Source organism: Paracoccus haematequi, from assembly GCF_900631945.1.
GTDB lineage: Bacteria > Pseudomonadota > Alphaproteobacteria > Rhodobacterales > Rhodobacteraceae > Paracoccus > Paracoccus haematequi_A.
The window spans coordinates 1-111,446 of the sequence record NZ_UZWE01000023.1 but is presented as its reverse complement, the minus strand read 5'-3'; the positions used below and the strand labels follow the sequence as shown (position 1 = coordinate 111,446).

Annotated in this window: 107 protein-coding genes and 1 pseudogene (1 of these 108 running past the window's edge); 64 read left to right on the top strand and 44 right to left on the bottom strand. The window is 67.1% G+C overall.

Features of this window, described 5'->3' with window-relative positions:
• Together PARHAE_RS05045 and PARHAE_RS05040 are read right to left on the bottom strand one after the other, a co-directional pair.
• Window positions 1–542 carry the 5' end (the start) of a glycerate kinase type-2 family protein gene (locus PARHAE_RS05045; protein WP_126153514.1) on the bottom strand. It extends 718 nt beyond the left edge of the window, so the window shows 542 of its 1,260 coding nt (coding positions 1–542); its start codon is at window positions 540–542; the stop codon falls past the left edge of the window.
• Complete coding sequence (locus PARHAE_RS05040; RefSeq protein ID WP_126153513.1) at window positions 539–1,321, bottom strand: FCD domain-containing protein; 783 nt, start codon at window positions 1,319–1,321, stop codon at window positions 539–541. The genes PARHAE_RS05045 and PARHAE_RS05040 overlap by 4 nt, the downstream gene beginning before the upstream one ends.
• 102 nt (window positions 1,322–1,423) lie before the next feature.
• Between PARHAE_RS05040 and PARHAE_RS05035 the strand changes: the two genes are divergently transcribed.
• From PARHAE_RS05035 to PARHAE_RS04990, 9 genes are all read left to right on the top strand, one after another.
• Window positions 1,424–2,860 carry an FAD-linked oxidase C-terminal domain-containing protein gene (locus tag PARHAE_RS05035; RefSeq protein WP_164555150.1) on the top strand — a complete coding sequence of 479 codons (1,437 nt, stop codon included), beginning with the start codon at window positions 1,424–1,426 and terminating at the stop codon, window positions 2,858–2,860.
• Window positions 2,857–3,951 (top strand): FAD-binding protein, encoded by a 1,095-nt coding sequence (locus PARHAE_RS05030; protein ID WP_126153511.1) that lies wholly within the window; start codon window positions 2,857–2,859, stop codon window positions 3,949–3,951. The genes PARHAE_RS05035 and PARHAE_RS05030 overlap by 4 nt, the downstream gene beginning before the upstream one ends.
• Before the next feature lies 1 nt (window position 3,952).
• Window positions 3,953–5,248, top strand: a complete 1,296-nt coding sequence (gene glcF, locus PARHAE_RS05025) for a glycolate oxidase subunit GlcF (protein ID WP_126153510.1) — start codon at window positions 3,953–3,955, stop codon at window positions 5,246–5,248.
• 122 nt (window positions 5,249–5,370) lie between these two features.
• Window positions 5,371–7,479, top strand: coding sequence for a TonB-dependent siderophore receptor (locus PARHAE_RS05020; RefSeq protein WP_126153509.1), 2,109 nt, complete (start codon window positions 5,371–5,373; stop codon window positions 7,477–7,479).
• Entirely contained in the window at window positions 7,476–8,384 is a 909-nt protein-coding gene (locus PARHAE_RS05015) for an ABC transporter substrate-binding protein (protein ID WP_126153551.1), read from the top strand. The genes PARHAE_RS05020 and PARHAE_RS05015 overlap by 4 nt, the downstream gene beginning before the upstream one ends.
• Window positions 8,381–10,345 (top strand): Fe(3+)-hydroxamate ABC transporter permease FhuB, encoded by a 1,965-nt coding sequence (fhuB, locus tag PARHAE_RS05010; protein WP_126153508.1) that lies wholly within the window; start codon window positions 8,381–8,383, stop codon window positions 10,343–10,345. Before PARHAE_RS05015 ends, fhuB begins: the two co-directional genes overlap by 4 nt.
• Entirely contained in the window at window positions 10,342–11,112 is a 771-nt protein-coding gene (locus tag PARHAE_RS05005) for an ABC transporter ATP-binding protein (protein ID WP_126153507.1), read from the top strand. The genes fhuB and PARHAE_RS05005 overlap by 4 nt, the downstream gene beginning before the upstream one ends.
• A gap of 10 nt (window positions 11,113–11,122) precedes the next feature.
• Complete coding sequence (locus PARHAE_RS05000; RefSeq protein WP_126153506.1) at window positions 11,123–12,823, top strand: ABC transporter ATP-binding protein; 1,701 nt, start codon at window positions 11,123–11,125, stop codon at window positions 12,821–12,823.
• A gap of 150 nt (window positions 12,824–12,973) precedes the next feature.
• Window positions 12,974–13,465, top strand: a complete 492-nt coding sequence (locus PARHAE_RS04990) for a hypothetical protein (RefSeq protein WP_126153505.1) — start codon at window positions 12,974–12,976, stop codon at window positions 13,463–13,465.
• A 33-nt stretch (window positions 13,466–13,498) separates the two neighbouring features.
• Here the strand turns inward: PARHAE_RS04990 and PARHAE_RS04985 are convergent, their stop codons facing one another.
• Entirely contained in the window at window positions 13,499–14,470 is a 972-nt protein-coding gene (locus PARHAE_RS04985) for a siderophore-interacting protein (RefSeq protein ID WP_126153504.1), read from the bottom strand.
• 78 nt (window positions 14,471–14,548) lie between these two features.
• Here PARHAE_RS04985 and PARHAE_RS04980 point away from each other — a divergent pair, with 78 nt between their 5' ends.
• A complete protein-coding gene (locus PARHAE_RS04980) occupies window positions 14,549–15,442 on the top strand; it encodes a helix-turn-helix domain-containing protein (RefSeq protein ID WP_206436868.1) in 894 nt (297 codons plus the stop codon).
• 6 nt (window positions 15,443–15,448) lie between these two features.
• On the opposite strand, the gene PARHAE_RS04975 is transcribed toward PARHAE_RS04980, so the two are convergent.
• Entirely contained in the window at window positions 15,449–17,569 is a 2,121-nt protein-coding gene (locus PARHAE_RS04975; RefSeq protein WP_126153503.1) for a TonB-dependent siderophore receptor, read from the bottom strand.
• A 307-nt stretch (window positions 17,570–17,876) separates the two neighbouring features.
• Between PARHAE_RS04975 and PARHAE_RS04970 the strand changes: the two genes are divergently transcribed.
• The 5 genes from PARHAE_RS04970 (at window position 17,877) to PARHAE_RS04950 (ending at window position 23,609) form a co-directional block, all read left to right on the top strand.
• On the top strand, window positions 17,877–18,845 hold the full coding sequence (locus PARHAE_RS04970) for an iron-siderophore ABC transporter substrate-binding protein (protein WP_126153502.1): 969 nt from the start codon (window positions 17,877–17,879) through the stop codon (window positions 18,843–18,845).
• Window positions 18,842–19,882 carry a FecCD family ABC transporter permease gene (locus PARHAE_RS04965; RefSeq protein WP_126153501.1) on the top strand — a complete coding sequence of 347 codons (1,041 nt, stop codon included), beginning with the start codon at window positions 18,842–18,844 and terminating at the stop codon, window positions 19,880–19,882. Before PARHAE_RS04970 ends, PARHAE_RS04965 begins: the two co-directional genes overlap by 4 nt.
• On the top strand, window positions 19,879–20,907 hold the full coding sequence (locus tag PARHAE_RS04960; protein ID WP_126153500.1) for a FecCD family ABC transporter permease: 1,029 nt from the start codon (window positions 19,879–19,881) through the stop codon (window positions 20,905–20,907). Before PARHAE_RS04965 ends, PARHAE_RS04960 begins: the two co-directional genes overlap by 4 nt.
• Window positions 20,904–21,713, top strand: coding sequence for an ABC transporter ATP-binding protein (locus PARHAE_RS04955; RefSeq protein ID WP_126153499.1), 810 nt, complete (start codon window positions 20,904–20,906; stop codon window positions 21,711–21,713). The genes PARHAE_RS04960 and PARHAE_RS04955 overlap by 4 nt, the downstream gene beginning before the upstream one ends.
• 120 nt (window positions 21,714–21,833) lie before the next feature.
• Window positions 21,834–23,609 (top strand): SLC13 family permease, encoded by a 1,776-nt coding sequence (locus PARHAE_RS04950; protein WP_126153498.1) that lies wholly within the window; start codon window positions 21,834–21,836, stop codon window positions 23,607–23,609.
• Here the strand turns inward: PARHAE_RS04950 and nhaA are convergent.
• Together nhaA and PARHAE_RS04940 are read right to left on the bottom strand one after the other, a co-directional pair.
• Window positions 23,606–24,793: a Na+/H+ antiporter NhaA gene (gene nhaA, locus PARHAE_RS04945; RefSeq protein WP_126153497.1), complete on the bottom strand. Its 1,188-nt coding sequence runs from the start codon at window positions 24,791–24,793 to the stop codon at window positions 23,606–23,608. The genes PARHAE_RS04950 and nhaA overlap by 4 nt on opposite strands.
• Window positions 24,794–24,907: 114 nt before the next feature.
• Window positions 24,908–26,041, bottom strand: a complete 1,134-nt coding sequence (locus PARHAE_RS04940) for an AI-2E family transporter (RefSeq protein WP_126153496.1) — start codon at window positions 26,039–26,041, stop codon at window positions 24,908–24,910.
• Between the two features lie 149 nt (window positions 26,042–26,190).
• Here PARHAE_RS04940 and PARHAE_RS04935 point away from each other — a divergent pair, with 149 nt between their 5' ends.
• From PARHAE_RS04935 to cysN, 3 genes are all read left to right on the top strand, one after another.
• Complete coding sequence (locus PARHAE_RS04935) at window positions 26,191–27,441, top strand: Hsp70 family protein (protein ID WP_126153495.1); 1,251 nt, start codon at window positions 26,191–26,193, stop codon at window positions 27,439–27,441.
• Between the two features lie 118 nt (window positions 27,442–27,559).
• A complete protein-coding gene (gene cysD / locus PARHAE_RS04930; protein ID WP_126153494.1) occupies window positions 27,560–28,489 on the top strand; it encodes a sulfate adenylyltransferase subunit CysD in 930 nt (309 codons plus the stop codon).
• Window positions 28,489–30,402, top strand: a complete 1,914-nt coding sequence (gene cysN / locus PARHAE_RS04925) for a sulfate adenylyltransferase subunit CysN (RefSeq protein WP_126153493.1) — start codon at window positions 28,489–28,491, stop codon at window positions 30,400–30,402. Before cysD ends, cysN begins: the two co-directional genes overlap by 1 nt.
• A 38-nt stretch (window positions 30,403–30,440) precedes the next feature.
• Here cysN and PARHAE_RS04920 read toward each other — a convergent pair whose 3' ends face one another.
• The 5 genes from PARHAE_RS04920 to PARHAE_RS04900 form a co-directional block, all read right to left on the bottom strand.
• Window positions 30,441–30,740, bottom strand: a complete 300-nt coding sequence (locus PARHAE_RS04920) for a DUF2218 domain-containing protein (protein ID WP_126153492.1) — start codon at window positions 30,738–30,740, stop codon at window positions 30,441–30,443.
• Window positions 30,741–30,985: 245 nt separating this feature from the next.
• Window positions 30,986–32,245: a CAP domain-containing protein gene (locus PARHAE_RS04915; protein WP_126153491.1), complete on the bottom strand. Its 1,260-nt coding sequence runs from the start codon at window positions 32,243–32,245 to the stop codon at window positions 30,986–30,988.
• A gap of 125 nt (window positions 32,246–32,370) precedes the next feature.
• The gene (locus PARHAE_RS04910; RefSeq protein WP_126153490.1) at window positions 32,371–36,873 is read right to left on the bottom strand and encodes a translocation/assembly module TamB domain-containing protein; all 4,503 of its coding nucleotides are present in this window, start codon (window positions 36,871–36,873) and stop codon (window positions 32,371–32,373) included.
• A complete protein-coding gene (locus PARHAE_RS04905) occupies window positions 36,873–38,729 on the bottom strand; it encodes an autotransporter assembly complex protein TamA (RefSeq protein ID WP_126153489.1) in 1,857 nt (618 codons plus the stop codon). The genes PARHAE_RS04910 and PARHAE_RS04905 overlap by 1 nt, the downstream gene beginning before the upstream one ends.
• A gap of 116 nt (window positions 38,730–38,845) precedes the next feature.
• Window positions 38,846–39,772, bottom strand: coding sequence for a glucokinase (locus PARHAE_RS04900; protein WP_126153488.1), 927 nt, complete (start codon window positions 39,770–39,772; stop codon window positions 38,846–38,848).
• 156 nt (window positions 39,773–39,928) lie between these two features.
• Here PARHAE_RS04900 and PARHAE_RS04895 point away from each other — a divergent pair, with 156 nt between their 5' ends.
• A complete protein-coding gene (locus tag PARHAE_RS04895) occupies window positions 39,929–40,360 on the top strand; it encodes a hypothetical protein (RefSeq protein ID WP_126153487.1) in 432 nt (143 codons plus the stop codon).
• Here the strand turns inward: PARHAE_RS04895 and PARHAE_RS04890 are convergent.
• The 3 genes from PARHAE_RS04890 to PARHAE_RS04880 are packed head-to-tail and all read right to left on the bottom strand — an operon-like array spanning window position 40,357 to window position 42,532.
• Window positions 40,357–41,097, bottom strand: coding sequence for an amino acid ABC transporter ATP-binding protein (locus tag PARHAE_RS04890; protein ID WP_126153486.1), 741 nt, complete (start codon window positions 41,095–41,097; stop codon window positions 40,357–40,359). The two genes, PARHAE_RS04895 and PARHAE_RS04890, sit on opposite strands and share 4 nt — an antisense overlap.
• Window positions 41,094–41,768 carry an amino acid ABC transporter permease gene (locus PARHAE_RS04885; RefSeq protein WP_126153485.1) on the bottom strand — a complete coding sequence of 225 codons (675 nt, stop codon included), beginning with the start codon at window positions 41,766–41,768 and terminating at the stop codon, window positions 41,094–41,096. The genes PARHAE_RS04890 and PARHAE_RS04885 overlap by 4 nt, the downstream gene beginning before the upstream one ends.
• Window positions 41,765–42,532, bottom strand: a complete 768-nt coding sequence (locus PARHAE_RS04880; protein WP_126153484.1) for an amino acid ABC transporter substrate-binding protein — start codon at window positions 42,530–42,532, stop codon at window positions 41,765–41,767. The genes PARHAE_RS04885 and PARHAE_RS04880 overlap by 4 nt, the downstream gene beginning before the upstream one ends.
• A gap of 250 nt (window positions 42,533–42,782) precedes the next feature.
• On the opposite strand from PARHAE_RS04880, the gene PARHAE_RS04875 reads away from it, so the two are divergent.
• Window positions 42,783–43,124, top strand: coding sequence for a DUF2853 family protein (locus PARHAE_RS04875; protein ID WP_126153483.1), 342 nt, complete (start codon window positions 42,783–42,785; stop codon window positions 43,122–43,124).
• Here the strand turns inward: PARHAE_RS04875 and PARHAE_RS04870 are convergent.
• Window positions 43,115–43,735 (bottom strand): enoyl-CoA hydratase/isomerase family protein, encoded by a 621-nt coding sequence (locus tag PARHAE_RS04870; RefSeq protein ID WP_126153482.1) that lies wholly within the window; start codon window positions 43,733–43,735, stop codon window positions 43,115–43,117. The genes PARHAE_RS04875 and PARHAE_RS04870 overlap by 10 nt on opposite strands.
• 75 nt (window positions 43,736–43,810) lie before the next feature.
• Here PARHAE_RS04870 and PARHAE_RS04865 point away from each other — a divergent pair, with 75 nt between their 5' ends.
• From PARHAE_RS04865 to PARHAE_RS04855, 3 genes are all read left to right on the top strand, one after another.
• Window positions 43,811–45,415, top strand: coding sequence for a DUF2125 domain-containing protein (locus tag PARHAE_RS04865; protein ID WP_126153481.1), 1,605 nt, complete (start codon window positions 43,811–43,813; stop codon window positions 45,413–45,415).
• 76 nt (window positions 45,416–45,491) lie between these two features.
• Complete coding sequence (locus PARHAE_RS04860; RefSeq protein ID WP_126153480.1) at window positions 45,492–46,841, top strand: TldD/PmbA family protein; 1,350 nt, start codon at window positions 45,492–45,494, stop codon at window positions 46,839–46,841.
• Window positions 46,828–47,607, top strand: a complete 780-nt coding sequence (locus PARHAE_RS04855; RefSeq protein ID WP_126153479.1) for an inositol monophosphatase family protein — start codon at window positions 46,828–46,830, stop codon at window positions 47,605–47,607. The genes PARHAE_RS04860 and PARHAE_RS04855 overlap by 14 nt, the downstream gene beginning before the upstream one ends.
• Window positions 47,608–47,730: 123 nt before the next feature.
• On the opposite strand, the gene PARHAE_RS04850 is transcribed toward PARHAE_RS04855, so the two are convergent.
• Window positions 47,731–49,272 (bottom strand): SARP family transcriptional regulator, encoded by a 1,542-nt coding sequence (locus PARHAE_RS04850; protein WP_164555147.1) that lies wholly within the window; start codon window positions 49,270–49,272, stop codon window positions 47,731–47,733.
• A 97-nt stretch (window positions 49,273–49,369) separates the two neighbouring features.
• Here PARHAE_RS04850 and PARHAE_RS20995 point away from each other — a divergent pair, with 97 nt between their 5' ends.
• The 4 genes from PARHAE_RS20995 (at window position 49,370) to PARHAE_RS04830 (ending at window position 53,019) form a co-directional block, all read left to right on the top strand.
• Window positions 49,370–50,437 carry a phosphatase PAP2 family protein gene (locus PARHAE_RS20995; RefSeq protein ID WP_164555146.1) on the top strand — a complete coding sequence of 356 codons (1,068 nt, stop codon included), beginning with the start codon at window positions 49,370–49,372 and terminating at the stop codon, window positions 50,435–50,437.
• Window positions 50,428–50,652, top strand: a complete 225-nt coding sequence (locus PARHAE_RS04840; protein ID WP_126153476.1) for a hypothetical protein — start codon at window positions 50,428–50,430, stop codon at window positions 50,650–50,652. The genes PARHAE_RS20995 and PARHAE_RS04840 overlap by 10 nt, the downstream gene beginning before the upstream one ends.
• Window positions 50,649–52,403, top strand: a complete 1,755-nt coding sequence (locus tag PARHAE_RS04835; RefSeq protein WP_126153475.1) for a S8/S53 family peptidase — start codon at window positions 50,649–50,651, stop codon at window positions 52,401–52,403. The genes PARHAE_RS04840 and PARHAE_RS04835 overlap by 4 nt, the downstream gene beginning before the upstream one ends.
• Window positions 52,404–52,554: 151 nt before the next feature.
• Entirely contained in the window at window positions 52,555–53,019 is a 465-nt protein-coding gene (locus tag PARHAE_RS04830) for a hypothetical protein (protein ID WP_126153474.1), read from the top strand.
• A 73-nt stretch (window positions 53,020–53,092) separates the two neighbouring features.
• Here the strand turns inward: PARHAE_RS04830 and PARHAE_RS04825 are convergent, their stop codons facing one another.
• Genes PARHAE_RS04825 through PARHAE_RS04795 form a run of 7 tightly spaced genes read right to left on the bottom strand, consistent with a single transcriptional unit; the run spans window position 53,093 to window position 59,707 of the window.
• Entirely contained in the window at window positions 53,093–53,725 is a 633-nt protein-coding gene (locus tag PARHAE_RS04825; RefSeq protein WP_241232670.1) for a PqiC family protein, read from the bottom strand.
• A 1-nt stretch (window position 53,726) separates the two neighbouring features.
• Window positions 53,727–55,766 carry a PqiB family protein gene (locus PARHAE_RS04820; RefSeq protein ID WP_126153473.1) on the bottom strand — a complete coding sequence of 680 codons (2,040 nt, stop codon included), beginning with the start codon at window positions 55,764–55,766 and terminating at the stop codon, window positions 53,727–53,729.
• Window positions 55,767–55,773: 7 nt separating this feature from the next.
• Window positions 55,774–56,442, bottom strand: a complete 669-nt coding sequence (locus PARHAE_RS04815) for a paraquat-inducible protein A (RefSeq protein WP_126153472.1) — start codon at window positions 56,440–56,442, stop codon at window positions 55,774–55,776.
• On the bottom strand, window positions 56,439–57,119 hold the full coding sequence (locus PARHAE_RS04810) for a paraquat-inducible protein A (RefSeq protein WP_126153547.1): 681 nt from the start codon (window positions 57,117–57,119) through the stop codon (window positions 56,439–56,441). The genes PARHAE_RS04815 and PARHAE_RS04810 overlap by 4 nt, the downstream gene beginning before the upstream one ends.
• Before the next feature lie 39 nt (window positions 57,120–57,158).
• Window positions 57,159–58,940, bottom strand: a complete 1,782-nt coding sequence (locus PARHAE_RS04805) for a histidine kinase dimerization/phosphoacceptor domain -containing protein (protein ID WP_126153471.1) — start codon at window positions 58,938–58,940, stop codon at window positions 57,159–57,161.
• Window positions 58,941–58,949: 9 nt separating this feature from the next.
• On the bottom strand, window positions 58,950–59,516 hold the full coding sequence (locus PARHAE_RS04800) for an RNA polymerase sigma factor (protein WP_126153470.1): 567 nt from the start codon (window positions 59,514–59,516) through the stop codon (window positions 58,950–58,952).
• A gap of 44 nt (window positions 59,517–59,560) precedes the next feature.
• The gene (locus tag PARHAE_RS04795) at window positions 59,561–59,707 is read right to left on the bottom strand and encodes a NepR family anti-sigma factor (protein ID WP_126153469.1); all 147 of its coding nucleotides are present in this window, start codon (window positions 59,705–59,707) and stop codon (window positions 59,561–59,563) included.
• A 97-nt stretch (window positions 59,708–59,804) separates the two neighbouring features.
• On the opposite strand from PARHAE_RS04795, the gene PARHAE_RS04790 reads away from it, so the two are divergent.
• Window positions 59,805–60,611, top strand: a complete 807-nt coding sequence (locus PARHAE_RS04790) for a response regulator (protein WP_126153468.1) — start codon at window positions 59,805–59,807, stop codon at window positions 60,609–60,611.
• A gap of 30 nt (window positions 60,612–60,641) precedes the next feature.
• On the opposite strand, the gene PARHAE_RS04785 is transcribed toward PARHAE_RS04790, so the two are convergent.
• Genes PARHAE_RS04785 through PARHAE_RS04770 form a run of 4 tightly spaced genes read right to left on the bottom strand, consistent with a single transcriptional unit; the run spans window position 60,642 to window position 63,710 of the window.
• Window positions 60,642–61,523 (bottom strand): YihY/virulence factor BrkB family protein, encoded by an 882-nt coding sequence (locus tag PARHAE_RS04785; RefSeq protein ID WP_126153467.1) that lies wholly within the window; start codon window positions 61,521–61,523, stop codon window positions 60,642–60,644.
• A 57-nt stretch (window positions 61,524–61,580) separates the two neighbouring features.
• Window positions 61,581–62,282: a DNA polymerase III subunit epsilon gene (dnaQ, locus tag PARHAE_RS04780; protein ID WP_126153466.1), complete on the bottom strand. Its 702-nt coding sequence runs from the start codon at window positions 62,280–62,282 to the stop codon at window positions 61,581–61,583.
• Window positions 62,275–62,862, bottom strand: coding sequence for a dephospho-CoA kinase (gene coaE, locus PARHAE_RS04775; RefSeq protein WP_126153465.1), 588 nt, complete (start codon window positions 62,860–62,862; stop codon window positions 62,275–62,277). Before coaE ends, dnaQ begins: the two co-directional genes overlap by 8 nt.
• Window positions 62,859–63,710, bottom strand: coding sequence for a shikimate dehydrogenase (locus PARHAE_RS04770; RefSeq protein ID WP_126153464.1), 852 nt, complete (start codon window positions 63,708–63,710; stop codon window positions 62,859–62,861). The genes coaE and PARHAE_RS04770 overlap by 4 nt, the downstream gene beginning before the upstream one ends.
• 464 nt (window positions 63,711–64,174) lie before the next feature.
• Between PARHAE_RS04770 and PARHAE_RS04765 the strand changes: the two genes are divergently transcribed.
• The 7 genes from PARHAE_RS04765 (at window position 64,175) to PARHAE_RS04735 (ending at window position 71,414) form a co-directional block, all read left to right on the top strand.
• The gene (locus PARHAE_RS04765; RefSeq protein WP_126153463.1) at window positions 64,175–64,618 is read left to right on the top strand and encodes a CopD family protein; all 444 of its coding nucleotides are present in this window, start codon (window positions 64,175–64,177) and stop codon (window positions 64,616–64,618) included.
• A gap of 127 nt (window positions 64,619–64,745) precedes the next feature.
• Window positions 64,746–66,017, top strand: coding sequence for a transcription termination factor Rho (rho, locus tag PARHAE_RS04760; protein ID WP_126153462.1), 1,272 nt, complete (start codon window positions 64,746–64,748; stop codon window positions 66,015–66,017).
• A 10-nt stretch (window positions 66,018–66,027) separates the two neighbouring features.
• A complete protein-coding gene (gene mnmE, locus PARHAE_RS04755) occupies window positions 66,028–67,293 on the top strand; it encodes a tRNA uridine-5-carboxymethylaminomethyl(34) synthesis GTPase MnmE (protein WP_126153461.1) in 1,266 nt (421 codons plus the stop codon).
• 9 nt (window positions 67,294–67,302) lie between these two features.
• Window positions 67,303–69,162, top strand: a complete 1,860-nt coding sequence (mnmG, locus tag PARHAE_RS04750) for a tRNA uridine-5-carboxymethylaminomethyl(34) synthesis enzyme MnmG (protein ID WP_126153460.1) — start codon at window positions 67,303–67,305, stop codon at window positions 69,160–69,162.
• Complete coding sequence (gene rsmG / locus PARHAE_RS04745; protein ID WP_126153459.1) at window positions 69,159–69,752, top strand: 16S rRNA (guanine(527)-N(7))-methyltransferase RsmG; 594 nt, start codon at window positions 69,159–69,161, stop codon at window positions 69,750–69,752. Before mnmG ends, rsmG begins: the two co-directional genes overlap by 4 nt.
• Window positions 69,742–70,524 (top strand): ParA family protein, encoded by a 783-nt coding sequence (locus tag PARHAE_RS04740; protein WP_126153458.1) that lies wholly within the window; start codon window positions 69,742–69,744, stop codon window positions 70,522–70,524. Before rsmG ends, PARHAE_RS04740 begins: the two co-directional genes overlap by 11 nt.
• On the top strand, window positions 70,524–71,414 hold the full coding sequence (locus PARHAE_RS04735; protein WP_126153457.1) for a ParB/RepB/Spo0J family partition protein: 891 nt from the start codon (window positions 70,524–70,526) through the stop codon (window positions 71,412–71,414). The genes PARHAE_RS04740 and PARHAE_RS04735 overlap by 1 nt, the downstream gene beginning before the upstream one ends.
• Before the next feature lie 17 nt (window positions 71,415–71,431).
• Here the strand turns inward: PARHAE_RS04735 and PARHAE_RS04730 are convergent, their stop codons facing one another.
• The 6 genes from PARHAE_RS04730 to PARHAE_RS04705 form a co-directional block, all read right to left on the bottom strand.
• Window positions 71,432–71,950 carry a nucleotidyltransferase family protein gene (locus PARHAE_RS04730; protein ID WP_164555145.1) on the bottom strand — a complete coding sequence of 173 codons (519 nt, stop codon included), beginning with the start codon at window positions 71,948–71,950 and terminating at the stop codon, window positions 71,432–71,434.
• Window positions 71,947–72,834, bottom strand: a complete 888-nt coding sequence (locus PARHAE_RS04725; protein ID WP_164555144.1) for an XdhC family protein — start codon at window positions 72,832–72,834, stop codon at window positions 71,947–71,949. Before PARHAE_RS04725 ends, PARHAE_RS04730 begins: the two co-directional genes overlap by 4 nt.
• Window positions 72,835–72,869: 35 nt before the next feature.
• Entirely contained in the window at window positions 72,870–75,041 is a 2,172-nt protein-coding gene (locus tag PARHAE_RS04720) for a xanthine dehydrogenase family protein molybdopterin-binding subunit (protein WP_126153455.1), read from the bottom strand.
• A complete protein-coding gene (locus PARHAE_RS04715; protein WP_126153454.1) occupies window positions 75,038–76,006 on the bottom strand; it encodes an FAD binding domain-containing protein in 969 nt (322 codons plus the stop codon). The genes PARHAE_RS04720 and PARHAE_RS04715 overlap by 4 nt, the downstream gene beginning before the upstream one ends.
• Window positions 76,003–76,527: a 2Fe-2S iron-sulfur cluster-binding protein gene (locus PARHAE_RS04710; RefSeq protein WP_126153453.1), complete on the bottom strand. Its 525-nt coding sequence runs from the start codon at window positions 76,525–76,527 to the stop codon at window positions 76,003–76,005. Before PARHAE_RS04710 ends, PARHAE_RS04715 begins: the two co-directional genes overlap by 4 nt.
• 108 nt (window positions 76,528–76,635) lie before the next feature.
• A complete protein-coding gene (locus tag PARHAE_RS04705; protein WP_164555143.1) occupies window positions 76,636–77,547 on the bottom strand; it encodes a phosphatase PAP2 family protein in 912 nt (303 codons plus the stop codon).
• A gap of 108 nt (window positions 77,548–77,655) precedes the next feature.
• Between PARHAE_RS04705 and PARHAE_RS04700 the strand changes: the two genes are divergently transcribed.
• Complete coding sequence (locus tag PARHAE_RS04700) at window positions 77,656–77,919, top strand: hypothetical protein (protein WP_126153451.1); 264 nt, start codon at window positions 77,656–77,658, stop codon at window positions 77,917–77,919.
• Window positions 77,920–77,928: 9 nt separating this feature from the next.
• On the top strand, window positions 77,929–78,087 hold the full coding sequence (locus PARHAE_RS20990; protein WP_164555142.1) for a hypothetical protein: 159 nt from the start codon (window positions 77,929–77,931) through the stop codon (window positions 78,085–78,087).
• A 78-nt stretch (window positions 78,088–78,165) separates the two neighbouring features.
• Here PARHAE_RS20990 and PARHAE_RS04695 read toward each other — a convergent pair whose 3' ends face one another.
• The gene (locus PARHAE_RS04695) at window positions 78,166–78,366 is read right to left on the bottom strand and encodes a hypothetical protein (protein WP_126153450.1); all 201 of its coding nucleotides are present in this window, start codon (window positions 78,364–78,366) and stop codon (window positions 78,166–78,168) included.
• Window positions 78,367–78,594: 228 nt separating this feature from the next.
• On the opposite strand from PARHAE_RS04695, the gene PARHAE_RS04690 reads away from it, so the two are divergent.
• Window positions 78,595–79,293 (top strand): GntR family transcriptional regulator, encoded by a 699-nt coding sequence (locus tag PARHAE_RS04690; RefSeq protein ID WP_126153449.1) that lies wholly within the window; start codon window positions 78,595–78,597, stop codon window positions 79,291–79,293.
• 96 nt (window positions 79,294–79,389) lie between these two features.
• Window positions 79,390–80,352 (top strand): dihydrodipicolinate synthase family protein, encoded by a 963-nt coding sequence (locus PARHAE_RS04685; protein WP_126153448.1) that lies wholly within the window; start codon window positions 79,390–79,392, stop codon window positions 80,350–80,352.
• Window positions 80,353–80,388: 36 nt separating this feature from the next.
• Here PARHAE_RS04685 and PARHAE_RS04680 read toward each other — a convergent pair whose 3' ends face one another.
• The gene (locus PARHAE_RS04680; RefSeq protein ID WP_126153447.1) at window positions 80,389–81,417 is read right to left on the bottom strand and encodes an Ldh family oxidoreductase; all 1,029 of its coding nucleotides are present in this window, start codon (window positions 81,415–81,417) and stop codon (window positions 80,389–80,391) included.
• 242 nt (window positions 81,418–81,659) lie between these two features.
• Between PARHAE_RS04680 and PARHAE_RS04675 the strand changes: the two genes are divergently transcribed.
• From PARHAE_RS04675 to lhpI, 9 genes are all read left to right on the top strand, one after another.
• A complete protein-coding gene (locus PARHAE_RS04675) occupies window positions 81,660–82,469 on the top strand; it encodes an ABC transporter substrate-binding protein (protein WP_126153446.1) in 810 nt (269 codons plus the stop codon).
• A 61-nt stretch (window positions 82,470–82,530) separates the two neighbouring features.
• Window positions 82,531–83,196: an amino acid ABC transporter permease gene (locus PARHAE_RS04670; RefSeq protein WP_126153445.1), complete on the top strand. Its 666-nt coding sequence runs from the start codon at window positions 82,531–82,533 to the stop codon at window positions 83,194–83,196.
• 14 nt (window positions 83,197–83,210) lie between these two features.
• Complete coding sequence (locus PARHAE_RS04665; RefSeq protein WP_126153444.1) at window positions 83,211–83,864, top strand: amino acid ABC transporter permease; 654 nt, start codon at window positions 83,211–83,213, stop codon at window positions 83,862–83,864.
• Entirely contained in the window at window positions 83,857–84,579 is a 723-nt protein-coding gene (locus PARHAE_RS04660) for an amino acid ABC transporter ATP-binding protein (protein ID WP_126153443.1), read from the top strand. Before PARHAE_RS04665 ends, PARHAE_RS04660 begins: the two co-directional genes overlap by 8 nt.
• A gap of 1 nt (window position 84,580) precedes the next feature.
• Window positions 84,581–85,798 (top strand): NAD(P)/FAD-dependent oxidoreductase, encoded by a 1,218-nt coding sequence (locus PARHAE_RS04655; RefSeq protein WP_126153442.1) that lies wholly within the window; start codon window positions 84,581–84,583, stop codon window positions 85,796–85,798.
• 7 nt (window positions 85,799–85,805) lie between these two features.
• Entirely contained in the window at window positions 85,806–86,810 is a 1,005-nt protein-coding gene (locus PARHAE_RS04650) for a 4-hydroxyproline epimerase (protein WP_126153441.1), read from the top strand.
• Window positions 86,811–86,819: 9 nt separating this feature from the next.
• Window positions 86,820–87,011, top strand: coding sequence for a tautomerase family protein (locus tag PARHAE_RS04645; RefSeq protein WP_126153440.1), 192 nt, complete (start codon window positions 86,820–86,822; stop codon window positions 87,009–87,011).
• A 9-nt stretch (window positions 87,012–87,020) separates the two neighbouring features.
• On the top strand, window positions 87,021–88,061 hold the full coding sequence (locus tag PARHAE_RS04640) for a proline racemase family protein (RefSeq protein WP_126153439.1): 1,041 nt from the start codon (window positions 87,021–87,023) through the stop codon (window positions 88,059–88,061).
• A 4-nt stretch (window positions 88,062–88,065) separates the two neighbouring features.
• Window positions 88,066–89,736, top strand: a complete 1,671-nt coding sequence (gene lhpI / locus PARHAE_RS04635; protein ID WP_126153438.1) for a cis-3-hydroxy-L-proline dehydratase — start codon at window positions 88,066–88,068, stop codon at window positions 89,734–89,736.
• Here lhpI and PARHAE_RS04630 read toward each other — a convergent pair.
• Genes PARHAE_RS04630 through rph form a run of 6 tightly spaced genes read right to left on the bottom strand, consistent with a single transcriptional unit; the run spans window position 89,733 to window position 93,520 of the window.
• A complete protein-coding gene (locus PARHAE_RS04630; protein ID WP_126153437.1) occupies window positions 89,733–90,296 on the bottom strand; it encodes a DNA-3-methyladenine glycosylase in 564 nt (187 codons plus the stop codon). The two genes, lhpI and PARHAE_RS04630, sit on opposite strands and share 4 nt — an antisense overlap.
• 2 nt (window positions 90,297–90,298) lie before the next feature.
• On the bottom strand, window positions 90,299–90,652 hold the full coding sequence (locus tag PARHAE_RS04625; RefSeq protein WP_126153436.1) for a YbaN family protein: 354 nt from the start codon (window positions 90,650–90,652) through the stop codon (window positions 90,299–90,301).
• Window position 90,653: 1 nt separating this feature from the next.
• Entirely contained in the window at window positions 90,654–91,838 is a 1,185-nt protein-coding gene (gene hemW / locus PARHAE_RS04620; RefSeq protein WP_241232669.1) for a radical SAM family heme chaperone HemW, read from the bottom strand.
• Window positions 91,835–92,209 carry a RidA family protein gene (locus PARHAE_RS04615; protein WP_126153435.1) on the bottom strand — a complete coding sequence of 125 codons (375 nt, stop codon included), beginning with the start codon at window positions 92,207–92,209 and terminating at the stop codon, window positions 91,835–91,837. Before PARHAE_RS04615 ends, hemW begins: the two co-directional genes overlap by 4 nt.
• A complete protein-coding gene (gene rdgB, locus PARHAE_RS04610; RefSeq protein WP_126153434.1) occupies window positions 92,202–92,810 on the bottom strand; it encodes an RdgB/HAM1 family non-canonical purine NTP pyrophosphatase in 609 nt (202 codons plus the stop codon). Before rdgB ends, PARHAE_RS04615 begins: the two co-directional genes overlap by 8 nt.
• On the bottom strand, window positions 92,807–93,520 hold the full coding sequence (rph, locus tag PARHAE_RS04605) for a ribonuclease PH (protein ID WP_126153433.1): 714 nt from the start codon (window positions 93,518–93,520) through the stop codon (window positions 92,807–92,809). The genes rdgB and rph overlap by 4 nt, the downstream gene beginning before the upstream one ends.
• A 70-nt stretch (window positions 93,521–93,590) precedes the next feature.
• Between rph and hrcA the strand changes: the two genes are divergently transcribed.
• The 5 genes from hrcA (at window position 93,591) to PARHAE_RS04580 (ending at window position 97,794) form a co-directional block, all read left to right on the top strand.
• Window positions 93,591–94,646, top strand: coding sequence for a heat-inducible transcriptional repressor HrcA (hrcA, locus tag PARHAE_RS04600; RefSeq protein ID WP_126153432.1), 1,056 nt, complete (start codon window positions 93,591–93,593; stop codon window positions 94,644–94,646).
• A gap of 5 nt (window positions 94,647–94,651) precedes the next feature.
• A complete protein-coding gene (locus PARHAE_RS04595; RefSeq protein WP_241232668.1) occupies window positions 94,652–95,179 on the top strand; it encodes a nucleotide exchange factor GrpE in 528 nt (175 codons plus the stop codon).
• Between the two features lie 89 nt (window positions 95,180–95,268).
• Window positions 95,269–95,853 carry an S-(hydroxymethyl)glutathione synthase gene (gene gfa, locus PARHAE_RS04590; protein ID WP_126153430.1) on the top strand — a complete coding sequence of 195 codons (585 nt, stop codon included), beginning with the start codon at window positions 95,269–95,271 and terminating at the stop codon, window positions 95,851–95,853.
• 91 nt (window positions 95,854–95,944) lie between these two features.
• On the top strand, window positions 95,945–97,075 hold the full coding sequence (locus tag PARHAE_RS04585; RefSeq protein ID WP_126153429.1) for an S-(hydroxymethyl)glutathione dehydrogenase/class III alcohol dehydrogenase: 1,131 nt from the start codon (window positions 95,945–95,947) through the stop codon (window positions 97,073–97,075).
• A 77-nt stretch (window positions 97,076–97,152) separates the two neighbouring features.
• The gene (locus tag PARHAE_RS04580) at window positions 97,153–97,794 is read left to right on the top strand and encodes an ATP-dependent Clp protease proteolytic subunit (protein ID WP_126153428.1); all 642 of its coding nucleotides are present in this window, start codon (window positions 97,153–97,155) and stop codon (window positions 97,792–97,794) included.
• 15 nt (window positions 97,795–97,809) lie between these two features.
• Here PARHAE_RS04580 and PARHAE_RS04575 read toward each other — a convergent pair whose 3' ends face one another.
• A complete protein-coding gene (locus PARHAE_RS04575; RefSeq protein ID WP_126153427.1) occupies window positions 97,810–99,444 on the bottom strand; it encodes a hypothetical protein in 1,635 nt (544 codons plus the stop codon).
• Window positions 99,445–99,613: 169 nt separating this feature from the next.
• On the opposite strand from PARHAE_RS04575, the gene fghA reads away from it, so the two are divergent.
• The 5 genes and pseudogenes from fghA to PARHAE_RS04550 all read left to right on the top strand — a co-directional run bounded on the left by fghA (window position 99,614) and on the right by PARHAE_RS04550 (window position 104,598).
• Complete coding sequence (gene fghA, locus PARHAE_RS04570; protein WP_126153426.1) at window positions 99,614–100,447, top strand: S-formylglutathione hydrolase; 834 nt, start codon at window positions 99,614–99,616, stop codon at window positions 100,445–100,447.
• A 166-nt stretch (window positions 100,448–100,613) separates the two neighbouring features.
• A pseudogene (locus PARHAE_RS04565) lies at window positions 100,614–102,407 on the top strand (methanol/ethanol family PQQ-dependent dehydrogenase); the annotation flags it as partial.
• A gap of 379 nt (window positions 102,408–102,786) precedes the next feature.
• On the top strand, window positions 102,787–103,257 hold the full coding sequence (locus tag PARHAE_RS04560) for a c-type cytochrome, methanol metabolism-related (protein WP_241232673.1): 471 nt from the start codon (window positions 102,787–102,789) through the stop codon (window positions 103,255–103,257).
• Window position 103,258: 1 nt separating this feature from the next.
• Entirely contained in the window at window positions 103,259–104,071 is an 813-nt protein-coding gene (locus tag PARHAE_RS04555; RefSeq protein WP_206436867.1) for a substrate-binding domain-containing protein, read from the top strand.
• Window positions 104,068–104,598, top strand: coding sequence for a PQQ-dependent catabolism-associated CXXCW motif protein (locus PARHAE_RS04550; RefSeq protein ID WP_164555140.1), 531 nt, complete (start codon window positions 104,068–104,070; stop codon window positions 104,596–104,598). The genes PARHAE_RS04555 and PARHAE_RS04550 overlap by 4 nt, the downstream gene beginning before the upstream one ends.
• Here PARHAE_RS04550 and PARHAE_RS04545 read toward each other — a convergent pair.
• Window positions 104,573–105,502, bottom strand: coding sequence for a YncE family protein (locus PARHAE_RS04545; protein ID WP_241232667.1), 930 nt, complete (start codon window positions 105,500–105,502; stop codon window positions 104,573–104,575). The genes PARHAE_RS04550 and PARHAE_RS04545 overlap by 26 nt on opposite strands.
• Window positions 105,499–106,053 (bottom strand): SRPBCC family protein, encoded by a 555-nt coding sequence (locus PARHAE_RS04540; protein ID WP_126153541.1) that lies wholly within the window; start codon window positions 106,051–106,053, stop codon window positions 105,499–105,501. Before PARHAE_RS04540 ends, PARHAE_RS04545 begins: the two co-directional genes overlap by 4 nt.
• A gap of 164 nt (window positions 106,054–106,217) precedes the next feature.
• On the opposite strand from PARHAE_RS04540, the gene PARHAE_RS04535 reads away from it, so the two are divergent.
• Genes PARHAE_RS04535 through PARHAE_RS04510 form a run of 6 tightly spaced genes read left to right on the top strand, consistent with a single transcriptional unit; the run spans window position 106,218 to window position 111,155 of the window.
• The gene (locus tag PARHAE_RS04535; RefSeq protein WP_420899387.1) at window positions 106,218–107,420 is read left to right on the top strand and encodes an ABC transporter substrate-binding protein; all 1,203 of its coding nucleotides are present in this window, start codon (window positions 106,218–106,220) and stop codon (window positions 107,418–107,420) included.
• On the top strand, window positions 107,417–108,382 hold the full coding sequence (locus PARHAE_RS04530; RefSeq protein WP_126153423.1) for a YVTN family beta-propeller repeat protein: 966 nt from the start codon (window positions 107,417–107,419) through the stop codon (window positions 108,380–108,382). Before PARHAE_RS04535 ends, PARHAE_RS04530 begins: the two co-directional genes overlap by 4 nt.
• 36 nt (window positions 108,383–108,418) lie before the next feature.
• Window positions 108,419–108,988 (top strand): cupredoxin domain-containing protein, encoded by a 570-nt coding sequence (locus tag PARHAE_RS04525; protein ID WP_126153422.1) that lies wholly within the window; start codon window positions 108,419–108,421, stop codon window positions 108,986–108,988.
• A 24-nt stretch (window positions 108,989–109,012) separates the two neighbouring features.
• Entirely contained in the window at window positions 109,013–109,744 is a 732-nt protein-coding gene (locus tag PARHAE_RS04520; RefSeq protein WP_126153421.1) for an ATP-binding cassette domain-containing protein, read from the top strand.
• A complete protein-coding gene (locus tag PARHAE_RS04515; protein WP_126153420.1) occupies window positions 109,741–110,562 on the top strand; it encodes an ABC transporter permease in 822 nt (273 codons plus the stop codon). The genes PARHAE_RS04520 and PARHAE_RS04515 overlap by 4 nt, the downstream gene beginning before the upstream one ends.
• Window positions 110,559–111,155, top strand: a complete 597-nt coding sequence (locus PARHAE_RS04510) for a hypothetical protein (protein WP_241232666.1) — start codon at window positions 110,559–110,561, stop codon at window positions 111,153–111,155. Before PARHAE_RS04515 ends, PARHAE_RS04510 begins: the two co-directional genes overlap by 4 nt.
• Window positions 111,156–111,446: the final 291 nt, after the last annotated feature.

Genomic DNA, 111,446 nt, shown 5'->3' with positions numbered 1-111,446 from the left:
AGCATCCGCGCCGGAAAGGCCGCCGCCGCCAGTTGCCCGCCCTTGACGCGCGACAGATGCTTGCGCACCAGGTTCATCTGCCCGATCGGCGCGCCCGAGGCCAGCAGCGCCGCATTCACCGCCTGCTTTTCAGCCAGCGTCACCCCCTGGACCGGCGCGCACAGCAAGGCCGAGGCCCCGCCCGAGATCAGCGCCAGCACGAAATCCCCCTGGTCCAGCCCCTCCAGCAGCGACAGCATCCGCAGCGTCGCCTGCGCCCCCGCCGCGTCGGGCACCGGATGGGCGGCCTCGACGATCTGGACCCCCCGGCAGGGGCGGGCATAGCCATAGCGGGTGATGACCAGCCCCTCGCACGGGCCCCAGGCGGACTCGACCGCCTCGGCCATGCGGGCGCTGGCCTTGCCCGCGCCGATTACCACGACCCGGCCCGCAGGGCGCGGCGGCAGATGCGCGGCCAGCGACCGCATGGGATCGGCAACCTCGACGGCGCGGTCGAACAGGCGGCGCAGGAAGGCGGCGGGATTGGCGCGAGGATCGGTCATGCCTGCCCCCGCTGGCCCAGGCCCCCGGCCGACTGGCGGCGGCGGGCGGTTTCCAGCTGCGCCTGCGCATTGGCCAGGTCGCGGGCGGCCTGGCGGACATAGGCCAGATGCGCATGGGCGGCGGCGCGGGCGGCATCTGGATCGCGCGCCAGGATGGCGGCGCCGATGGCCCGGTGCTGGTCGCGCAGCCGGTCGCGGATCTGCGGCAGGGTGAACATCCGCCCCCGGTTCCGCGCCACGTTGCTGCGCAGGCTGCCCGACAGCGCCCGCATGATCTGCAACAGGACCAGGTTGTGGCTGGCCTCGTAGATCGCCTGGTGCAGGGCGGCGTCGGCATCAGCCTCGGCCACCGGGGCGGCGGCGGCATGGGCGGTGTCGATGGCGTCCAGGGCGGCGGCGATGCGGTCGCGGTCCAGGCTGGTGGCGCGCGCGGCGGCCAGACCGGCGGCATGGCTTTCCACCACATCGCGGAAATCCAGGTAATCGTCCTCGACCTCGGGGTGGTCGGCCAGCAGCGTCAGCAGCGGATCGGTGATCGCCCCCCGGCCCAGGGCCGCGACACGCAGCCCCCGGCCCTTTTCGCCCACCAGCAGACCGCGATCCTGCAACAGCTTCAGCCCGTCGCGCAGCGTCGGGCGCGAGACGTTCAGCCGCGCCGCAAGATCCCGTTCCGGCAGCAGGCCGTCGTCGGGCGCCAGCGACCCTTCCAGGATCAGCGTCTCGATATGGCGGGCAACGGCCTCGGCGGCGCGTTCGGGGCGGATGGACAGATCGGTCATGGCGCGGATCCCTTGTCGTCGCCGCCATGTCATCGCAATTGACAGGCTTGGTCAAATCATTTTACCAACGATGCGGGGAACGAGAAAGGCACAGCCATGACCATCGCCATGCCGGCGCCCGATCCGCGCATCCTTGCGCGCGGGCCGCAGATCGTCGCCGCCCTGCGCGCGGCCCTGCCCGCCGACGCGGTGATCGACGACCCCCAGGAAACCCGCGCCTATGAATGCGACGCGCTGACCGCCTATCGCTGCCCGCCGCTGGCCGTGACCCTGCCCCGATCGACAGCAGAGGTGGCGGCGGTGATGCGCGTCTGCGCCGACCTGGGCGTGCCGGTGGTGCCGCGCGGGGCGGGAACCTCGCTGGCAGGCGGCGCACTGCCGACCGCCGATTGCGTGATCCTGGGCACCATGCGCCTGCGCGAGGTGCTGGAGATCGACACCGCCAACCGTTTCATCCGCGTCCAGACCGGCGTCACCAACCTGTCGGTCAGCGCGGAACTGGAACCGCTGGGCTTCTTCTATGCGCCCGACCCGTCCTCGCAGCTTGCCTGCACCATCGCGGGCAATATCGCGATGAACTCGGGCGGCGCGCATTGCCTGAAATACGGCGTCACCACCAACAACCTGATGGGCGCGACCGTGGTGCTGACCACGGGCGAGATCGTCGAACTGGGCGGCCCCGAGATGGGACCGGCGGGCCTGGACCTGCTGGGCATCCTCTGCGGATCGGAAGGCCAGCTTGGCGTCGTGACCGAGGCGACCCTGCGCATCCTGCCTCGTCCCGAAGGCGCGCGCCCGGTGCTGATCGGCTTCGATTCCCCCGAGGTCGCGGGCGAATGCGTGGCCAACATCATCCGCTCGGGCGTGCTGCCGGTCGCCATCGAATACATGGACGAACCCTGCCTGCGCGCGGTCGAGGCCTTCGCCAAGGCCGGATACCCCGACTGTCCCGCCGTGCTGATCGTCGAGGTCGAGGGGGCGCCTGCGGAAATCGACGATCAGATCACCCGGATCCGCGCCATCGCCGACGCGCTGAACCCGGTCGAATTCCGCGAAAGCCGCAATGCCGACGAGGCGCTGGCGATCTGGAAGGGCCGCAAGTCGGCCTTCGGCGCGATGGGACGGCTGGGCGATTACATCTGCCTGGACGGCACGGTGCCGGTGGGCCAGCTGCCCTATACGCTGCGCCGGATCGGCGAACTGTCGCGCCAGCACGGGCTGGAGGTCGCGAATGTCTTCCACGCGGGCGACGGCAACATGCATCCGCTGATCCTGTTCGACGCCAACACCCCCGGCGATCTGGCCCGCGCCGAGGCCTTCGGCGCCGACATCCTGCGCCTGTGCGTTCAGGTCGGCGGCTGCCTGACCGGCGAACATGGCGTGGGCGTGGAAAAGCGCGACCTGATGGGCGACCAGTATGCGCCCGAAGATCTGGCGATCCAGATGCAGGTCAAGGACGTGTTCGACCCCGACTGGCTGCTGAACCCCGCCAAGGTCTTTCCGCTGGACGCCAGCGCCGCGCATCGGGCCGCCCGATGACCGTGGCCCTGGATCTTGCCCCCGCGTCCGAGGCCGAGGTCGCGGAAATCATCGCCGACCGCCACGCGCGCCGCGCGCCCCTGCGTATCGTCGGGGGCGGCACGCGGGTGGAAAACCGCGCCCGCGGCGAGGCGCTGTCGCTGTCGCGCCTGTCCGGCGTCGTGACCTATTCGCCGGGCGAGATGACGCTGATCGCCCGTCCCGGCACCCCCCTGCCCGAAATCAAGGCGATGCTGGAGGCCGAGGGCCAGGCGCTGGCCTTCGAGCCGCCGGATCTGCGCGGCATCCTGAGCGGCAACGGCACCCCGAGCTTGGGCGGCATGGTCGCCGCCAATGCCAGCGGCCCGCGCCGGGTGCTGGCGGGGGCCTGCCGCGACCACCTGCTGGGGGTGCGCTTCGTGGATGGCCGGGGCCGCCTGCTGAAAAACGGCGGGCGGGTGATGAAGAACGTCACCGGGCTGGATCTGTCCAAGCTGCTGGCCGGGTCGCACGGCACCCTGGCGGCGCTGACCGAAGTCGTCCTGAAGACCCTGCCGCTGCTGCCCGCGCGCACGACGCTGGCCTTTCCCGGCGTGACCCAGGCCACGGCCCTGCGCATCTTCACGGCGGCGCTGTCCACCCCCTTCGAGGTCTCGGGGGCGGTCCATGTCGGCGGCACGGCCTATCTGCGGATCGAGGGGTTGGAGCGTCAGCTTGCGTATCGCCGCGACCGGCTGCTGGCCCTGCTGGCCGAACACCGCCCCGAGGTGCTGGACGACGCCCCCTGGGGCGCGATGCGCGACGTGGCGCATTTCGCGGACGGCGGGCCTTTGTGGCGGATCCTGTGCAAGCCGACCGATGCGCCGGAGATCTGCGCGGGCCTGCGGGCGATGGGAGGGGATTCCTCGCTGGACTGGGGCGGCGGGCTGATCTGGTATCGCGGTCCCGGAAATCCGCGCGCCTTGGCCCCCCATGCCACGCTGATCCGCCGCGACACGGCCACCGGCCCGGCCTTTCCTCCCCAGAGCGGCGCCGTGGCGCGGTTGCAGGACGGGCTGCGGCGGGCCTTCGACCCGGCGGGCATCCTCAATCCCGGCCTGATGGACGCCTGACATGCAGACGAATTTCACCGCCCGGCAGCTTGCCGTTCCCCTGACCGCGCGCAGCAACGAGATCCTGCGCACCTGCGTCCATTGCGGCTTCTGCACCGCGACTTGCCCCACCTACAAGGTTCTGGGCGACGAATTGGACAGCCCGCGCGGGCGCATCTATCTGATCAAGGACATGCTGGAAAACGCCCGGCGGCCGGATGCGAAAACGGTCCAGCATATCGACCGCTGTTTGTCCTGCCTGTCCTGCATGACGACCTGCCCCTCGGGTGTCCACTACATGCACCTGGTCGATCACGCCCGCGAATATATCGAGGCGAACTATCGCCGCCCTCTGTCCGACCGCCTGCTGCGCTGGCTGCTGGCGAAGATCCTGCCCTATCCGGGCCGCTTCCGCGTGGCACTGCGGGGGGCAAAGCTGGGCCGCCCGTTCCGCCGCCTGATGCCCGACGCCCGGCTGCGCGCCATGCTGGACATGGCCCCGCGCGACATCCCGCCCCCCAGCCTCAACGACCGCCCGCAGGTCTTCGCCGCGCAAGGCCCGCGCCGCAAGCGGGTGGCGCTGCTGACGGGCTGCGCGCAGCGGGCGCTGAACACCGACATCAACGACGCCACCATCCGCCTGCTGCGCCGCCACGGCTGCGAGGTGGTGATCCCGCGCGGCATGGGCTGCTGCGGCGCCCTGACCCATCACATGGGCCGCACCGGCGACAGCCACGCCTTCGCCGCCGCCAACATCCGCGCGCTGGCGGCGGAAATCGACGGCGCGGGGTTGGACGCCCTGGTCATCAACACCTCGGGCTGCGGCACCACGGTCAAGGATTACGGCCATATGTTCGCGGGCGACCCGCTGGAGGCGGATGCCACGCGCGTGGCGGGTCTTGCGAAGGACATCACCGAAGTCATGGCCGACCTGGGTCTGTCGGACGCCACCCACGCCCCGCCGCTGCGCGTCGGCTATCACGCCGCCTGTTCGCTGCAACACGGCCAGCAGATCAAGGCCACCCCCAAGGAACTGCTGGCCGATGCGGGTTTCACCGTGCTGGAACCTAGGGACAGCCACATCTGCTGCGGCTCGGCCGGCACCTACAACCTGATGCAGCCCGCGATCAGCGCGGATCTGAAATCCCGCAAGGTCGCCACGCTGGAGGCGACCCAGCCGCAGGTCATCAGCGCGGGCAATATCGGCTGCATGATGCAGATCGGATCTGGCACCGCCGTGCCGGTCCTCCATACCGTCGAACTGCTGGACTGGGCGACCGGCGGGCCGAAACCCCGGGCACTGCGCGAGATCGCGTGACGTGAAAATGTCACAGCAAAGGTTAATAACGCAGAGTTTCTGTCGGGTTTGATTTGACGGGCTGACGCTGATGGCGCAAACGGTGGGGAAAAACGTAACCCCTCGTCCCGGCAGGCCCCCTCATGACCCCGCGTTCCCTGATCCTCGCCAGCGTCAGCGCCCTTGCGTTGGCCCATCCGGCCCTGGCGCAAGATGCGTCCACCACCGCCGACGACGACTCGGTCTTCGTCCTGGGCGACATCACCCTGACGGTCGATGACGTGTCGGGCTACGTCGCCAACGGGGCGCAGACCACGAAAAGCGCAACACCGCTTGCCGAATCCCAGCAATCCGTTTCGGTCGTGACCGAGGACCAGATCGACGAGCAGGGCGCACAAAACCTAGGCCAGGCTTTGGGCTATACCGCAGGCGTTCTGGCCGAGCCTTTCGGCATCGACCCGCGCTTCGACACGCCCTATATCCGGGGCTTTCGCGCGGATAATGCCCAATATGTGAATGGGCTACGCCAGGGCCGTTTCTTCGGCGCGATCAGCCAGGAAATCTATGGGCTGCAACAGATCGAGGTTCTGCGCGGCCCGTCTTCGTCGCTCTATGGCGCAGGCTCGCCGCTGGGCGTCATCAACATGGTCCAGAAACGCGCGCGGACCTTCGACTTCGGCGAGGCGGGGATCGGCTATGACAGCAACGGCAGCCCCAGCCTGTTCTTCGACGTGAACCGCGCTCCGTCCGAGGAACTGTCCTTCCGCGTCACCGGGATAGGCCGCGACGAAAGCACGCAGATCAACGACCTGACGAACAAGGGCGGTTATCTGGCGGGCGCCGCCCGCTGGACGCCCAGCGAGGCAACGACCATCGACTTCCTTGCGACCTATACTAAGGACTCGCCGATCTCGCCCACCGGAGTGCCCTTCGCCCTGACCCGGACGGGCAACGGTGACTATCTGCGCGATCTTTATACCGGCCAAAAGGATTGGGACGACAGCGACCGCACCACCTACAGCTTGGGGGTGGAGGTCAGCCACGAACTGGACAACGGCTGGACGCTGAGCCAGGGCTTCCGCTACGAGAACCTCGACTGGACCTATCGCGGCACCTATGCCAGCACCGTCATCGGGCTGGACACGATCAGCCGCGGATCGAGCGATCAGGCCGAGGACAGCGACACGATCAGCCTCGACACCCGCCTGACGGGCGAGATCACGACGGGCCAGGCGGTCCACAAGTTGCTGTTCGGCGCCGATGTCCGCAAATACGACGCCTTCGAAAGCAGTCAGTTCGGTACCGCCGCCAACCTGAACCTTCTCGACCCCGACTATTATGCCGGGGGCCGCACGTTCTTCGGAACCCCCAACGCGGGCAATTCCACCCTGCGCCAGGTTGGTATCTATGCGCAGGACGAGGTGGAATACGGCAACTGGCGCGGCTCCCTGGGCCTACGCTATGATTGGATCGAGCAGACCGGCGAACGCTATGGCAACCCGTCCGAATACAAGGACAACAAGGTCACCGGTCGCGTCGGCCTTGGCTATGTCATGGCCAACGGTGCCGCGCCCTATGTCAGCTACTCCACGTCCTTCGATCCCAGTGCCGGATTCGATCTCAACAACCAGATCCTCAAGCCGACCGAAGCCGAGCAATGGGAAGTTGGCGTCAAATACAGCCCGAGCGCATTTGACGGGCTGATTACCGTATCGCTCTATGATCTGACCCTTTCAGACGTCAACCGGAGCATTGAACGCCCTGACGGTCAGCCAGGCAGAGTCATTCGCCAGATCGACGAAGTAAAATCGCAAGGCATAGAAATTGAGGCTACGGCTGAGTTAGCCGAAGGCTGGAAGCTTCGCGGCGGATATGCCTATAACAAGACCGAGCAGAACGACCCTACCCGCTCTGTCGACCCCAATACCGGATTAATCTTCGACGGCAAGGAACTGGCCGATGCGCCGAGCCACTTGGCCAGCCTGTGGATCGACCGCGACTTCGGCAACGGCCTACGTCTCGGCGGCGGCATCCGCTATATCGGCACGCGCTACATCAACGATAGCAACGCTAACGAACTCGACAGCGTGACCCTGGTCGATCTGAGCGCCGGCTATACCCGCGAAAATGTGGAAATGTCGCTGAATGTCACCAACTTGACCGATGAGGTTTATGTGGGCGCCTGCGGATTCTCCTATTGCTCGTATGGCGAAGGCCGCACCGTCACGGCCAAAGTCGCCTACAAGTGGTGACCAGCGGGGGCACCCTGCCCTCGCGCCGTGCGATCCTGACCGCCGCTGGGGCCTTCCTGGCGGCGGGCCTGCCTTTGCGGGCCGCCCCGCCCGCATCATCCGCGCCCCGGCTGGCCGCCATCGACTGGGCGATGCTGGAAACCGCAGCGGCCATCGGCCACATGCCCGTCGCCGCCGCCGAACTGGTGCGGTTCCGCGCTGACGTGATCGAACCCGCGATCCCGCCGGATGTCACCGACCTGGGCCTGCGCGGCGCCCCGAATTTCGAACTGCTGCAACTGACCCGACCGGACCTGATCCTGTCCTCGCCCTTTTACACCCGCTACGAGGACCGGCTGCGATCCATCGCCCCGGTCCTGTCGCTGCCCTTCTTCACGCCGGGCGAGCCGCCCTTGCCCAAGGCGCTTGCCGCGCTGACGGCGCTGGCCGATGCCATCGGCAACCCGCAGACGGGCGCGCGGACCCTGGCCGCGACCGATGCCGCGCTGGATGCGCTGGCCGGGCGGCTGGCGCCGTTCCGCGACCGGCCCGTGGCGCTGGTCAATATCGGCGACGGCCGGCACATGCGGGTCTTCGGCTTCGACAGCCTGTTCGGCAGCACGCTGGAGCGGCTGGGCCTGCGGAACGCCTGGACGGACGGCACGGCCTTCAGCTTCATGGCGCCCATCCCCATCGAGCGGCTGGCCCGGATGCCCGAGGCCCGGCTGGTCAATATCGGCGCCCTGCCCGCCGCTGCCGAGCGCGCCCTGTCGCGCATCGTCCTGTGGCGCGCCCTGCCCCCGGTCGCGCGGGGGCGGACCTATCTGCTGGCCGACACCAACGCCTTCGGCGCGGTGCCCGCCGCGCTGCGCTTCGCCACCCTGCTGGCCCAGGCCTTCGAGGCCGGGCCGGGGGCCATCGCATGACCGCGCGGCTGATCCCCGTCGCCGGGCTGGCCGCCGCCCTGTGGCTGGCGGCGGCGCTGCACCTGCTGCCCTTCGCGGACTGGCCTTCCTGGCCTCTGGATCCGGCGCGGATGGACATTCCGCAGATCCTGCTGGGCTTCGGGCTGATGCCGCGCGGGGTGATCGCGCTGTTGGCGGGCGCCGTGCTGGGCCTGTCGGGCGCGATCCTGCAAGTCGTGCTGAGGAACCCGGTCGCCGATCCGACCACGCTGGGGATTTCCGCCGGCGCGCAGCTTGCGCTGGTGATGGCGACCATGCTGGCGCCGGACCTGCTGGATCAGGGCCGCTGGCCGGTGGCGCTGACCGGCGCGGGGCTGGCCGCCGGGCTGGTGCTGGCCATCGGCGCGCGGCGAGGCTTCGCGCCGGTGACGATGGTGATCGCCGGGATGCTGGTCGGGATGACCGCCAGCGCCGTGGCGACCGCGATGACGTTGGCGCAGGGGCAGTACCTGCTGTCTCTGGTGATCTGGAACGGCGGGTCTCTGGTCCAGCAGGACTGGTCGGGGGTTCGGGCGCTGGCGGGGGTGCTGGTCTTCGGGGCCATCGCAACCGCCGCTCTGGCGCGTCCCCTGCGCGTGCTGTCGCTGGGGATCGAGGGGGCGTCCGGCCTGGGCCTGAACGTGACCCTGGTGCGGTTGCTGGTGGTGGGCGTGGCGGTGGTCCTGGCCGCTGCCGTGTCCGCCGAACTGGGGCTGATCGCCTTCGTGGGCCTGGCCGCGCCCGCCGTGGCGCGGACCCTGGGGGCGGTGTCGATCCCGCGCCTGCTGGCCCTGTCGCCGGTGATCGGCGCGCTGATCCTGTCGGTCTGCGACGGACTGGTGCTGCTGGTGGCGGGCCGTGTGGGCGAGACCTTTCCGACCGGCGCGCTGACCGGGCTGATCGGCGGGCCGCTGCTGATCTGGCTGCTGCCGCGTCTGCGCGGATCGACCCCGCCGGGAACGGAACGCGCCGAAGGCCCCGCGCCGCGCCGCGACCGGCCCCTGCCGCTGCTGGCCGGGCTGGCTGTTGCCCTGGTGATCGCCGCCCTGGTGCTGGTCTGGATCGGCCGGGTGCCCGGCGGCTGGGCGATCCTGGACGCCGACAGCTTCGCGGCCTTCCTGCCGATGCGCCTGCCGCGCCTGATCGCGGCGGCCTCCGCCGGGGCGGCGCTGGCGATCGCGGGCGCGATCCTGCAACGGCTGACCGCAAACCCCCTCGCCTCGCCCGAGGTGCTGGGCGTGTCGGGCGGGGCGGCGATGGGCTATGCGGGCGTGGTCTATCTGCTGGCTGCGCCCACGGCGGCGGCGCTGACGGCGGGCACGATGGTCGGGGGCGCGGTGGCGCTGGCGCTGATCGCCGCTTTCGTCAGCCGCCGCGACATGCCCGCCGAACGGGTGCTGCTGGCGGGGATCGCGGTGTCGGCGCTGGCATCCGCCGTGCTGGCGGCGGCGATGTCGGTGGGCGACACCCGGTCCTTTCAGATCCTGTCCTGGCTGTCGGGGTCGTCGTCGGCCGTGACCATGCCCGGCGCGCTGGCCCTGGCGGCGGTGGCGGGGGCGCTGTGGGCCGGGGCGCTGGCCGCGCGGCGCTGGCTGGCGGTGCTGCCGCTGGGCACCGGCATCGCGGGCGGGCTGGGCCTGCCGCTGCGCCGCGCACGGCTGCTGCTGATCGCATTGGCCGGGATGGCGACGGGGGCCGCCACGGTTCTGGTCGGGCCACTGTCCTTCGTCGGCCTGATGGCGCCCCACATGGCCCGCCGCCTGGGCCTTGCCCGACCGGGCGATAACGTCACCGGCGCGGCGCTGATCGGCGCGGGGCTGATGCTGGCGGCCGATTTCGGGGCGCGCATGGCGGGCTTTCCCTATGAACTGCCGCTGGGCCTGTTCGCGTCTCTGATCGGCGCGCCCTGGCTGATCTGGCTGATGATGAGACCTGTCCGATGAGCCTCTTTTCCATCGCCGGCCTGACCGTCGACGTGCCCGGCCGCCGCCTTCTGCACGGCCTGACGCTGGACCTGCCCTCCGGCCGGATGATCGCGCTGATCGGCCATAACGGGTCGGGCAAGTCCACGCTGCTGAAGGTGCTGGCCCGCCAGATCGCCCCCAGCGGCGGCGCCGTCGCCTTCGAGGGCCGCGCCCTGCCCGACTGGCGCGCCCGCGACTATGCCCGCCGCCTGGCCTTCCTGCCCCAGCACCCCCCGGCGGCCGAGGGGATGACCGTGCGCGAACTGGTGGCGCTTGGCCGATACCCCTGGCACGGCGCGCTTGGCCGCTTCGGTCCCGGCGACCACCAGGCCGTCGCCCGCGCGATGGCCGAATGCGGCGTCATGGATTTTTCCGACCGGCTGGTCGATACGCTGTCGGGGGGCGAGCGTCAGCGGGCCTGGCTGGCGATGATGGTCGCGCAACAGGCCGCGACCCTGCTGCTGGACGAACCGATCAGCGCATTGGACATCGCCCATCAGGTCGAGGTTCTGGCGCTTGTCCGCCGCATGTGCCATGAGAGCGGCCGCAGCGCCGTGATCGTGCTCCACGAGGTCAACATGGCCGCCCGATTCTGCGACCACGTGGTCGCGCTGAAGGGCGGGCGTCTGGTCTTGCAGGGCGGCCCCGCCGACCTGATGCGGTCCGATGCGCTGGAACGGATCTATGGCCTGCCGATGCAGGTGCTGACACGCGCGGATGGCGGCCCGGTGGCCATCCCCGCCTGAGGGAAACCCGATGCTGCGCCAGTTCTTTTCCTATTATCGCCCCTTCATGGGACTGTTCTGGCTGGATTTCGGCTGCGCGGTGCTGTCGGGCCTGCTGGAGCTGGCCTTTCCCCTGGCCGTCACCGCCTTCATCGACCACCTGCTGCCGCAGGGCAACTGGACGCTGACGGTCGCCGCCGCCGCGGGTCTGCTGGCGCTTTACGCGATCAATGCCGGGCTGCTGACGGTGGTGATCTATTGGGGCCACAAGCTGGGCATCAACATCGAGACGGAGATGCGCGCCCGCGCCTTCGACCACCTGACCCGGCTGTCCTGGCGGTGGTACGACCGCGCGCGGACCGGCAAGCTGGTCGCCCGCGTCACCCGCGACCTGGAGGAAATCGGCGAGGTCGCCCATCACGGCCCCGAGGACGCCTTCATCGCCATCATGACCTTTGTGGGGGCCTTCGCGCTGATGTTCTGGGTCAATCCGCAGCTTGCGGTGATCGTGGCGCTGATCGTGCCGGCGATGCTGGGCATCGTGATCGTCTATGGCGGGCGCATGAAGCAGACCTGGCGCGCCATCTATTCCCGCGTCGGCGATTTCAACGTCCGGCTGGAGGAAGCCCTGGGCGGCGTCCGCGTCGTGCAGGCCTTCGGCAACGAGGCGCACGAGACCCATCTGTTCGCCGCGGACAACGCCCGCTACCGCCAGGCCAAGCTGGATGCCTATCGCGTGATGGCCGCGTCAAGCGCGCTGCAATACATGGGCCTGCGGCTGGTCCAGGTGATCGTGATGGTGGTCGGCGCGGGCTTCGTGCTGTCGGGCGATCTGACCACCGGCGGCTTCGTCGGCTTCCTGCTGCTGGTCGGCGTCTTCTATCGCCCGCTGGAAAAGATCGCCGCCGTGATCGAGACCTATCCGCGCGGCATCGCCGGTTTCCGCCGCTATCAGGAACTGCTGGCCACGGACCCCGAGATCGCCGACGCCCCCGATGCCGTCGACGCCCCGGCCCTGCGCGGCGACATCCGCTTCGAAAACGTCAGCTTCGCCTATGACGAAGGCCGGACCATCCTGGACGGGATCGACCTGACCATTCGCGCGGGTGAAACGGTGGCCTTCGTCGGCCCGTCCGGGGCGGGCAAGACCACGCTCTTGGCGCTGCTGCCGCGATTTTACGAACCCACGCGGGGCCGGATCACCGTGGACGGGCTGGACCTGGCGCGGATGCGGCTGAACAGCCTGCGCCGCCAGATCGGGCTGGTCAGCCAGGACGTGTTCCTGTTCGGCGGAACGCTGCGGGAAAACATCGCCTATGGCCGCCTGGGCGCCAGCGACGATGACATCCGCCAGGCCGCCGCCCAGGCGCAGTTGACGCAGATGATCGACAACCTGCCCGACGGGCTGGACACGATGGTCGGCGAACGCGGCGTGATGCTGTCGGGCGGTCAGAAACAGCGCGTGGCCATCGCCCGCGCTTTCCTGAAGAACCCGCCGATCCTGATCCTGGACGAGGCGACAAGCGCGCTGGACAGCCAGACCGAACGCGAGATCCAGCAGGCGCTGGATGCGCTGGCGGCGGGGCGCACGACACTGGTCATCGCGCACCGGCTGGGCACCATCCGCAATGCCGACCGAATCGTGGTGATGGACCGCGGCCGCGTGGCCGAGATCGGCAGCCATGCCGATCTGATCGCGCAGGGCGGGATCTATGCGGGGCTGGCCGCCTGAAAGACAACCATTTCGTGCAATTGCATTCCAGGCCACGAAAAATCTTTAATTATTCGTCGATTAAGGCATAGTTAGGCGGAATCCCGCCGCGATGGCCGGTGGCATCATGCTGCTGGGCATCGCTGCGGGTGTATATCGTAGGAGATTTACATGAGATCAGCCTTGCAGGCCGTGGCCTTGGCCTTTGCAACGACGTTCACGCTGGGATCGGTGGCCGACGCCGCGACAGTCGCCAGCGTGGATGTCCCGTTGCGACATTTCGGCGGCATCATCTATGAGATCCAGCAGGCGGGCCGCTATACGCTGGACTTTTCCGGCACGGGCAGCATTGAGGGCTTGCCCGACTATCTGGGATTTGCGGGCTATGTCCTGGCCGAGGTGACCGGCCTGGAAGAGCTGCTGGAACTGCTGGACGATGGCGTGACCTTCACCGCGATCAACGGACTGTCTTTCGACCTGGGCTTTTTCGAGGCGGGGACGGACTTTGCGGCGGGCATCGCGACGTTGGGGGGCGACGCCACCATGAGCCTGGTCCGCATCGACGACGAACCGGCCCCGGTGCCCCTGCCTGCCTCGCTGCCGCTGTTGGCGGCTGCGGTCGGCATCACCGGACTGGCGGCGCGGCGGCGGATCGGCGCCTGATCCAGTCGCGGGGGCGGTCGGGCCGTCCCCGCGTCAGCCCCAATAGGCGGCCGACAGGAAATCCTTGCGGTCGATGCCGCGGGCGATCAGGTGCTGACGGGCCTCGCGGGCCTGCCCCGCCTCGGCCGCGAACCAGACATGGCTACCTTTCCCCAGATCGGTCCTGGCCAGGGCAGCCAGCAGGTCGTCGCAGCGCGTGACGCGCGGATCGGCGGCCAGCGGTCCCAGGTCGGGATAGGCCGCGCGGATATGGGCCGTGACCTCGCCCTGCGCCAGTTCCAGCATCCGCGCGATCGCGGGCAGCGCGGTTTCGTCGCCGAACAGGTGCAGCCGGGCGGCGTCCGGGCACCAGCCGCCGCCGGGACCGATGATGCCCACGGTCGATCCCTGCGGACCGGACAGCGCCCAGTCGCAAGTCGGGCTGCCCGCGTGGCGGAAGATGTCGAAATCCAGCCAGCCATCGCCATGGCCGGCGACCGTATAGACCGGACGATGCAGCGCATCCGCCCCCCTGGGCCATTCCGTCCGCCCCGAGGCCCCGACCCTGGGCCAGACCGCTTCGCGACCGGCAGGGGGCAGAAGCAGACGGAAATGCAGGCTGCCGATGCCGAAGCGCCCGGCATCCGGCCCGCTCAGTCGCACGCGGATGAATCCGGGCGACCGCTGCGTCACCGATTCCACGCGCATCAGCGACAGGCCCGGCGCAAGCGCGCCCGCATCGACGCGGTCCCACCTGACCTCCAGCCCGGCCTCGGTGAACAGTTCGGTGGCGCTGTCCTGAAGGCTGCCGATCAGGCGCGCTTCCGGCGCCGTCAGCTCGACGCGGACCTCGTCGCCGCCCGGCACCAGACGCAATTCACAGCCCCAGACGAACAGGCTCAGCGCGTCAGGGGTTTCCACCAGCGGCACCTCCCACGCGGCGGCGCGGGCCTTCAGGGCCGCCGCAGCCGCCCCGGATGCCATGGGGATGGTGCCGGAATTCCGGTGTGTGCGCAGATGCGACATGACGCGGGCCTTTCCATTTATGCGCTTTTCTTATACTGAACAAATTCAGTCAACAATATCGAAACCGCTGAACCCGCGATGAGCTACCTGCACAGGATGACCTGCCGGACCGATGGCATCCGGGCCGTGGCGCCGGTTTGCTGGCGCGGCCTGGACGGCGTGGCCAGCGTCTATTGGCAGGCCGAGGCGCAGGCAGGCGCCACGGGTTATTACCTGTCGCCCGACCCGCGCATCGTGTTCTTTCTGAACGACGTGTCGGACCATATCCTGATCTCGAACCGCGACGCGGGCATGGCCGCCCATGCCCGGCCGATGATGCGGGCGCTGTATGTCCCGGCGGGGATGCCGATCTGGTCCAACTTCACCGGCGCGCATCATTTCGCGCATCTGGACCTGCATATCCACCGCGACCGGCTGCTGCGGTTCCTGTCGCCCTCGCTTGGCGCGTCGGACGCGCTGTCGGTCCTGCGCCGCCCGGTCGAGATCCAGGACGCCCCGGCGCTGTCCGTCCTGGCCGGTCTGCTGGTGGACGAGGTGTCGCAGCCCGCGCGCCATCCGGTCTTTGCCGAAAACCTGGTGGGAAGCATCGCGACCGGGCTTCTGGACATCCCGCCACAGGGCCAGGACAGCGCCTCGGGCGGGCTGACGCCTGCGCAGATGCGCAGGCTGACGGCCCGGCTGCACGCGCGCCAGGACCGGCGCATGACCGTGGCCGAGATGGCGGCGGCGGTCGGGCTGTCGGAAAGCTGGTTCGCGGCGGTCTTCAAGCAGACGACGGGCCAGACGCCCCTGCAATGGCAACTGGCCCAGCGGATCGCCCAGGCGCAGCGCCTGCTGACCGACCGCGCCCTGACCGTGGCCGATGTGGCCGCGCATCTGGGCTTTTCCGACCAGGCGCATCTGACGCGCGCCTTCCGGCAGGTCGCGGGGGAAACACCCGCCGCGTGGCGGCGGATGCGGATCGCGGAATAGCGCCTGTTACCAGCTGTGGCGCAGGGTCACGGCGACGGCACGGCCGGGGTTATAGTAATCCGCCGTGCCGCTGCCGACGACATGCTGATCGTCCAGCAGGTTGCTGATGTTCAGGGCCAGGTTGGTGTTTTCCTGCACCTGATAGTTGAAGGCGGCGTCCAGCGTGACCGACGATTCGGCCTTGCCGGTATTGTTCGAGATCGCGAAGAAATACGACCCGACATAGCGCGCGCCCAAGCCGAAGCGCATGTCGCCGCGGGTTTGATCGCCAGGCAGGGTATAGTTTACCCACAACGACGCCATGTGGTTGGGGACGTTGCCGAATTCGTTTCCTTCCACGTCCACGCCCCGGATCGGCCCGGACCGCACGACGTCGGACTTCATATACGAATAGGACGCGATCACGTCGACATTGCCGCCCAGTTCGGCCTTGCCTTCCAGATCGAAGCCGCGCACCCGCTGTTCGCCAACCAGTTCGCGGGTGATGTTGCCGTCCGGCTGGACCACCGCCACGGTGACGTTGTTCTTGGTCAGGTCATAGACCGAGGCCGAGATCAGCGCGTTGGTCCCCAGCGGCTGATATTTCACGCCCAGTTCGTATTGCTCGCCCCGTTCCGGTTCGACGCCCACACCCGGAGGCGCGACAGATTCGACATAGCTGACATAGGTCGAGATCTCGCTGTTGACCTTGTAGGTCAGCGCCCCCCGGATCGAGGTTTCCGAGAAATCGTCGCTGGTCTGCACGCCGTTCAGCGTTTCCCGGATGTCCAGCCAGTCATGGCGCAGGCCGACGGTCGCGATGAAGCGGTCGTCGAAGGACAGGTTCTGCTGCACGAACAGCGATTTGGTCTTGTAGTCGTTGTCGCGCAATTCATAGGGCGCGGCCAGGGTGCCGGGCGCGCCGGAATAGACCGGGTTCGCAATGTCGATGGGGGTGTAAAGCCCATAGAACGGCGCGCTGCTGGTCGACGCGTCGCGGAATTCCAGTCCGGCGACGGTGCTGCTGTCGAAACGGTCGAAGCTGCGGTCGTATTGCAGGATGACGTTGCCGATCAGTTCCTCGGCGGTGTTGTCGCCCCCGAAATACCAGCGATCCACGACCGTGCCGACCCGCGCCGGGCTGTCCGACAGATACACATAGCCGAAATCGCTTTTCAGGTCGCTGTAGCGCAGGTTCGCGCGCAGGTTCAGGCCGTTGTCGAAGTCATGTTCCAGCAATCCGGTGATGCTGGCGCGCTCGACATTCTGATAGTTGAAATCCGGCTCTCCGAAGAAATCGCTGCGGTCGTATTTGCGGTCCAGCGGATAGCCGCCGCTGTTGGGGGTGTTTTCGCGCTTCAGGTAATCGGCGACCACGCTCAGCGTCGTGGCGGTGCCGGGCTGCCAGGACAGCCCGCCCATCAGGAAGCGGCTGTCGTTCCGGGAATGATCGTAATCCCGTTCGCCGTCCTGGACCTTGGCGGTCAGCCGATAGGCCAGCGTCCCTTCGGCGTTCAGCACATCGCCCGCATCGAAGCCGTATTCGGCGTTGCGCGGCGATCCGACCGAGCCATAGACCTCGCCGAACCGCTCGAAGCGCGGCTGCTTGGTGACGAAGTTGATCGTGCCGCCCGGATCCGAGGTGCCGAACAGGGTCGAGTTTCCGCCCCGGATCACCTCGGTCCGTTCGAACGCATAGGGTTCCTCGCGGGCGCTGCGCATGGATCCCAGGGTCAGGCCGTCGCGATAGGTCGTCGCCTCGAACCCCCGGACCAGGAAATATTCGTTGCGGTCGTCCGTGCCGTAGTAATCGGTATGGATGCCCGAGGAATAGCTCAGCACCTCCTCCAGCGTTGTGGCCCTGCGGTCGCGGACTTCCTTTTCGGTGATGACCGACACCGATGCCGGGGTATCCAGAATGCTGGTCGCGACCTTGCCGCCCACCCACAGTTCGCGGGCCACGATGGAATTCGCATCGTCGTCGAACTGTCCCTCCGCATTGATCAGGATCGGCGACAGGCGATAGGGGGACGCCTCGGTCCCGGTGCCCGCGTCCTGGGCAAGGGCCGGGGACGCGATCAGCGCCGTGCAGCCCAGAAGCAGGGCCGTCAGGGTGCGGCGGGCGCCGCATGAGATGTCATGTGCCATGGTTCGAAGTCCCGCATGGATGTTGTGTTGACGCTGCTGGCTGCCGTCGGATCAGAGAGGGTCCGCAGGCTGGCTGGCCCTGGAATGACCTTGAGCCGCCGGCACCCGAGGGAAAGCGCGGGACGGCGCGCCGATCATGCTGGCGGGGCTTATAGGAGCGGCGGCGCGCGCCTGTCTTGAAGAATCCCACTGTTTTTGTCGGAATCCATGGAAAAGTGTTAATGCCCGTGCGAACAGGCCCTTGGTCGGGGTTGACGGGACCGCCGCGACGCGAAAAAGCCTTGGCCTGTCACAGGAGATCGCGCCCATGATCCGTCTTGCCATCGGCCTTGCCGCCCTGCTGCTGCCCGCCCTTGCCGCGGCCCAGGACTATCCGATCACCATCCCCCATGCCTTCGGCAGCACCGTCATCGCGGAAAAGCCGCAGCGCGTGGCGACCGTCAATTCCGGCAACCACGAGGTTCCCCTGGCTCTGGGCGTGGTGCCGGTGGGGATGGCTGCGGCGAATTACGGCGATGACGACGGCGACGGTGTGCTGCCATGGGTCGAGGAGAAACTGGCCGAACTGGGCGCCCAGACGCCGGTGCTGTTCGACGAGGGCGACGGCATCGACTTCGAAAGGGTGGCGGCGACGCAGCCCGACGTGATCCTGGCCGCCTATTCCGGGCTGACCCAGGCCGATTACGACACGCTGTCCCGGATCGCGCCGGTCGTGGCCTATCCCGACGGCGCCTGGACGACCGAATGGCGGCAGATGATCCGCATGAACAGCGCGGGCATGGGCATGGCCGCCGAGGGCGACGCCCTGATCGCCCGGATGGAGGGGCAGATCGCCCAGGCCATCGCCCGCCACCCTCAGTTGCAGGGCAAGACGGCGATGTTCGTGACGCATCTGGACACGACCAACCTGTCCGTCATCAACTTCTACAGCGCCAACGACACGCGGGTGAAATTCTTCCAGGATCTGGGCCTGTCGATGCCCGAAAGCGTGATTCAGGCGACGCAGCCGGGGCAGTTCTTCGGGTCGATCAGCGCCGAACGGATCGACGCCTTCGACGATGTGGATATCGTCGTGACCTATGGCGGGCCGGTCCTGCTGGCGGCGATGCGGCAGGATCCGCTGTTCAGGCACATGCCCGCCGTCGCCAACGACGCCATCGTCGTCCTGAGGAACGACCCGCTGGGCAATGCCGCCAACCCGACGCCGCTGGGCCTTCCCTATGTGCTGGAGGATTACGCCGCCCTGCTGGCCGAGGCCGCGCAGAAGTCCGAATGACGGCGGCCGCCAACCCGCTGCCGCGCGCGCGCCTCGCGCCCCGGTCGAACCGCATCCGCGCGGGCTGGCTGGCGGTGATGCTGGCGCTGCTGGCGGGTCTGTGCGCGCTGTCGGTGGCCATCGGCACCCGAGAGGTCGGCTGGGACGACATCGCCGCCGCGCTGCGGGGACGGGTGGACAGCATCGGCCAGGCGGCGGCGGCGGCGCGGATCCCGCGCACGCTGCTGGCCGCTCTGGCCGGGGCGGCGCTCGGCCTGTCGGGGGCAATCATGCAGGGCGTGACGCGCAACCCCCTGGCCGATCCGGGGATCCTGGGGGTGAACCTGGGCGCGTCCCTGGCGGTCGCGGTGGCGGTGGCCTTCTTCGGGATCTCGTCCGCGCAGGCCTATATCTGGGTGGCGATCGGCGGCGCGGCGGCGACGGCGGTCTTCGTCTATGCCATCGGATCGCTGGGCCGAGGGGGGCCGACGCCTCTGAAGCTGGCGCTTGCGGGGGTCGCCACCTCGGTCGCGTTCCTGTCGCTGGTGCTGGCGATCATGCTGTCGCGCGGCGATGTCGCGGGTGGCCTGCAATCCTGGCAGGTGGGCGGCGTCGGCGGCGCGACCTTCGCGCGCCTGACTCCGGTCCTGCCGTTCCTGGCGGCGGGTTTCGCGATCGGCCTGGCCAGCGCGCGCAAGCTGAACTCGCTGGCCCTGGGCGACGACATGGCGGCAGGCCTGGGCGAGCGCGTGGCCCTTGCCCGCGCCATGGCCGCCCTGGGCGCGATCCTGCTGTGCGGGGCGGTGACGGCGGTCTGCGGGCCGATCGGCTTCGTGGGCCTGATCGTGCCGCATCTGTGCCGCGTCCTGGTGGGCGTCGACCACCGCTGGCTGCTGCCCTTTTCCGCCCTGGCGGGGGCCTGCCTGCTGATCGCCTCGGACATCGCGGGCCGCCTGATCGCCCGGCCGTCCGAGCTGGACGTGGGCATCGTCACCGCCTTCATCGGCGCGCCCTTCTTCATCTGGATCGTGCGCCGCGCCAGGGTCCGCGAACTATGACGGCCCTGAACCTGGTCGCCGCCGGACGCCGGCGCCGCAGCCGGCGGCGCGCCACCGTCGTCGCGGGCGCGCTGACCCTGCTGCTGGCGGGATTCGCGCTGACGCTGATGCTGGGCCAGTCCTTCGTGCCGCCCGGCACCGTGCTGCGGGTGCTGGCGGGCCAGGACGTGCCCGGCGCATCCTTCGCCGTGGGCCAGCTGCGGCTGCCGCGCGCGGTCATGGCGATCCTGGCCGGGCTGTCCTTCGGCCTGGGCGGCGCGGCCTTCCAGATCATGCTGCGCAATCCGCTGGCCAGCCCGGACATCATCGGCATCAGCCGGGGCGCCAGCGCGGCGGCGGTCTTTGCCATCGTCATTCTGGGGCTGGACGGGCCGGTGGTGTCGGCCTTCGCGGTCGCCGCCGGGCTGGGCGTCGCCCTGCTGATCTATGCCCTGTCCTGGCAGGGAGGGGTGGCGGGAACGCGGCTGATCCTGGTCGGCATCGGCGTCTCGGCCATGCTGGACAGCTTCATCGCCTATGTCCTGACGCGCGCGCCATCCTGGTATCTGGCCGAGGCGATGCGGTGGCTGACCGGCAGCGTGAACGGCGCGCAACTGTCCCAGGCGCTGCCGATCCTGCTGTCTCTGGCCCTGTTCGGCGGTTTGCTGGTCAGCCGCACCCGCGACCTGGAATCGCTGCGGCTGGGCGACGATACCGCCGCCGCGCTTGGCACGAATGTCGCGCTGACGCGGATGCTGGTGATCGTGTCGGCCGTGGGCCTGATCGCCGTCGCCACCGCCGTCACCGGCCCGGTGGCCTTCGTGGCCTTCCTGTCCGCCCCCATCGCCGCGCGGATCCTGGGGCCGAACGGATCCGTGCTGGTCCCCTCGGCCCTGGTGGGGGCCTTGCTGGTGCTGGGCGGCGATTACGTGGGCCAGTTCCTGCTGCCCGCGCGCTTTCCGGTGGGCGTCGTCACCGGCGCCCTGGGCGCGCCCTATCTGATCTGGCTGATCGTGCGCGTGAACCGCGCCGGAGGATCCTTGTGACTGACCATTCCCTTTCCGTCCGGCACCTTGCCGCGGGCTATGGCGACCGGCTGATCCTGCGGGATCTGGATCTGGACGTGGTGCCGGGCCGGATCACCGCCATCGTCGGCGCAAATGCCTGCGGGAAATCGACGCTGCTGCGCACCATGTCGCGGCTGCTGTCGCCGCGCGCGGGCCAGGTGCTGCTGGACGGCAAGGCCATCCACCGCATGGCCCCCCGCCGTGTCGCGCAGGTCATGGGTCTGCTGCCGCAATCGCCCATCGCGCCCGAAGGGATCACCGTCGCCGACCTGGTCGGCCGGGGCCGCCATCCCCATCACGGCATCCTGTCCCGCTGGTCGCCCCGCGACGACCAGGCCGTCGCCGCCGCGCTGGAGGCCACCAAGACCCTGGATCTGGCCGAACGCGCGGTGGACGAGCTGTCGGGCGGTCAGCGCCAGCGGGTCTGGATCGCGATGGCGCTGGCGCAGGAAACGGACCTTCTGCTGCTGGACGAACCCACGACCTTCCTGGACATCAGCCACCAGGTCGAGGTCCTGGACCTGCTGACCGACCTGAACCACCGGCGCGGCACCACCGTGGTGATGGTGCTGCACGACCTGAACCTGGCCGCGCGATATGCCGACCGCCTAGTCGCGATGGCCGACGGCCGCCTCTATGCCCAGGGCACCCCGCCAGAGGTGCTGACCCGCGATACCGTCCGCGCCGTCTTCGGCTTGGACAGCCGGATCATCCCCGACCCGACCTCGGGGCGGCCGATGATGCTGCCCATCGGGCGGCACCGGATGGCGGCGGACCAAGGCTGACGCAGCGCCGGGACAGAGAAAAATCTTCGCTCTTTCCCATCCCGAACCGGCAACCAAATCTCCTGCCCGCCGGTTTTGCGGTGATCCCCTTCGCCTGGACGGGGAACAGGGGGCGATTTCATGACCGTACAGCAGATGCTTGCCTTCGCCATCGTCGGCGTGATGATGGCGTTGTTCATCTGGGGCAGAATCCGCTATGACGTGGTGGCGATGCTGGCCTTGCTGGCATCCCTGCTGGCGGGCACCGTGTCGCCGGACGAGGCCTTCACCGGCTTCGGCAACGATATCGTCATCATCGTCGGCAGCGCCCTGGTCGTCAGCGCCGCCGTGTCGCGGTCGGGCATCATCGACGCCGCGCTGCGGTGGCTGGTGCGCCGGCTGACCACCATGGGGGTGCAGCTTCTGGTGCTGGTCGGCACCGTGACGCTGCTGTCGTCGCTGGTCAAGAACATCGGCGCGCTTGCGATGATGATGCCCGCCGCGCTGAAGATGGCGAAGAAATCCGGGCAGTCGCCCTCGCTCTATCTGATGCCGATGTCCTTCGGGTCGCTGCTGGGCGGGTTGATCACCCTGGTCGGCACGTCCCCCAACATCATCGTGTCGGAGGTGCGCCAGGACATGACCGGCCAGCCCTTCCGCATGTTCGATTTCGCACCTGTGGGCCTGGGCCTGTCGGCGGTGGGCGTCGCCTTCCTGATGGTCGCCTGGCGGCTGCTGCCGTCGGACCGCCGCGCCACCGCGTCCCTGGGCGAAGCGGTGAAGATCAGCGACTACAACACCGAAGCGACCGTGCCCGACGGATCCGCCGCCGCCGGGCGCACCATCGGCGCGCTGATCGGCATGGCCGACGGAGAGATCACCGTGACCGGCCTGATCCGGGGCGGCGAGCGGCGCAAGGTCGTGCTGTTCGACACGGTGATCCAGGAAGGCGACATCCTGCTGCTGCGGGGCGAGCCGGACGGGCTGGAACGCGCCGTCGCCAAGGGCGGGCTGGAACTGGCCGGTCATGATGCCGCCTCGAAGCTGGACCTGCCCGCCAGCCGGATCGGCGTGATCGAGGCGGTGACGACCGTCACCTCGGCCCTGATCGGCAAAAGCGCGGGCAGCATCCGGCTGTTCGACGAACAGGGCATCAGCCTGCTGGCCGTGTCCCGGTCGGGCCATCGCATGACCGAACGGTTGTCCAGGACGCGGCTTCAGGCGGGCGACGTGCTGCTGCTGCAAGGCCCGGTGGAACTGCTGCCCGAACGGATGCGCAGCCTTGGCCTGCTGCCTCTGGCGGAACGCAACCTGCGCATCGGCAGCGTGCGCAAGGAGCTGATGCCGATCCTGATCCTGGCCGCCGCGATGGGCCTGACCGCCGCCGGGATCCTGCCGGTCGCCATCGCCTTCTTCGGCGCGGCGGTGCTGATGATCGTGACCGGCGCGATCAGCCCGGAACTGGCCTACGAGGCCGTGGAATGGCCGCTGCTGGTCATGCTGGGCGCGCTGATCCCCGTCAGCGAGGCGTTGCAGACGACCGGCGGCACCGACCTGATCGGCGCCTGGCTGTCGGGCGTGGCGACCGGGCTGCCGGTCTGGGGCGCCCTGGCGCTGATCATGGTCGCGGCGATGGCGGTAACGCCGTTCCTGAACAATGCGGCCACGGTGCTGGTAATGGCCCCCATCGCGGTGACCTTCGCGGGCACGCTGGGCTATGCCCCCGAAGCCTTCCTGATGGCCGTCGCCGTGGGTGCGGGCTGCGATTTCCTGACCCCCATCGGGCATCAGTGCAACACCCTGGTGATGGGGCCGGGCGGATACCGCTTCAGCGACTATCCCCGGCTGGGGCTGCCCCTGTCGGTGCTGGTGGTGCTGACCGGGGTGCCGCTGATCCTGATGGTCTGGCCGGTCTAGCCTGCGGACTGCATCCGGCGCGGCGCCTCGCGTTTGGCGAAGCGCAGGATGGTATAGCCAGCGATACCCGACACCAGCGATCCCATCAGGATGCCGATCTTGGCCTCGTCCTGCAACAGCGGCTGGCTGAACGCCAGAAGCGAGATGAACAGGCTCATGGTGAAGCCGATCCCGCACAGAAGCGATGTTCCCAGCATCTGCATCCAGCTTGCGCCGGGGGGCAGGTCGGCCCAGTCCAGCCGCACCAGGATCGCCACCGCGCCGAAAATGCCTATCACCTTGCCCAGGGCCAGGCCCGCCGCGACGCCTATCGTCACGGGGGCCAGCAGCGCCTCGGATCCCAGGCCCGCGAAGCTGACCCCGGCATTGGCGAAGCCGAAGACCGGGATGATCAGGAAGGCCACCGGCGCCATCAGCGCATGTTCCAGCCGGTGCAGCGGGCTTTCCGACGGACGCGCCTCGGGCGTGGCGGGGGTGCGCTTCAGGGGGATGGTCAACGCCAGCAGGACGCCCGCGATGGTGGCATGGATCCCCGACTGCCAGACGAAGAACCACAGGACCGCGCCCAGAACCAGATAGGGCCACAGCCGCATCACGCCCGCGCGGTTCATCCCGATCAGGGCCGCCAGCACCAGCGCGGCCAGCCCGAGGTCGACGGGCGACAGGCCGGTGGTGTAGAACAGCCCGATCACCACCACCGCGCCCAGATCGTCCAGGATCGCCAGCGCCGCCAGAAACACCTTGAGCGAGGTCGGCACCCGCGACCCCAGAAGCGAGATCACACCCAGTGCGAAGGCGATGTCGGTGGCGGACGGAATGGCCCAGCCATGCGTCGCCCCGGTGCCCGCGGTGAAGAACAGATAGATCAACGCCGGGACCGCCATCCCCGCCGCCGCCGCCACACCCGGCAGGATCCGGCGCGGCCAGGACGACAGGTGGCCGTCCACCATCTCGCGCTTGATTTCCAGGCCGACCATCAGGAAGAACAGCGCCATCAGCGCGTCGTTGATCCAATGGGCGACCGACAGCGGCCCGACATAGGCGTGCAGGACGTTGAAATACGCCTCGGCCAGGGGCGAGTTGGCGACGATCAGCGCCAGCACCGCCGCCGCGATCAGCAAAAGCCCCCCGGACGTGCCGCTCTCCAGGAACTTGCGGATGGTGTTTTGAATTCGGCCTGCCATGAAACAGCCCCCCTTTTTGTCAGAAACGGTTCAACCAGTCTCCGTATTCAGGGGTCGTCCCTGGGCGCACGCAGCACACGCCATGCGCGGATCATATTCAGCAAGGCCCGGCGTTCAAGGGGTTTGCGGATGGGTTCGGATTTCGCGCAGCCATTCGCGCCAGATCGCCACCAGCAGCGCCATCAGCACCGGCCCGACGAACAGACCGACGATGCCCATGGTCTTGACGCCCCCCACCAGGCCGAAGAACGTGGGCAGGAACGGCATCTTGACCGGGCCGCCGACCAGCACGGGACGGATGGTCTTGTCGACGATGAACAGCTCGATCGCCCCCCACAGGAACAGCAGCACCCCCGCCAGGGGCGATCCGCTGGCCACCAGATAGATCGACACCAGCGTAAAGCACAGCGGCGCACCGCCGGGGATCAGCGCCATGATTCCGGTGATCACCCCCAGCGTCACCGGCGAGGGCACGCCCGCGATCCAGTAGGCGATGCCCAGGATCACCCCCTCGCCCATGGCGATCAGGGTCATGCCGGTGACGGTGGCGCTGATGGTCAGCGGCACCACCCGCGACAGCCGTTCCCAGCGGCGGGGCAGGATGCGGGCGCCGATGATGTCGATCTGGCCGGCGATCTTGTCGCCGTCGCGATAGAACACGAACAGCGCGATCAGCATGAACAGCAGGTTCAGCGCCAGATGGAAGGCCACGTTCCCCGCCGCCAGCACGCTGCGATAGATCGACGCGATGGTGTTGCCGCTGGTCAGCTGCACCAGATCCGCGATGGCGCCGGGCCTGCCGATATGGCGCATCCACTGTTCGTCGATCCAGTCGCCGATCTGCGGCAGGTCGACCATCCACAGCGGCGTGGCGGCGCCGTTGGCGTTCACCTCGAACACCCAATAGATCCACTGCTGCAATTCGCGGAACGCATAAAGCAGCGCCATCGTGACCGGCACGACCAGAAACAGCACGATCACCAGCACGAACAGCGCCGCCGTGGCGGTGCGGTCGATCCCCAGGGCGCGCTGCACGCTGCGCGACAGCGGCCAGCTGGCGAAGGCGATGATCGTCGCCGCCAGCACCGGCACCAGGAAGCCGTGGAAGAAATAGATCGCGGCGGCGATGATGAAGACCAGCAGCCAGCGGGCTGCGGATATGTCGCTGATCAGCGGAAAGGGCATCGTCGCCGGATCCTCGACCGCCGGGGCGTCGGGCCGGGGCGTTGCCTGCTGTGGGTCGATCATGCCTTAGCGCCTGCCTTCCGGGTGCTTCGCCGTGTTTCCCTGACTGTTGCATTGTTGATCGCGGCGTCAACCCGTCTTTCGGCCGCAGCGCTTGCCGCATCGCCCATCTTGGGATAGCCGCCGGGACTTTCAGTAGGAAAGGTCCAGCCATGACGCCCAGCCTTGCCATCGACTTCGGAACCTCGAACACCGCCGTGGCGATGCTGGATCGCGGGGCGGTGCGGCGCGTCCCGGTCCAGGCGGGATCGGACACCCTGCCGACCGCCGTCTTCTTTCCCGCGCGCGGCGGCGCGATGCAGATCGGCGACGCGGCGGCCCAAGCCCTGATCGGCGGGCAAGAGGGGCGCTATATGCGCGCGCTGAAAAGCGTGCTGGGAACGCCGCTGCTGCACGAATCGCGGCTGATCGCCGGCAAGCGCCGCACGCTTGCGGATGTGATCACAGCCTTCCTGGCCGAACTGCGCCGGCGGGCCGAATCCGCGACCGGCCAGCCGCAGACCCGCGCCCTGTCGGGCCGTCCGGTGCATTTCCACGCCGATCCCGCCCGAGACGCCCAGGCCCAGGCGGATCTGCGCGCCTGCTATCATGCGGCAGGCTTCGATCACGTCGCCTTCCTGCCCGAACCCGAGGCCGCCGCCCTGGCATGCCACGGCATGGGCGCGGGGGGCCGGACCGGGCTGATCGTGGATATCGGCGGCGGCACCTCGGACTTTTCGGTCTATCGCGCAGAGGGCGGGCGGGTGCGGATCCTGGCCAGCCACGGCATCCGCCTGGGCGGAACGGATTTCGACGCCGCCATATCGCTGAGCCATGCGATGCCGTTGCTGGGCCACGGTTCGCACCTGCGCCGAGAGATGGGACCGGGCCTGCTGCCGGTGCCCAACGCGATCTATGCCGACTTGGCGTCCTGGGCGCACATCCCCTTTGTCTATACGCCGGAAAACCGCAGGCTGGCCCAGCAGATGGCCCGGCTGGCCGTGGATCCGGCACGGATGGAGCGGCTGGTGACGGTGCTGACGGACGAATTGGGCCACGACCTGGCCTTCGCCGTCGAACGCGGCAAGATCGCCGCCAATGGGGGCGACGAGGCCCGGATCGGCATGGGCTTCATCCAGCCGCGCCTGGCCGCGCCGATCGACGCCCGGTCGCTGGCGGATGCGCTGCAAGGCTTCCGCGCGGATCTGCACGGGGCGATCGCCGAGACCCTGTCGCGCGCGGGCGTCGCAGCGGGCGGGATCGGCGACGTGGTGCTGGTCGGCGGGTCCAGTCTGATGGCCCTGGTCACGAATCTGGCGGCGCGAATCCTGCCCGATGCCCGGCTGCACCGATCCGAGGCCTTTACCGCCGTGGCCGATGGTCTGGCTTTGGCGACCGGCTTGGAACAGTATTCCGGCGTTTGACGAACAGGCAGGAAACACTGGTTTTTCTGCTGGCCGAAACTTGCATCTTCACCTCTGCTGAAGAATAGCGTCCCGCGAACCGGACGATTCCGCCCCGGCCAGATCAAGAGTTGATGCCATGAACAGCCAGGTTCCGACCCCGCTTCCCCCGGCGACGCTGACGCATTTGCAGCGGCTGGAAGCCGAAAGCATCCACATCATGCGCGAGGTGGTGGCGAATGCCGAAAACCCGGTGATGCTGTATTCGGTAGGCAAGGATTCGGCCTGCATGCTGCATCTGGCGAAAAAGGCGTTTTATCCCGCGCCCCCCCCCTTTCCGCTGCTGCATGTGGACACGACCTGGAAATTCCGCGCCATGTACGATCTGCGCGACCGGGCAGCCCAGGCGGCGGGCATGGACCTGATCGTCCACCACAATCCCGATGCCATGGCCCAAGGCATCAACCCCTTCGAACATGGCAGCCTTCATACCGACCTGTGGAAGACCGAGGGGCTGAAGCAGGCGCTGAGCCAATACAATTTCGACGTGGCCTTCGGTGGCGCGCGCCGGGACGAGGAAAAGTCCCGCGCCAAGGAACGGATCTTTTCCTTCCGGTCCGCGAACCACCGCTGGGATCCGAAGAACCAGCGGCCCGAGTTGTGGAAGCTCTACAACACCCGCAAGGCCCGCGACGAATCGATCCGCGTCTTCCCGCTGTCGAACTGGACCGAACTGGACATCTGGCAATACATCCACCTGGAAAACATCGACATCGTGCCGCTGTATTTCAGCGAGCCGCGCCCGGTTGTGGAACGCGACGGGTTGCTGATCATGGTCGATGACGACCGCTTCCCGCTGCGCCCCGGCGAAACCCCGCAGATGCGGTCGGTCCGGTTCCGCACGCTGGGCTGCTATCCGCTGACCGGGGCCGTGGAATCGGATGCCAAGACCCTGCCTCAGGTGATCCAGGAAATGCTGTTGACCACCACCTCGGAACGCCAGGGCCGCGCCATCGACAAGGATCAGGCCGCCTCGATGGAGAAGAAGAAGCAAGAGGGGTATTTCTGATGAACGCGCCCGATCCCGTTTACGTCACCGACGAACTGATCGCCCAGGACATCGACGCCTATCTGCTGAAACACCAGCACAAGACCATGCTGCGCTTCATCACCTGCGGATCTGTCGATGACGGCAAATCGACGCTGATCGGGCGGCTGCTTTACGACAGCAAGATGATCTTCGAGGATCAGCTGGCCAGCCTTGAGGCCGACAGCAAGGTGTCGGGCACCCAGGGCGGCGATATCGACTTCGCCCTGCTGGTGGACGGTCTGGCGGCGGAACGCGAACAGGGCATCACCATCGACGTGGCCTATCGTTTCTTCGCCACCGACAAGCGCAAGTTCATCGTGGCCGACACGCCGGGGCACGAACAATACACCCGCAACATGGTCACGGGCGCCTCCACCGCCGATCTGGCGGTGATCCTGATCGACGCGCGTCAGGGCGTGCTGACCCAGACGCGGCGGCATTCCTATCTGGTGAACCTGCTGGGCATCAGGAATATCGTTCTGGCCGTCAACAAGATGGATCTGGTCGATTACTCGGCCGAACGCTTCTATGAAATCGTCGCGGATTATTCCCAATTCGCCAAACAGATCGGCATGGACAGTTTCCTGCCGATCCCGATTTCCGGGCTGAAGGGCGACAACATCGTCACCAAAAGCCCCGAAATGCCCTGGTACCAGGGCCCGACCCTGCTGGGCCATCTGGAAGACGCGCCGATCAGCGACATGGCGATGCAGGACCGCCCGTTCCGCATGGCCGTGCAATGGGTGAACCGCCCGCATCTGGATTTCCGGGGCTTCGCGGGCCAGATCAGCGCGGGGACCGTGCGGCCGGGCGATGCGATCCGGGTGCTGCCATCGGGCAAGACCACCACGGTCAAGACGATTCCCAGCTTCGACGGCGACCTGCCCCAGGCCGTCGCGGGCCAGTCCGTGACACTGACCTTCGCGGACGAGATCGACTGTTCGCGCGGCGACGTGATCGTGCAGGCCGACGCGCCCTGCGAAGTCGCCGACCAGTTCGAGGCGACGCTGGTCTGGATGGCGGAACAGGAAATGCTGCCGGGCCGCCCCTATCTGCTCAAGATCGGCACCCAGACCGTCACGGCGACGGTGACCGAGCCGAAATACGAGGTGAACGTCAACACGCTGGAACATTTGGCCAGCAAGACTCTGGGCCTGAACGCCATCGGCGTCGTCAATATCTCGACCGACCGGCCCGTCCCGTTCGAGGCCTATGCCGACAACCCCGATCTGGGCGGCTTCATCCTGATCGACCGGATGACGAATGCCACCATCGCCGCCGGGATGCTGCATTTCGCGCTGCGCCGGTCGCAGAACATCCACTGGCAATCGACCGACGTGGACCGCGATGCCCATGCCGCGCAGAAGAACCAGCGGGCGCGGGTGGTCTGGTTCACCGGGCTGTCGGGGTCGGGCAAGTCCACCATCGCGAATATCGTCGAACGCAAGCTGCACGCGATGGGCAAGCACACCTTCCTGCTGGACGGCGACAACGTGCGCCACGGGCTGAACCGCGACCTGGGCTTCACCGACGCCGACCGGGTGGAAAACGTCCGCCGCGTGGGCGAGGTCGCGAAGCTGATGTCGGATGCCGGGCTGATCGTGCTGACGGCCTTCATCTCTCCGTTCCGGTCGGAACGGCGGATGGTGCGCGAGATGATGGCATCCGGCGAGTTCATCGAGGTCTATGTCGACACCCCGCTGGAGGTGGCCGAGGCGCGCGATGTGAAGGGTCTGTACAAGAAGGCGCGGTCCGGCCAGTTGAAGAATTTCACCGGCATCGACAGCCCCTATGAAGCGCCCGAAAGCCCGGAACTGGTGGTCAACACCGCCACCCTGTCGGCCGAAGACGCCGCCGACCGGGTGATCGCCGCGATCCTGTCCCAGGGCTGAGGCCGCGCTTTCGCCGCCCGATCAGGGACGGTCGCCCGTCACGCCGCGGGCGACCAGTCCATATTCGCGAACCCTTCGCGAAAGGCGAAGCGCGCCAGATGGCGGTCGATGATGTCCTGAAGCGTCGCAACCGCAGCGGCGTCTGCGCCCGAGACCGCGCAGGTCAGTTCCGCCGGGCTGGCCGTCAGCCGGGCGGTGCCCAGGTCAAAGCGGATGCTGCCGGTGTCGCCTTCGACCTCGGCCGGGATCTTGTGGGCGAAATGTTTGCACAATTGGACCATATAGCGATACGCCTGTCCGGTCGCAAAGCGGCCCGTGCTGGAAAGATCGTCGGCCATCAGCCCTGTCCCGTTTTCGTTGCCACCGTGCCGAACAGGCGTCCCGCGGGCCGGTTTGTCAATGCGCAAGAAAGTGAACGGGAAAGTCTTACCAAAAGGTTAATTTCTTTGGCGCGGCCAGGAACCCCATCCCGTTCCAGATGTTGAAAGCCCGTAGTGAAATTGCGTTTTTGCAATGGCTTATCGAGTATGCCCGCCAATTTTTGGCGGGCATTTTCCTGGGCCGGTCAGGACGTGATCAGCCGCTAATACCCAAAGATGTCATCCGCCACTTGCGCTGCCGTCAGGGTTGTGCCCGCGACGATGATGCGGTCGCCGCCGCCCAGGTCGATCACCACCCCGGCCGAGCTCCGGGTCATGTGATCGCGCATGAAGGCTGCCGGATCCGCATCCAGCAGCGTGCGGGGAATCAACAGCCGGTCGATCCCATGCTCATAGGCCTGGATGGTATCGGTTCCGCCGCCCCGCGCGAACAGGAAGGTGTCGGCCCCTGCCCCGCCGTTCAGCAGGTCGTTGCCGGCGCCGCCGTGCAGGGTGTCGTTGCCGTCGCCGCCCAGCAAGCGGTCGTTCTGCCCGTCCCCGGCCAGCCAGTCGTTGCCGCCGTCCCCCGACAGCGTGTCCAGCCCGTCGCCGCCGATCAGCAGATCGGCCCCTGCCCCGCCCCAGATCCGGTCCTGGCCCGCATCGCCGCGCAGCATGTCGTTGCCATCCTCGCCCAGCAGCGCGTCATTGCCTGCGCCGCCTTGCAGGGTGTCGTTCCCCGCGCCGCCCTTCAGGGTATCGGCCCCGGTATCCCCGATCAGCCGATCATTGCCCGTGCCGCCCGACAGCCGGTCGTTGCCGCCGCCGCCCGACAGGGTGTCATGCCCTGCCCCCGCCGACACGCTGTCGTGGCGCGCGCCCAGGCGGAAATCGTCGTTCGATGCCGTGCCGTCGGCGGCGGCCTTGAAGACCTTGCCGTTGAAGCTGTCCAGCCAGTCGGCCCGCGCCTGCATCGCCACCTTGACCGAGGGCAGTGCAACCCGCTGGAAGGTGCCCAGGTCCAGGCGGACCAGCCCGTCGGTATCCGCGAAGTTCTGCGTGGCCATCAGCACCCGATAATCCCGGCCGCCGACCGTCATGGTCCCGACCTGAAGCCCGATGCCCAGAACGGACGTGCTGCCCATGATATTGGCGTAATGCCCCGGACTGTTCAGAAGGTTCTGGTGCAACTGGCGGATTTCATCGCGCAGGTCGGATTCACCCCGGATACTGACATAGGCGAGGTTTTCCGCCGTCATCCAGCGACCCGCCAGGTCGAACTCTGCAGCTTCCATCCGCTGCCGGGGCGACGACCCGCCCCGTCCGGTATGGGAAAACACGTTGTTGTCCAGCATCCAGCGGCTGTGGGCGTCGGCCGAATCGTTCAGCCGCTTTTCCAGCTTCAGTGTCCCCAGCCCCGCCGCTTGCCGGGACTGGTTGATCAGGCTGGCGAAATAGCGTTCATTCGCATTGGCATAGGACATGGGCGCGCCTTTTGGCAAAATCGTCTGCCGAACCTAACCCGCGCGCGCCCGGAAGGATCGCCCGTAATAGATCAAATGCGGAATATCGCCGATCCGGCGCCGCGGATCGGCCTTGTCATGCGCCCTCAGTAATCCCGTTCGAAATAGATCCCCAGGGTGCTGTCGCCTTCGGTGCCCACCGATCCCCGCGCCGTCAGGGAATTGGTCACGTCCAGGTTCAGGTTCAGGCTGCTTTTGCCGTCGGCTCCCACCGCGACATCGGTATAGAGGTTGTCGGACAGGTATTTGCCCGCGCGGACCTGGACATTGCCGTCGTCGTCCGTGGCCAGGTCCAGGTCGTCCAGGCCAACCTGGTTGCGCAGGTTGCCGATGATCCCCTCGCCCCCGCGCCCGGCCAGGGTGGCGATGGCATTGGCAAGCTGGGCGGCCTGAAGCGGGCTGATATTGTCCAGGCCCCGGCCGAACAGCAGCTGCGACAAGACCTCTTCCTCGGGCAGTTCGGGCGAGGATTCGAAGGTGATGTCGGGGTCGCGCACCTCTCCGTCGATGATGATGCGGGTGGTGATGCCGTCGCGTTCGGTTTCGGCCACCAGCCGGATCACCGGGATCAGGCTGCCTTGCAGTTCGACCAGCCCTTCGGACAGGGTGAAGCGCCGGCCCAACAGATCCACGCGGCCCCGGATCAGTTCCAGGAAGCCGATGGGGATGGCGTTGCGCGTGGTGCCCTGCACCCGCAGCGACCCGCCCAGTTCCGCGTCCACGCCCCGGCCGCGCACGAAGACCTGGTTCGGCGCGTTGATGACCAGATCCAGCCGCGGCGGCGCCGAGGGCGGGGTCGAGGGCGGCCCGGCCAGCCCTGCCTCTCGGGACGCATCGCTGGGATAGGGTTCCAGCCCGGCCTTGGCACGGGTGGACCGGACGGGCCGGGTATCGCCCACATGGTGGATGTCCGGGATCGCCTTCGTACCGCCCAGCCCGGTGGAGGGAATGCGGATTTCCGTCTCGCCCAGATCGACGGTGCCGGACAGCAGCGGCCCGTCGGCATTGCGGCCCGACATGCGCAGATTGCCGCTGATCTCGGTCTGGTACAGGTTCGGGTCGCGCGCGATCACCCGGTCCAGCAGGATCGCCAGATCCAGCGTCCCCGCGCCCAGGTCGATCGGTCCGCTGACCTGCACCCGCCCCCCGGCCGAGACATTGGCCCCCGCGTCCAGCGCGATGCGCCCGCCCGCCAGGTCGGCGGTGGCGTTCACCCCCTCCAGCCGGATGCCGACGGCGGGATCGGTGATCTGGCCGTTCGTCAGCTGGACGCGCCCGCTGACCGATTGCAGCGATGGCGGGCCGTTGACGGTCAGGTTCAGCGACAGCGGGCCTTCGATGCTGCGGGTACGGATGAAGGTATTGGCGATCGAGGCCTCGCTGCTGCCGGTGACCGACAGGTTCATGGTGGAAAAATCGCGCGCCACGCTGCCTGCCGCCTGCAATCGCGTGCTGCCCGGCGCCGTGGCGGTCAGGTTCAGGGCGAAATTCGCACCCTCCTCTCGCACGGTGCCGTCGACCTGCACGGGGCCGGGGAATTCTGGCTGCACCAGACCCAGATCAGCCAGCCGCGCGGCGACGGTCATGCCGCTTGCGGTATCGCCATTGGCCTGAACCAGCACCTGCGGGTTCTGCACGTTCAGCCGCTGGACCGAGATCCCGGCAGGCGCCTGGGTGGCCGCGATGTCGAAGCTGGTCTGGCCGCGCAGCAGCGGATCGACGCGGGGCTGGCCCAGGGACAGGCCGGTTCCGGTTCCGGTGGCGGTGATGCGGCGGGTATCGCCCTGCTGGACCACCTGAGCATCGGCATTCAGCGCGCCGCTGATGCCATTGCCCAGGAACCGCAGATCCTCGGCATTCACCTGCGCCCTCACATCGGTCTGGTCGCCGCCCACGGTGCCGCTGGCCGTCGCGTTCAGGCGCGGGTTGTCGATGCGCGCCTGTTCGATGGCAAGGACGCCGTTCCGTTCGGTCCCCGTCACGGCCAGCCGGGTTTCCCCGGCCAAAGCGCCATCGACCTGCGCCTGGCCGAAGGCCAGGTCGCGCCCGGTGCCCGACACCTCCAGCCGCCGGATGCCGTCGCCCGCCTCGCGGAAGCTGCCGGTCAGATCCAGGGCGCCGCGCCAGCCGGGGCCGAAGGGCGCCAGCGACCGGACCGCGACATCGGCGGCGATGTCCGTGACGCCGGGGCCATAGACGCCGCGCGCGGTTGCGTTCATCTGGTCGTTGATCAGTTCCACGTCGCGCAGGGTGACGGTACCGTCCTTCTCCTCGGCCTGGACGCGCAGGCGGGTAGTGCCGGTCAGCGCCGCATCCGCGTTCTGGACGCCGAAGGACAGGTTCTGGCCCGATCCCGTCATGTCGACGAACCGGGTGCCGTCGCGTTCGGTCAGCCGGGCCATGGCGTCGAAGCCGCCGGTCCAGCCGTCGCGGATCGCCGCCAGGTCGGGCACCGCCATATCCAGCGTCGCGTCCAGGGCGCCCTGGGCAAAGCTGCCGCGTCCTTCGGCGCGCAGTTGCGGGTTGGCGATGCGGAACACCTCGACCTCGTAGCCCTGCGGCTTTTCGGCGGCCAGGACGGTCAGCGTGGTCCGGCCTTGCAGGGCGTTGTCCAAGGTCTCGACGCCGATACGCAGATCCTCGGCCTCGCCGCTGACGGTCAGCTGGCGCGCGCCCGACGCGCCCGACAGCTTGGCATCGGCCTGCAACGCGCCCGAGAAATTCGGATCCGCGTCCTGCAACGACGGCATGGAAATCGTCGCCGTCACGTCGCTGGACAGGCTGTTCACATAGCCCTGGGCCTGGGCGGTCAGCCGCTGGGCGTTGATGGAAAGATCGGTCAGCTTGATCCCGGTCCGGTCACGGCGTGCCCGCAGGTCGATGGTGGACCGGCCCGCCAGAAGACGGTCGAGCTGGGGTTGATCCACCGTGATGTCGGTCCCCGCCACGGTCGAGGTGATGGCGAAGTCACGCCCCAGAAAGTTGAAATAGCCCAGGACACTGGCATCGGTCTGCCCGGACAGGTCGCGCCCCGCAAGGGTCGATATCCGGCTTAGATCGTCATGACGCGCCTGCATGTTGCCGGACAGCACGAAGCCGGTGGACAGGCCCGACAGTTGCAGCATGCCCTGCAATCCGTAATCGGAGCCGCTGACATTCAGCGCCGTCATCCTCACCGCGTTGCCGGGGGTGAAATCGAAATCGGTGCTGCCGGTGATCTCGGGCCCGACGGCCTGGGCCAGACCCGCATCGGCAAAGACCATCTGCCGCGATCCGAACCGGATGCCGCCGTTCACCGATTGCAGGCTGCCGCCGTCCAGAACCACCGCGCCGGACCCATCCAGCCGCAGGTCGCCCAACAGAACGTCGCCCAGATCCAGGGCGCCGACGCGGCCCTCCAACGTCCAGCCCTGGCCCTGGGCCGCGTCGTATTGCAGTTCAAGCCGCCCGGATTCCACGGTCGATTCCTCGCCCGCGAAGGGCAGGGGGACCGGCACCTGCGCCGCGCCCGCGTCGGATCCAAGCGCGATCAGCAGCTTCGCGTTCTGCGGCGCCCCTTGGGCATTGACCGCCAGCGACCCGTCCAGCGACAGGGCCTCGGTCGCAAGGTTCAGGGTGGGGATCTGCAACCGCCCGTCGTCGCCGCGCCAGCCTTCCGCGCGAAGCTGGACTTGGTTGCCGAAGAAGGTCCGGTTCTTGGGCGCCAGCAACGAGGCCACGTCGCCGCCCAGTTGCAGCGCGAAATTCGTGCCCGGATTGCCCGACGCATCGGGACCGCCCGCCGCCGAGACCCGGCCCGTCACGCGCGGCAATCCGTCGGTCGCCAGCTTGATGTCGACGCCGAAATCCTTGATCTGGCCTTCGCCGTTGATCTCGGCCACGACCGAGGGCTTGTCGTAAAGGTCGATCAGGTTGACCAGCAACCCGTCGGCGGCCTCGTCCAGGGTCAGGTTCACACGCAGAACCTGGGTCACGTTGGAAAAGCCGGTGTCCAGGTTGAAGGTGCCGCGCGGCCCGTCCAGCCGCTGGATGGCCAGCTTGGCCTGGCCTTCGCCGCCCGCCAGGCTCATCCCGCCGGCCATCGAGATGGCGGCGGCCACGCCGATCACGGGTTCGCCCAGTTCCACCCTGTCGGCCCGGATCTGGGCGATGTTCAGGGCCACGGGCAATTCCGGCAGGGCGAAGCCGCTGAATTCGCGCGCTTCTGCCGTTGGGGCGCGTTCCTCGCCCAGGGGCCGGCGCGGCAGCAGGATTTCGCGGGCCGACATTTCGGCGATCTCGATCCGGCCGCGCAGCAGGGCCGAGCGGTTCCACTGGATCGCCCCATCGTTCAGCGTCAGCCAGACGCCGTTCGCATCGGCGATGCTGATCCGGCGGAAGGTGGCGCGCGACGAGAGGGCGCCCTGGAACCCGTCGATCACCACCTCGCGGCCCGCGCCCGACAGGTTGCGTTCCAGCAGCCGGGTCAGAAAACCCCGGTCGTCGCTTTCCTGCCGGGAAATCTCGGCGGCGGTCTGGGCCATCACCGACAGCGGGAACAGGATCGCGAAGACGATCAGCCACAGCTTGCGCATCACCCCGGTCTTCATCAAAACGCCTGCCCCAGTCCCAGATACAGTTGCACGCCCTCGCCGGTGTCTCCTCCGGTCGGTCCGGCAACGTCGAAACGCAGCGGCCCGATGGGCGTGTTGTACCGAACGCCGATCCCCGCCCCCGAGTGCCCTTCGCTGGTGCCGTTCCAGCCATCTTCCGCCCAGACCTCGCCGTAATCGGCAAAGGCCACCACGCCGATCCTGTCGCGGACCTGCCAGCGGAGCTCGGCGGAAAGCGTCGCCACGCTCATGCCGCCGGTCTTGATCGGGCCGTTCGGACCCTGGATTTCCTCGACGCCCAGCGATTGATAGGGCTGGCCGCGCACGCTGCCGCCGCCGCCCGAGAAGAACAGATAGTTGCGCGGGGTATTCTGGATCTCGCTGCCCAGGACGCTGCCGATGCGGGCGCGGCCCGCCAGGGTGAAGCGGTCGCCCTCGCCCAGGGACCGGAAGGCGCGGCCCTCGCCCAGGATGCGGATGCCGGTGTCGGTGCCGTCGAAGCCCTTGAAGGGGGTGGCGTCGCCTTGCAGGTAATAGCCGCGCTTGGCGTTGTTTTCGTTGTCGCGCGCGTCCCACATCACGCTGGTCGGAAAGGCCAGAACCTTGAAGTCGGTTTCGCCCAAGTCGTCATAGACGCGCGAGAACTGGTACTGGATCGCCGTGTCGAAGGTGAAGCGGTCGCTGAAGATGTGGTTGAAGCCCAGCCCGATGATGCCGGTATCCTCGTCGTAATCCTCTTCTCGCATCCGGGCCAGGCTGGTCAGGACATAGGCGGTGGTGTCCGGCGTGACCGTGGCGGGACGGTCGATGCGCAGGGTCACTTCCTCGTCCTTGCCGCTGGTGTCGGATCCGATGTCCTTGACCTTGGCGTCGATGCGCAGGCGTTCGCCGCCGCCCAGCAGGTTGCGGTGCATCCAATAGGCCGACAGCATCGCCCCGTCGGTGGTCGAGATTTCAAACCCCGCGCCGATCCGGCGGGGTTTCTGTTCGACCACGGTCAGGTTGATGTCCATGCTGCCGTCGGGGTTCAGCGTCTCGGCCTCTTCCAGGGTGATCGCGGAAAAGACGCCCGACCGGCGCAGGCGCTTCCTGACATCCTCGACATCGTCGGGGTCGAAGCGTTCGCCCTCGGGCAGGCCGGCGATCTTGTGCAGCCGGCGCGGGTTCATGCGGTCATAGCCGCGCATGTTCAGCCGCCCGAACCGGACCGAGGGGCCGGGCGACAGGCCGATGCGGCTGTCCACCGCATTGGCGATGTGATCGGCGGTGATGTCCTGCCCCGACACCTCGGCCTTGGCATGGCCGACATTGCGCCAGCCGTCCACCCCGGCGCGGGCGGCGCCACGGATCGTGCCGGTGCCCGCGATCCCGCCCTGGCGATAGTCGTCGGGCAGGTCGGTCCGGGGCGCGACCGGGGCGATGGCTGCGCGGGAAAAGCGGAAGCGGGGGCCGGTCTGGACGCTGACGACGACCTGCCGGACGATGCCCGGCGCATCCAGGGGGGCGATCTCGGCCGCCTCGACCCCGTCCAGGGTGATGTTGATGATCGCCGAATAATAGCCCCGGTCATACAGGTTGCCCAGGATCCGCGCGTAATCGCCCCGCGCGGCGGCCAGCACGTCCTGGCCGGTGGTGCGATCCTCGGACAGCGCGCCCGCGATCAGCGAGGCGTTGCGCAGCGGCTGGTCCAGGTCGTCCGCCCCCTGGACGCGGAATTGCAGGTCGACCGGACCTTCGTCGCTGCGGCCCCTGAACAGACCCGAAAACGGCGAGGACGCGGATTGCGCCCAGGCCATCCCCCCCAGGCCCATCACCGTGGATGCCACCAATGCCGCCCGCAGATATGCCCGCATCGTCCTGCCTTGTGCGTTCTTGCTTTGCGCCCATAAGAGCAGGACGCCCCGACGAATCCAAGCGATTCATCCGCGAAAGCGGGGGCAGGGGACGGGTTTCCGCCGCCTGTTGCGCCTCAGGCCAGCGCGGCCAGGCAGCCTTGCAGCGCGGCCATGTCGTCGCGGATCAGGAAGATCGGCGTGTTTTCAGGAATATGGCGCATATAGGGCTGGGCCAGGAAGGAGGCGTTGAACAGATCCATCCGGTCGGCGATGCTGCGGCCGACGCTGCCCGCCAGGAACAGCCCTTCCAGCGGCATGAAGCGCAGCGCCAGTTCCCGGCACAGCAGGCCCACCAGGTCGGCGAACAGGTCATAGGTGGCATTGGCCGCCGCATCCCCCGCGTCCGAGGCCGCGTCGATCTGTTCGCTGCGCACCGGCGGGGTGCCGGTCAGCGCCGCGTGCAGGCGCGACAGCCCGCGACCCGCGAAGGCTTCCTCGGTCGAGATGAAGCCCTTGACCGCCTCGGGTCCGACGGCATCCAGCAGCCGCAGATAGATGTTGGCGGGCAGGTGGGTATGGCCTTCCTCGGCCTCCATCGCGGTGATCGCGCCGCCGGGCAGGCTGCGCACGGCGCAGACGTTGAAGCCGGTGCCCAGGTTGACCACCAGGGCCTGTCCGTTGCGCGCCCGGTCGGCGGGCGCATGGCGCAGCACCGCCAGCCCGTCGCCCCCCAGCGAGGGCGTGGCATAGCCCAACGCGGTCAGGTCGTTGATCAGCCGGACCTGATCGGCATCGGTCAGCCGCGCCAGCCGATCCTGGTCGAAATCCCAGTCGCGATTGGTCAGCCGCGCCCGGCCGCCGCTGACCGGGCCTGCCACCGCCACGCAGACGGCGCTGATGCGCGGCTGGTCCTGTTCTTGCAGGAACTGGCGCACCACGTCGTCGAAGGTGGCGTAATCGTCGCCGCGAAAGCGGGTCACCGTATCCCGGTCGATGCTGCCGCCCCTCGCGATGGCCAGCCGGGCATTCGTGCCCCCCACATCGCCCAGAAGTATCGCCATTGGGGACCGTCCTTCCTGTCGCCTCAGCCGCCTGTTCCCCGACAGGATTGCCCGGTTTCGATGGGCGGCGCAACGCCGCGTCACGGCAAATGTCGGAACCCCTGGGGGGACCGGGGTGTTTTTCCCCCAGCAAACATTGGATGAAAGGCCCTGACCATGACCCGCATCGCACTCCGCATCGCCCGTTTTGGGCTGGCCGGCAGCGTCGCGGCCTTGATGGCCATGCCCGCCCTGTCCGCCACCCGCCCCGACCAGCCGGTGCAGGCCTGGTCCGCCATGGCAGGGGTGGATACCGCCACGCTGCTGGAACAGGCCCAGGATCTGCCGACTTCGGACATGGCGGTGGGCGACCAGCCCTATTGCGCCGACAATGCCGAAATCCGCGCGACCCTGCGCCACGACTTCAACGAAGCCCCGGTCCCCGGCGACGGCCATGCCGCGACCGAGCTGTGGGCGTCGGAACAGATGGGCACCTGGACCTTGGTCGCCCCGCGCCGCGACGATACAAGTTGCATCATCGCCTCGGGCATCGGCTATGACCAGGCGCGCGATGTGGACGTGTATTACCGGACGGCGGGCCTGCGCTAACCCACACGCCGCAGGAAGGCCCGAGTCCGGTCGTCCTGCGGATCGCCGAAAATCCGGGCGGGCGGGCCTTGTTCGACAATCCGCCCGCCATCCATGAAGACGATCCGGTCGGCGATCTCGCGCGCGAACTGCATCTCGTGCGTGACGATCAGCATGGTCTGGCGGCCGTCGGCGATGCTGCGGATCAGATCCAGCACCTCGCCCACCCATTCGGGGTCCAGTGCGCTTGTCGGTTCGTCGAACAGCAGCAGATCGGCGTCCAGCGCCATCGCCCGGCCGATGCCCACCCGCTGCTGCTGGCCCCCGGACATGGCCGAGGGATAGCTGTCGCCGCGATCGGCCAGCCCGATCTGGGCCAGGATCTCGTCCGCCCGCGCGGCGGCCTTGGCCTTGGGCCAGCCGCGCACGGTGGTCAGCCCTTCCATGATGTTCTGCCGGGCGGTCTTGTTGGCGAACAGCGCATAGTTCTGGAAGACAAAGCCCGTCCGCCGCCGCAGCGCCAGCACATCGGCGCGGCTGGCGCGCGCCGCGTCCACGGACAGGTCGCCGATTGCGATCCGCCCCGCATCGGGCCTGTCCAGCCAGTTGAGGCAGCGCAGCAGCGTCGATTTTCCGGTCCCCGACGGGCCGATGACCGCCACGCGTTCACCGGGCTTCAGGCACAGGTCTATGCCGTCCAGCACTGTATTCGTGCCGAACCGCTTGACCAGCCCGGCAATGTCGATTTCGCATTTCATCGTGCCACCGCCTTTCCCAGATGGCGTTCCATCCAGCGTTGCCCGACCGACAGGATCTCGACCATGATCCAATAGATCGCGGCGACGACCAGGAAGGCTTCCAGATACAGGAAACTGCCCGCGGCCTCTTTCTGGGCCGCGCCCATCATCTCGGTCACACCCAGGGTGAAGGCCAGCGAGGTGCTTTTGATCAGGTCGATGAAATAGTTCATCAGCGTTGGCGCCGCCACGCGGGACGCCTGCGGCAGCACGATCCGCCGCAGAAGCTGGCCCTGGGTCATGCCGATGGACTGGGCGGCTTCCCACTGGCTGCGATCCACGCCCAGGATCGCGCCGCGGATGCTTTCGGCCATATAGGCCGAGAAATGCAGCGTCAGGCCGATCACCGCCGCCGTGATCCCGTCGATGGTCGTCAGCGCCGGGACCAGTTGCGGCAGCCCGTAATAGAACAGGAACAGCTGCACCAGCAGCGGCGTGCCGCGAAAGAAGCTGATGAACACCGCCACGATGCTGTCGGCGACCGGCACGCGCAGCACGCGGACAATCGCCAGCAGCGCCGCCAAAGCCAGCGCCGCCGCCATCGCGATCAGCGCCATGCCCAGGGTCAGCGGGACATAGCCCAGGATGACCGGGACCAGATCCCACATATAGGCGGTGTCGAGCGGCCTCATTCAGCGGCGGCGTCGGCCAGGGGCTTGGTCACATCGGCATCCAGCCATTTTTCCGAGATCTCGGCCAGCCTGCCGTTCTCCTTCAGTTGGGTGATGGCCGCGTCGACCTTGTCGCGCAGGGCGATCCCGGCCTCGTCCTTGCGGAAGGGCAGGGCGTTGCGAATCTCATCGAAGGGCTGGCCCGCCAGCGCAAGGGGCAGGGGGCTTTGCTTGATGACCTGGGCCGAGGATACCCGGTCCATCACGAAGGCGTCGACCCGGCCAAGCGCGGTGTCCTGTTCGATATTGCTTTCATAGGTTCGGATGTCGATATCGTCGGCATAGGGCAGGGCGCGCAGCAATTCCTCGAAATTGGAGCCCAGGTTCACCGCGACCGACTTGCCCTTCAGGCTTTCGGGGCCGGTGATGGTGTCTTCGTTGCCCGCCTTCACCACGACCTGCGCGCCGTCATAGACATAGGGCTGGGTAAAGGCGAACTTCGCCTCGCGTTCCGGGGTGACGGTGATCTGGTTCGCCACCGTGTCGATGCGGCCGGATTCCAGCGCGCCGATCAGCCCCGAAAAGGACATGGTGACGAATTCGATGTCGTCCCCGGTGATCTCGCCCACGGCATTCATCAGATCCACCTCGAAGCCCTGCAATTCGTCGGCGCGGGTAAAGGTGAACGGGAAATAGCCGCCCGACATGCCGACGCGGATCGTATCGGCGGCGGCGGGCAGGGCGGTGGCCAGCCCCAGGGCGGCGGAAAGGATCAGGCTGCGCATGGAAAACTCCTTTATCTTCATCACTTTCAGATGCGCAGGGCAGGCAGGCTGCACAAGCGTCGGGACCGCGAAAAGGACCGGCGCCGCCGCCCTGGGGGGCGAGCGGGGAAAACGGTTGCCGGGAAACGGCGCAGCGGGAACAATGTTCCGCCCGTGTCCGGCGATCCAAGGCGCGCCAGGCGGACGGAATTGATAAATGTCAATTTCCGTCGCATCCTCGGCCTGCCACCAACGGCAGGAGTGAGGGACGATGAGCAAGCGTGACGACCTGATCGCGAAATACGCCGCCGACATCCGCGACAAGCTGGGCGAAGAGCCGGACATGGATCTGCTGACCAAGGTCACGATCGGCTGCGGCCCATCGATCTACAACGACGATGCCGAAACCGTCGCGGCCAGCGATCCCGCCGAACTGGACCGGATCCGCAAGAACTTCCTGATCGGCAAGCTGGGCCTGGCCGAGGGGCCGGATCTGGCGCGGGGACTGGACGCGGCCATCGACCGATACGGCCGGTCGAACCGCAACAAGTATCGCGCGGTCCTGTATTACATCCTGTGCCGCCAGTTCGGGCGCGAAGCCGCCTATGCCTGAACTGTCAGCGCCTTGATCGCCGCGACGTGATCCGGCGCGGCGGCCAGGGCGTCGGCCGTCAGCGCGCGGGCCTGGTCCATCAGATCGTCCGGCGCGGCGATGCGGTCGATCAGGCCCCAGGACAGGGCCTCGGCCGCGTCGATCCGGGCGCCCGCCATCAGGATCATCCTGGCCCGCGCAGGCCCGATCAGGGCTGCAAGGCGCGGCGGATCCGACGGCTGCGGCAGAAAGCCCAGCCGCATCACCGGATAGAAGAACCGCGCATCGGGAACGGCGATGCGCAGGTCGCAGGCCAGCGCCATGCCGAAGGCGCCGCCCGCCAGCGTGCCGTTCAGCGCCGCGACCGTCAGGCAGGGCAGGGCGGCGATGCGGCCCGACAGGCGTTCCCATTCGGACGAGGTGGCAAGCCCCGCCTTGGCCTCGTCCAGATCCGCCCCGGCGGAAAAGACCTTGCCCGCCCCGGTCAGCACCACGGCCCGGCAGCCCGCATCCGCAACCTGGTCGAAGGCCGCCGTCAGATCCCGCAGCATCTGTTCGGTCAGCGAATTGGCCTTGCCGGGCCGGTCGATGGTGACGACGGCCAGGCCGTCATGGTTCACGAAACGGATCACGCGATTGCTCCCTTGGCGTTGCCGGGTCACTGTGCGACAAATCCCGCAAGCAACGACTTCCGAAAGGTATCAGGCATGGTCCGCCCTCTTGCAACATCCCTCCTGGCGCTGACCCTGGGCGCAGGTTCCGCCCTGGCAGATGTCACCCCGGCCCAGGTCTGGGAAAACCTGCAAAAATACAGTGCCGACTATGGCTATCAGGTCAGCGGCGATGTCGAGGATGCGGGCGGCACGCTGACCGTCACCGATGCCGTCTTCACCATGGCAGGCGAGGCGGGCACAACCTCGGCCACGATCCCGCAGATGACCTTCCAGGAGACCGGCGACGCGCGGGTGCGCGTGGTGATCAAGGGCGACATGGCCGTGGACAGCCGCTTCACCGTCCCGGCCCCGCAACCCGACGCGCCCGCCGATGCACCGGATGCGGGCACCGATGCCCCCGCCCCGGCGGAAACGGTCGAGATGACCATGACCGGCACGATCAAGCTGCCCGACAACGAGATGGTCGTGTCCGGCACGCCCGAGGATATGCTGTACGAATACACCTATCCGACCATGGCCTTCGATTTCACCCTGCCGACCGAACCGGGGAAGGATGCGACGATCCCGGTCACCGGCACCGTGACCGATCTGACCGGATCGCAGCGCAATGTCGCGGCGGACGGCGGCATCGACAGCACCTTCGACATGAAGGCCGCCCAGGCAGAGATGCAGATCGACGCCCTGGTCCCTGGCGAGGGCGCCGGCGGGGCGGGCAGCGGCAGCATGGACTTCCATGTGGCGGTCACCAACCTGACCGGCACGGGCACCGCCAAGACCCCCGGCCAGTCCTTCGACCTGGGCAGTCAGCTGGCGCAGGCCCTGGCCGCAGGCCTGACATTCGACACGACCCTGACCTATGAGACGCTGCAAGGCAGCTTCGAGGTCGCGGGCAAGGACGACAGCGGCCAGGACCAGAACGCCAAGGGCAGCTTCGGGTCCGGGGCCAGCGACATCGCCGTCCGGATGTCGGATCAGGGCCTGGGCTACAAGGCGGCGTCCGCCGATGCCAAGGCGGAAATGACCGTCAACACCCTGCCCTTCCCGATCAGCTATGCCGTCCGCCAGATCTCGGCCGAGATGCTGCTGCCGGTGTCCAAGGGCGATGCCGCGCAGCCCTTCAAGTTCGCCTATGTCCTGGACGGGCTGACCTTTTCCGACGCGATCTGGAACCTGTTCGACCCGACCAGCCAGTTGCCGCGCGACCCGGCCAGCCTGACCGTCGACCTGTCGGGCGAGGCCGTGCTGTCGCAGGATCTGTTCGACCCCGCCCTGGCCCAGCCCCCCGCGGATGCTGGCGCCGATGCCGCCCCCGAGGCACCCTTCGCGCCCAAGTCGCTGACCGTCAACAAGGTCGCCCTGGACGCGGTGGGCGCCAAGGCCGACATCGCCGGAACGCTGGAATTCGGCGACAATCCGAATGAACCCGTGGGCAAGCTGAACGGCAGCTTCGAAGGCGTGAACGGGCTGATGGACAAGCTGGTCGCGATGGGCCTGGTCCCGCAGGAACAGATGATGGGGCTGCGCATGATGCTGGCGATGTTCGCCAAGCCGGTGGACGGCCAGCCCGACCAGTTGACCTCCGAGATCGAGTTCCGCGAAGGCGGGTCGATCTTCGCCAACGGCCAGCAGGTCAAGTAACGCAGGCCCGATGGGCCATCATCGGCCGGGGCCACGGTCCCGGCCTTGTCATTCGCCGCCATCAAGGAGGGACGCGATGTCACCCGTGGATTTGCAGGTGCTGGCGGAATCGCTGGTCGATGCGGCGCGGCGCGCAGGGGCCGAGGCCGCCGACGCGCTGACCAGCAGCGGGCAATCCATCAGCATCGACATGCGCGGCGGCGCCCTGGAACATGCCGACCGGGCCGAGGGCGTGGAAATCGGCCTGCGCGTGCTGATCGGCGGGCGGCAGGCCAGCGTCTCGGCCTCGGACCACAGCCCGGCCACGATCACGGACATGGCCGAACGCGCCGTCGCCATGGCGCGCGAGGCGCCGGTGGACGACATGCTGGGACTGGCGGACCCGGACCAGCTTGCCCGCGACACCGACGCCCGCGCCCTGCAGATCGCCGACGACCGCCCCGACCCGTCGCCCGACCACCTGCAAGACCTCGCCCTGCGGGCCGAGGCGGCGGCCCGCGACATGCCGGGCATCTCTCAGGTGGAATCCGCCAATGCCGGGTTCAGCCGCCGGTTCCTGTGGCTGGCGGCCTCGAACGGGTTTTCAGGCGGATACGGGCGCACCACCCATGCCATTTCCACCGTCGCCATCACCGGCGAGGGGCTGGGGATGGAACGCGACTATGCGGGCGAATCCCGCGTCTGGGCCGAGGATCTGCCCGCCCCGGAAGAGATCGGCCGCCTGGCCGCCGAACGCACCCTGGCCCGCGCCGGATCCCGCAAGCCGCCGACCGGGGCCTTTCCGATCCTCTACGACCGCCGGGTCGCCGCGTCGCTGATCGGCCATCTGCTGTCGGCGGTGAACGGGTCGGCCGTCGCGCGCGGCGCAAGCTGGCTGCGCCGCGATCTGGGCCAGCCGGTCCTGCCCGAAGGCTTCGATCTGACCGAGGATCCGCTGCGCCCGCGCTATCCTTCCTCCCGTCCCTTCGATGCCGAGGGGCTGGCGACGCGACCCCGCAAGATCGTCGAGAACGGCGTCCTGCAAGGCTGGACGCTGGATCTGGCGACCGCCCGCAAGCTGGGGATGGACAGCACCGCTTCCGCCGCGCGGGGCATGTCCTCGGCGCCGTCGCCCACCAACAGCAACGTGATCCTGACGCCGGGCGCGGCGACGCAGGACGACCTGATCGCGCGGATGGGGACGGGGCTGATCGTGACCTCCATGCTGGGCGCCTCGATCAACGGCACCACCGGGGATTATTCGCGCGGCGCCGCCGGGTTCTGGGTGGAAGACGGGCGCATCGCCTATCCGGTCAACGAATGCACCATCGCCGGAAACCTGCGCGAGATGCTGATGACCCTGACCGCCGCGAACGACGCCCTGCCCTGGCGCGCGGCCGAGGTGCCCAGCCTGCTGGTCGGGGGGATGACCGTTGCCGGGGCCTGAGGACGACCTGGCGCTGCTGGTCCGCGCGGCGCAGGTCGCGGGGCCGATCGCGCTGTCCTTCTGGCGCGCCCAACCCAAGGCCTGGGACAAGCCCGGCGACGCAGGCCCCGTGACCGAGGCCGACCTGGCCGTCAACGACGCGCTGCAAACCCTGCTGACCGGCGAGCGCCCCGACTATGGCTGGCTGTCCGAGGAGAGCGAGGCCGATGCCGCCCGGCTGGACGCGCGGCGCTGCTTCATCATCGATCCCATCGACGGCACCCGCGCCTTCATCGCAGGGCAGGAAGGCTTTGCCCACTCGCTGGCCGTGGCCGAGGGCGACCGGATCATCGCGGCGGTGGTGCATTTGCCCGCGATGGACCTGACCTTCACCGCCCATGCGGACGGCCCGGCGCTGCTGAACGGCGCGCCGATCCGGCCCAGCGACGCGGGGATCAGCGGCGCGCGCGTGCTGACCTATAAATCCGCGACCGATCCCGAATACTGGAAGGATGGCCGGACACCGCCGTTCCGGCGCGAATTCCGCCCCTCGTTGGCCTGGCGGCTGTGCCTGGTGGCCCAAGGCCGCTTCGATGCGGCCCTGTCGGTGCGCCATGTCTGGGAATGGGACATCGCGGCGGGCAACCTGATCGCGGAACGCGCGGGCGCCGTCGCCACCGACCGGCACGGCCAGCCGATGCGCTTCAACAGTCCGCGCGCGATGGTGGACGGAATGGTCGTCGCGGGACCAAGGCTGCATGGGGAATTGCGGGCCGGGATGGCGTGATCCGTGATATGATCGGTCGATCCCTTTGGCCGCGACAGGCATTCCGATGGCCCGCAAAGACATCAGCATCGCCAATTTCAACCTGCTGAACCTGCCCGGCCAGCCGCTCTATGCCGGCGACGCCTAGATCAGCCCCGACCGTGTGACCCCCAGCAGCCCGCCCTGACGCAGGGTCGCGACCGGATAGCTGTCGCTGCCCATCAGATCCAGCGAAAAGCCCGGCTCGTTCCGGCGCAGCGCCTGAAGCGCGGCCAGCGCGCCCGGTTCGTCATGCCGGTGGTATCGCAGCGCCGCCAGGAACCGCAGCGAGGGGCGGTTTTCCGGCGCGAACTGCTGGACGGCGTCGAACCGCTGCTCGGCCTCGGCAAAGCGGCCCAGCCGGGTCAGGGAAATGCCCATCCGCAACTGCCAGGTCGCGGGGTTCAGCACCGACAGCGCCTCGGCCAGCCCGGCCCGCGCTTCGCGGTGGGCCTCCTTGTGGCGGCCCAGGTCGGTCAGGGCCTGCGAATAGGCATAGCGCGCCAGCGGGTTGCGGGCATCCGCCTGGACCGCCTGCTGGGCCAGCCAGAAACTGACCTGGCCGTGGTTCATGTACCCTTCGACCACGGAACCCACGGCCAGGGCGGTCGCGCTGTAGGGATCGGCCTCGCGCGCCTTGGTGGCGAATTCCTGCGCCTCCTGGATGCTTCGCTCGGGGTCGGGCACCAGGCGTTCGAAGACCTGCGTGGTCCGCACCCAGGCCCGCAGGGCCATCGTCAGCGAGGCGTTGACCCCGTCATCCATGCCCGCCAGGGCGTGTTCGGCGCGTTCAAGCCGCGCCTGGTTGAAGCTGAACACATCGGCGAAGGACACGCCCAGCGCCGCGTCTACGGTACGCAGGGCTTCCAGCACGCGCATGACGCCCACGCAGATCTGGGCGGTGCAGTCGCCCATGGCGGGGGTCAGATCGCCCCGCTCCAGCACGAACTTGTGCGACCAGAACAGCCGGCTGCTGGGCCGGTGGGACAGCTTGACCAGCACATGAACGGCTTGGCCCAGGCGGTTCGCCACGGCCGACAGGACGATGGCCGATTGCCCCGGATCCGCCCGGTCGGGCATGGCGACCATCGGCACCAGGTCGCAGACCCGGCCCGCCGCCTCGCCCAGGATCATCGCGGCGATCACCCCGGTTTCGCTGTCGCCCGCGACAGGATCGGCCGTCAGCAGGACCGGCAGCAGCGACGGTTCGGGCGCCTGGGGGGTCACCGCCTGTTCCGCGTGCATCCGCGCGTCGCGCAGCCAGTCCTCGAATTCGGGGTCGGGAATGTCCAGGTCGGCGGCGAATTCCGGCATCTGCCCGTCCGGGCCGGGCCGGGCGGTCATGTCCAGCCGGACCATCTGCCCGTCAAGGCCCACCCATCCCGGCCCGCTGACCAGGGCCTCGCGCGCGTCCGCCAGGCTGATGCGGATTTCCCGCAGCACCTGGCGCAGGCTGGCATTGGCGTTTTCAGGTTCGCGTGTGCTGAACAGCAGATCCTGCAACCGCGCCCGCAGCACCCGCATCGCCGTCGCGCTGCCCATCACCGCCAAGGCGCCACGCGCCCGCATCCCGCGCGGCGTCAACGGCACGCGTCCCGGCCCGGTCAGTTCGACAGGGCCCATGAGGCGAAGGGTAAGCGGCTGCATGCAAACAAAAGCTATAGGCGAAATCCGGAGTCGTTGTTACGCTTTCCCTTGCGGCAAAGATACAGCGTTTTCGATTCCCAGTCGACGAGGTTCCGTCATGCCCCTGCAACACGGCCAGCATGGTCAGCACGGCCAAGCCGCGAACGCCGCAGTGCAGACATCAGACGAAGCGCTGCTGGCCGCCGCCCTGATGCGGTCGCGGGATGCCATCTCGGGCACGGAAATCGTCAAGCCCGACCCCTTCCAGGCGGGTGAACTGGACCTGGCCGCGCGCCTGCCCCGCCTGGCGCGCGACTATCGCAATGCCGTCATGCTTTCGGAGTTGCTGGAGGATCTGGTCTTCGTGTCCGAAGACGATGCCCCGCCAGGCAAGACCGCGCGGGCCATGGCGCTGTCCCGGCGCACGACCGGGGATCCTGTGCCCTTGGCCCGGATCGTCCGGCCCGGGCTTGCGGATTTCAGCCAGGCCGCGCCGCTGGTGGCCGCCTATGCCGAACTGCGCGCGGACCGCCTGACCGAGATTCTGGCCCAGCAGCGCCACCTGATCCCCTTCCTGTCCAGCATCCTGCCCCTGGACCCCGTGCGCAATCCGGCCCTGGCCGAGATGCTGGAGGTGGGGCTGGATCTGGTCACGCCCGTGGTGATGCGGGTCAAGCTAGCGCTTGGCTGCCCCCGGCCGAACCAGTTCAGCGACCGCATCCAGCCGCTGATCCCCGAACCGGCCCATCCCGCGCTGCCCAGCGGCCATGCGACGCAGATCTTCATGCTGGCGACCATGCTGTCGCTGCTGGCCAACCCGGATGCGCAGGTGAAACCCGACGACCAGCTCTATCGCCTGGCCTGCCGCATCGCGGTCAACCGGACCGTGGCTGGCGTGCATTTCCCCGCCGACAGCGCGTCAGGCGCGGTGCTGGGCATCCAGCTTGGGCGCTATGCGATGGCGCGAGGGTTGCGCGGCACGGTGGGTTCGGCGGAATTCGACGGCAGTCTGTTCGGCAACCAGGCGGAACCGCGCGATTTCCATGCCGAGATCCTGAACCAGATGATGAACGGCGACGACCCGTCGACCCGGTTCAACGACGACAGGACCGCCGCCCGCCCGGCCCCCCTGTGGCAGGCGCTGTGCCACCGCGCCCGGCAGGAATGGCAGAACCGATGGAGCTGAAACCCGATCCACCCGCCGCCCGCTGGTCCGAACCGCGCGCCGCCTATGACAGCCTGCGAACCGGCATGTCGCCCTATCTGCATTATGTCCATGACCTGCGCGCGGAACGAGGCGAGGCGCCGCGACGCGACGATCACAGGCCCGACGCGGGCACGGATCTGCCCGGACAGATGGAACGGGCGGTGCAGGCCCTGATCCGGCAGAGCTTCGAATGACGGCCTTGGCCATGGCCATCCTGTCGGCCTTCCAGGGACTCCTGGACGATCCGGCGGGCCTGCTGTCGGAAGGGTCGGCCAATCCGCTGGACCGCGACTGGGAAAACGCGGATCCGGACGATCCCGCCTGGGAATTTCTGTCGCCCCAGGCGCTGCCCGATCCAGGCACCGGCTGCATCATCGGGGTGATCGACGACGCGATCCCCTTTGTCCACCAGCGGTTCACGCTGCCGGGGAACCTGTCGCGCACGGCCTCGGTCTGGTTGCAGGATGCACGGTTCCGGTCGGATCGGGGCGGCGACCTGCCGTCGGGCGCCGAATGGCGCGGGGCCGAGTTGTCGGAACTGCTGGCCCGCGCCGCCACCGGCGATCTGCCGGGCGAGGACGCGATCTATCGCCTGACCGGGGCGGTCGATCTGGCCCACCCGGCGATTCCGTCGGGCGCGTTCGAAACCGGCCATGGCGCGGCGGTGGCGACGCTGGCGGCGGGCTTCGATCCCGCGGACAGCCGGGCGAGGAACCATCCGCTGATCGCGGTCTGCCTGCCGCCGCGGATCACGGCCGATTCCTCGGGCGTCTTGGCGCCGCTGCCGATCCTGACGGGGATCCTGTTCATCATCACCCGCGCCCGCCGCCTGTGCCGGTTCATCGAACGGCAGGGCGGGCTTCCACACGGGTCGGTCCGGCTGCCGGTGGTGATCAATGTCAGCCTGGGCCTGACCGCCGGGCCGCGCGACGGATCCACGCTGATCGAACGGTTCATGGACGCGGTCTCTGCCCGGCAGGCGGACGACCTGGGGCCGGTGCGCTTCGTCCTGCCCTCGGGCAACCACCGGCAGGACCGGCTGCGCGCGCGGCTGCGGCCCGGCCAGCAGATCGGCTGGCGCCTGCCGCCCGGCGACACGACCTTCAACGCGATCGAGATCTGGGGCCCGCCCCAGGATCACGCCCCGCGCGGCGACTTGCAGATCACCCTGACCGCGCCGGGCCGGGCGCCCGCCACGACCGCCCTGACCCTGCCCTGGCAATATTCGGTCCTGTCGGACCCGGACGGCAGGCCGCTGGCGCGCGCCTATTACACGCCGCACCGCCTGCGCGACGGGCGGTGGCGCGACGGCATCGTGGCGATCGCCCTGCCCACCTGCCCCGAACGCCTGAGAGAGCCGTTCGCCCCGCCCGGCGAATGGCGGATCCAGATCGCCGAGGGGGCGCCCGACGGCCTTTACGACCTGTCCGCGCAGCGCGACGCGGTGATCCGGGGCTTTCGCCGGGGCGCGCTGCAAAGCTGGTTCCACGATCCCGCCTATCGCAACTGCGACGCAAGGGGATTCCCGATCCTGACGGATGCCCAGAACGGCGGCGATCCCCTGGCGATCCGCACCGATACGGTCAACACCTATGCCACCGGCGACTGGCCGCTGCGGGGCGGATCGGCCTATCGGCGGAACGAACGGGCGACGGTGCCGACCGCGCTGCTGAACGACACGCAGCCGGGCGATTGCCTGGCGCCCGTCGATCAGGCGGAAAACAATGCCTGCATGATCGTGCGCGGGCGCGACAGCGGCAGCTTTGCCCTGTCGTCGGGCACCTCGCTGGCCGCGCCGCAACTGGCGCGATGGATGGCCCTGCAACTGTCCCAGGGCAAGGTGCTGGACAGCCGCGCCGCGATCCGCCGGCTGGCCGAAAGCCAGTCGGCACGGCACGCGCCCACCCCGGTCGTCGATTTTCCGGCGCGCTTCCCCGAATTCTGATCCGCCCCTGCGCATTTCACGCCGTCCGGGCAACAGGGCCGCCGGGATTCACGCCGGTTTCACGGCCTCGGCCCAAAGTGATTCCATTGTAACCGATCATCGGTCGCACGGGGTGACGCCTCGCTTGGCAGCAGCAGGAGGAAAGAACGACATGCCGGGTGACACAATTCCGAATTTCAACAACGTGATCGCCGCGCTTCAGCTTCTGGGCGATGGACCGGGGGGTGCGCGGAATGCGCCGGTCCAGACGCCAGACGGCCTGATGGCGGCGGTGCCGGGACGATCAGGATTCGGCGCTCCTCTCGCCGAGGCCGACCGCCCCACCTGGGCCGCATTCCGGCGGCTCGAGCAGGAGAACCGGCTTCTTGTCGATCATGTCGAGATGCTGGCCTGCGCCCTGGGTGCCTGCCCGAATTGCTGGGGCGGCATCGAGGATTGCGAAGATTGCGGAGGCGTCGGGCGTCCCGGTGCCTTCGCGCCCGACCGGGGGTGCTTCGACCAGTTCGTGCTGCCGGTTATCGTGCGCGTCATGGGCCGCGCCGAACCGGGCTGCGACCCTGGATCCTGCCCCGGCGATTACCGGGATCGGGATAGCCCGCCAAGTCCCTCTGTTTAAACGGTGTTCCCTGTCCCTTGCGGGTTGGTTGGCGGATGGTTTTTCGACCATCCGCCAATTTTTTTCCTGCCCCTCAGAACAGCGGATCCAGGGCGAAGGGATCGGCGGGCGCGGTGGTGGCGATGGTGCGGCCCGGACCCGACAGGGTGGCGATCTGCTGGGCCAGCAGCATGATGGCCGATGACGCAGACGCAGCCGAGGCCGCAGGGCTGGATGTTCCCATCGGCACGGAAATGTCGAAGCTGCGGGCGTGGTTCGCCCCGCCGCTGGCATCGTCCGCCACGAAATAGCGCCCCGACAGGCGATAGACGCCGTTGGCCTGGGCCAGGGCCTTTTCGACGCGAACCTCCAGCACCCGCTGGGGCGGTTCGGCCAGCGGCCAGGGTTCGCCGATCACCGTCGCGCCCGAAACGTCCGAAATGGCCCGCGCCAGCGACAGGGTAAAGGCGCGCTGCGGATTGTCGGCCCACAGGTTGTCGGGGTTCGACCGCACGGCGCCATCCTGGGTCTGGAAGGCGACTTCCTGGGCGGACGCGTATTCGGGCAGCGACACGTCCTTCAGTTCGGCGCTGCCCAGGCGGTTGGGCACCTGTCCCCCCGTCAGCGGCGGGTCGATCAGGTAGCGCGCGGTCTTTTCCGGGTCGGAACAGGCGGACAGCCCCAGAAGGCCAAGGCAGGCAAGGACAAGCGGCAGGCGGTGGGTCATGTCATCGTCCCAGAATGAAGGCGCGGGGGTTGCGTTCGATCAGCCGGGCCAGCGAGCCGAAGGCCGCCGTCGCGCGGCGCAGTTCGCGCAGCATGTTGATCGCCTCGGTGTTGAAGGCCGAACGGTCGCCATAGGACGCCAGCACCCCGTCCGCCCGCGCCGCCGTCGCCTCCAGCCGCTGGATCAGTTGCGGCAGGCGCTGCACGGATTGCGCCACCTGGTCGGCGGCGGTGCTGGCGCTGTCCAGGGCGTCGTTCAGGCTGCCCGCCGCATCGCCGTCGCGCAGGTCGTTCAGCAGGCCCGATGCGGCTTCCAGCGTGTCGGACAGGTTGCGCGGCAGTTGCTCGGCATCCTCGCTGCCCAGCATGGCGCGCAGATCGGCCAGAATGCCTTCGGCCTGGGCGCTGATTTCCGAAAAGTTGAATTCCTCGACCGCGGCCGCAGCCGCGTCGATCTGCTCGACCATCGCGGGGGCATCGGCGGCGGCCAGCTTGACCGCCTCGGCGGCGGCGGCGGCTTCATTGACCAGGCGGGCGATGTTTTCGGCCGTGCCGTTGTCGCGCAGATCGCGGGCCATGGTGCCGATGTCGGTCGCGGCGCCGCGCGTCTGGTCCAGCGTCTGCCGCAGGGCCTCGGGGATGGCGCGGGTGTCGTCGGAACTGGCGATGGCGGTGATGCTGTTCATCATGTCGGTGGCCGACCGCAAGACCTCCTCGAACGGCAGGTTGCCGATGCGGGCCATGAATCCCTGGGCGCTGGCGCTGAAATCGTCCAGGTCGCCCGCGACCGAGGGGATGATCGGGTTCGGTTCTGCGTCCAGGTCGATGCTGGCCGGTTCGGCATCCGGGATTTCGACCAATTCGACCTTCAGCGAGGTGCCCAGGAACCCGGCGCTGGCGACACGCGCGCGCAGCCCGTCGGCCACCGCCTGTTGCAGGAAGGCCAGCGCGTCTTCAGGCGTGGCCTCGGCGCCCAGGCCCAGCCGCGCGGGCGAGATCGCCAGGGTCACGGCCTGCCGGATGTCGCCGCCGGGCTGGTCCAGCGTCACCGCCAGATCGGTGACCTGACCCACCCGCAGCCCCTGGAACTGCACATCCGCGCCCTTGGCCAGCCCTTGCAGGGAATCGTCGATCAGCATGGCGATGCGCAGCGGCTCGCCGCTCTCGCTGGCCAGGATGTCGTTGCGGGCGGTCTCCTCGTCGGGTTGCAGGACATAGACATGGCCCGGCTCGACCGGGCGGCCGCCGCTGACAAGGGTGTCGAAGGCCACCCCGCCTTGCAGGACCGAGGACAGCGAGTTCACGTTGAAGGACACGCCCGACGCCCCCAGCGACAGCGAGAATCCCGAGGTGTCCCAGAACACGGTCGAGGTGGTCAGCCGCTTGTCATGCGGCGCCTCGATGAAGGCGTCGGCGATGACCTGATCCTCGGTGTCGGCCAGGCGCAGGTTTTCCATCCGCCCGACCTGGACCCCCCGATACAGGACCGGCGCGCCCTCGCTGATGCCGTCGGCGTTTTCCATCGACAGCGTGACCTGGGTGCCGGGCGTATCCACGCGGATCAGCGGCGCACGGTCCAGCCCGACGAAATGGTCTTGGGGCGCGGTCACGTTCGCGTCCCAATAGCCTTCGATGAAGGATCCGGTCAGCACCGTGTCCAGGCGCGTCACGCCCTGGGCCGTGACCTGCGGGCGGACGATCCAGAACGACGCCTCGGCGTCGATATAGGGGGCGACGTCCTTGTCCACGCGGATCTTGACCACCACGCGCGACAGATCCGAGGTGAAGCTGACGGATTCGACCTGGCCCACGGTGATCTCGCGGAAGCGCAACGCGGTTTCTCCGGGCGTCACGCCGGTCGCGTCGGCGAATTCGACCTCGATCACCTCGCCCCGATCGGCATAGGCGTTCCAGGCAATGCCCAGCGTCACGATCAGGGCGACGATCGGGACCAGCCAGATGACATTGATCCCGGCTTGGGCGGCGCGCGCAGCGGTCTTGCGCACAGGGCTTGCCGGTTTCAGCGGCGGCGTGTCGGTCATCGCGGTGTCAGTCCTGCCCCTCGGTGGCCGTCCGGCTGCGCAGCGGAAGCCCGCGCCAGATCAGTCTTGGATCAAAGCTTTGCGCGGAAAGCATGGTGAAGGCAACAGACAGCGCAAAGGACACTGCGGCAGGGCCGGGATGGATGGATGCGACGAAGCCCAGTTGCACCAGGGCCGACAGGATCGCCACCACGAACACGTCGATCATCGACCAGCGGCCGATGAATTCCACCACCTCATAGATTTTCAGCCGGGTATGGGCCTGTTCGACCGTCGCGGGCCGTCCCGCAACCATCGCCAGCCAGGCGATCGCCAGGAACTTGGCCACCGGCACCACGACCGAGGCGACGAAGACGATGATGGCGATGTCGTAATTGCCGTAATGCATCAGTTCGACCACGCCTTGCAGGATCGTCGCTTCGGAACTGCCTTGCAGCCCGGCGAAGGTCTGGGTCCGCATCATCGGAAACAGGTTGGCGGGGACGTACATGATCAGCCCGGCGGCCCACCAGGCCCAGACCTTTTGCAGGCCCCGGCGGTCGGGCGGCACCAGATCCGCGCCGCAGCGGTCGCAGGTTTGCCGGTCCTGGGGCCAGACGCGGCCGCAGGACCGGCAGCCCAGCAGCCCGGCGCGATGCGCGGTGAGGATCGGCGCGGGGTGGCCGTCCTCGCTCATCCGTTGCGTCCCTCGACCATTTCCCGGCCGTCGGTGGGCAGGCCCGCATCCTCGATGGCGTCCCAGATGGTCGTCTGGCACATGAACCCGCGCGAGGCGACGTTGACCAGGATCAGCGCGCAGAACGCCCAGAAGGCCGGTCCCAGATGCACGGTCGCCAGCCCCGCGACCTTGATCAGGGCGACGGCGGTGCCGATCACGAAGATCTCGGCCATGGACCAGGGGCGCATCAGTTCCGACCAGCGGAAGGCCCGCGCCGCATGGCGATAGGGCGCGCGGCCCTGTGCCAGCGGCGTCAGCGTATAGACCAGCAGGAAGGCCCGCAGCACCGGCAGGCCGACGATCATCACCATCACCGCCAGCACCAGCGGCAGCAGCACCCCGTCGGCAAAGGCCATGCCCACCCCGAACAGCGAGGTCGCATTGCCGAACCCCATCCGCGAGATTTCCAGGAACGGAAAGAACACCGCCCCCATCATCAGGACCATCGACGTGAAGGACAGCGCGATCAGTTGCGTGAACGCCCCGCCGCGCGGCTTGGCCAGAACCCCGCCGCAGCGAATGCAGCGCGCGGTTTCGCCGGGTTGCAGTTCTTCCTCGACATGCAAGGCATCGCAGCGCGGACAGGCCATCAGCCCCCGGCCGGTCGTCAGATCAATGCGGTCCCGCGCGTCCATGCCTGCCAAGATAGTGCCCCGCCCTGCCTGCGCAAGCGGTCAATGCCGCGCGCCCGCCCGCGCCGCCGAGGTCAGCACCACATTGCGCCCATCCGCCGCGACATTGCCCGCCTGGACCGCGAATTCCAGCCGCAGCACGAAGCTGTCGCCCTCTATCCCCGTCGTGGCCTCGCCCTCAAGCTGGGTCGTGAACGCCTCGATCAGCTGGCTGCCAAGGCCGGTGCCGCCCGCTTTGCCGGTCCGGTCGATGGAATTCGCGATCTCCAGCACCCCGCGCCCCGGCGCCGGAGAGGTCAGGCTGATCCTGACCCAGGGCGCATCCTGGCCGGGGGCCGTGCCCGCATATTTCAACGCATTCGTGAAAGCCTCGGTCGCCAGCAGCGACAGCGGCACGGCCTGGTCTGGCAGCAGGACCAGGGTCTCGATATGGGTCTCGACCCGCAGATCGCTGCCCGGCTCGACCGATGCGCTGACCATCTGGTTCACGATGTCGCAGATCAGGCGCCCGGCCTCGACCGCGTCCAGGTGTTCGGCCTGATAGAGGTTGCGATAGATCGTCGCCAGGGCCGCCACCCGGTCCTGGACCGACCGCAGCACGCGTTTGGCATCGGGATCGTCGATCACCCGGCTTTGCATGTTGATGATCGAGGCGATCAGTTGCAGGTTGTTCTTCACCCGGTGGTGAACCTCTTTCAGAAGAACGGTCTTTTCGGCGACCGCCTCCTCCATCGCTTCCTCGTCGCGGATCAGGATCCGGGCCATGTTGTGGAAGGTCTGGCTGACGTCGAAGATCTCGGTCGGCGCGTCGGACAGCACGGGGGGCGGCTCGGATCGGTTGCCGATGGCAAAGCGGCGCATCTGGGATCGCAGCACGGTGATGTGGCGCAGCACCATGCGGAAGACCGCAAAATAGGCCACCGCCAGCGACACCAGCCAAAGGGCCATGGGGATCGTCACCGCGCCCAGCCGCGACAGTTGGAACAGGCCGACGCTGGCGGTCCGGGGCGACCAGCTTCCCAGAGCATAGACCAGCCCCGGAACGGCAGGGACCACCGTGAAGGTGCGCGTCTGCCCGTTGCCCGCGCGCGCCTTGAAGGTGGTTTCCGTGCGCGACAGCAGATCGACCAGGCTCATGTTCTGCGGCAGGATGTCCTGGGTCGATGTCTCGGCATCGCTGTCCGAGGTCAGGATTTCGCCCCTGTGGTTGAAGGTCACGATCCGCGCGCCTTCGGTCCCGAAGGTGATGTTGTGGGTCGACCGCAGCAGTTCCGTGGTCAGCGACAGGCCGATATAGCCCAGCATCTGCCGGTCGCGATACAGCGGCTGCGTCACCAGCACCACCGGACGCCTGGTCACGGTCCCGGTCTGGAGCGAGGTGACCAGCGTTCCCGGTTCTTCCATGAACCGCTTGTATCCTTCGGACTGGGTGAAATCGACCGGCTGGTCGCCGCCCGACGAATTGCAGGTGCTGATCCCGTCCAGCGGCACGAAGCCCGCAAAGACATAGGTGGCGCTGCGTTCGATGAAATTCCGCATCAGGTCGGCGCAGACCTGCGGCCGGTCCAGCGATTCCAGCACCGCCGGACCAAGCGCGTCGGCCGAACCCAGGGCGCTTTGCAGCAGCGCCCGTTCCCCCGCCGCGGCCGAGGAGGTGCGCCCCAGCAGCGCCAGTTCCACCCCGCGTTCGGCCTCGCGCACCAGATTGAAGTTCTGGATCAGAGAGATCAGGCCCAGGGGCAGGATCGCCACCGACAGAAGGGCGCCCAGCCGGAACCCCAGCTTGCGCGTGAAATCCAGCCGATCGCTGATCCGCCGGAGCACCGGCGCCCCCTAGCGGGCGATGGTGTGGCTGGACGCCATCACGGCCAGGGTCGCCTGATCGGTCATGTCCAGATCCTCGCCGTTTTCCATGTGCAACAGTTCGGCCAGCTTGCGCCGCCCGCGATTGGCCCGCGATTTGACGGTGCCGATGGCCACGCCGGTCATATCGGCCGCTTCCTCGTAGGAAAAGCCCGAGGCGCCGACCAGGATCAGGGCCTCGCGCTGTTCGTCGGGCAGTTGCTGGAACGCCGCGCGGAAATCCTTTAACGCCAGACGCCCGTCATGGTCGGGGCGCGTGGCCTGGCGCGCGGCGTGGATGCCATCGCTGTCGCTGACCTCGCGCTTGGTCTTGCGGCGCGCGGAATAGAAGGTGTTGCGCAGGATCGTGAACAGCCAGGCCCGCAGGTTGGTGCCGGCCTGGAACTTGTCCATGTTGGTCCAGGCCTTGACGATGGTGTCCTGCACCAGATCATCGGCGCCAGCCCCTTCCCGCGTCAGCGACAGGGCAAAGGCCCGCAAGGCGGGCAGGTGGTCCACCAGCTGATCGCGCGGATCAATGGTCGTGGAAGTCTTCATTCTTTCACCGTCCACCGTCGCGGATCGTCGCTTTTGGAAATGGGTCACTTCTGCTCGCGCAGTTGTTCGAGAAGGGCAAGAAAACGGTCGGGAATTTCTTCGGTCGTGTCCTGTTCGAAGGCGCGACGCAAGTTTTCGTCAATCTGCTTCTCGACTGCCGCCTTGCGACGGTCATCTCGCTTCGGTGTCATTCTTTTGTTAGTCCCGGTAATCTTGTGCGCACGTTGACCAACCTGTAGGGGTTAGGACAGGTTCCGCACAATATGTGAAATTCGAAGGATCTGAAACATGTCGTCTGCCGACCTTGCCCAGTCCATCGGGCGCGAGCTGCCCTATCTGCGGCGATACGCGCGTGCGCTGACAGGCAGCCAGCGCGCCGGTGACAATTATGCCGCAGCCACCCTGGAAGCCATCCTGTCGGACCGATCCGTCCTGGACGCCGAGGAGGATATCCGCATCGGCCTGTTCCGCACCTTCCATGCGATCTGGCAAAGCTCGGGCCAGCCCATCGACGATGCCGATCGCACGGCGCGCGAAGCGCGGGCGCAGGATCACCTGCGGAGCCTGACCGCCAATTCCCGCGAGGCGCTGCTGCTGCGCACGATCGAGGAGTTGCGCTATGACCAGATCGGCCGGGTCATGCAGATCGACCAGGCCGAGGCCGAGGAACTGGTCCAGATCGCCCTGACCGAGATGAGCGCGAGCTTGCGCGGCAAGGTCATGGTGATCGAGGACGAGATGATCATCGCCATGGACCTGAAGGGCATCGTCCAGGCCATGGGCCACGAGGTGACGGGCGTGGCCCGGACCCATACCGCCGCCATCGAGCTGGCGGGCCAGTCGCGCCCTGACCTGATCCTGGCCGACATCCAGCTGGCCGACGGATCGTCGGGCATCGACGCGGTGAACGAATTGCTGCGCGATCTGGGCGACATCCCGGTGATCTTCATCACCGCCTTCCCGGAACGGCTGCTGACCGGCGAACGGCCCGAACCGGCCTTCCTGATCTCGAAACCTTATACCGAGGAACAGGTCCGTTCCGCCGTCAGCCAGGCGATGTTCTTTTCATCGACCGAAGGGCTGGACGCAGCCTGACCGGCCCACGACCAGGCAAGGGGCGGCGGGTCATTCCGCCGTCTTTTTCGCATCCGCCAGCAGCGATGCCCGCGCCTCGCGCGCGGCCCGGACGCGGCGGCGGCGGGCCAGTTCGACATTGATCAGCGCCCCCAGCAGCACCGAAAACCCTGCCAGATAGAACCACATCAGCAGCGCGACCACGGTGCCGATGGATCCGTAGATCCGGTTATAGCTGTTGAAGCTGCTGAGATAGGCCGAGAACGCGACCGAGGCCGCCGCCCACAGGATCGCCGCGAAGAACGCCCCCCAGGTAAAGACCGGGGTGCGCGGCGTCTTCACGTTGGGGCCATAGCGATACAGGATGCCGATTCCCAGCACCACCAGCAGGAACATCGCCCCCCAGGGCAGGCCCGCGACCAGCCAGCCGCGCACCTGCTCGAACACCTGGAAATTCAGAAGGATCGGCACGATCACGATGGTCGCCAGCCCGGCCAGCGAAATGCCCACGATGGCCAGGGTCAGCGCATAGGCCAGCACGAAGCCGAAGATCGTCGAATGGCCGCGCACCCCATAGGCGGCGTTCAGCCCCCCCACCACCGCCTCGACCCCGGCGCGGGCGGCGATGGTCGCGACCATGAAGGACACGAAGGAGGTCCAGCCGACCGAGGTGCGCCCGGTCGAGGTCAGCGACAGCACCTGTGCGTCGATCAGTTCCGCGGCGCCGTCCGGCAGGAATTCGTGGGCCACGTCCATATAGGTCATGATCACGTTCGGATCGAACCACAGGCTCCACAGCGCCAGGATCGCGGCAAGGCCCGGAAAGACGGCGAACATGGCGTAAAAGGCGACGCCCGCGGCGATCAGACCCATATGGATCTTGTCCATGCGTTCGAAAACGGCCGCCCAGAAGGACCAGATTTCTCGCAGCATCGGCACCGTCGTCCTTGTGTCAGCCCAAGGTCATGGCGTCACCGGCAGGCGGATCTGTCAACCGCCATAGCGCGCCCAGACCGCGCTTTCCCCCAGACGTGCGACAAATTCGGCATGGGCCGCGGCCTCGGCCGGGGTCAGGCGAGAAGGCAGCGGCGTGGGGCGGGGATTGCGCGGACCGCTGGCGCCCTGCGGCCCGGCGACTGCGCCGCCCTGCGCGGGCTGGTCCAGCACCAGGTCGGGCTGCCTGCCGCCGATCAGCTCCAGATAGACCTCGGCCAGAAGCTCACTGTCCAGAAGCGCCCCGTGGCGCTGCCGGTTCGAGTTGTCGACCCCGAAGCGGCGGCACAGCGCGTCCAGAGACGCCGGCGAGCCGGGGAATTTTTCCCGCGCCAAAGCCAGGGTGTCCAGGGCGCGCGACCAGGGCAGGGTGGGGCGGCCCAGGCGGCGCAGTTCGGCATTCAGGAATTTCATGTCGAAGCTGGCGTTATGGATGACCAGCCTGGAATCGTCGCCGATGAAATCCACGAAGCCCTGGGCGATCTCGGCGAATTTCGGCTTGTCGCGCAGGAAATCGTCGCCCAGGCCATGCACCTCGAAGGCGTCGGGGGGCATGGGGCGTTCGGGGTTGATATAGACGTGATAGGTCCGGCCGGTGGGCAGGTGGTTGAAAAGCTCGATCCCGCCGATTTCGACGATGCGGTCGTCCTTGTCCGCATCGAAGCCGGTCGTTTCGGTGTCCATCACGATCTCACGCACGGGCGGCGATCTCCTTCACGATATGGTCGACGGCACGGCGCGCGGCCTGGGGGCTGTCGGTCGGGATGATCCAGTCGGCCCGCGCTCGCTTGTCGGCATCCGGCATCTGCCGCGACAGGATCAGGGCCAGCAGATCGTCCGTCATGCCCGGCCGCGCCAGCACCCGCCGCCGCTGCGTGTCGGCATCGGTCGAGACCACCGCCACGCCGTCCATCAGAGCCTGATAGCCGTTTTCGTAAAGCAGCGGAATATCCAGAACGACCAGCGGCGCGTCGGCGTGACGGGCGATATACGCCTCGCGATCGGCCGCAGCGATGGGATGGACGATGGCCGACAGCCGGTCGAGGGCCGCCGGGTCGCCCGCGATCACGGCTTTCAGCGCCTCGCGGTCGATGCCGCCGTCCCGCAGCGCCGGCGGAAAGGCCGCCGCGACCGGCCCGACAGCCGCACCGCCCGGCGCATACAGGCGATGCACCGCCTGGTCGGCGTCCCAGACCGGGTGGCCCAGGTCGCGGAAGATCTGCGCCGTGGCGGATTTGCCCATGCCGATGCTGCCGGTCAGGCCCAGGCGGAAGGTCATTCCAGCACGATCCTGCGGGTTTCCTCGTCAACCTCGGGGCGGCGGCCGAACCAGCGTTCGAAACCCGGCGCCGCCTGGTGCAGCAGCATCCCCAGCCCGTCCACCACCCGGCAGCCGCGCGCCTGGGCATCCAGCAGGAAGGGCGTCATCAGCGGCGTATAGACCAGATCCGTGACCAGGGCGTCCGGCGACAGCGCGTCCAGCGGTACGCGCAGCGGCTGCTTCCCCTCCATCCCCAGTGAGGTCGCGTTGACCACGGTGGCCGCGCCTTCCAGCATGTTGCCCGCCTGCGCCCAGTCATAGACGACCAGCCGCGCGCCGAATTCCGCCTTGATCTGTTCAGAGCGGATCCGGGTGCGGTTGGTGATGCGCAATTCCCTGACGCCGCTGTCCAGAAGCGAAGCGACCACCGCCCGAGCCGCACCCCCCGCACCGATGACCGCAGCAGGCCCGGCATCGGGCTGCCAGTCGGGCGCGTTCTGGCGCAGGTTGGCGATGAAGCCATAGCCGTCGGTATTGTCGGCATGAATCTTGCCGTCAGGGCGGAAGATCAGCGTGTTCGCCGCCCCGATCAGCGCCGCCCGGTCGGTCACGGCATCGGCCAGGGTCAGCACGGCTTCCTTGTGCGGGATCGTCACGTTGATGCCGACGAAACCCAGACGGGGCAGGGCGCGCAGAACCTCGGCCAGGTGTTCGGGCATCACCGGCATGGGGATATAATGCCCCGCGATCCCGTAACGGCGCAGCCAATGGCCGTGCAGGCGCGGCGACCGGGAATGGGCGATGGGCATCCCGATCACTCCGGCAAGCGGGACATGGGCGGGTCGGCTGGGCTGATCGTCGGTCATGGCAGGCATCCCTTGGCTTGCCGTCCAGCCTAGGCCGCTATGCCAACGAAAAAAAGCATCCTGTCGCAAGGGGATGCGCAGTGTGGCCATCCTGCCTGTGGATAAGATCAGGGGGGAATCGGGTCGAATCATGGGGGCAGGACGGCACGCTTCGGACAGGGACGAAATCCGGGCGGGAACATCCCGCGAACGCGGGCGGCGCGTCCCCAGGTGCATAACTTCCCATCCCGCAGCCCCGGATCTGTGGAGAACGCTGCCGCGACCGCAGTCTCCACAGATTTATCCACATGGTACATCGCTGAAAAAAAAACTTGATTTTAATTTTTGCCGTAATCTTCCCGGAATTATCCACATCCCGAGGATCCGGGGACGAATCGCGGGATTTCCGCTTTATCCCGCTGTCCACAGGGCCTACATCAACATCATCCTTTATCTTTCTTTTCTATTTAAGAAGAAGAACGACGATGCTGGACGAGCTTTCGGTGATCTATCCCTATGCCAAGGCGTTTCACGTCATGGCGGTGATTTCCTGGATGGCGGGTCTGTTCTATCTGCCCCGTCTGTTCGTCTATCACGCCGAACGCGGTCAGGCGCCCGAACCCGCCGACAGCTTCATCATCATGGAACAGAAGCTGCTGCGACTGATCATGAACCCGGCGATGATCGCCACCTGGATCAGCGGGCTGGCCTTGGTGCTGACGCCGGGCATCGTCGACTGGTCGATGGTCTGGCCCTGGACCAAGGCGGCCTGCGTGCTGGGCATGACCTGGTTTCATATGTGGTGCGCCGGGCAACGGCGCGTCCTGCTGGCGGGGCAGGGCCAGCCCGGACGGCGTTATCGCATGATGAACGAGGTTCCGACGCTGCTGATGGTGGGGATCGTGCTGTCGGTGATCGTCAAGTTCTGACCGCCGCGATTGACTTTGGTGCCTTTGCTGTCTATGTGACGCGCAAGCCCGGCCGTCCGGCACGGGGATTCCCGATCCATATCCTGACCAGCCGTGCGGCGCTGCCGCGGGCGATTGCGGTGCCATCATGTCCGAAGAACGTCTGAACCTGTCCGAACTCAAGGCCAAAAGCCCGGCCGAGCTGCTGTCGCTGGCCGAGGAATGGGAGATCGAGAACGCCTCGACCATGCGCAAGGGCGAGATGATGTTCTCGATCCTCAAGGAACATGCCGAGGAAGGCTTCGACATCGGCGGCGACGGCGTGCTGGAGGTGGTTCAGGACGGTTTCGGCTTCCTGCGGTCGACCGCCGCGAACTATCTGCCCGGTCCCGACGACATCTATGTCAGCCCCGACATGATCCGCCAGCATTCGCTGCGCACCGGCGATACGGTGGAAGGCGTGATCCGCGCGCCCGGCGAGAACGAGCGTTACTTCGCCCTGACCAAGGTCGAGCGGATCAATTTTGAAGATCCTGAAAAGGCCCGTCACAAGGTGGCCTTCGACAACCTGACGCCGCTGTATCCGAACGAGCGGCTGAAGATGGAGATCGAGGATCCGACCCTGAAGGATCGCTCGGCCCGGATCATCGACCTGGTGGCGCCGATCGGCAAGGGCCAGCGGTCGCTGATCGTGGCGCCGCCGCGCACCGGCAAGACGGTGCTGCTGCAGAACATCGCCCATTCGATCGAACGCAACCATCCCGAATGCTATCTGATCGTGCTGCTGATCGACGAACGCCCCGAGGAAGTCACCGACATGCAGCGCTCGGTCAAGGGCGAGGTCGTGTCCTCGACCTTCGACGAACCGGCCAGCCGTCATGTTGCGGTGTCCGAAATGGTCATCGAGAAAGCCAAGCGCCTGGTCGAGCATAAACGAGATGTTGTGATTCTTCTGGATTCAATCACAAGACTTGGTAGGGCATTCAACACGGTCGTCCCCAGCTCTGGCAAGGTTCTGACCGGCGGCGTCGATGCGAATGCCTTGCAGCGGCCCAAACGGTTCTTCGGTGCCGCGCGTAATATCGAGGAAGGCGGATCGCTGACCATCATCGCGACCGCGCTGATCGACACGGGTTCGCGCATGGACGAGGTGATCTTCGAGGAATTCAAGGGCACCGGCAACAGCGAGATCGTGCTGGACCGCAAGGTGGCCGACAAGCGCGTCTTCCCGGCCATGGACATCCTGAAATCCGGTACGCGGAAGGAAGAATTGCTGGTCGATTCCAAGGACTTGCAGAAAACCTATCTGCTGCGCCGGATCCTCAACCCGATGGGCACGACCGACGCCATCGAGTTCCTGATCTCGAAGCTGAAGCAGACCAAGTCCAATTCGGAATTCTTCGATTCGATGAACGCCTGACGGGGCCGCTATGGATCTGATCTTTGCCGAAGCCACCCCGCCTGGGCGGGGTGGCGTTTCCATTATTCGCATCAGCGGTGATGGTGCGCGCTTGGCAGCTGAACGGCTGGCCGGTGTCCTTCCCTTGGCCCGCCAAGCCTATCTTCGCGATATTCGGGACGGCGACGACATTTTGGATCGGGCCTTGGTGATCTGGTTCGAGGCAGGACACAGCTTCACGGGCGAAGACGTGGCCGAGATTCACCTGCACGGCGCGCCGGTCATCGTTCGTCGCTTGGGCCAGATCCTGACATCTCAGGGCCTGCGTTTGGCCGAAGCCGGGGAATTCACGCGACGCGCTTTCCTGAACGGCAAGATGGATCTGTCCGAAGTCGAAGGTCTGGGCGATCTTCTGGCCGCTGAAACCGAATCGCAACGCCGCATGGCCCTGCGACTGAGCAATGGAGAATTGGCGCGCAAGGCGGATGGTTGGCGTTCCCTGCTGATCCGGGCAGGTGCCCTCGTGGAAAGCAGCGTGGATTTTGCCGACGAGGATGTTCCGGAAAACGTTCCACAGGAAGTTTTCGATCTGCTGGCGGAATTCCGGCAGGAACTGGACGAGCAAATCGACGGTTATGCCGCGGCGGAACGGATCCGCAGTGGTTTCGAAGTCGCGGTCATAGGTCCGCCGAACGCAGGAAAATCCAGCCTCATCAACCGTATAGCGCGCCGAGAGGTGGCCTTGGTTTCTGACATCGCGGGAACCACACGCGATATCATCGAACTGCGTCTGGATTTGCGGGGATTGGCTGTGACGTTGCTGGACACGGCCGGACTGCGACATGCTCAGGACAGGATCGAGAGCCTGGGGATAGATCGTGCCCGAGAACGTGCAGCGGCAGCAGATCTGAGGATCCATCTTTCGCCGACAGGGGAAGTGGACGAGTCCTTGTGGCAGCACGGCGATCTGAAAGTGGTCAGCAAGGTGGATTTGGGTGATAGATCCTCTGATTTAGCAGTGTCCTCGGTGACGGGGGAAGGAATCGACAGCTTGCTGGAGTATTTGTTCACCGTCCTGTCTGTCCGAACGGCGGATGCCGGCCTGGTAAGTCATCAACGGCAGCTTGGCGCCTTGATCGAAGCGCGGGAATCTGCAAGCGAAGTGGATGGCCTGCCAGCGGAACTGCTGGCCGAGGCGATCCGTCGTGCGGCCAGTTCACTGGATCGTTTGCTTGGCAGAATCGGCGCGGAAGATTATCTGGATGTCATCTTCTCTTCGTTTTGCATCGGGAAATAGGTGTTCCACGTGAAACAATACGACGTGATCGTGGTGGGCGCGGGCCATGCGGGAATCGAAGCTGCCTCGGCTGCGGCGCGTCTGGGTGCCCGAACTGCGCTTGTGACGATGAGGCGGGACGACATCGGAACCTTGTCTTGCAATCCCGCTATTGGGGGGTTGGGCAAGGGGCACCTGGTTCGGGAAGTGGACGCTTTGGACGGCCTGATGGGACGAATTGCGGATCAGGCGGGTATCCAGTTCCGCCTTTTGAACCGCAAGAAAGGTCCGGCTGTCCAAGGGCCTCGCGCACAGATGGATCGTGCCTTGTACCGGAACGCGGCCTTCAGGACCTTGTCGAAGCAGGATAATTTGACGCTTCTATTTTCGGAAGTGGCTTCGCTGATCGGAACCGACCACGATGTAACAGGGGTCGAACTGAGCGACGGGACAGTTGTGTCTTCGGCTGCCGTGGTCTTGACGACCGGAACCTTTCTAAACGGCGTTATCCATATCGGAGACGTTAGCCGTCCAGCGGGACGTTTTGGGGATCAGGCATCCAACCGTCTTGCAGATTCGCTGTTGCGTTATGATCTTCCCTTGGGACGGCTGAAGACCGGAACGCCGCCGCGACTGGACGGACGGACGATCAACTGGGATATCCTGGAAGCTCAGCCCGGAGATGATAAACCGACGCTGTTTTCATATCTGAGCCGTCACGTTCAATCGCCACAGGTAAGCTGCGGCATCACGCATACAAATTTCAACACTCACGATATCATTCGCCGGAACTTGTCCCGTTCCGCGATGTATGGCGGACATATCTCGGGACGCGGGCCGCGCTATTGTCCCTCGATCGAAGACAAGGTGGTGCGTTTCGCGGATAAGGAATCGCACCAGATCTTTCTGGAGCCGGAAGGTTTGAATGATCGCACCGTTTATCCCAACGGAATCTCCACTTCGCTTCCGGCCGAGGTTCAACTGGAATACGTTAGATCGATTAAAGGGCTGGAAAACGCCGCTATCCTTCAACCCGGATATGCCGTCGAATACGATTATGTCGATCCGCGCGCCTTGAGGCAGACGCTGGGTCTGAGGAACGTCAGCGGGCTTTATCTTGCGGGCCAGATCAACGGCACCACCGGCTACGAAGAGGCGGCGGCGCAAGGCTTGGTCGCGGGTCTGAACGCGGCGCTGGCGGCGCTTGATCGTGACCAGGTCACTTTCAGCCGGACCGACAGCTATATCGGGGTCATGATCGACGATCTTACAACGCGCGGAGTGACCGAGCCGTATCGCATGTTCACCTCTCGGGCAGAGTTTCGCCTGACCTTGCGGGCAGACAATGCCGATCAACGATTGACTCCTTTGGGCCTGAGGCTGGGCTGCGTCGGCGCCGAGAGAGGTGTGGCTTTCGAAGAACGACAGGGCCGGTATGTCGCGGCACGGCAGGAATTGGAAGCCGCGAGCTACAGCCCCAGCGCCTTGAACAAGGCGGGCATTGCGGTTCGGCAGGATGGTCAATCGCGGACGATTTTCGGCCTGCTTGGGCAGACCGATATCCCCCTCGCGCAGTTGATGGATTTGTATCCTGCCTTGAGCAGCATCAGAGCAGAGACATTGCAGCAGATCCGGAATGACGCGCTCTATCATCAGTATACTGAACGTCAGGCCCGAGATGCAGAAATGCTCCGAAACGATGAAGCGATCTCTCTGCCTCTGGATTTTGATTACGGTCAGTTATCCGGTCTGTCAGGAGAATTGACCGCCAAGCTGATGGCCGCTCAGCCGGCAACCTTGGCGGCGGCTGCCAAGATCGAGGGAATGACACCTGCTGCGCTGACGTTGTTGCTTACCGTCACACGAATGACCGGCAAACGCCGCGCATGAGTGTTTCACGTGAAACAACAGAGCGGCTGGAAATCTATTGTTCTTTGCTTCAACAATGGAATCCGCGCATAAACCTCGTCGCTCCCTCGACTCTGACGGATTTGCAGAACCGGCATATAGCCGACGCCCTGCAGCTTACCGATCTTGCCCAAGCTACAGAGGGATCCTGGGTTGATCTGGGAAGCGGCGGCGGATTGCCCGGCATGGTGATGGCTATTGCAAAGGCCGACACAAAGGTCGCGTTTACTCTGGTCGAAAGCGATCAGCGTAAGGCGGCCTTCTTGCGCACCGTCATTCGGCAGGCCGGCTTGCCCCGCGTCACGGTTCTGGCACAAAGGATCGAAGCTATTCCTCCGCTGAATGCCGCCTATGTCAGCGCCCGTGCCCTTGCTCCCCTTCCGCAGCTTATGGCATATCTGGACCTGCACCTTGCGCCGTCTGGGACAGCCTTTCTGATGAAAGGGCGGCAGTGGAAGACCGAAATCGAAGAGGCCAAGCGCGACTGGAGCTTCGATTATGTCGCCCATCCCAGTCGCACACAGGACGGTGCGGCGATATTGGAAGTTAGCGGGGTCAAACATGGCGCATAGCGTCGTCGCCATTGCAAACCAGAAGGGCGGGGTAGGAAAGACCACCACGGCCATCAATCTGGGCGCGGCCTTGGCCATGCAGGGGCATCGGGTCATCCTGATCGACCTGGATCCGCAGGGGAATGCCTCGACCGGCTTGGGGATCAATGTCGAGCAACGGGAAAAGACCGTCTATGACCTATTGGCGGGCCAAGATTCCTTGGCCGATTGCAGTATGGAAACCGATATCGCCAACCTCTCCATCGTACCCGCGACCTCGGATCTGTCCTCGGCCGATGTGGAATTGTCGCAGGTCAAGGACCGCACGCGCTTGCTGCGGCGGAAACTGGACCAGGCAGAGGCCGACAGCATCGTCCTGATAGACTGCCCTCCGGCCTTGGGGCTGTTGACAGTCAATGCGATGGTGGCGGCCGATGCCGTTCTGGTGCCGTTGCAAGCCGAATTCTACGCGCTGGAGGGCCTGTCCCAGCTGCTGTCGACTGTCAAGCATGTCCGGCAAAGCGGCAATCCGAATCTGCGGGTGAATGGCGTTTTGCTGACGATGTCCGATTACCGCAACAACCTGTCCCAGCAGGTCGAGGCGGATGCCCGTGCCACCTTGGGCGATCTGGTCTTTGAGACCGTCATTCCCCGCAATGTGCGCGTTTCGGAAGCGCCGTCCTTTGCGCAGCCGGTCCTGCTCTACGATCCCGCATCCAAGGGCAGCGCCGCCTATCGTCAATTCGCGGTCGAGTTCGCCGCGCGTCTGAAACTGGTCAAGGAGGAAGCCTGATGTCCGACAGTAAACTTGCCAAGCGCGGTTTGGGGCGCGGCTTGTCGGCGCTGATGGCCGATCTGGATCTGGACGGACCGGCGGATGCAAAGCCGGTGAAGGACCGCACCATGGTCCCCATCGAACAGATCACTGCCAATCCCGACCAGCCCCGACGCCATTTCGATCTTGCCGCCTTGCAGGAACTGGCGGATTCCCTGCGGCAGCGGGGTGTCTTGCAGCCGCTGATCGTGCGCAGCCATCCCAAAGGTGATGGGCTGTACCAGATCGTCGCTGGCGAACGCCGCTGGCGCGCCGCGCAGATGGCGCAGTTGCACGAACTGCCGGTCATCATCCGCGATCTGTCAGATACCGAGGTTCTGGAAGTCGCCATCATCGAGAACATTCAGCGCGCGGATCTGAATGCCATCGAGGAAGCCGCGTCCTTCCGGCAGTTGATGGACAAATTCGGCCATACCCAGGAAAAACTGGCCGAGGCGTTGAACAAAAGCCGCAGCCACATCGCCAACCTGCTGCGTCTGCTGACCTTGCCCGACCAGATCCAGGATTATGTGAAGGATGGAAAGCTTACGGCGGGCCATGCGCGCGCCCTGATCACGGCGGATAATCCCCTGGTTCTGGCTCGTCGGGTGATCGACAATGGTTTGTCCGTCCGCGAGACGGAAGATCTTGTGCGTCAGAAGGCAAAAACCACCACCAATGGTGAAAAGTCCCAAACAGGGCGGAAAGCGGACAAGGATGCCGACACGCGCGCCTTGGAAGCCGACCTGTCGGCCCAGTTGAAGATGTCCGTGACGATCAACCATGCATCGAATGGGGCAGGGGTCGTCAGCATCGGCTATCGAAACCTTGAAGACCTCGACCGCCTGTGTCAGATCCTGGGACGATAGACGCAACCTATTGTTATCTAATATAAATCATCTGGTCTATCGACATCGCGAAGCAGCCAGGTATCGACATGGACGCGGTGCAGGTCCGGTCGCGTCCGCAGTACCGCCCCCGCGCCTTGGTCACCCGATAACCGCGCGATGTCCGCGAACATGGATCGTGGCAGACTTGCGGGCGGGGTGATGCGGTCGCCGTCGCTTGCCGCGGCTGGGGCGGGTGCGGCGGCGAGACGCAGCAGCAACGCCGCATTGACATGCGGCATATCACCCAGCACCACCAAGGCGCGGTCATCGTCCACCGCCCCCAGTCCGGCGCGCAGGGACTGCGATTGCGGTCCGATGCTGCGGACGATTCGGAATTCGGGCAGCAGGTTTTCCACCGCGGGGTCGGCAGTCACGGCCAGGGCGGGCAATCCAGTCGCCAGGATTGCCTGGGCTGCATGACGGATCAGAGGTTTGCCCCAATAAGGCGCTTGTAGCTTGCAGGTGGACCCGAACCGCCGGGACGCGCCGGCCGCCAGCAGGACGATCGTGGTCACGACGCCCGTTCCAGAACTTCGGCCAGGACCGAGACGGCCAGGACGCGCGGATCGCGGGCTGATTCGATCAGGCCGATCGGGCCGTGCAGGCGGTCCAGGCCCTTCGTTACGCCCAGTTGGCGCAGGCTTTCCAGGCGCGTATCGCGCGCGCGACGCGACCCCTGAGCGCCGATATAGAAGGCGGGCGATTCCAGGGCGCGGGCCAGGATCGGCGGTTCCCAGTCGTGGTCGTGGAAGAACAGGACCACGGCGCTGCGGTCGTCGATGTTCAGATCGGCTGGCAGGGCGGGCCAGGGCAACAGACGGATCGGCGACCCCCGCGCCTCGGCCCGCGACAAGGCTTCGCGGTCGGGCGCGAGGACCAGATGAGGATAGCCAGCCGCCCGCACCAGATCCGCGAAGACGGCGGCTTCGGGACCTTGGCCGAAGATCAGAAAGCGGGGCGGGGGCGGCAGCGCGATGCGGAACCCTTCCGGCGTCGCGCCGGTCGGCCCCGGATCGCAGCGGTTCAGGCGCAGGTCCGGGGTGACGCAAAGCGCGACATGCTGGCGCGCCGCCCGCGCCGCCGCGATCTCGGCCAGCAGGGCCGGGCAGGGGCGGGGAATCAGGGTCACGTCCAGCCCGCCGCCGCAGGGCAGGCGCAGGTCGAACCAGGGCGAGCCTTCCCCATAGCGCAAGCGAACAGGCCCATCCGCCAAGGCCATCCGGGCATGGCGCGCCAGATCCGTTTCGATGCAGCCGGAACTGAGCGTTCCGACCTGCCGATCCCCGCAAAAAGCCATCATCTCGCCCAAGGGGCGATAGGACGGGCCGGTGATGCCGGTGATGATCGCCAGGACCGGATTGTCGCAGGCCAAGGCCGCCCCCAGCGGATCGTCGGGCATGTCCCCCGACGGGGCGGGAAAGGCCCCGGCCTGCATCAGTCCAATCCGGCGATGATCTTGTCCGGCGTCGCCGGAAGCTGCCGGACGCGCACCCCGCAGGCGTTGTGGATAGCGTTCAGCACCGCCGCGCCCGCGCCGCAAATGCCCAGTTCGCCCAGACCCTTGGCTTGCAGCGGGCCGACATAGGCATCGCGTTCGGGCAGGAAATGCACCTCAAGCTCCGGGACATCGGCATGGCAGGGGATATGGTATTCCGCCAGGTCGCGGCTGACAACATGCCCGTCGCGGGGGTCGTGTTCCATCGCCTCGGTCAGGGCGATGCCGATGCCGAAGCTCATGCCGCCCAGGCATTGCGACCGGGCGGTCTTTTCGTTCAGCACCCGTCCGCAAGCAAAGACGCCCATCATCCGGCGGACGCGGACCTCTCCGGTCCAGCGGTTCACGGCAACCTCGGCCCAATGGCTGCCCCAGGTCGCCTGACGGTGGGTCTTTTCCGTCTTGCCGGGCTGCAAATGCCCTTCGGCGGTGATCTGGCCGTCGATCAGCTCCGACAGCGGCCGCGACACATTCCCGGCGCGGGCCATGCCGTCGTGCAGCGTCAGGTCGGTTTCGTCGCAACGCATCGTCCTGGCGATCTGGCTGCGGATTTCCTCGCAGGCGAGATAGACGGAATTGCCGCTGGAGGCCGCGCCGAAGGATCCGCCCGACCCTGCGGCGGGCGGAAAGTCGGTGTCGCCCAGCCGGACCTCGACCCGGTCAGCGGGAAGGCCCAGCATTTCGGCGGCAAGCTGCCCCAGGATCGTATAGGTGCCCGTGCCGATATCGGTCATGTCGGTCTCGACGATGGCCCGGCCGTCCTGGTGCAGGGTGACGCGCGCGCGGGATTCGACCAGCATGTTCACGCGCACCGCCGCCGCCATGCCCATGCCGATGAACCATTCCCCCTCGATGCGCTGCCCGGAGGGTTTGCGGGCCGACCAGCCGAAGCGTTCGGCGCCATCGCGCAGCGCCTCGGCCAGCTTGTGGCTGGAAAAGGGACGATCCGTCACCGGCTCGGCATCGGGGATGTTGCGCAGACGCAGTTCCACCGGGTCGATCCCGGCGGCCTCGGCCAGTTCGTCCATGGCGCATTCGAAGACGGTGACGCCGACCGCCTCGCCCGGCGCGCGCACGGATCCGGCGCAGCCGCGATGGATCCGGGAGACGGCATGGACGATCTGGCGATGCGCCGCCTGATAGGTGAAGGGCGTGGCCTGGGTCACGGGTTCGGAGAATTCGCTGCCCGGCAGGTTCGACACCAGGACGTCATGGCCGATGCCCGACAGCACCCCGTTTGCATCGCAAGCCAGCCGGACCCGCTGGCGGGTTTCCGACCGGCGATGCGCCAGGTCGAAGACCTGCTGGCGGGTCATCGCCACCATCACCGGCCGGTTCAGCTCTCGTGCGGCGATGGCGGCCGCCACCGCCTCGGCATTGATCCCCAGCTTGGATCCGAAACCGCCGCCGACATAGGGTGCCAGCAGCCGCACCTTGCTTTCGCGGATGCCCAAGGCGTCCGCCATCTGCTTGCGGTTCGACGACAGCATTTGCAGCCCGGCCCGGACGGTGACATGCCCCCCGTCCCATTCGGCGATGGCGGCATGGGGTTCCATGGCCGCCGACATCTGCGACGGTGTATGCCAGACCTGATCGACCGTCACGGCGGCGTCGCGCATCGCCTGATCCAGATCGCCCGTGGCCGACTGCTTCTTCGGCGGCAGTTCGGGCGTCACCGATTCGGGGATGACCGGCACGGTTTCCGGGGCATAGCGGATGGCGATGTTCTGGGCGGCATGGCGCGCGGCTTCGAAGGTCTCGGCCACGACCAGGGCGATGGCCTGGCCCATGTATTCGACCCGTTCCGGGCCCGAGGGGGGCGCCTTTTCGGCCTGACCCTGGGCGGCGTAATGGATCATCCGCTTGTCCTGGATCACCGCCAGGGCGCCGGGCGCGTCGCCGATCTCCAGCACCTTGCCCGCTGGAATCTCGGCCTGGACCAGAACCCCATAGGCCATGTTGCGGGGCCGCGCCTCGGCGGCATAGGTCGCGCGGCCGGTGACCTTCAGCGGCCCCTCCAGCCGGTTGAGGGGCTGGCCCAGCACGCCTTGGGCCATATGGTCCAGCCGGTCGTCATGGTTCGGGCCATCGACCCGCAAGTGCCGTGTCATGGCTTGGCCTCCATTCCGGTCGCGTCGCGCAAGGTGGCGATCAGGCTGCGCCGCAACAGGGGGATCTTGAACTGGTTCTCGCCCCAGGCTTTCGCCGGGCGCAGCAGGATCTCTGCCGCTTCGGCGAACAGCGCGTCCGAGGGTTCCTGGCCCGCCAGCACCGCTTCGACTTCCGGGTCGCGCCAGGGCTTCGCGGCCACCCCGCCGAAGGCCAGCGCAGCCTGCGAGATCCGGCCATCCTCCATGCCGACCACCGCCGCGACCGAGACCAGGGCAAAGGCATAGGATGCGCGGTCGCGCACCTTGCGATAGCGGTGCTGACCGCCGACCGGGGCGGGCAGGGTGACGCCGGTGATGATCTCGCCCGGCCGCAGCACGGTTTCGATCTCGGGGGTATCGTCGGGCAGCAGGTGGAAATCGGCCAGCGGCACCTGCCGGGGGGCGGGGCCGTCGATATTCACCACCGCATCCAGGGCGCGCAGGGCCACCGCCATGTCGCCCGGATAGGTGGCGATGCAGTGGTCCGACGCGCCAAGGATCGCGTGGTTGCGCGTCACCCCGCCGATGGCCGCGCAGCCCGCGCCGGGGTCGCGCTTGTTGCAGGCCATGCGGCGGTCATAGAAATACGGGCAGCGGGTGCGCTGCATGAGGTTGCCGCCGGTCGTGGCCATGTTGCGCAACTGTCCGCTGGCGCCTGCCAGCAGCGCACGCGACAGCACCGGATAATCGCGCCGGATGACCGGGTGCGCGGCCAGGTCGCTGTTTCTGACAAGCGCGCCGATGCGCAGACCGTCGTCCTCGGATTCGACCCGGTTCAGATCCAGGCGGGTGATGTCGACCAAGGCATCGGGTGCCATCACCTCGTGCTTCATCAGATCCAGCAGGTTGGTGCCGCCCGCGATGATCGTGGCGCTTGCGGGCAGATCGGCCAGGGACGCCGCGCGAAGATAGGTGAATTCCCTCATGCCGCGTCCTCGTGCCGGTCGTCCGCGCCGGCCGCCTGGCGGATGGCCGCGACGATATGGGTATAGGCGGCGCAGCGGCACAGATTGCCGCTCATCCGTTCGGCGATTTCCGCGTGGGACAGCGCGAACGGCCCCTCCAGACTGGCCGAGGCGTGGCTGGGCCAACCCGCCGCGATCTCCTCAAGCATTCCGGTCGCCGAGCAGATCTGGCCCGGCGTGCAATAGCCGCATTGGAAACCGTCATGGTCCAGGAACTGCTGTTGCAGCGGGGACAGGCGGTCGGGGCTGCCAAGGCCCTCGATGGTGGTGATCTGCGCGTCTTCGGCCATGCAGGCCAGGGTCAGGCAGGAATTGACCCGGCGGCCGTCGATCAGCACCGTGCAGGCGCCGCATTGGCCGTGGTCGCAGCCCTTCTTGGTGCCGGTCAGCCCCAGGTGATGGCGCAGCGCATCCAGAAGCGTGGTGCGCGCGTCCACGTCAAGGTCATGGGTCGCGCCGTTCAGGTGAAGTGTGATCTGCATGAATCCCCCGGAGGCTGGCATGGATTGCTGGCTGGTGGCAGGGTCTCAACCGCCAGCCGGGCCGGACGTTCCATGCGTCCGCAACTTCCGGCAGGCAGAGAGAGCGTCCTAACGGGCGGCGATGTCCTGGCCGCCCATTTCCTCGAAAGCGTTTCGGACCAGATCCGCCTTGTCCGCCGCCACATCGGCCGACAGCCTGATGCCGCCGCGCAGGGCCGGATCGGACGGGGTATCGCCCTTGGCGGCATCGCCGCCGGACGGGCGGGTGCCTGCCGTGTTGTCGTCGCCCTGCGCCTCGGCAAAGATGTCGGCGCGGTTCAACCCGTGCTGCTGGACCAGATGTTCGATGGCGTAATCCGCGGCCTCGCGCGTCTGGAAAAGGGCGACGATGGTCTTGGTGGCACTGTCCGACATGGGATTCTCCTGCGATGGGGGGTTCGGGGGCAACAGCAGATCGACCAGCCGCGCGGCCGTCAGGCCAACCGCCGCACCGGCCGCGACATCCGCCGGGTAATGCCTGGCGCGCGGGATCTGCACGCCCGACATCAGCGCCGCGGCGGCCCAGGCGGGCAGTGCCAGGGGCGGCATGTCGCGGGCCACGATGGCCGCCACCGCCACCGCGCCCGCCGTATGGCCCGACGGGAACGAGGTGTCGTGCCCGCCCTGCGTCTCTCCCGGCTCGAAGGTATAGTCGCGGTCCTTCACGACCTCTTCGGGGCGGATGCGGCGCAGGCGGTTCTTGATCTGCCGCTTGACGGCATTGGCCAGCACATGCGCCACCATCATCCGCAACCCGGTCCGGGCCACATCGGGGCGCCCGGCGGCCAGCCCGCCCGCGATCACCGCGCCGCAGACTGTGCCCAGCGGGATCTGGTCGGCCAGTTCGCTGGCCGCGCCAAGGGTCTTGACCAGGGGGTGGTGGCGATGACGGGCGGCCAGGGCGGCGGCCTCGACATCCATCCGCTCCAACCCTTCGGTCTGGGGTGCGGGATGGGCGGCGGGATGGGGGCGTTGTGACATGGCTTGGTAACGGCGCGCCTGGGGGGCGGTTCCCGCCGGGTGCGGAACAAATCGCCGCGCGTCCCGGTTTTCCTCTGCGACCATCAGTGACGAACAGGAGGATCCGCGATGGCCAATGCAAGCAGCAAGAAATTCGGCGCGGGCCAGCAGGACCAGGGAAAGGGCGACGGCAGCGGCGGCATGTCCCCGGCCGACTCGGACGAACTGTCGGAAAACGAGGTTCTGTCGAACCGCGACAAATCCCGCCATTCGGACCAGCGGGGCCTGGATTCCCGGCATGTCGAAACCGAACAGCATCACGATCACGTGGCGAACCGCCAAGGCGACGATGCGCATGAAGCGCAAGACCGCCGCAAACCCCCCAGCACATAGGAGGCCGTCATGGTCGGCAAGAAGACCCACGACCAGCAACAGCGGATCATCGAGAAGAAGGTCGACACGACCAATGCCGATCCCGATTTCGACCCGCGCCCGGATCTGAAGGCCTCGGACCGGCGCGAGGACCGGAAAGAAAAGCAGGACAAGGATCAGGGCCGATAGAACGACATCCGGGCAGCGCGGTCAGGCGACCGACCCTGCCCGGACTGGCTGTCTGAAGGCTCGAAAGGCCAGCAAGGCTTATTCGCCGCCGTTCGTGGCGCGGTCGTTCTGCCGGGCCTTGCGGTCGCCCGCCTCGCGGTTCTGGCCGCCCGCATTCGGTTCATGAGACGGATGGATCTGCTTGGGGTTCAAATCCGCATGGCCTATCTTGGCCTGTTGCGCCGCCTGCTTGATGGCGTATTTTTCGTTTTCCGCCTTGGGATCGAATTTGTCTGCCATGGTCTGCTCCTTTCCAAGGGTGCAGGGGTCAACCCCCAGCGGGGCGCGTCCGTTCCCGATTGCAACGCGGAGAAGATGCGCGCCCTGATCGCCACCCATGACGACATCGACCGCAACAGGGCGATGGCGAAGGGGATGGGATAACGGCCGCCATCGCGATTGATCTGGAAATGCACCGAGTGTATTTATACTGTCGACAACTCCCCTCGCGCATCGGAGACCGGATTGATGACAGAAGCCGGCGGCTTTCCAGAACGCAAGCGCGGATCCGGGGTCAAGCTGGTCTATGACCAGCTTCGCGACGAGATCCTGGATCTGGTCCTTCTGCCCGGCAGTCCCATCGACGAGGTGCAGCTTGCCGAACGCTTCGGCATGTCCCGCACCCCGATCCGCGAGGCCCTGGTGCGGCTGTCGGGCGAAGGGCTGGTTGAAACGCTGCCCAACCGCTCGACCATGGTCGCCAATATCGACTTCCTGAACCTGCACACCTTTTTCGACGCCATGACGCTGATGTATCGCGTCACCACGCGGCTGGCCGCGACCTATCACCAGCCCGCCGACCTCGAGGCGATCCGCGAACACCAGGCGCGTTTCGACGCCGCCGTCTCTGCCCAGGACGCCCTGGGAATGATCGCGTCGAACCGGGATTTCCACGCCGCCATCGCCGAGGCCGGCCGCAATCCCTATTACACCAGCCTGTTCCTGCGCATCCTGGACGAAGGCCGGCGCCTGCTGCGGCTGTATTACCAGTCCTTCAACGACCGCCTGCCGCCCGAGATCGTCGGCGAACACGAGGCCATCATCGACGCCATCAAGGTCCGCGACGTGGATCTGTGCGACCAGCTGGCCAAGACCCATGCCGACCAGATCATCCGCCAGATCCAGCATTTCCTGGCACGCGACGAACGACAGACCGTCGCTTTGTGACTCAGCCGCCGGAATCTTGTCGACAAATAAAATGCATGGACTAAAATGCGGGGCATCGAATCCGCAATGCCATGCCGTTCCACAAGGATCCTCGCGATGAACACCCAGATTTTCACCGGCGTCATTCCCGCCCTGATGACCCCCTGCGCCGCCGATCGCAGCCCCGATTACGACGCGCTTGTCCGCAAGGCGCAGGAACTGATCGCGGCGGGCATGTCGGCGGTGGTCTATTGCGGGTCCATGGGCGACTGGCCGCTGCTGACCGACGCGCAGCGGATGGAGGGGGTGGAACGGCTGGTCGGCGCGGGCATCCCGGTGATCGTCGGGACCGGCGCGGTCAATTCGAAATCGGCCGTGGCCCATGCGGCGCACGCGCAGAAGGTCGGCGCGGCGGGGCTGATGGTGATCCCGCGGGTGCTGTCGCGCGGACTGTCGCCCGTGGCGCAGCGCCACCATTTCAAGGCGATCCTGTCGGCGGCGCCCGACCTTCCGGCGGTGATCTATAACAGCCCCTATTACGGGTTCGAGACAAAGGCCGACCTGTTCTTCGCCCTTCGGGCCGAACATCCGAACCTGCTGGGTTTCAAGGAATTCGGCGGCGCCAAGGCGATGACCTATGCCGCCGAACACATCACCAGTGCCGATGACGGCGTGATCCTGATGGCGGGCGTCGATACCGGCGTCTATCACGGCTATGTCAAATGCGGCGCCACCGGCACCATCACCGGCATCGGCAACGTGATCCCGCGCGAAATCCTGCATTTCGTGGCGCTTGCCAAGGCCGCGGCAGAGGGCGATCTGGACGCCCGGACCCGCGCGCAGGAAATGGGCGAGGCGCTGGAGGTCCTGTCGTCCTGGGACGAGGGCACGGATCTGGTCCTGTATTACAAGCACATGATGGTGCTGCAAGGCGACGCCGAATACGCGCTGCATTTCAACGAGACGGACGAGCTGACGCCCAGCCAGAAGGGCTGGGCCGAACGCCAGCTGGCCCAGTTCAAGACCTGGTACGGGGAATGGAGCAAGCTTCCCGGCGCCGTCCAGACCTGCAAGCCCTGATCCGGCCAAGCCCCCGAAACCGGGGGGCTTGTTCGTTCAGGCGACCGCATCCAGGCCAAGCGCCAGGAAGCGGTCCAACTGCGCCGTCTCGGCCGGGGTCAGCGCGACGCCCTGGGCCATGGCCTTGGCGCGGGCGGCATAGCGGCGCTGCGACGGCAGGCGCGCGCCCTGGCCCTGGATCGCCTCGAACAGCTGCTCGGCGCGCGCGAAGGGATCGCCCGACCGGCCGGCGGCGAATTTTTCGGGCGACAGGGCCAGGATCAACTCGCCGTGGAATGGCGCCAGCGTCGTGGTTCCCAGGAAATCCAGCACCTCGGGGCTGGTCAGGTCGCCGATCATCACACCCGCCAGCAATTCGATCATGGTGCTGATGGCCGACCCCTTGTGCCCGCCGAAGGGCAGCATCGCGCCGCCCAGGGCCGCGTCGGGATCGGTGGTGGGCTGACCGTCCGCGTCGATGGCCCAGCCTTCGGGCAGGGACTTTCCGGCGCGGCGGTGCAGTTCGATCTCGCCCCGCGCGGCGACCGAGGTTGCAAAGTCGAAGACATAGGGATCGCGCCCCGGCCGGGGCCAGCCAAAGGCCAGGGGGTTGGTGCCCAGCAACGGCCGGTTGCCCCCGGCGGGCGCCACCGTGGCGTAGCTGGGGCACATCACCAGACCGGCCAGGCCCTGCCCCGTCAGGGCCTCGACTTCGGGCCAAAGGGCCGCGAAATGCGTGCAGTCGTTGATGACAAGCGCGGCAAGACCCAGATCGCGTGCGCGATCCGCAAGATGGGGCAGGCCCAGGTCAAAGGCGGCATTGGAAAACCCGCCCGCCGCATCGACCCGGACGATGGCGCCGTCCGTGGGCAGCAGGCGGGGCAGGGCGGTGCCGCTGACCTTTCCGGCCTTGAGGGTCCGCAGCACGCCCTCGATCCGATAGATGCCATGCGACTTGCAGCCGTCCCGCTCGCCCGCCGCGATCACGCGGGCCAGCGATGCGCCTTGATGAGGGGCAAGGCCTGCGCGCGCGAAGACCTGTTCCACGCGCCGTTGCAGGTCGTCGAATGTCAAAGCCTGGGCCATCTGCCGTCCTTTTCAGGTGATCTGCGGATAATTTCATGTATACAATAAATATGCAGCGATACAACTGGGTGCCGGACCCGCCCTTCGCGACAGGATCCTGCGTCAGAACGGCCTCCCGCGACATATAATCCCGAACGTATACAACTTGTATTTTTATTTTGCCTTGGAACCAAAATGCAAGAATAGTGGCGGAAAGGAATCGGTCAAAAGACCGGCGAAAGATCAACCGACAGGAGAAGACCATGATCAAGACAAAACTGGCCGCCGGCCTGATGGCCGCCTGCGCGATGACCGCCCCCGCCTTTGCGGACAAGCTGGACGACATCATCGCCTCGGGGACGCTGCGCTGCGCGGTGGTGCTGGACTTCCCGCCGATGGGAATGCGCGACGAATCCAACAACCCCATCGGCTTCGACGTGGATTACTGCAACGACCTGGCCGCCGCCCTGGGTGTCACGGCGGAAATCGTCGAAACCCCCTTCCCCGAACGCATCCCCGCGTTGATGTCGGGCCGGGTGGATGTGGGCGTCGCCTCGACCTCGGACACGCTGGAACGGGCCAAGACCGTCGGCATGTCGATCCCCTATTACGCCTTCGAGAACGCCGTGGTCGCCAATGACAAGGTCGAGATGACGACGTGGGAGGACATGAAGGGCAAGACCGTCGGCGCGACGGCGGGCACCTATGAGGCGATCTGGCTGGAAAAGCAGGTCAACGAATGGGGCGAGGGCAGCTTCCGCCCCTATCAGACCCAGGCCGACGTGTTCCTGGCGCTGAGCCAGGGCCAGCTTGACGCCACCGTCTCGACGGTCGAGGTCGCCAATGCCAACGTGAAATCCGGCAACTTCCCCGGCATCCGGGTCGTCGACAAGGCGCCGATGGTGCCCGATTATGTCGCGCTGTTCACGATGCGCAACGAATACGGCCTGATCAACTATCTGAATCTGTTCGTGAACCAGCAGGTCCGCACCGGCCGCTATGCCGAACTGTACAAGAAATGGGTCGGCGAAGGCGAACCGGCCAACCTGGCCATTCCCGGCGTTTATCGCTGAAACCAGACAGGGCGGTGCGGTCATTGCACCGCCCTGATGCGTTCCGATACGGGCGGGTACCATGTTCAATTACACGTTCCAATGGAAGCAGGCGCTTGCGCGGCTTCCCCAGATGCTTGATGGCGCGATCGTCACCATGCAGATCGCCATCCTGTCGATGGCGATCGGAATCCTGCTGGCGGTCGTGCTGACCATGTTCCGGCTGTCGGGCAACCGGGCGCTGTCCGCCATTGCCAAGACCTGGGTCGAGATCGCCCGCAACACGCCCGCGCTGTTCCAGATCTACATGGCGCATTTCGGGCTGGGCAGCTTCGGCATCCACCTGTCGCCCTTCGCCTCGATCCTGCTGGGGATCACCTTCAACAACGCGGGCTACCTGACCGAAAACTTCCGCGGTGCCCTGAAGGCCATTCCCGACACCCAGACCCGCGCAGGCCGGTCGCTGGGCTTCGGCGCTGCGGGGGCGTTCCGCTATATCGTGCTGCCGCAGATGCTGCGCATTTCCTTCCTGCCGATGACGAACCAGATGGTCTGGGCGATCCTGATGACATCGCTTGGGGTGACCGTGGGGATGAACAGTGATCTTTACGGGGTGACGCAGGATCTGAACGCGCTGACCTTCCGCACGTTCGAACTGTTCGCCGTCGCCGCCGTGATCTTCTATCTGATCACCAAGGTGATCACGCTGGGGGCGCGGCTGGTCGCTTCCCGCCTGTTCCGGTATTGAGGGTGGGCGCCGTCATGTTCGATACCGCACTGACCGCCGCCGATTTCGTCTTTCTTGCCAAAGGCGCCGGCGTAACCATCATCGTCACCCTTATCTCGGTGCTTGCGGGCACGATCCTGGGCATCCTCTTCGGGGTCTTCCGCTATCAGGTGGGGGCCATCTGGGCCGCGCCTCTGACCTTCGTGCTGGACATCTTCCGCTCGATCCCGCTGCTGATCCAGCTTGTGCTGGCCAATGCCTTCATCGGCACGATCCTGCAAATCCGCATCTCGGGCTTTACCGTCGCCTGCATCGTGCTGTCGATGTACACCGCCGCCTTCTGTTCGGAAATCGTGCGCGGCGGCATCGAGGCGGTGCCCGCGACCACGCGGCGCGCCGCACGGTCGCTGGGCATGACCTGGGGGCAGGACATGCGCGAGATCGTGCTGCCGCTGGCCACGCGCGTCGCGCTGCCGTCGTGGATCGGGCTTGCGCTGGGCGTGATGAAGGATTCGGCCCTGGTCTATGTCGTGCAGGTCACCGAGCTGCTGAAATCCACCCAGATCCTCATCACCCGCTTGCAGGAACCGCTGCTGCTGCTGCTGATCTGCGGTGCCTTCTACTTTGTCATCTCGTTCCCGCTGGCCCGGTTCGGCGGCTATCTGGAAAAACGGTGGTCCAATGATTGAGATCGAAAACGTCCGCAAATCCTTCGGATCGCTGGAAGTCCTGAAGGGCATCGACCTGACCGTCCAGAAGGGCGAGGTGGTGACCATCATCGGCGGGTCCGGTTCGGGCAAGTCCACGCTCTTGACCTGCATCAACGGGCTTGAACCCATCGACTCCGGCCGCATCCTGGTCGACGGGACCGAGGTTCACGCCAAGGGCACCGACCTGAACAAGCTGCGGCGCAAGATCGGGATCGTCTTCCAGCAGTTCAACGCCTTCCCGCATCTGACGGTGCTGGAAAACGTGACGCTGGCGCAACGCAAGGTGCTGAAGCGGTCCAGGGCCGAGGCCGAGGCCGAGGCGGTCAAGCAGTTGAACCATGTGGGCCTGGGCGACAAGCTGAAGGTCTATCCCGGCCGGCTGTCGGGGGGCCAGCAGCAGCGCATGGCGATCGCCCGCGCCCTGGCCATGTCGCCCGACTACATGCTGTTCGACGAGGTGACTTCGGCGCTTGATCCGCAATTGGTGGGCGAGGTTCTGGACACGCTGCGGATGCTGGCGGGCGAAGGCATGACGATGATCTGCGTCACCCACGAGATGAAATTCGCGCGCGAGGTGTCGGACCGCGTGGCCTTTTTCCACAAGGGCGTGATGGCGGAAATCGCCCCGCCGGAACAGTTGTTCGGGAACCCCAAAGACACCGAGTTGCAGAAGTTTCTGTCGGCGACACACTGACATGGCGGAAGTGATCGTCATCGGCGCGGGCGTCGTCGGCCTGTCGTCGGCCTTGGCGCTTCGGGCGCGGGGACTGTCCGTGACCGTGCTGGACCGCGAAGGCCCGGCGGCGGGGGCATCGGCGGGCAATGCCGGGGCCTTTGCCTTCACCGACATCCTGCCGCTGGCCTCGCCCGGCATCATGAAGAAAGCGCCGAAATGGCTGCTGGATCCGCTGGGGCCGCTGTCGGTGCCGCCCGCCTATGCGCTGCGGATCGCGCCCTGGATGTGGCGTTTCTGGCGGGCCTGTTCCGTGGCGAACGTCGCCGCCTCGACCGCCGCGCAGACCGCGCTGATGGACCTGTCCAAGACGGAACTGGAGCCCTTCCTGGCGGCCACCGGCACCGCCCCCATGCTGCGCAAGGAAGGCAACCTTCAGGTCTATGAAAGCCAGGCCGAATTCAACGCATCCCTGCCTGGCTGGCAGGCCCGCGCCGATCACGGCATCGACTTCCGGCACATGACCCCGGACGAGATGGCGCAGATCCAGCCGGGCCTGTCGCCGCGCTTCACGCACGGCACCTTTACCCCCGGCTGGTATTCCATCGCCGATCCCCGCGATTACGTTCTGGCCCTGGCCGACCGTTTCCGCGCCGATGGCGGCACCATCACCATCGCCGAGGCGACGGGCCTGACCGATACTGGCGTCGTCACGGCTTCGGGGCCGCTGACGGGCCGGGTTGTGCTGGCGGCGGGGGCGCATTCTCACCGGCTGGCGCGGACTCTGGGCGTTCAGATCCCGCTTGAGACCGAGCGCGGCTATAACACCACCCTGCCGGGCGACGCCTTCGACCTGCGCACGCAGGTGACCTTCGGCGGGCATGGCTTTGTCGTCTCGAAACTGTCCTCGGGCATCCGGGTCGGCGGCGCGGTGGAACTGGGCGGGCTGGACCTGCCCCCGAACTTCAAGCGATCGCAGGCGATGCTGGACAAGGCGGCGGCCTTCCTGCCCGGCCTGCGCACCACGGGCGGCACGCAATGGATGGGGTTCCGGCCGTCCTTGCCCGACAGCCTGCCCGCCCTCGGCCCGCTGCCCGGCCATCCGAACGTCACCTGCGCCTTCGGCCACGGCCATCTGGGCCTGACGCAATCGGCGGGTACTGCCCGGATCGTCGCCGACCTCGTGGCCGGGGCCACGCCCGCCATCGACCTCGCGCCCTTTTCCCCGGCTCGTTTCTGAGAAAGCCATGACCCAATACATCTTCCCCTGCATCGACGGCCATACCTGCGGCAACCCGGTCCGCCTTGTCGCGGGCGGCGCGCCGCGTCTGGAAGGCGCCGACATGCTGGAAAAGCGGGCGCATTTCCTGCGCGACTTCGACTGGATCCGCACCGGCCTGATGTTCGAGCCGCGCGGCCACGACATGATGTCGGGGTCCATCCTCTATCCCCCCACGCGCCCCGATTGTGACGTGGCGGTGCTGTATATCGAGACCTCGGGCTGCCTGCCGATGTGCGGCCACGGCACCATCGGCACCATCACCATGGGGATCGAGAACGGCCTTATCACGCCCCGCACCCCCGGTCGCCTGTCCATCGAGACCCCGGCGGGCAAGGTCGACATCGAATACCGGCAAGAGGGCCGCTTTGTCGAGGAAGTGCGCCTGACAAACGTCCCCGGCTTCCTTTACGCCGAGGGGCTGACGGCGCAGGTCGAGGGCCTGGGCGAGATCGTCGTGGACGTGGCCTATGGCGGCAACTTCTATGCCATCGTCGAGCCGCAGAAGAATTTCCGCGACATGGCCGACCATACGGCGGGCGAGCTGATCGGCTGGTCGCCGAAGCTGCGCGCGGCGCTGAATGCGAAATACGAATTCGTCCATCCCGAACACCCGGCGATCAACGGGCTGAGCCATATCCAGTGGACCGGCGCCCCCACGGTCCCCGGCGCCCATGCCCGCAACGCGGTCTTCTATGGCGACAAGGCCATCGACCGCAGCCCCTGCGGCACCGGCACCTCGGCCCGGATGGCCCAGCTTGCGGCCAAGGGCAAGCTGGCTGTGGGTGACGAATTCCACCACGAATCGATCATCGGTTCCATCTTCAAGGGCCGGGTCGAGGCCGCGACCACCGTGGTGGGGCGCCCTGCGATCATCCCGTCCATCGCCGGATGGGCGCGCCAGACCGGGCTGAACACGATCTTCATCGACGCCGAACGCGATCCCTTCGCCCATGGCTTTGTCGTCAAGTAAGGAAACCCCATGCCTCTGATCCGTATCGAAATGTTCCCCGGCCGCAGCGCCGAGGCCAGGCAGCAGATCGCCGAAGGCATCACCCGCCTGCTGCACGAGACCGCCGGGATCAGCCCCGCCGCGACCACGATCATCTTCCAGGAAACCGCGCCGCAGGACTGGTTCGTCGCAGGGCGTTCCCATGCCGCGCCCAGGGACTAGGACAGCACGATGCGAACCCGCCTCTCGATCAACGTGATCGGCTGCCATGCCGAAGGTGAAATCGGCGACGTGATCGTCGGCGGCGTGCTGCCCCCCGCAGGCGCCACGATGATGGAGCGGATGATCGCCATGGAGCGCGACCACGACCATATCCGCCGCCTGCTGATCTGCGAGCCGCGGGGGTCCGTGGCGCGCCATGTCAACCTGATCGTTCCCGCCATCACCCCCGGCTGCGCGGCCGGTGCGATCATCATGGAGCCGACCGAATATGTCCCGATGTCCGGGTCGAACACGATCTGCGTGGCGACGGTGCTGCTGGAAACCGGCATGGTGCCGATGGTCGAACCCGTCACCCGCTTCAAGCTGGACATGCCCGGCGGCGTGATCGAGGTCACGGCCGAATGCGAAGGCGGCAAGTGCCGGTCGGTCACCTTCCGCAACGCCCCCGCCTTCGCCGCCGTCCTGGACGGCGCGCTGGAGGTTCCGGGCCACGGCACCATCCCGCTGGACATCGCCTATGGCGGGATGTTCTTCGGCATCGTCGATGCGCAGGCCCTGGGCTTCCAGATCGTCCCGGACGAGGCGCGCGATCTGGCGGCCCTGGGCGAAAAGATCCGCATGGCCGCGCGCGAACAGTTCGAGGTGGTCCATCCCGACTTCCCGAACGTGCGCGGCGTGTCCATCGTGCAATTCGCCATGCCGTTCAACGGGCCGGGCAATGTCGCGCGCAATACCTGCATCGTCTCGCCCGGCCGGTCGGACCGTTCGCCCACGGGCACGGGCACCTCGGCCCGGATGGCGGTGTTGCAGGCGCGCGGGCTGATGGGCCGGGGCGATGTGCTGATCCACGAATCCATCATCGGATCGCGCTTCACCGGCCAGATCCTGGAGGTGCGGGAAAACGCCGGGCGGACCACGATCATCCCGCAGATCACCGGCCGGGCCTGGATCACCGGGCAGCACAGCTATTACCTGGACCCCGAGGATCCCTGGCAGACCGGATACATGCTGTCCGACACCTGGGGCGTGACGCCGACGCTGAAGCAATAACGCGATGGCCGGTCTGTCGATCCTGCCGGGCGTCGCGGAAGGGCCGGTCCTGGCCAGCGACGAGCCGCTCAGCTTCTGGGGCGGGGTTGATCCGGCCACCGGGACGGTGATCGACATGCATCACCCGCTGCATGGCCGCGCCGTCACCGGGGCGGTTCTGATGATGCCCTCGACGCGCGGTTCCTGCACCGGATCGGGCGTCCTGCTGGATCTGGTCCTATCCGGGCGCGGCCCGGCGGCGCTGGTGTTCTCCCAGCCCGAGGATGTCGTGACCCTCGGCGCCCTGATCGCGGCCGAAATGTTCGGCCATTCCCTGCCGGTGCTGCGCCTGCCGCCCGCCGATTTCGCCGCGCTGGCGGGCCGGGATTTGGCGCGGATCGGCCCGGACGGCATCGTCGCGGGCGATCTGGCGATCCCGGTCCGACCGCCCGCAACGGCCCTGCTGGATCTGACGCCCGACGATCGCGCGATGCTGGAGGGCGCCGACGGCACCGCGACCGCGCTGGCCATGCGGATCGTCTGCGCGATGGCCGCCCAGCAGGGGGCCGAACGGCTGGTGGACGTGACCCAGGCCCATATCGACGGCTGCATCTATGCCAGCCCGGCGAACCTGACCTTCGCCGAACGGATGGCGTCGCTGGGCGCGCGGGTCCGGGTGCCGACCACCATGAACGCGATCTCGGTCGATCATGCCAACTGGCGGGCGCAGGGCGTGCCGCCCGATTTCGGCCGCCCGGCGCAACGGCTGGCCGATGCCTATGTGGCGATGGGCTGCCGACCGACCTTCACCTGCTCGCCCTATCTTCTGGACAGCGCCCCCGCGGCGGGAGAGGCGGTCGCCTGGGCGGAATCGAACGCGGTGATCTATGCCAACAGCGTGCTGGGCGCGCGCACCGCCAAGCATCCCGATTTCCTGGACCTGTGCATCGCCATGACCGGCCGTGCGCCGCTGGCCGGGGTCTATCTGGACCGGCACCGCCGGGCGCGGCGGATCATCGACCTGGCCCCGCCCGCCGGGGCGGACGACGCGTTCTGGCCCTTGCTGGGCTGGCTGGCCGGGCGGCTGTCGCCCGACCGCATCCCGTTGTTGCGCGGACTGGCCGCCGCCCGGCCCGGCATCGAGGCGCTGAAGGCGCTGTGCGCGGCCTTCGGCACCACCTCGGCCGCGCCGATGCTGCATGTCGAGGGCGTGACGCCCGAGTCGGGTCATGTCGCCCCGGATGCCGACCACTGCCGCATCACCTTGGACGACATGCGCGACGGCTGGCGGCTGCTGAACGATGGTCCGTCCCGGATCGACCTGGTGGCCCTGGGCAGCCCCCATGCCTCGCTGGGCGAATGCCGCGCCCTGGCCCTGGGGCTGGGGGGCCGGCAGGTTGCGGTGCCCACGATCCTGACGGCGGGGCGGGACACCATCGCCCAGGCCCGCGCCGAGGGCACGCTGGCCGCCTTGGAACAGTCGGGCGTCCAGGTTCTTCCCGACCTGTGCTGGTGTTCGATTTCCCGCCCGGTTTTCCCGGACCGGACCCGGACGCTGATGACCAATTCCGGCAAATACGCCCATTACGGCCCCGGCCTGTCGGGCTGCGCAGTCCGGTTCGGCAGCCTGGATGGCTGTATTCAGGCCGCCCTGACGGGCCGCGCCAGCGACGCCCTGCCGGACTGGCTGGCCTAGGACCGGGGCTGCGGCGGGAAGGGGCGGCTGTGGCCGCGCACTCCGGCCAGGCCGAAACGCCAGGGCAGATCCTGCGCGCGGCTGATGCCGATGCGCGGACCGACCAGCAGATCGGCCGGGTCCGGGGGCAGGGCGATGGTGAAATCAGATCCCGCGAAGGCCCTGCCGTCGTCCTCGGCCCGGATGCCAAGCGCCTGGGTCAGCCGTCCCGGCCCGTTGCACAGCAAGGGGCTGTTCCGCCGCGCCGTCATCGCCGCGATCCCCGTGGTGGGGGCCAGGGCGCGGATCAGCACCGCCTCGCCCGGACGGGCGACCACGTTCAGGCACAGGTGGATGCCGTAGGAGCGATAGACATAGGCGTGGCCCGCCGGTCCGAACATCGAGGCGTTGCGCGGCGTCGGGCCGCGAAAGCTGTGGGATGCGGGGTCGTCGCGGCCGTAAGCCTCGGTTTCGATGATGGTGCCGCCCGCGCCGCGCACCAGAAGGGTGGCGCCGATCAGGCGGCGGGCCAGATCGACCGCGCCCAGGCCAAGGATCCGGTCGGCAAGCGGGCCGGTCATGATCACGCCTCGGGGCGGGTGATCACGAAGGCGGCAATGGCGGTGCAGATCATCGCCTGCATCGTCACCACCCAGATCGGCATCCCGGCGATCAGGCTGAAGCCGACGCCGCCGGCCATCGCCAGCGTCGCCCAGATCTTGGCCAGCCGGCTGATCGCGCCGCGTTCGCGCCAGGCCCGGACCGGCGGGCCATAGGTCGGGTGATCCAGGATCCGCCGTTCCAGGCGCGGGCTGCTGCGCGCGAAGGCGGCCGCCGCCAGCAGCAGGAAGGGCACCGTGGGCAGGACCGGCAGGGCGATGCCGACGATGCCCAGGGCCAGGGCGATCAAGCCGAGGACATACCACAGCCGCCGCATCTCAGGTCGCCAGTTCGCGCAGGATGGCGTTCAGCAGGGGGCGCCCGTCGCGGGTGGCGCGCAACCGGCCGCCCTGCGTCGAAACCATGCCGAGATCGCTCAGGCGGCCGATGGTCGCGGGGTCCAGCGGTGCGCCCGCCAGCCGGGCATGGCGGGCCAGATCCAGGCCCTCGGACAATCGCAGCGACATCAGCAGGTATTCCGTGGCCTGTTCATCCATCGGCACCAACTCTCGCAGGGATTCCCCCGTTCCCCGGGTCTCGACGGCGTGAAGCCAGGCGCCGGGGGCGCGATGCGCCTCGGTCGCGAAGCGGCCCTGCGGCAGGGTAATGCGCCCATGCGCGCCCGGCCCGACCGCAGCCCAGTCGCCCTGGCGCCAATAGACCAGGTTGTGGCGGCTTTCCGAACCGGGGCGGGCGTGGTTCGAGGTCTCGTATCCCGCCATCCCCGCCGCCTCGCAGATGTCCTGGGTTTCCAGATACAGGTCGGCGGCCAGGTCGTCGTCGGGCAGGTCGCGCAGCTTGCCCGCCGCAGCGCGCGCGCCGAAGGCGGTGCCGGGCTCGATGGTCAGTTGATACAGCGACAGGTGATCGACCGCCATCGACAGCGCCTGGCCCAGTTCCGCACGCCAGGCGTCGCGGGTCTGGCCCTGCCGGGCATAGATCAGGTCGAAGCTGACCCTGCCGAAGCAGGACCGCGCCACGTCGAAGGCCGCGCACGCCTCGGCGACCGAATGCATCCGCCCAAGGCGGCGCAGGTCGGCGTCGTTCAGCGCCTGGATGCCCATGGACAGGCGGTTCACGCCCGCATCGGCGAACCCCTGGAAGCGGGTGCGTTCGACGCTGGTCGGGTTGGCTTCCAGCGTGATCTCGATGTCGTTGACAAAGCCCCAGGCGGCGCGGGCGGCGCGCAGGACGGCATCGACGGTTTCGGGCAGCATCAGCGAGGGCGTGCCGCCGCCGAAGAAGATGCTGCCCAGGTGGCGGCCCGGCAGTTCCGCGCCAAGCCGGGCGATTTCCGACGACAGCGCGGCGGCCCACCGGGTCTGGTCCACGGCAGGCACGACATGGCTGTTGAAGTCGCAATAGGGGCATTTCGCCTGGCAGAACGGCCAGTGGACATACAGGCCGAAGCCCCCCGCCCGCCAGTCCTCTGCCACAAAGCTGTCGGCCCCCGGCAGCATCATCCGCGAAACGCCGTCACTTCGATCTCGATCTTCATCTCCGGGCGGATCAGGCCCGCGACGACCATGGTCGCGGCGGGGCGGATTTCGCCCAGGGCCTCGCCCAGGACGGGGGTGATCGCCTGGACCAGGGCGGCGTCGGTGACGGTGTATTGCACGCGCACGATGTCGGCGGGGGCAAAGCCCGCCTGGTCCAGCACGGAAAAGATCGTGGCGAAGCAGTTGCGCGCCTGCTGGGCGGGATCGTCGGGCATCGCCATCGTGGCGTAGTCGTATCCGGTCACGCCCGACACGAAGCACCAGTCGCCCTTGACCACCGCGCGGCTGTAGCCCATCGCGGCCTCGAAGGGCGATCCCGTGGAAATCCTATGCAAAGCTGCCCCTTATCATCTGCTCTACCGCCCGCGCCCGGTGGCTGAGGCTGTTCTTCATCGCGGGCGGCATCTCGCCCAGGGTCACGTCATGACCGTCCGGCATGAAGATGGGGTCATAGCCGTGGCCTTCAACCCCGCGCGGGGGCCAGACGACCTGGCCGGGCAGGACGCCCTCGAACACCTCGTCATGGCCGTCGGGCCACATCAGCACCAGCGTGCAGCGGAATTGCGCGCGGCGCGGGATCGGGGCGTTCCGCGATTCCAGCTCGTCCCAGGTGCGCTGCATGGCCATGCGGAAATCGCGACCCTGGCCGGTTTCCGCCCAGTCAGCGGTGTGGACGCCCGGAGCGCCGTCCAGGGCATCGACGCAGATGCCGCTGTCGTCGGACAGCGCGGGCAGGCCTGTGGCTTCAACCGCCGCGCGGGCCTTGATGCGGGCATTGCCGACGAAGGTGGTCTCGGTTTCTGCGGGTTCCGCCAGACCGGCTTCGGCGGCGCCGACGACCTCGACCCCGTAAGGGGCCAGCAGGGCGCGCATCTCGTCCAGCTTGCCCGCGTTATGGGTGGCGACCAGCAGGCGCTTGTCCGTGAAGGCCCTCATGCCAGGGCGGCCTTCTGGGCGGCGACCAGGTCGGTCATGCCCGCCTCGGCCAGATCCAGCAGTTGCCCCATCTGGTCGCGGCTGAACGTCGCGCCTTCCGCAGACATCTGCACCTCGATCAGCCGGCCCGCGCCGGTCAGGACGAAATTGCCGTCGGTGCCCGCCTCGCTGTCCTCGGCATAGTCCAGATCCAGCACGGGCTGGCCCGCATAGATGCCGCAGGACACGGCGGCGACGTGATCCAGGATCGGGTCGCTGGAGATCGCACCCGCCTTCAGCAGCTTGTTCACCGCCAGCCGCAGCGCCACCCAGCCGCCGGTGATCGCCGCGCAGCGGGTGCCGCCGTCGGCCTGGATCACGTCGCAGTCGATGGTGATCTGGCGTTCGCCAAGCGCGCTGCGATCCACGCCCGCGCGCAGGCTGCGCCCGATCAGGCGCTGGATTTCCTGGGTGCGGCCGGTCTGCTTGCCCGCCGCGGCCTCGCGCCGGTTGCGGGTGTTGGTGGCGCGCGGCAGCATGCCGTATTCCGCCGTCACCCATCCCAGGCCGGTGCCTTTCAGGAAGCGCGGCGGCGTTTCCTCCAACGAGGCGGTGCACAGCACATGGGTGTTGCCGACGCGGATCAGGCACGACCCTTCGGCATGGGCCATCACGCCGGTTTCGATTGAAATCGGACGCATTTGGCTTAGATTCCGGCCAGACGGGCGCATGGTCATTCCTTTCGCGAAGATCGCTGCCCCATACCGCCCCGGCGGCCCTTCACGCAACCCCGCGAGGGACATGGACCAGAAGACGCCTTTGCAGGATCTGAACGACCGATCGCGCGAGATCTTCCGCCGCGTGGTCGAGACCTATCTGGAAACCGGCGAACCCGTGGGGTCGCGGACCCTGACGCGCGCCCTGACCGAGAAGCTCAGCGCGGCGACGGTCAGGAACGTCATGCAGGATCTGGAATACATGGGGCTGCTGGACAGCCCGCATGTCTCGGCCGGGCGGATGCCCTCGCAGCAGGGGCTGCGGCTGTTCGTGGACGGCATGATGGAGGTCGATACCGTCAATGCCACCGACCGCGCCGCCATCGACCAGACCCTGGGCAACGACGATCCCGATACCGGCGTGCTGATGGACCGGGTCAGCACGGTGCTGTCCTCGATCACGCGCGGCGCGTCCCTGGTGCTGATGCCCCGGCACGAGGCGCCGATCCGCCATATCGAATTCGTCAGCCTTGGCCCCGACCGCGCGCTTGTGGTGCTGGTCTTCGCTGACGGGCATGTGGAAAACCGCCTGTTCACGCCGCCTGCGGGGCAGACGCCCTCGTCCATGCGCGAGGCGGGGAATTTCCTCAATGCCATGGCCGAGGGAAAGACCCTGTCCGAACTGCGCGGCCAGATCGGCCGCGAGATCGCGGCGCGGCGTCAGGAACTGGACGTGCTGGCCGCCGAACTGGTCCAGTCGGGGCTTGCCTTGTGGGACACCGAATCGTCCGACCCGCGCCTGATCGTGCGCGGCCGCGCCAACCTTCTGGACCAGGAGGTCGCGGATCTGGACCGGATCCGGGTGCTGTTCGACGACCTGGAACGCAAGCGCGACATCGTGGAATTCCTGGAACTGGCCGAGAAGGGCGAAGGGGTGCGGATCTTCATCGGATCGGAAAACAAGCTTTTTTCGCTTTCGGGTTCCGCTCTGGTGGTTTCGCCCTATATGAATGCCGACCGGAAGATTGTAGGCGCGGTGGGCGTCATCGGACCGACGCGGCTGAATTACGGCCGCATCGTGCCGATCGTCGACTATACCGCGCAGCTGGTCGGGCGGGCCCTGTCCGGCCGGAAAGGATGAGAGTGATGAACGAGCAGAACGAACAGCCCAGTGATGACATCCTGGCGGATCCGCTGGCCAACCCGGCGGACGAGATCGCGGCCCTGACCGCCGAGCGCGACGAATACCGCGACAAGTTCATGCGCGCCCTGGCGGATGCCGAAAACTCGCGCAAGCGCGCCGAAAAGGACCGCCGCGACGCCGAGCAATATGGAGGCTCGCGTCTGGCCCGCGATCTGCTGCCGGTCCATGACGCGCTGACCCGCGCGCTGGACGCGGCCGGCGAGGAACAGCGCGCCGCCGCCGCCCTGATCGAGGGGGTGGAGCTGACCCTGCGTGAGCTGTCGAACGTCTTCGCCAAGCATGGCATCGCCGTGATCACCCCCAAGCCGGGCGACAAGTTCGACCCGCTGGAACACGAGGCGATGTTCGAGGCCGCCGTCCCCGGCACCGTTCAGGGCGAGATCATCCAGGTCATGGACAACGGTTTCCGCCTGCATGACCGGCTGCTGCGCCCGGCCAAGGTCGGCGTATCCTCGACCCCTGCCAGCTGAGGGGTTTGCTACAACCTTCCGCTGACTTGCCGAAAGCTCCCGATGGCGCGACGTTGACAAGACGTTCGGTTCATCGGGAGGGAAGGACCATGGCCAGTACTGAAGGGGTGAAGATTCACCCCGCCGTCGACAACGGCATCAAGCAAGGCAATGCCAGTTTTTCGGGCGGGATCCTGACCTGCAAATGCGCGACGAACCCGGTCAAGGTCCGGGTCGGCGCGCAGACCGCGCATAATCATGTCTGCGGCTGCACGAAATGCTGGAAGCCCGAAGGGGCGATCTTCAGCCAGGTCGCCGTCGTGTCGCGCGACGCAATCCAGGTGGTGGAAAACGGCGACAAGCTGCAGGTCGTCAACAAGGACGCGCCCATCCAGCGTTACGCCTGCCGGGACTGCGGCGTCCACATGTACGGCCGGATCGAGAACAAGGACCATCCGTTCTATGGCCTGGATTTCGTCCATACCGAACTGTCGTCCGAGGATGGCTGGTCGGCCCCGGAATTCGCGGCCTTCGTGTCCTCGGTGATTGAATCCGGCGTCGATCCGTCGCGGATGGACGGCATCCGGGCGCGGCTGCGCGAACTGGGGCTGGAACCCTATGACGCGCTGTCGCCGCCCCTGATGGACGCCATCGCGACCCATGTCGCCAAGCGGTCCGGCAAGCTGGCGGCTTGACGGCCCAGGCGATCCCCACGCACAACCAAGGGGCCGCCTCGCGGCCCCTGTGGCTTTATAAAAGAACGCCCGAACGGATAGGAGAAGTGTGATGAGAACCCGTGCCGCCGTCGCCCTGGAGGCGGGCAAGCCGCTGGAAGTGATGGAAGTCAACCTGGAAGGCCCGAAGGCCGGAGAGGTGATGGTCGAGATCAAGGCCACCGGCATCTGCCACACCGACGAATTCACCCGCTCGGGCGATGATCCCGAAGGCATCTTCCCGGCGATCCTGGGCCACGAGGGCGCCGGCGTCGTGGTCGAGGTCGGGCCGGGCGTGACCAGCGTCAAGCCGGGCGATCACGTCATCCCGCTGTATACCCCGGAATGCCGGCAATGCGCGTCCTGCCTGTCGGGCAAGACCAACCTCTGCACCGCGATCCGCGCCACCCAGGGCAAGGGCCTGATGCCCGACGGCACCACGCGGTTCAGCATGTTGGACGGCACGCCGATCTATCACTACATGGGCTGCTCGACCTTCTCGAACTACACCGTGCTGCCGGAAATCGCGGTGGCGAAGGTCCGCGAGGACGCGCCCTTCGACAAGATCTGCTATATCGGCTGCGGCGTGACCACCGGCATCGGCGCGGTGATCAACACCGCCAAGGTGGAAATCGGCGCGAAGGCGGTCGTGTTCGGCCTGGGCGGCATCGGGCTGAACGTGATCCAGGGCCTGCGGCTGGCGGGCGCCGACATGATCATCGGCGTCGACCTGAACAACGACAAGAAAGAGATGGCCGAGCGTTTCGGGATGACGCATTTCGTCAACCCCAAAGAGATCGACGGCAGCATCGTCCAGCATATCGTCGAGATGACCAAGACCCCCTTCGACCAGATCGGCGGGGCGGATTACAGCTTCGACGCGACCGGCAGCACCAAGGTGATGCGCGACGCGCTGGAATGCACCCATCGCGGCTGGGGCCAGTCGATCATCATCGGCGTGGCGGCGGCCGGGGCGGAAATCAGCACCCGTCCGTTCCAGCTGGTCACCGGCCGGATCTGGAAGGGCACGGCCTTCGGCGGCGCGCGCGGCCGCACCGACGTGCCCAAGATCGTCGACTGGTACATGGACGGCAAGATCGAGATCGACCCGATGATCACCCACACCATGGGCCTGGACGACATCAACAAGGGCTTCGACCTGATGCACAAGGGCGAGTCGATCCGTTCGGTCGTCCTTTACTGATCGTTCATCCCTGCATAGGTAAAAGAACGGCGGGGCCATGGTCCCGCCGTCGCCATGAGGAATAAAGGAGCAGGCCGATGCGTCACCAGTGGCTGGACGATGACGACGACGACGAACCGGAAGAGGACGACCGGCGCCACGAGGGCGAGAAGGACGGCGGCCTGGGCCTTCCCGAAGGCGACAAGATCGGCAAGCTGTATTTCAAGTCGCGCACCGTGATCGTCGCGGGCACGATCAACGACAAGCTGGCGCAGCGCACCGTGGCGCATCTGCTGGCCCTGGCCGAGGACTCGGACCGCCCGATCAACATGCTGATCTCGTCCCCCGGCGGGCATGTGGAATCGGGCGACATGATCCATGACGTGATCAAGTTCATCCGCCCCACTGTGCGCACCATCGGGTCGGGCTGGGTGGCGTCGGCGGGCGCGCTGATCTTCGTCGCGGCGAAGAAGGAAAACCGCTTCTGCCTGCCCAACACGCGCTTTCTGATCCATCAGCCCTCGGGCGGGATCGGCGGCACCTCCTCGGACATGATGATCCAGGCGGAACAGGTGCGCCTGATGCGCGACCGCCTGAACCAGATCTTCGCCGAGGCGACCGGCCAGAGCGTCGAGCGGATCGAAAAGGACACGCAGCGCGATTTCTGGCTGAACACGCAAGAGGCGCTGGATTACGGCCTTCTGGGCAAGGTCATCCGCAGCGTGGACGAACTGAAATAATGGCTTGCGGGGCGGTCACCATCCGCCCCGTGGCGGCCACGGATCACGACGCCATCTGGGCGATCCTTCAGCCGTTTTATCGCTGAACTTGACGGGCAGGCCCTTGGCACGAACCCTGTCGGGGCCATATCCCCCGGCGGGCGGATCGCATGTATCACGACCTGTCCGGCCGCGGGCGGCCAGAACGGCCGAGTCCGCATCCTCGGGCAGGCGCCAGCCCAGCCGGACGCCTTTACCGTCGCGGGTGGCGGTGAATTCCGTCGCCGGGCGCTGCGGAAAGGGTCGCAGCGTCGGGTCGCCGATCAGATTGACCCACACCGGATTGATCCAGTCGTAATTGCCCGTCAGCCCGTATTCGCGCGTCTCCAACTTGCCTTTGGTGACATCGCCGTTGTTCGCCGTCCGCATCTGCGCCTGCCCGATGGTCTCATTTAGCGCCATCCCGTGCAGCAGCCATGAGGGCCTGCCGCCCCACGCCGTCGTCAGCGCCCTGTCCGAGGCCGCGACAAGCGCCCGCATCGGATTGTCGCCCCGGTCGAATTGCTGCTTTCCGCTGCCGAAATTGATGGTGAAGACGGCCTCGACAGGCGGCTTTTCGGCATAGTCCAGGCCGCGATGGCTGCCGAAATCAATGCCGAACAGGTATGGCCCCTTGCCTTGATGGTTGTGATGCCCGGCCTCGATCACCGCTTTGGGGCCGAGAATGTTCACAAGCCCCAGCTTTTCCACGGTCAGATGGTCGCTTGCTGCATAGGCGCGCGGGGGCGCCGGCGCCTCGGCCCGCCGCCAGGCGTGGTTGCGGTCCAGCCATGCCGCCAGCAGATCGGTCTCGGTTCCGAATGCGGGTGACAGGTCGGCGAAATCCACCCGCCCGATCGGGGCCGCGATATGGCCGCCGGGGATCAGCGTCGGGTGCAGCGCAAGCTCGCCCGTGGGTGTCTGGGCGGGACGCCAGAACGCATCCGGCGTCACATAGAACAGGTCGGTCGCCTGTGGATGCTTGTCATGGCCATCCGGTGCGATCCAGCCGCTTCTGACGACCGGCAGATGCCCGATCAGCAGCACCGAGGCCGCGCCGCGATTCGCGGTCAGAACATCGCTGATCCGCTGGCGCAGCGCGATCGCGCGGATCATGTTATCGGCGGGATCCGAGGCGCTGCGCGGGGCGTCGATCCGGGTGACCGTCCAGCCGTCGCCCAGCAAATCCATCATCAGCCGGTCCAGCCGGTCGGCCAGGACAGCCGCCAGCGTGTCGTCGACCACCAGCACCGCGTGGCCCGACTGTGGCGCGACCGGAACCTTGGTGCCCGCAGTCCAATAGCCGATCAGGGTCTTGTCCCCCGTCTCCAGCCTGATCTGGTATTCATAGGCCTGGCCGGGCTGCAGCCCGACATCCAGAATGCGCTGCGGCAGAAGAATTTCAGGCTGATAGGGCGCCCAGCTTTCGATGCCGGTCTGTCCAAGGTTCCGTCGGAACACCTGCGGCATCGCCCCGCCCCGCGCCGTCCAGGACAGGCCCAGCCTGCTGCCGTCCGGCGAGGTCTGCGCGGTTATCGTCAGCGGCTGGGCCGGCGCCGCGCTGGCTGGCGCGGCAAGAAGCGCCGCTCCGATCATGGCAAGAAGGCAAAGGCGGTGAAGGATCGTGGTCATGCGCGCAGGATAGGCCCGGCCAGGCCCCGGCCGCAAGAAGCGCGCAGGCATGGAGACCGCTGCCTTCGTGGCAGGATCGGCCATTCGCCATTGCCGCCGATGCCGAATTTCGCCTTGATGCCCGCGACTCGGGCCGCCTATGGCCCATCAGGCAAAGACGGAGAATCAGATGAGCCTTGAAACCGTTTCGGAAAACCGCAGCTTCGGCGGCACCCAGGGCGTTTACCGCCACACGTCGCAATCGACCGGCACCGACATGACCTTCGCGGTCTTCATGCCCGAACTGGTGGCGCATGAACGCGTGCCGGTGCTGTGGTATCTGTCGGGCCTGACCTGCACCCATGAAAACGCCATGACCAAGGCCGCCGCCCAGCAATGGTGCGCGGATGCGGGCATCGCCATCGTCTTTCCCGACACCTCGCCGCGCGGCCAGGGGGTGGCCGACGACGAGGCCTATGACCTGGGCCAGGGCGCGGGCTTTTACGTCGATGCCACCCAGGATCCCTGGAAGCCGCATTTCCGCATGTGGCAATACATCGTCCACGAATTGCCGGAACTGGTCGGCGCCAATTTCGCCATCGACCGCGAGGCGATGGGCATCACCGGCCATTCCATGGGCGGGCACGGCGCCCTGACCATCGCCATGACCCATCCCGAACGCTACAAGTCGGTCTCGGCCTTCGCCCCCATCGCCAACCCGACCGAATCCGACTGGGGCCAGAAGCAGCTGACCGCTTATCTGGGCAGCGACCGCAGCGCCTGGCGCGCCCATGACGCGACGATCCTGATGACCGAACGCGGCTTTCCGGGCGAGGTGCTGATCGACCAGGGCAGCGCCGACCAGTTCCTGGACAAGCTGCGGCCCGAATCGCTGGCCCAGGCGATGATGGCCCGCCGCCAGCCGGGGCAGTTCAGGATGCAGCCCGGCTATGACCACAGCTATTTCTTCGTCCAGTCCTTCATGGGCGATCATGTGATGTGGCACGCCGAAAGACTGCTGTAAGGGGCTTGCCGAAATTTCCCGCCCGCTCTGGCATTTGAACCTAAGACTTTAGGGGCAATTGCCGGGGCGGCAGATTGACGCAAGGCATTGTCCGCCAAAGACTACCTCCAGGACGGCGACCGGAGGAGGGAACCTGTCGCCCGCGTCCAACAGCGGAGGAACTTTCATGAAAAGATTGCTGAACAGCACGGTCGCCGTGCTGCTTCTGTCGGGCACGGCCTATGCCAATGACAGCGTCTTGGCCGAGACCGCCAAACCGGAACAATGGGCGATCCAGACCGGCGACTACGCCAACCAGCGTTATTCCGAACTGGACCAGATCAACCGCGACAACGTGGCCGACCTGCGGGTGGCCTGGACCTTCTCGACCGGGGTGCTGCGCGGCCACGAGGGCAGCCCCCTGGTGATCGGAGACATCATGTATGTCCACACGCCGTTCCCCAACAACGTCTTCGCCCTGGATCTGGCCAATGACGGCAAGATCCTGTGGCGCTATGAACCCCAGCAGGATCCCGAGGTCATCGCGGTCATGTGCTGCGATACCGTCAACCGGGGCTTGGCCTATGCCGACGGCATGGTCCTGCTGTCGCAGGCCGACACCACCGTCGTGGCGCTGGACGCCAAGTCGGGCGAAGTGAAGTGGTCCACCAAGATCGGCGATCCGGCCATCGGCGAAACGCTGACCGCGACCGTGATGCCGGTCAAGGACAAGGTGATGGTCGGCGTCTCGGGCGGCGAATACGGCGTCCGTGGCCGGATGACCGCGCTGAACCTGGCGGACGGAACGGTGGCCTGGAAGGCCTATTCGACCGGCCCCGACGAAGACATGCTGGTCGATCCCGAAAAGACCACCCATCTGGGCAAGCCGATCGGCAAGGACAGCAGCCTGAACAGCTGGGAAGGCGACCAGTGGAAGATCGGCGGCGGCACGCTGTGGGGCTGGTTCTCGTATGACCCGGATCTGAACCTGATCTATTACGGCACCGGCAACCCCTCGACCTGGAACCCGTCGCAGCGGCCGGGCGACAACCGCTGGTCGATGACCATCATGGCGCGCGACGCCGACACCGGCATGGCCAAGTGGTTCTATCAGATGACGCCCCATGACGAATGGGACTTCGACGGCGTCAACGAGAACATCCTGACCGACCAGGAAGTCGACGGCCAGATGCGCAAGCTGCTGACCCATTTCGACCGCAACGGCTTTGCCTATACGCTGGACCGGGAATCGGGCGAACTGCTGGTCGCCGAGAAGTTCGACCCGGCCGTGAACTGGGCCACCCATGTCGAGATGGACCCCAACAGCGACCAGTATGGCCGCCCGCAGGTGGTCGCCGAATACTCGACCGCCCAGAACGGCGAGGACGAGAACACCACCGGCATCTGCCCGGCGGCGCTGGGGACCAAGGACCAGCAGCCCGCGTCCTATTCGCCCAAGACCCAGACCTTCTATGTGCCGACCAACCACGTCTGCATGGACTATGAACCGTTCCGCGTCGCCTATACCGCGGGCCAGCCCTATGTCGGCGCCACGCTGTCGATGTATCCGGCCCCGAACAGCCATGGCGGCATGGGCAACTTCATCGCCTGGGACAATATCGAGGGCAAGATCAAGTGGTCGCTGCCTGAACAGTTCTCGGTCTGGTCGGGCGCCCTGGCGACCGCTGGCGACGTGGTGTTCTATGGCACGCTGGAAGGCTATCTGAAGGCGGTCGATGCCGATACGGGCGAAGAGCTTTACAGGTTCAAGACCCCGTCCGGGATCATCGGCAACGTGATGACCTATGTCCATGGCGGCAAACAGTATATCGGCGTCCTGTCGGGTGTCGGCGGCTGGGCCGGGATCGGTCTGGCGGCCGGTCTGACCAACCCGAACGAGGGCCTGGGCGCCGTGGGCGGATATGCCGCGCTGTCGGATTACACCGAACTGGGCGGCCAGCTGACCGTCTTCGAACTGCCGGGCGAAGCCTCGGCCGCAGCGGAACCCGCAGCGGAACCGGCGCCTGCCGAAGGTGGCACCAGCGGCTAATACTTTCGGCCCGCTAACGCAAACTTGCGCTATCCATCGCTCCCCCCGAGGATAATCTCGGGGGGAGTTTTACCTGGGGAGGACGGGTAAATTGACCTTTGGGAGGAATGACAGCATGAACGCCATCACCAGCCTTGCGTCGCTGGTCCTTGCCGCGACAATGGCAACGACCGCCTGGGCGCAGGACACGACGACCCAGACCCCGCCGCCCGCCGAAGCCGGCGCAGGCGCGGCGGCCGCGACATCGGGCGCGGCGGCTGCGGCCCCTGCGGATCCCGCCGCCGGACAGGTGGGCGATGCGCCGGTCGAGATGGCCGAAGGCGCCACCACCCTTCCCAACGGCATGGACATCACCCCTGTCAGCCAGGAAAACGGCCGCTGGTACAACGCGGAAGGCATTCCGACCTTCAAGATCGAGAACGGCGTCGTCGATTTCGCGACCTTCAACGGTTTCCGCCGCTATTCCGCAGAATGCCATGTCTGCCACGGTCCCGACGGCGAGGGGTCGACCTATGCCCCCGCGCTGAAGACCTCGGTGCTGCGGATGGATTACTACGACTTCCAGGAGATCGTCGCCTCGGGCAAGCAGGACGTGAACACCGCCGCCAACCTGGTGATGCCTGCGTTCGGGACCAACAAGAACGTCTGGTGCTATATCGACGACATCTATGTCTATCTGCTGGCACGGGGCACCGACGAGCTGCCGCGCGGCCGTCCCGCCGAACGCGCCGACAAGTCCGAGGAATATACCGCGCAGGAAGATTCCTGCATGTCGATGTGACATGGGCATCCTTCGCTGGCTGATGGCGGCAGTGATCCTGGGCGCGGCGCCTGCGGCGGCCCAGGTGGCGGATCTGCGGTCCACCACGCAGTTCCGTGTCTGCGCGGATCCGGCCAATGCGCCGATGTCGACGCGGGACGGGACCGGCTTCGAGAACCGGCTGGCCCAGGCCTTCGGCGAATGGCTGGGCGTGCCGGTGACCTATACCTGGTTCCCGTCGGGCATGGGCTTCATCGCCCGGACGCTGCGGGCCGGGGATTGCGACGTGGTCATGGGTTATGCCCAGGGCGACGAGCTGGTGCAGAACACCAACCACTATTACACCTCGGTCTTCGGCATCGTGACGCGCAGGGACGGCGATCTGGCGGGGGTCGATCACCTGACGGATCCGGCGCTGAAGGATCATCCCATCGGGGTGATCGCCGGATCGCCGCCTGCCACGATCATGGCGCAGGCCGGGCTGGCCAAGGACATGCGCGGCGCCGACCTGTTCGTGGACCGGCGGGTCAAGGATCCGGTGGGGGATCTGATCGCGGGGGTCAAGGACGGCACGCTGGACGCCGCCGTGTTGTGGGGGCCGCTGGCCGGGCCGCGCGTTAAGGACGACCCGGATTTGCAGTTCACGCCGCTGCTGAAGGAAACCTCGGGGCCGAAGATGTTCTATCGCATCACCATGGGGGTGCGGCTGCCGGAACAGGAATGGAAGCGGCAGCTGAACAGCCTGATCCGCCGCCACCAGGACGAGATCCACGCCATCCTGCGCGACGCGGGCGTTCCGCTGGTCGACGATTACGGCAAGGAACTGATCCAGTGATCCGCGCGGTCCTGCTGGCCTTGCTGCTGGCGGGACCGGCCGCCGCCCAGGTTCCCGAACCCGAAACCTATCGGGGCGAACCCTACCGCGCCCCGGTCCCCGCCAGCCTGCGAGGCGCCGTGGTCATCGACGCGGCCCAGGCGCTGCGGCTGCATGGCCAGGGCGTTCCATTCCTGGACGTCCTGCCGCGCAAGACCCGGCCCGAGGGGCTGCCCGAAGGCACCCTCTGGCGCGAACCGCCGCACGAGACGATCCCCGGCGCGGTCTGGCTGTGGGATACCGGCTGGGAAAACCTGGCCCCCGCCGAACAGGCGCGGCTGGAACGGGGGCTGGACCAGGCGTCCCGGGGCGACAAGGCCGCGCCGCTGGTGATCTTCTGCCGCGCCGACTGCTGGATGAGCTGGAATGCCGCCCGCCGCGCGGTGGCCCTGGGCTATACCGGCGTCCACTGGTTCCCCGGCGGGATCGAGGGCTGGCTGGCCGCAGGCGGCGCGCCGCTGGTCAGGGCCGTGCCTGCCGACCCGTGAACTGCCCGAAGGCGCGCGGACCCGACGGCATGTCGATCTCTGCCGTGATCGCCAGGCTTTTGGCATCGATCAGCACAAGCGTGTCCGAGTCCCAATTGGCGACCGCCACCGCATCGCCGCCGGGCAGGGGGCTGATCCCCTCGGGGTAATCGCCGACGGGGATTTCATCCAGCACTGCCAGGCTGGCGGGGTCGAACACCGTCAGCGTGCCCGCATACTGGTTCGTCACGAAGCCCCGCCCCCCGGCGAAGGCCACGGCATAGGGATGGCTGCCGGTCGGCACCTGTCCCGCCAAGGTGCCGGTCGCGGCGTCGATCACCGACACCGTGTCGCCCTGCACATCCGCCGTCCAGAACCGCCCGTCGTGGAAGGCGATCCCGAAGGGATGCGCCCCCGCCGTCGCCACCCGGTGCAGCAGCGTCCCGGTCGCGGCGTCGAAGATGGTGATCCGGTCGTCGTCGCGATCCGCCGTCGCCACCCGTCGCCCATCATCGCTGACCGCCACCCCCGCAGGGGCGGCGCCGGTGGGCACCTGCCACAGCGGTTTCAGATCGGCGTCCAGCCGGGTCAGATGCGCCCCGAACCAGTCGGTCACGAACAGCCCACCCCCCGGCGCCACCGCCAGGCCGAAGGCGCCTTCGCCCAGATCGCGGCTGGCGGTCACGCCGCCGCTTTCGTCCATGACGGACAGCCGCCCGGTTTCCGCCGCGATCACATAGGCGCGGCCCGCTGCGGGGTCATAGGCCACCGGCGCGGGCTTGCCCGCGACCGGCGTCCGGGCCAGCACCTGCCCCGAGGCGGTATCGACCAGCGTCACCATGTCGGCGTTCTGGCTGGTCACGAAAGCCAAATCCCCCGCCAGGGCGGGGGATGACAGCATCAGGGCAAGGGCGGCAAGCCTCACTCGGCCTTGCCGAAGCGTTCGGCAAGGGCGTCCAGGCCCGCCTGATAGACGCCGTTGACCGCCGCCATGGCCGCGTCGTCGTTCAGGTTCGCGGGGGGATCGTTGTTGGGATAGCCGCGATAGAACCCGGCCTTCCAGACCACCTCGGCCTTGCCGTCCTTGTCCTTGACCTGGAGGGTGGACGAATAGTTCGTGACCGGCAGGATCTCGACCGCGACATCGGTGATCATGTACTTGTACTGCCGCTTGTCGGGGTCGATGGACATCAGCTTTTCGGTGATGGTCGGATCGCCGCTTTCCGCCTTCAGGTGCAGGATGCGGGTCGATTCCTCGGGGATATCGGCGGGCGCGCCTGCGGGCGTGATTTCGGTGCTGGCGACGGCGGGGTGCCAATCGAAGTCGTCGAACTTGCCGATGGTCTGCCACACCTCGTCCGGGGTGGCGTTCAGCACGACCGACTGTTCGGTCTTCAGCCGCGACGGGCCATGGGCCTGGGCTGTCAGGGTCAGGGCCAGCGTGGCGGCAACGGCAAGGCCCAGGATCTTCTGCATCATCTGTTCCGCTTTCTGTCGAATGCCCTTCGACCATGCGACGGCCGCCCGCCCGCGTCCATACGACCTAAGATTGATCCAAATCTTCCCGGCTGCGCCGGGAACATAAACCGTCTTGTCCCAGGATGGTCCGCGACCCAACATGACCCACAGGGAGAGATGAAATGTTCAAGGGAATCATAGCACTTTTGGCTGGCGCCACCGCGCTGGCCGGACCTGCCCTGGCCCAGCAGCAGCCGCAGATGCAGCAGATCCGCGCCGCCGTGCTGCGCGTGGACGCCGAAAGGCTGCCGCCGATTTCCCGGCTGGATCTGCCGGTCGCGGACCAGGGCTTCGCAGGCGCGCGTCTGGCGATCGAGGACAACGACACCACCGGCCGCTTCATGAACCAGGATTTCGAGGCGGTCGAGGTCACGGCCAGCCCCGAAACGGCGGCGGCCGAGCTGGACAGGATCATCGCCGACGGCATCCAGTTCGTCGTGGTACTGGCGGACGGCGCGACCACGCTGGCCCTGGCCGACCAGGCGGGCGACCGGGCCATGCTGCTGAACGCGCGGGCGCGGGGCGACAACCTGCGCGGGGCCGATTGCCGCGCCAACACCATCCATGTCGCGCCCAGCCACGCGATGCTGGCCGATGCCCTGGCGCAGTTCCTGATGTGGAAGAACTGGCCCGACTGGCTGCTGGTCAAGGGCAGCCACCCCGAGGACGAGGATCTGGCCGCCGCCTATCGCCGCGCGGCTGCCAAGTTCGGCGCCAAGATCGTCGAGGAACGGGTCTATGAAGACACCGGCGGCGCCCGCAGCACCGATTCGGGCCATGTGCAGGTTCAGGCGCAGATGCCCGTCTTCACGCAGCGCGCGCCGGATTACGACATCCTGGTCGCGGCGGACGAAAGCGACATCTTCGCCCCCTATCTGCCCTATCTGACCTGGGATCCCCGCCCCGTCGCCGGTTCCGCCGGACTGGTGCCCAGAAGCTGGCATCCCGCGATGGAGGCCTGGGGCGCGATGCAGTTTCAGAACCGCTTTGAAAAGCTGGCCAACCGCCCGATCCGAGAGGACGACTATCAGGCCTGGCTGGCGCTGCGCATCGTGGGCGAGGCCGCGACGCGCACCCAGTCCGCCGATCCGGCCACGCTGCGCGAATTCATCCTGTCGGACCAGTTCGACGTGGCAGGCTTCAAGGGCCAGAAGCTGACGGTGCGCGACTGGGACCACCAGGTTCGTCAGCCGATCCTGCTGACGACGGGGGTGCTGACCACCTCGGTCAGTCCGCAGGACCAGTATCTGCACCAGACAAGCGCGCTGGACACGCTGGGCATCGACCGCCCCGAAACCGAATGCACATTCCCGGAGGTTCCATGAAACATATCCTGATCCTCGCCCCGGCGCTTGCGGTCCTGGCCGAACCCGCCCTGGCCAACCGCGTCTTCGTCAGCAACGAAAAGGGCAACGACGTGACCGTTCTGGACAGCGAGACGCTGGAGGTGATCGGTACCTATCCGGTCGGCAACCGCCCGCGCGGCATCACCATTTCCCCGGACGGGACCGAACTTTACGTCTGCGCGTCCGACGACAACCTGGTCCGGGTGTTCGATCCCAACACCATGGAGGAGCTGCACACCCTGCCGTCCGGCCCCGACCCGGAACTGTTCGTGCTGCATCCTTCGGGCAACCCGCTCTATGTCGCGAACGAGGATGACAACCTGGTCACCGTGGTCGACGTGAAGACCCACAAGGTTCTGGCCGAAATCCCGGTGGGCGTCGAACCCGAGGGCATGGGCGTCAGCCCGGATGGCAAGATCGTCATCAACACCTCGGAAACCACCAACATGGCGCATTTCATCGACACCGACACGTTCGAGATCGTCGCGAACGTGCTGGTCGATTCGCGCCCCCGCTTTGCCGAATACAACCACGACGGCACGAAACTGTATGTCAGCGCCGAGATCGGCGGCACCGTCAGCGTGATCGACCCCGCTACGCAGCAGATCACCAAGAAGATCACCTTCGAGGTTCCGGGCGTGCTGCCCGAGGCGATCCAGCCGGTCGGCGTGCGGGTGACGAATGACGGCAAGAAGGTCTTCGTGGCGCTTGGCCCGTCGAACCGCGTCGCCGTGATCGACGGCGAAACCGACGAGGTGACGGATTACCTGCTGGTCGGCCAGCGGGTCTGGCAGATGGCCTTCACCCCGGACGAGAAATACCTGTTCACCACCAACGGCAATTCCAACGACGTGTCGGTGATCGACGTGGCTGCCGGCGAAGTCGTGAAATCCGTCCCCGTGGGCCAGCAGCCCTGGGGCGTCGTGGTCGCGCCGAACTGAGGCGGACCGAATCGAATTTGTGAGGGAGGAAACCTGATGACCCGTTTGCTGACCATCCTGATGATCATGGCCGGCCTGTCCGTCCCTGCCGCCGCGCAGGAGACCGCCGCCCCCGAAGGCGCCGCCGCGACCGAGGCCGCCCCCGATGCCGCGGCAGCCGAGGAGGATGACGACGACGACGATGAAGGCGAGGACGCGGGCGAGGCTGCGGCCACCTATGACGCCCAGGGCAAGTTCGATTACGGCTTTTCCGGCATCATGGCGCGTGACAACCGCACCGATCTGGCGCCGCTGACGCTGGCATCGGGATCGCCCGTCGCGGGGGGCGAATACACCCTGAAATCGGGCGGCTTCTACCGCATCGACATCAATGCGGACGGCAGTCAGGAACTGGCGCTGTCGGGCGGCGACTTCTTCCGCGCCATCTGGATCAACGAGATCGTCATCAACGACATCGAGATCCGGCCGATGGGCGTCCACAGCATCGAATTCGACAATGCCGGGACTGCGACCATCAGCTTTGTTGCCGTGACGCCGGGACGCTATACACTGTCGATTCCCGGATCCTCGGGTGACACCCAGCAGGCGGTGTTCAACATCCAATAGGAGAGGCGATGGGGAACCCCGTTCTTGACTGACCCGGCCTGCGCCCTGCGCATCACCGGCCTGTCGCACCGCTTCGGCAGCGTTTCCGCGCTGTCGGACGTGTCGCTGACGGTGCCGCGCGGCAGCTTCACCGCGCTTCTGGGCGTGAACGGCGCGGGCAAGACCACGCTGTTCTCGCTGGTGACGCGGCTTTACAGCAACGTGTCCGGCAGCATCGAGGTCGCGGGCCACGACCTGCGCCGCCAGCCTGCCCAGGCAATGGCCCGCCTGGGGGCGGTGTTCCAAAGCCGCGCCCTGGATGCCGACCTGACGGTGGCGCAGAACCTGGCCTATCACGCCGCCCTGCACGGCATCTCGCGCCGCCGGTCGCGCGACCGCATCGCCCAGGTGCTGGCGCAGGTGGATCTGGAAAGCCGGGCCAACGACCGCGTGTCGGCGCTGTCGGGCGGCCAGCAGCGGCGCGCGGAAATCGCCCGCGCGCTGGTCCACCGCCCCGACCTGCTGCTGCTGGACGAGGCGACCGTGGGTCTGGACGTGAAATCGCGGGCCGAGGTTCTGGCCCTGACCCGCCGCCTGATCGCGGCCGAGGGTGTCTCGGCGCTGTGGGCCACCCATATCCTGGACGAGATCCAGCCCGACGACGACCTGGTGATCCTGCACCGGGGCCGCGTGTTGCGGGCGGGCAAGGCCGCCGCCATCGCCGGACCCGCCGGGCTGACCCAGACCTTCCTGGCCCTGACCGGGGCCGCCGCATGACCGAACGCCGCTTTCCCCCGTCGGCCTGGTTCACCGCCTTCCGCGGCATCGCCTGGCGCGAGACGTTGCGCTTCGTCCAGCAGCGGGGGCGATTTCTGGCCGCGCTGGTGCGTCCGCTGGTCTGGCTGTTCATCTTCGCCGCGGGCTTCCGCGCCGTGCTGGGCCTGTCGATCACGCCGCCCTATCAGACCTATGTGCTGTACGAGGTCTATGTGACCCCCGGCCTGGTGGCGATGATCCAGCTGTTCAACGGCATGCAGTCGTCGCTGTCGATGGTCTATGACCGTGAAACCGGGGCCATGCGGACGTTGCTGGTCAGCCCCTTTCCCCGATGGTTCCTGCTGGGATCGAAGCTGATGGCGGGCGTGATCGTGTCGATCATTCAGGCCTATGCCTTTCTGGCGATTGCCTGGTTCTGGGACATCCGCCCGCCCGCCTGGGGCTATGTCGCGGTGTTGCCGGCGCTGGTCCTGTCGGGGCTGATGCTGGGGGCGTTGGGGCTGTTCCTGTCATCCGCCATCCGGCAGCTGGAAAATTTCGCGGGCGTGATGAACTTCGTGATCTTCCCGATGTTCTTCGCGTCCTCGGCGCTGTATCCACTGTGGCGGATGCGGGAAAGCTCGCCGCTCCTGCACGACATCTGCGCGGCGAACCCGTTCACCTATGCGGTCGAACTGATCCGCTTCGCGCTGTATCTGCAATGGAACGGGCAGGCTCTGGCGGTGGTCGCGGGCTGCCTTGCGGTGTTTTTCGGCGCCGCCGTCTTCATGTATGATCCCGCCAAGGGCCTTTGGGCCAGAAGGAAGGAGAGGGGATGAAACCTGCCATCGCATTCGCCCTGATGCTTGCCGCAGCGCCCGTCTGGGCGGCCACCGGCACCGATCCCGACTGGCCCTGCATCCAGCGCAAGCAGCCGCATCTGTCGCTGGGTCAGGTCTGGACCGGGCCGGTTCCCGACGAACGGGTGGCGGACCTGGCCCGCGACCCGAAGATCGAAGCGCTTGCCGCCCGGCTGGAACAGCGCCGCCTGCCGCTGGAGGAAGCCGAGGCCGCCATCGCCGAGTTCGCGAAGGACGCGGACGATGCGCATCTGACGGCGCTGATGGTCGCGATCATGGACAAGATCGAACCCGACCGCGCCGCGCTGATCGCGGGCATCGCCCGATACGGCCACAGCCAGGTCGATCTGGCCCGGCGAATCGAGGAACGCCGCGCCAGGATGGTCGAAATGGAGCAGGCCGACCCGCCCGATTTCGACGCCATCGACGCCGCCGAGGAGGCGCTGGACTGGGACCAGCGGGTCTTCACCGAACGCCAGCAGTCGTTGACCTATGTCTGCGAGACGCCGGTGATCCTGGAGCAGCGCGCCTTTGCCCTGGGCCGGGCGATCGCCGGGCATCTGGAGGACTGAGGGGGATTGGCGAAGGCCATCCCTTCGCCACGTCGCGACATTTCCCCCTGAACCGCCGGGCCTTCAAGGCCCGACCAGGCGGGCGCCGGCCTTCGGTGGTCGTGGGGCGTCGCTGTCTCTGGTTGCACCGTTGTGCAAAGGGCGGGGGAAACGCAGTGCGTTTCCTGATTCCGCCCCATTGACCATTGATCCAACGTAACCGGCCGATTGTTACCGCGGCGGTTGAGCCTTGAAGCGTTGCGCGAGTTCAGGATCGCTAACGAAGTCGTCGAGGAACTGGTGCCAGGTTTC

What these genes read in the sequence shown, in the direction of transcription:
- PARHAE_RS05040 (WP_126153513.1), bottom strand. Translation starts at nt 1,321, where the DNA reads ATGACCGATCTGTCCATCCGCCCCGAACGCGCCGCCGAGGCCGTTGCC.
- PARHAE_RS05030 (WP_126153511.1), top strand. Translation starts at nt 2,857, where the DNA reads ATGACCGTGGCCCTGGATCTTGCCCCCGCGTCCGAGGCCGAGGTCGCG.
- glcF (WP_126153510.1), top strand. Translation starts at nt 3,953, where the DNA reads ATGCAGACGAATTTCACCGCCCGGCAGCTTGCCGTTCCCCTGACCGCG.
- PARHAE_RS05020 (WP_126153509.1), top strand. Translation starts at nt 5,371, where the DNA reads ATGACCCCGCGTTCCCTGATCCTCGCCAGCGTCAGCGCCCTTGCGTTG.
- fhuB (WP_126153508.1), top strand. Translation starts at nt 8,381, where the DNA reads ATGACCGCGCGGCTGATCCCCGTCGCCGGGCTGGCCGCCGCCCTGTGG.
- PARHAE_RS05005 (WP_126153507.1), top strand. Translation starts at nt 10,342, where the DNA reads ATGAGCCTCTTTTCCATCGCCGGCCTGACCGTCGACGTGCCCGGCCGC.
- PARHAE_RS05000 (WP_126153506.1), top strand. Translation starts at nt 11,123, where the DNA reads ATGCTGCGCCAGTTCTTTTCCTATTATCGCCCCTTCATGGGACTGTTC.
- PARHAE_RS04990 (WP_126153505.1), top strand. Translation starts at nt 12,974, where the DNA reads ATGAGATCAGCCTTGCAGGCCGTGGCCTTGGCCTTTGCAACGACGTTC.
- PARHAE_RS04985 (WP_126153504.1), bottom strand. Translation starts at nt 14,470, where the DNA reads ATGTCGCATCTGCGCACACACCGGAATTCCGGCACCATCCCCATGGCA.
- PARHAE_RS04980 (WP_206436868.1), top strand. Translation starts at nt 14,549, where the DNA reads ATGAGCTACCTGCACAGGATGACCTGCCGGACCGATGGCATCCGGGCC.
- PARHAE_RS04975 (WP_126153503.1), bottom strand. Translation starts at nt 17,569, where the DNA reads ATGGCACATGACATCTCATGCGGCGCCCGCCGCACCCTGACGGCCCTG.
- PARHAE_RS04970 (WP_126153502.1), top strand. Translation starts at nt 17,877, where the DNA reads ATGATCCGTCTTGCCATCGGCCTTGCCGCCCTGCTGCTGCCCGCCCTT.
- PARHAE_RS04965 (WP_126153501.1), top strand. Translation starts at nt 18,842, where the DNA reads ATGACGGCGGCCGCCAACCCGCTGCCGCGCGCGCGCCTCGCGCCCCGG.
- PARHAE_RS04960 (WP_126153500.1), top strand. Translation starts at nt 19,879, where the DNA reads ATGACGGCCCTGAACCTGGTCGCCGCCGGACGCCGGCGCCGCAGCCGG.
- PARHAE_RS04950 (WP_126153498.1), top strand. Translation starts at nt 21,834, where the DNA reads ATGACCGTACAGCAGATGCTTGCCTTCGCCATCGTCGGCGTGATGATG.
- nhaA (WP_126153497.1), bottom strand. Translation starts at nt 24,793, where the DNA reads ATGGCAGGCCGAATTCAAAACACCATCCGCAAGTTCCTGGAGAGCGGC.
- PARHAE_RS04940 (WP_126153496.1), bottom strand. Translation starts at nt 26,041, where the DNA reads ATGATCGACCCACAGCAGGCAACGCCCCGGCCCGACGCCCCGGCGGTC.
- PARHAE_RS04935 (WP_126153495.1), top strand. Translation starts at nt 26,191, where the DNA reads ATGACGCCCAGCCTTGCCATCGACTTCGGAACCTCGAACACCGCCGTG.
- cysD (WP_126153494.1), top strand. Translation starts at nt 27,560, where the DNA reads ATGAACAGCCAGGTTCCGACCCCGCTTCCCCCGGCGACGCTGACGCAT.
- cysN (WP_126153493.1), top strand. Translation starts at nt 28,489, where the DNA reads ATGAACGCGCCCGATCCCGTTTACGTCACCGACGAACTGATCGCCCAG.
- PARHAE_RS04920 (WP_126153492.1), bottom strand. Translation starts at nt 30,740, where the DNA reads ATGGCCGACGATCTTTCCAGCACGGGCCGCTTTGCGACCGGACAGGCG.
- PARHAE_RS04915 (WP_126153491.1), bottom strand. Translation starts at nt 32,245, where the DNA reads ATGTCCTATGCCAATGCGAATGAACGCTATTTCGCCAGCCTGATCAAC.
- PARHAE_RS04910 (WP_126153490.1), bottom strand. Translation starts at nt 36,873, where the DNA reads ATGAAGACCGGGGTGATGCGCAAGCTGTGGCTGATCGTCTTCGCGATC.
- PARHAE_RS04905 (WP_126153489.1), bottom strand. Translation starts at nt 38,729, where the DNA reads ATGCGGGCATATCTGCGGGCGGCATTGGTGGCATCCACGGTGATGGGC.
- PARHAE_RS04900 (WP_126153488.1), bottom strand. Translation starts at nt 39,772, where the DNA reads ATGGCGATACTTCTGGGCGATGTGGGGGGCACGAATGCCCGGCTGGCC.
- PARHAE_RS04895 (WP_126153487.1), top strand. Translation starts at nt 39,929, where the DNA reads ATGACCCGCATCGCACTCCGCATCGCCCGTTTTGGGCTGGCCGGCAGC.
- PARHAE_RS04890 (WP_126153486.1), bottom strand. Translation starts at nt 41,097, where the DNA reads ATGAAATGCGAAATCGACATTGCCGGGCTGGTCAAGCGGTTCGGCACG.
- PARHAE_RS04885 (WP_126153485.1), bottom strand. Translation starts at nt 41,768, where the DNA reads ATGAGGCCGCTCGACACCGCCTATATGTGGGATCTGGTCCCGGTCATC.
- PARHAE_RS04880 (WP_126153484.1), bottom strand. Translation starts at nt 42,532, where the DNA reads ATGCGCAGCCTGATCCTTTCCGCCGCCCTGGGGCTGGCCACCGCCCTG.
- PARHAE_RS04875 (WP_126153483.1), top strand. Translation starts at nt 42,783, where the DNA reads ATGAGCAAGCGTGACGACCTGATCGCGAAATACGCCGCCGACATCCGC.
- PARHAE_RS04865 (WP_126153481.1), top strand. Translation starts at nt 43,811, where the DNA reads ATGGTCCGCCCTCTTGCAACATCCCTCCTGGCGCTGACCCTGGGCGCA.
- PARHAE_RS04860 (WP_126153480.1), top strand. Translation starts at nt 45,492, where the DNA reads ATGTCACCCGTGGATTTGCAGGTGCTGGCGGAATCGCTGGTCGATGCG.
- PARHAE_RS04850 (WP_164555147.1), bottom strand. Translation starts at nt 49,272, where the DNA reads ATGCAGCCGCTTACCCTTCGCCTCATGGGCCCTGTCGAACTGACCGGG.
- PARHAE_RS20995 (WP_164555146.1), top strand. Translation starts at nt 49,370, where the DNA reads ATGCCCCTGCAACACGGCCAGCATGGTCAGCACGGCCAAGCCGCGAAC.
- PARHAE_RS04840 (WP_126153476.1), top strand. Translation starts at nt 50,428, where the DNA reads ATGGAGCTGAAACCCGATCCACCCGCCGCCCGCTGGTCCGAACCGCGC.
- PARHAE_RS04835 (WP_126153475.1), top strand. Translation starts at nt 50,649, where the DNA reads ATGACGGCCTTGGCCATGGCCATCCTGTCGGCCTTCCAGGGACTCCTG.
- PARHAE_RS04830 (WP_126153474.1), top strand. Translation starts at nt 52,555, where the DNA reads ATGCCGGGTGACACAATTCCGAATTTCAACAACGTGATCGCCGCGCTT.
- PARHAE_RS04825 (WP_241232670.1), bottom strand. Translation starts at nt 53,725, where the DNA reads ATGACCCACCGCCTGCCGCTTGTCCTTGCCTGCCTTGGCCTTCTGGGG.
- PARHAE_RS04820 (WP_126153473.1), bottom strand. Translation starts at nt 55,766, where the DNA reads ATGACCGACACGCCGCCGCTGAAACCGGCAAGCCCTGTGCGCAAGACC.
- PARHAE_RS04815 (WP_126153472.1), bottom strand. Translation starts at nt 56,442, where the DNA reads ATGAGCGAGGACGGCCACCCCGCGCCGATCCTCACCGCGCATCGCGCC.
- PARHAE_RS04810 (WP_126153547.1), bottom strand. Translation starts at nt 57,119, where the DNA reads ATGGACGCGCGGGACCGCATTGATCTGACGACCGGCCGGGGGCTGATG.
- PARHAE_RS04800 (WP_126153470.1), bottom strand. Translation starts at nt 59,516, where the DNA reads ATGAAGACTTCCACGACCATTGATCCGCGCGATCAGCTGGTGGACCAC.
- PARHAE_RS04795 (WP_126153469.1), bottom strand. Translation starts at nt 59,707, where the DNA reads ATGACACCGAAGCGAGATGACCGTCGCAAGGCGGCAGTCGAGAAGCAG.
- PARHAE_RS04790 (WP_126153468.1), top strand. Translation starts at nt 59,805, where the DNA reads ATGTCGTCTGCCGACCTTGCCCAGTCCATCGGGCGCGAGCTGCCCTAT.
- PARHAE_RS04785 (WP_126153467.1), bottom strand. Translation starts at nt 61,523, where the DNA reads ATGCTGCGAGAAATCTGGTCCTTCTGGGCGGCCGTTTTCGAACGCATG.
- coaE (WP_126153465.1), bottom strand. Translation starts at nt 62,862, where the DNA reads ATGACCTTCCGCCTGGGCCTGACCGGCAGCATCGGCATGGGCAAATCC.
- PARHAE_RS04770 (WP_126153464.1), bottom strand. Translation starts at nt 63,710, where the DNA reads ATGACCGACGATCAGCCCAGCCGACCCGCCCATGTCCCGCTTGCCGGA.
- PARHAE_RS04765 (WP_126153463.1), top strand. Translation starts at nt 64,175, where the DNA reads ATGCTGGACGAGCTTTCGGTGATCTATCCCTATGCCAAGGCGTTTCAC.
- rho (WP_126153462.1), top strand. Translation starts at nt 64,746, where the DNA reads ATGTCCGAAGAACGTCTGAACCTGTCCGAACTCAAGGCCAAAAGCCCG.
- mnmE (WP_126153461.1), top strand. Translation starts at nt 66,028, where the DNA reads ATGGATCTGATCTTTGCCGAAGCCACCCCGCCTGGGCGGGGTGGCGTT.
- rsmG (WP_126153459.1), top strand. Translation starts at nt 69,159, where the DNA reads ATGAGTGTTTCACGTGAAACAACAGAGCGGCTGGAAATCTATTGTTCT.
- PARHAE_RS04740 (WP_126153458.1), top strand. Translation starts at nt 69,742, where the DNA reads ATGGCGCATAGCGTCGTCGCCATTGCAAACCAGAAGGGCGGGGTAGGA.
- PARHAE_RS04735 (WP_126153457.1), top strand. Translation starts at nt 70,524, where the DNA reads ATGTCCGACAGTAAACTTGCCAAGCGCGGTTTGGGGCGCGGCTTGTCG.
- PARHAE_RS04725 (WP_164555144.1), bottom strand. Translation starts at nt 72,834, where the DNA reads ATGCCCGACGATCCGCTGGGGGCGGCCTTGGCCTGCGACAATCCGGTC.
- PARHAE_RS04720 (WP_126153455.1), bottom strand. Translation starts at nt 75,041, where the DNA reads ATGACACGGCACTTGCGGGTCGATGGCCCGAACCATGACGACCGGCTG.
- PARHAE_RS04715 (WP_126153454.1), bottom strand. Translation starts at nt 76,006, where the DNA reads ATGAGGGAATTCACCTATCTTCGCGCGGCGTCCCTGGCCGATCTGCCC.
- PARHAE_RS04710 (WP_126153453.1), bottom strand. Translation starts at nt 76,527, where the DNA reads ATGCAGATCACACTTCACCTGAACGGCGCGACCCATGACCTTGACGTG.
- PARHAE_RS04705 (WP_164555143.1), bottom strand. Translation starts at nt 77,547, where the DNA reads ATGTCACAACGCCCCCATCCCGCCGCCCATCCCGCACCCCAGACCGAA.
- PARHAE_RS04700 (WP_126153451.1), top strand. Translation starts at nt 77,656, where the DNA reads ATGGCCAATGCAAGCAGCAAGAAATTCGGCGCGGGCCAGCAGGACCAG.
- PARHAE_RS20990 (WP_164555142.1), top strand. Translation starts at nt 77,929, where the DNA reads ATGGTCGGCAAGAAGACCCACGACCAGCAACAGCGGATCATCGAGAAG.
- PARHAE_RS04695 (WP_126153450.1), bottom strand. Translation starts at nt 78,366, where the DNA reads ATGGCAGACAAATTCGATCCCAAGGCGGAAAACGAAAAATACGCCATC.
- PARHAE_RS04690 (WP_126153449.1), top strand. Translation starts at nt 78,595, where the DNA reads ATGACAGAAGCCGGCGGCTTTCCAGAACGCAAGCGCGGATCCGGGGTC.
- PARHAE_RS04685 (WP_126153448.1), top strand. Translation starts at nt 79,390, where the DNA reads ATGAACACCCAGATTTTCACCGGCGTCATTCCCGCCCTGATGACCCCC.
- PARHAE_RS04680 (WP_126153447.1), bottom strand. Translation starts at nt 81,417, where the DNA reads ATGGCCCAGGCTTTGACATTCGACGACCTGCAACGGCGCGTGGAACAG.
- PARHAE_RS04675 (WP_126153446.1), top strand. Translation starts at nt 81,660, where the DNA reads ATGATCAAGACAAAACTGGCCGCCGGCCTGATGGCCGCCTGCGCGATG.
- PARHAE_RS04670 (WP_126153445.1), top strand. Translation starts at nt 82,531, where the DNA reads ATGTTCAATTACACGTTCCAATGGAAGCAGGCGCTTGCGCGGCTTCCC.
- PARHAE_RS04665 (WP_126153444.1), top strand. Translation starts at nt 83,211, where the DNA reads ATGTTCGATACCGCACTGACCGCCGCCGATTTCGTCTTTCTTGCCAAA.
- PARHAE_RS04660 (WP_126153443.1), top strand. Translation starts at nt 83,857, where the DNA reads ATGATTGAGATCGAAAACGTCCGCAAATCCTTCGGATCGCTGGAAGTC.
- PARHAE_RS04655 (WP_126153442.1), top strand. Translation starts at nt 84,581, where the DNA reads ATGGCGGAAGTGATCGTCATCGGCGCGGGCGTCGTCGGCCTGTCGTCG.
- PARHAE_RS04650 (WP_126153441.1), top strand. Translation starts at nt 85,806, where the DNA reads ATGACCCAATACATCTTCCCCTGCATCGACGGCCATACCTGCGGCAAC.
- PARHAE_RS04645 (WP_126153440.1), top strand. Translation starts at nt 86,820, where the DNA reads ATGCCTCTGATCCGTATCGAAATGTTCCCCGGCCGCAGCGCCGAGGCC.
- PARHAE_RS04640 (WP_126153439.1), top strand. Translation starts at nt 87,021, where the DNA reads ATGCGAACCCGCCTCTCGATCAACGTGATCGGCTGCCATGCCGAAGGT.
- lhpI (WP_126153438.1), top strand. Translation starts at nt 88,066, where the DNA reads ATGGCCGGTCTGTCGATCCTGCCGGGCGTCGCGGAAGGGCCGGTCCTG.
- PARHAE_RS04630 (WP_126153437.1), bottom strand. Translation starts at nt 90,296, where the DNA reads ATGACCGGCCCGCTTGCCGACCGGATCCTTGGCCTGGGCGCGGTCGAT.
- PARHAE_RS04625 (WP_126153436.1), bottom strand. Translation starts at nt 90,652, where the DNA reads ATGCGGCGGCTGTGGTATGTCCTCGGCTTGATCGCCCTGGCCCTGGGC.
- hemW (WP_241232669.1), bottom strand. Translation starts at nt 91,838, where the DNA reads ATGATGCTGCCGGGGGCCGACAGCTTTGTGGCAGAGGACTGGCGGGCG.
- rdgB (WP_126153434.1), bottom strand. Translation starts at nt 92,810, where the DNA reads ATGAGGGCCTTCACGGACAAGCGCCTGCTGGTCGCCACCCATAACGCG.
- rph (WP_126153433.1), bottom strand. Translation starts at nt 93,520, where the DNA reads ATGCGCCCGTCTGGCCGGAATCTAAGCCAAATGCGTCCGATTTCAATC.
- hrcA (WP_126153432.1), top strand. Translation starts at nt 93,591, where the DNA reads ATGGACCAGAAGACGCCTTTGCAGGATCTGAACGACCGATCGCGCGAG.
- PARHAE_RS04595 (WP_241232668.1), top strand. Translation starts at nt 94,652, where the DNA reads ATGAACGAGCAGAACGAACAGCCCAGTGATGACATCCTGGCGGATCCG.
- gfa (WP_126153430.1), top strand. Translation starts at nt 95,269, where the DNA reads ATGGCCAGTACTGAAGGGGTGAAGATTCACCCCGCCGTCGACAACGGC.
- PARHAE_RS04585 (WP_126153429.1), top strand. Translation starts at nt 95,945, where the DNA reads ATGAGAACCCGTGCCGCCGTCGCCCTGGAGGCGGGCAAGCCGCTGGAA.
- PARHAE_RS04580 (WP_126153428.1), top strand. Translation starts at nt 97,153, where the DNA reads ATGCGTCACCAGTGGCTGGACGATGACGACGACGACGAACCGGAAGAG.
- PARHAE_RS04575 (WP_126153427.1), bottom strand. Translation starts at nt 99,444, where the DNA reads ATGACCACGATCCTTCACCGCCTTTGCCTTCTTGCCATGATCGGAGCG.
- fghA (WP_126153426.1), top strand. Translation starts at nt 99,614, where the DNA reads ATGAGCCTTGAAACCGTTTCGGAAAACCGCAGCTTCGGCGGCACCCAG.
- PARHAE_RS04560 (WP_241232673.1), top strand. Translation starts at nt 102,787, where the DNA reads ATGGCCGAAGGCGCCACCACCCTTCCCAACGGCATGGACATCACCCCT.
- PARHAE_RS04555 (WP_206436867.1), top strand. Translation starts at nt 103,259, where the DNA reads ATGGGCATCCTTCGCTGGCTGATGGCGGCAGTGATCCTGGGCGCGGCG.
- PARHAE_RS04540 (WP_126153541.1), bottom strand. Translation starts at nt 106,053, where the DNA reads ATGCAGAAGATCCTGGGCCTTGCCGTTGCCGCCACGCTGGCCCTGACC.
- PARHAE_RS04535 (WP_420899387.1), top strand. Translation starts at nt 106,218, where the DNA reads ATGTTCAAGGGAATCATAGCACTTTTGGCTGGCGCCACCGCGCTGGCC.
- PARHAE_RS04530 (WP_126153423.1), top strand. Translation starts at nt 107,417, where the DNA reads ATGAAACATATCCTGATCCTCGCCCCGGCGCTTGCGGTCCTGGCCGAA.
- PARHAE_RS04525 (WP_126153422.1), top strand. Translation starts at nt 108,419, where the DNA reads ATGACCCGTTTGCTGACCATCCTGATGATCATGGCCGGCCTGTCCGTC.
- PARHAE_RS04515 (WP_126153420.1), top strand. Translation starts at nt 109,741, where the DNA reads ATGACCGAACGCCGCTTTCCCCCGTCGGCCTGGTTCACCGCCTTCCGC.
- PARHAE_RS04510 (WP_241232666.1), top strand. Translation starts at nt 110,559, where the DNA reads ATGAAACCTGCCATCGCATTCGCCCTGATGCTTGCCGCAGCGCCCGTC.